Here is a 113897-nt window from a genome sequence, read left to right as displayed (position 1 = left end):
CCCTGCTGGGCGACATGATTGCCGAAAAAGCATCGAAGAACGGTTGGGAAGGGCTGGTGATTTACGGTTGTATCCGTGATGTCGATGTTCTCGCTCAAACTGACCTGGGGGTGCAGGCCTTGGCCAGCCACCCGCTGAAGTCCGTCAGGCGTGGTCTTGGTGATGTGAATGTGCCAGTGACGTTTGCAGGTGTCACATTTCGTCCCGGAGAATTCATTTACGCCGATAACAATGGCGTTATCATTTCTCCAGTTGCTCTGAAAATGCCGGACTAAAAGCTTTAACACTAAGGATCATGGATGTTCGAGGACGAAAACGCTCAATGGGGGCTGGTGCATGCGCTGGTGCTGGACGGTGAAGGCGGTGCGCGCTCGATCGCTCGTACCGAGCTGAACGGTCTGCAGTTGCAGGCGCATGAAAGCATTTGGTTGCATTGGGATCGCAGTCACCCGCAAACCCAGAGCTGGTTGCGGGACTCCAGTGGTTTAAGTGACTTCAGCTGTGATTTGCTGCTTGAAGAAAACACCCGTCCTCGTTTGCTGTCACTGCCCGACAGTGAGCTGCTGCTGTTTTTGCGCGGGGTCAATCTGAACCCCGGGGCAGAGCCCGAAGACATGGTCTCGCTGCGGATCTTTGGCAGTGCCCAGCGGGTTATTTCTTTGCGGATGCGTCCGTTGCGGGCCACTGACGAGCTGCTCGGTGAGTTTGCCGTGGGTGAAGGCCCAAAAAATCCGGCTGAACTGATCCTTTATCTGGCTCAGCACCTGACATTGAAGGTGCAGGATTTGATAAGCGAGCTGTCAGAAATCGTCGATGACGAAGAAGATAAAATAGATGCCGACGAACGGTATACGCCGGAGCATGGATCTATTCTGCAGATTCGTCGGAGGGCTGCCGCTTTGCGTCGTTTTCTGGCACCGCAAAGGGATATTTTCGGACAGCTCACACGGACAAAATTACCGTGGTTCAGCTCTGATGATGCTGATTACTGGAACGAACTGAACAACAGCCTGACCCGCTATCTGGAAGAACTCGAGTTGACCCGCGAGCGCGTGGGGCTGGTCCTTGAGGCTGAAGATCGTCGTTTGAACGTGCGCATGAGCCGCATCATGTATCGCTTCGGCGTGCTTACCGGGATATTCCTGCCCATCACCTTTCTTACCGGTTTGCTCGGGATCAACGTGGGCGGTGTACCGCTCTCCAACGACCCCTATGGTTTTGCCGTGATTTGCATTTTGATGCTGATCATTGGTGTCGGTCAGTGGTGGTTTTATCGTCGTTTGCAGTGGCTTTGAACGGGGCGCATGTGACGCCGATAAAGTTGTTCGCGTCTTTTACAGACATACCGAGAGGTGCTTATGCACGATCCGTTTGAACAGTCATTACGTGAAATGCTCAAGGCGCCGCCGTCCTCGCGGGACGATGACGCCTGCCTGGGCCGAGTACTGAAAACCGCTAACCGCCAGGTAGGCGCGGGCGATCTTTTCAGCTTGCTGGGGCGCTGGGTGCAAGCACTGATGATTGCTTTGAACAGCGGTTCGGCTCATATTGCGCCCGTTTCGCGACGCAAACCTGTTGCTCGCCCTGCTGATAAGGCTGATTGAACATGGAACTTGATCTCTGGACCCAGAGCCTGGTCACGGCAATGACTGCCTTGTGGACTAAAATTGCCAACTTCATCCCTAACCTTTTCGGGGCGTTGGTGGTGGTGCTGCTGGGCTTCGTTGTAGCCAAGCTGCTGGATACCCTGCTGTCGAAGCTGCTCGCCAAGTTGGGTCTTGACCGTTTGATGGGCGGTACCGGTCTCACCAAGATTCTGGGGCGCGCAGGCATTCAGGTCCCGATTTCGACCCTGATTGGCAAAATCGTCTATTGGTTTATTCTGCTGATCTTTCTGGTCTCCGCCGCGCAGTCGCTGGGGCTGGAACGTGTCTCTGCTACGCTTGACATCTTTACGCTGTATTTGCCCAAGGTCTTTGGTGCGCTGCTAGTGTTGTTGGTAGGTGTGCTGGTTGCACAGTTGCTCAACGGTCTTGTACGTGGCGCTGCCGAGAGTGTCGGGTTTGATTACGCAGGCGGTCTGGGGCGTGTGGCACAGGGTCTGGTGATCATCATCAGTATTTCCGTGGCAATCAGCCAGCTGGAGGTCAAGACTGACCTGCTTAACCATGTAATTGTGATTGTACTGATTACCGTTGGCCTGGCTGTGGCCCTGGCCATGGGGCTGGGAAGTCGGGAGATTGCAGGGCAGATCCTCGCCGGGATCTATGTGCGTGAGCTGTATCAGGTTGGGCAGGACGTTCGAGTGGGTGAGGTTGCAGGTCAGATTGAAGAAATAGGCACGGTTAAAACCACGTTGCTGACTGATGAGGGTGAGCTAGTCTCCATCTCTAATCGGATCTTGCTGGAGCAGCACGTGACCAGCCGCTGATGCGGCAAACCCTGCTAATGTATGCCACCGCAAAAAAGCCTGTTTTCAAGGCTGCGGCGGACATTGACCTGACTGTCGGCACGACTCGTTTTGAATAAAGCCCAATCGCTATCCATGCGCTACGACCCCCGCGAGCTCTCTGATGAGGAGTTGGTGGCGCGCGCGCATGATGAGTTGTTTCACGTCACGCGCGCCTATGAAGAACTGATGCGACGCTATCAGCGCACCTTGTTCAACGTTTGTTCAAGATATTTAGGGAACGATAGGGACGCTGATGATGTCTGTCAGGAAGTGATGCTAAAGGTGCTGTATGGTCTGAAGAATTTCGAGGGCAAATCGAAATTCAAAACATGGCTATATAGTATTACTTACAACGAATGTATTACGCAGTATCGAAAGGAACGGCGAAAGCGTCGCTTGATGGACGCATTAAGTATTGACCCCCTCGAGGAAGCGTCCGAAGAAAAGGCGCCGAAACCTGAGGAAAAGGGCGGACTTGATCGCTGGCTGGTGCATGTGAACCCGATAGATCGTGAAATTTTAGTGCTGCGTTTTGTCGCAGAACTGGAATTTCAGGAAATCGCAGACATAATGCATATGGGTTTGAGTGCGACAAAGATGCGTTACAAGCGTGCTCTTGATAAATTACGTGAGAAATTTGCAGGTATTGCTGAAACTTAGTTCAGCGCAAATTGCTCTACGTGTAGGCAAGGTCTGATAGACTTGTCGCCGAGTTGTCCCCCGGATATGTGGGACTGCTTTACAATCACCAGATGGGGATTTAACGGATGAAACTGAAAAACACCTTGGGCATTGCCATTGGTTCCTTTGTAGCCGCAACTTCGTTCGGTGCCCTGGCACAAGGCCAAGGCGCGGTCGAGGGTGAACTGTTCTACAAAAAACAGTACAACGACAGCGTCAAGTCCGTAGAAGACGGTTACAACCCAGGCGCATCGATCGGTTACTTCCTGACCGACGACGTTTCGTTGAACCTGACCTACGACACGACTAACCACACCCGTTCCACCAAGGGTGACCATCAGAAAATCAAAGGCGACAACTTTGGTCTGAACGCTCAGTACCACTTCGGCACCGTAGGTGACGCTCTGCGTCCATACGTTTCCGGCGGTGTTGCTCACAAGAGCATGACCGGCGTTGAGGCCAATGGCCACAGCGGTCGCGACAAGTCGACTTTCCTGACTGCAGGCGCTGGTGTTAAGTGGTACATCACTGACAACCTGTTCGCCCGTGCAGGCGTTGAAGCTGACTACAAACTGGACAACGGCAAGTGGGACTACGCTCCTACCGTTGGCCTGGGTGTGAACTTCGGCGGCAACGGCGGTAAAGTTGCTCCTGCTCCAGTTCCAGCGCCAGCACCAGTTGCTGAGCCAGAGCCAGAAGCTCCGATCGCTGAAGTGGTTCGCGTTGAACTTGACGTGAAATTCGACTTCGACAAGTCGGTTGTTAAATCGCAGTACATGCCTGACATCAACAACGTTGCTGATTTCATGAAGCAGTACCCTGCGACCAACACTACTGTTGCTGGTTACACTGACAGCATCGGTCCAGACGCCTACAACCAAAAACTGTCGCAACGTCGTGCTGACGCTGTTCGTGCAGCTCTGGTTAACCAAGGTGTTGCAGCTAACCGTGTAGACGCTGTTGGTCACGGTGAAGCGAACCCAGTTGCAAGCAACGCAACTGAAGAAGGCCGTGCTCTGAACCGTCGCGTAGAAGCTACCGTTCAAGCAGAAGCTAAGTAATTTTTAGCTAGGCTGTTCAGAAAAACCCGGCTTAGGCCGGGTTTTTCTTTGCCTGCGATTTAGCCCGGCAGGGGCATTGTGATGCGTCTGCCCCTCGCTTGCGCAGGGGATGCGCGGCTATAATCGCGCCCCTATTCAAGTCATCTTCGAGACCATTGAGCCCATGTATAACCTGGCCCGCCAGTTGCTCTTCAAACTATCCCCAGAAACCTCTCACGATCTGTCCCTGGATTTGATCGGTGCGGGTGGCCGTCTGGGGCTCAACAGTTTGTTGTGCAAGACACCGGCAAAACTGCCAGTGACCGTCATGGGACTCGATTTTCCGAACCCGGTGGGGTTGGCGGCAGGTCTCGATAAAAATGGTGCGGCCATTGATGGCTTTGCACAGCTGGGTTTTGGCTTCGTCGAGATTGGTACGGTTACGCCGCGCCCTCAGCCAGGCAACCCGAAACCGAGAATCTTTCGATTGCCTGAAGCACAGGCAATCATCAATCGTATGGGGTTTAACAACCTTGGGGTTGATCACCTGCTGACGCGGGTTCAGGCTGCCAGGTACAGCGGTATTCTGGGCATCAATATTGGCAAGAACTTCGATACACCGGTTGAGCGCGCAGTCGACGACTACCTGATCTGCCTGGACAAGGTGTATACCCACGCCAGCTATGTAACGGTCAACGTCAGTTCGCCGAATACACCTGGATTGCGCAGCCTGCAATTCGGTGATTCGCTCAAGCAATTGCTTGAAGCCCTACAACTGCGTCAGAACGAACTGACGCAACGCCACGGCAAACGAGTACCGCTGGCGATCAAGATTGCCCCGGACATGACTGACGAAGAAACCGTCCTGGTGGCCCAGGCACTGCTTGAGACGGGGATGGATGCAGTGATTGCGACCAACACCACCCTGAGTCGTGTCGGGGTTGAGGGTATGGAGCATGGTGACGAGGCCGGTGGTCTGTCTGGCGCGCCGGTTCGCGACAAGAGCACCCATACGGTCAAGGTACTGGCGGCAGAGCTGGCAGGGCGCATGCCGATCATTGCCGCCGGCGGGATCACTGAAGGCAAGTACGCAGCTGATAAAATCGCTGCTGGTGCTAGCCTGGTCCAGCTCTACTCGGGCTTTATCTACAAGGGGCCAGCCTTGATTCGTGAGTCGGTCGACGCCATTTCTGCTCTGGTTCGCAAATAAAAGTTTGCAAAAGGGTAATTGCGTCGACAGGCAGGCATAAAAAAGGGCTCCCAAAAGGAGCCCTTGGGCCGAAGCCCGCCGCCCGGATAGGACGGCATGGTTAAGTCGTTACATCTTCGAGGTGATGTCGGATTATGCCCGGTGTTAGCCGACGGCGTGGAGTTCGTTGAGTTTGTGGATGCCCGCAGTGCCAGTCATACCGTCCCAGTTGTCGCCGCGTCCTTCGCGCCAGCCGTTAATCCAGGCTTGGCGTACCGACGGTAGAGTAAAAGGGCAAAGCTCACGGGACTTTCCATGAACGCCGTATTGATATCCGCGTATAAAAGCTTTTTCCAACGGATCACGCTTAAGTCTTCTCATAGGGTGTTGCCCTCACTTGTTGACTGTTTTATATAGCGTCGACCTACCAAGGGTCGGGGCAGAGTGTTCTGCCGTTGGTGTGCTCGCTGCCGGCGTGGCGAGCATTTTGTTGGCGCCTGTGCGGCGACAACCTAGGTTCAGTTCTAACCAATGCGCCAAGGCGTGTGAATGATCGTTTTGTCATAAGGACGTAACGATAATGGTGTTAAGGCCATAAGAACGGCTGCTTTTGCATGGCCGGTTTCGCCCAAAGCCTGATAGGGCGAGTGTTTACAAAGATGATGTGTTTCATTCTCTGCTGCGAATACCTATCCATAGCGCTGGGAGACTATTCGACGAAGGGTCTGATCATGACCATTTGTTTCTCGATGAATGACCTGCCTCTGCGTCTAAACTCTTCGTGCCTCAGGGCATGACTGATCGCGGGGGTGGAACGGCACAGTTTCGTGCCACACGAGCGCTCTTCAAGAAAAGCGCTTGATTGAAAACGGAGCAGGCAATGCGTTGTCTGCTCACTGATAGCTAAAAGCTCAGGAATCCCATGTCGGATCGTTACGAATTCTTCCTTACTTGTCCCAAAGGCCTTGAAGGCCTTCTCCTTGAGGAGGCTACCGGCCTTGGTCTTGAGGAAGCCCGCGAGCACACCTCGGCCATTCGTGGCATGGCAACTATGGAAACTGCCTACCGCCTGTGCCTCTGGTCGCGTCTTGCCAACCGAGTGTTGCTGGTGCTCAAGCGCTTCCCGATGAAAGATGCGGAAGACCTGTACCACGGTGTGCTGGATATCGAATGGCAAGACCATATGGTTCCGGACGGTACCCTCGCCGTTGAATTCAGTGGCCATGGCTCAGGCATCGATAACACCCACTTTGGCGCCCTGAAAGTTAAAGACGCCATCGTCGACAAGCTGCGCACGCCGTCCGGCGAGCGTCCTTCCATCGACAAGATCAGTCCCGATATTCGCATTCACTTGCGCCTTGATCGCGGCGAAGCGATTTTGTCCCTGGACTTGTCGGGCAGCAGCTTGCACCAGCGCGGCTACCGTCTGCAGCAAGGTGCTGCACCGCTGAAAGAAAACCTGGCAGCAGCCATTTTGATCCGTGCCGGATGGCCGCGTATGGCCGCCGAAGGCGCAGCCCTGGCTGACCCGATGTGCGGTGTGGGTACCTTCCTGGTCGAAGGCGCGATGATTGCTGCCGATATGGCGCCAAACCTCAACCGTATTCACTGGGGTTTTGACGCCTGGCTGGGCCATGTGCCGGCGATCTGGAAGAAGCTGCATGAAGAAGCCACGGCGCGTGCAGAGGCTGGCATGGCCAAACCGCCGTTGTGGATTCGTGGCTATGAAGCTGATCCGCGTCTGATCCAGCCTGCCCGCAACAACATTGAACGTGCGGGCTTGAGTCACTGGATCAAGATCTACCAGGGTGAAGTCGCGACCTTTGAGCCGCGTCCTGATCAGAACCAGAAAGGTCTGGTTATCTGTAACCCTCCGTACGGCGAGCGTCTGGGGGATGAGGCTAGCTTGCTCTATCTCTACCAGAACCTTGGCGAGCGCCTGCGTCAGGCCTGTCTGAACTGGGAAGCGGCAGTGTTTACCGGCGCCCCGGATCTGGGCAAGCGCATGGGTATTCGCAGTCACAAACAGTATTCGTTCTGGAACGGCGCCTTGCCGTGCAAGTTGTTGCTGATCAAGGTCGTCCCGGATCAGTTCGTCACTGGCGAGCGCCGCACGCCTGAGCAGCGTCAGGCTGAGCGTGAGCAGGTCGAATCTGATCTGCCGTCCAACATCGAAGCTCCGGGCAAGTACGAGAAGTTCAACAAGAACGGCAACCCGATCAAGCCGGCTCCTGTGGTGATCGAGCAGCCGCGCTTGAGCGAAGGCGGGCAGATGTTTGCCAACCGTCTGCAAAAGAACCTCAAAGCGCTGGGCAAGTGGGTCAAGCGCGAAGGTATTGATTGCTACCGTGTATACGACGCCGATATGCCTGAGTACTCGATGGCTATCGACCTGTATCACGACTGGGTTCACGTCCAGGAATACGTGGCGCCAAAATCCATCGATCCGGAAAAAGCCTCGGCCCGTATGTTCGATGCCCTGGCGGCAATTCCGCAGGCGCTGAACATCGATAAAAGCCGCGTCATCGTCAAACGTCGCGAGCGCCAGAGCGGCACCAAGCAGTACGAGCGTCAAAGCGCCCAGGGCAAGTTCACTGAGGTCAATGAGGGTGGCGTGAAGCTGCTGGTGAACCTCACGGACTATCTGGACACCGGGTTGTTCCTTGACCACCGCCCGATGCGGATGCGCATTCAGAAAGAAGCGGCCGGCAAGCGCTTCCTCAATCTGTACTGCTACACCGCAACCGCCAGCGTTCACGCGGCCAAGGGCGGCGCACGCAGCACTACCAGCGTCGACCTGTCGAAAACATACCTGGACTGGGCGCGACGCAACTTGTCCCTTAACGGTTTCTCGGACAAGAACCGTCTGGAGCAGGGTGATGTGATGGCGTGGCTGGATGCCTGCCGTGAAGAGTACGACCTGATCTTTATCGATCCGCCGACCTTCTCCAACTCCAAGCGCATGGAAGGCATCTTCGATGTCCAGCGTGATCATGTGCAGTTGCTGGACCTGGCCATGGCGCGTCTGGCGCCGGGTGGCGTGTTGTACTTCTCGAACAACTTCCGCAAATTCATCCTCGATGAAAATCTGGAAGCGCGTTATGCGGTAGAAGAAATTACCGCCAGCACCATCGATCCGGACTTTGCCCGCAACAGCAAAATCCACCGTGCCTGGAAAATCACGGCTCGGTAAGAGCAGTGACACCGGCATAAATAAAAACGCCCCCGATCTTGTGATCGGGGGCGTTTTTTATTGTGGGCTAAATGCCCGCGGCGCTACAGAATCATAGTAGCTAGGGCCTGCAAAATTTATTGCGCGATAGATACCGAGGTGTTGGCCAGGGCAGGCTGGCGATACAGGTCGAGCAGTACCTGGTCGAGAATCGATGAAGCGCCCCATGGGCGAGGGTCGTTGAGGATGGCCACGACTGCCCATGTATGACCGTTGCTGTCGCGGCTAAAGCCTGAAATCGCGCGCACGGTATTGAGGGTGCCGGTTTTGATATGGGCCTGGCCGTTCATGGCTGTGGTTTTCAGACGTTTACGCATGGTGCCGTCTTTACCGGCAATGGGCATAGAGCTGATGAACTCGGCCGCATACGGACTTTTCCAGGCGGCCTGGAGCATTTGCGCCATTTCCCGCGCGCTGACACGTTCGGCCCGTGACAGTCCGGAGCCGTTCTCCATGACCAGATGGGGCGCGGTAATGCCTTTCTTGGCCAGCCACTGGCGTATGACACGCTGTGCAGCCTTGGCGTCGTCACCATCGGCATCGCTACGGAACTGCGCGCCCAGGCTCAGGAACAGTTGCTGGGCCATGGTGTTGTTACTGTACTTGTTGATGTCGCGAATGATCTCTGCCAGATCCGGTGAGTAGGCCCGGGCCAGCAATTTGGCATTTTTGGGCACGGCGGCCTGACGGTTCTGCCCCTGAATGCTGCCGCCCAGTTCTTTCCAGATGGCGCGTACCGCACCGGCGGTATAAGTCGCATGGTCGAGCAAGGACAGGTAGGTCTGGGAGTTGCAGCCATCGGCCAGCTGGCCGCTGACGGTGACCAGGACCGACCCGTCGGCCTGGGTGACGGGGTTGTAGCGAACATCACCCGTGCATTGCTTGGTGTTGACGGCCTTTACCTGATTGTCGATCCGGATGCTGGCAATCGGTGGTTCGACCGAGATCAGCACCTTGCCGGCATCATTACGTGCAACAAAGCGCAGGGCTTTAAGGTTGACCATCAGTGAGTCGGGTTTGACCAGGAACGGTTTGTTCTTGTCGTTACCGTCGTCATCAAACACCGGCAGCTGTGGTTGCTCGAAGAAACTGCGGTCAAGCACCAGGTCGCCGGTGATTTGCTGCACGCCGTTGGCTCGCAGGTCGCGCATCAGCAGCCAGAGTTTTTCCATGTTCAGCTTGGGATCGCCACCACCCTTGAGGTACAGGTTGCCCTGCAGGATGCCGTTGCTCAGGGTGCCGTCGGTATAGAACTCGGTTTTCCACTGATGGGTCGGGCCGAGCATTTCCAGGGCCGCGTAGGTGGTCACCAGCTTCATGGTGGAGGCGGGGTTCATCGATACGTCGGCATTGAAGACTGTTGGAGTGCCGGGGCCATCCAGGGGGATCATGACCAATGACAGTGCATCGTTTTGCAGCTTGTTGGTCTTGAGGGCTTGCTGGACTTTTGGCGAAAGGGTGGTGTTGACGGGGGCGGCGTTGGCGCCGAAGGCGAGCGGCAAAAACAGGCTGGCCAGAAGCAATGGTCGTAAAGATTTGATCATATGAAGTAAAACCCTGCAGGCGAGGGGAGAAAATAAGAGGGCATGATAAATAAGCCCTCGATAGTCATAAAAGTATCGGCATTATGCCCCAAGGTCAGCGGGCTTGTGCATCGCTGTGATGCAGGTATTGGCTGATTAAATACAGAAAACGATGAACCGTTCACATGGAACCGGGCAACTGCGGCCTTAAGCTGCTAAAGTGCCGCCCGTAATTACTTATGAGGATTGTTCAATGGCTACTAATCGTTCCCAGCGTCTGCGCAAAAAACTGTGCGTTGATGAATTTCAGGAGCTGGGTTTTGAGCTGAACCTGGATTTCAAAGAAGACCTGTCGGAAGAGGCTATCGATGCATTCCTCGCAGCGTTTTTGAAAGAAGCCATGGAAGCTAACGGTCTGGGCTATGTTGGCGGCGACGACTACGGTCTGGTTTGCCTGCAGAAGCGCGGCTCGGTCAGCGAAGAGCAGCGTGCCGCTGTTGAAGCCTGGTTGAAAGCTCGCCCAGAGCTGACCAGCGTTGAAGTTAGCCCGCTGTTGGACGTGTGGTACCCGGAAAAGCCAATCAATCCGGTAGCCTGATGTCAAATGAAGGCAGCCCCAGTGGCTGCCTTCATGTTTTACCCCCGCCTGCATCTGGCCCGCTTCGGGCAGCGCTTTACTCTCTTTCTGCTTTTTGACCGCAACCTTGTGCGTGACTTCGCGCGGGTGGCACTTTTTGAGCTGCCATCAAGCCCCGGGCTTTGCTGCTGCCTGCCATAGAATTTCAGCGATCCCCTGCCGCTTGGCGATCAGGCGGGCTGCGACGAACAGTAAATCTGACAGACGGTTGATATACGCCAGGCCTGCCCCGGTCATGGGCTCAACTGCATTGAGTTGTTGGCAGCGACGTTCGGCACTGCGTGCCAGGCTGCGACAAACATGAGCTTGTGCGATCAGGCTCGAGCCGCCGGGCAGAATGAAGTTTTCCAGCGGGCCCAGTTCTTCGTTCCAGCGGTCAATCGCCGCTTCAAGTCTTTCGATTTCAAGGTTGTCGAGCGCCTGGTAGGCCGGCATGGCCAACTCGCCGCCCAGATCAAACAGCCGATGCTGACACGGCTCAAGTACTTCAATCAGCTCATTGAGCCCCGGGCATTGCGCGCTGTGCTCGGTGAGTCCGGCCAGCAACAGGCCGACCTGGCTGTTAAGGCTGTCGACCTCACCAATGGCTTCTATTCGCGGATGGTCCTTGGGCACACGGCGCCCGTCACCCAGGCCGGTTTCGCCCTTGTCGCCCGTGCGGGTATAAATTTTCGATAAACGAAAGCCCATGTCTAGAGTTCCACCTTGGTTGATTCCTGTGCGGCTATCAGGTTACCAGCCAACGGCAGGCGCAGGGTAAAGCAGGTGCCCTGACCCAGGGTTGAATGCACTTCCATTTGGCCCTTGTGGTTGTTGGTAATGATGAAGTACGACACTGACAGGCCGAGCCCTGTGCCCTGGCCAACTTCCTTGGTGGTAAAGAAGGGTTCGAAAATCCGTTTGCGCACGTGCTCCGGCATGCCGACGCCGTTATCTTCAACCTGTATTTGCGCCCACGGCGGGTTGAGCTTGGTACGCAGGATGATGCGTCCCGGTTCGCGCTTGTCGGTGCGCTGGTGAATCGCCTGGGCGGCGTTTTTCAGCAGGTTCAGCAACACCTGTTCAAGCTCGTTGGGAATAACGGGCACGGGGCCTAGCTGCGGATCGAACTGGCGCGTAACGGCGTGTCCCTTGAAGTCAAAGCCAATGCTCAGGTCAAAGTCATTGCTGGCGATATCTATGGCCTGATCGATGAGCGCAGACAAATCGCAGGGGCTCATTTGTCGATTGCTGCGCCGGCTGAAACTGAGCATGTGGGTGACAATTTTTGCGGCTCTGGCCCCTGCCTGCTGGATGCCATCCAGCAGTTTGGGTACTTCACGGGCTTGCAGGTAGCGATTGATAGCCTCCAGTTCTATACCGGCCTGCTGCGCCTGTTCCACATTCTTTGGTAGGTCGCTGGACAAGCGCCGGCGAATGTTCTGCACGTTATGCAGGATGGCGCCCAGCGGATTATTGATTTCGTGTGCCATGCCGGCGGCCAGGCCGCCCACGGAGAGCATCTTCTCGGATTGCACCATCATGTCTTCCAATGACAGGCGCTGGGTAATGTCGTCAATCCGGATAACCACACCGCGGCCGCCACCGCCCATCAGCGGGTAGAACGTCAGAGCATAGTGCCGTGCATCTTCGCCCTGGCCCCAGGTCACGCGTTCAATTTTAGCGACCCGGTGGTTTTCGATGGTGTCCTTGAGCTGTGGCAGGAAGGGCTGGAGGGGTTCGAAGGCAAGGTCAATCGGCTGATTCAAGGCCTCATCCAGTTGCGTTCCCGAGAGTACGCTGGCCTCCTGATTCCACTGGGTGACATAGAGTTGTTCGTCCAGAGCGATCAGGGCTGAAGGCATGGAGTCGATAATACTGTTCAGGTATTTCTGAAACCCGGTCAGTTTTTTCTCGATTTTGCTGCGTACCTGGACTTCCAGCTCCAGCTTGCGATTGGTGTTGCGGGTTTCTTCTGCGAGTGCCTGCGCTTGATCGTACGCTGCTTGTGCTTCATCCCGCGCACGCTTGAGTTCCTGTTCACGCGCTTCAATGCGCGACAGCATGGTGTTGAATGCCTCGGCGAGGCTGCCGATTTCGTCGTTGTTGCCCGGCGCTGCGCGTAAGGCGTAGTTCTCTTCCCGGGTGACCTGGCGCGACAGCTCTTCAAGTCGGTAAATGGGTTGGGTAATCAGGCGTTTGATCTGCCGGGCAATCACGAACCAGAGCAAGGTGCTGAAGATCAAAATCCCCAGGCTGGCGGTGAGTGTGCCGGTGTAAAACGCCATGGGCAGTTCGCTGCTGGCGACCAGCAGTAAATGCCCTGGAGGGCCCTGGTCCCGGGGGAGTTTCGCGAGTTGATTGCTGCGCAGTTCGGTCAGGCGCCAGGCTTCGATCTGGCGGTAGTGCTCGGGCAGCGGCAGGTGTTCTCCGTGCTGCAATTGCGCCAGAAGATTACCCGCACTGTCATAAATCGCAGCGGCCCGTAGAGGGGCGTAGCTGCCAATTTCCTCAAGCAGGGCTTCGGCGTTGTGTTCGGAGTCCAGTGCGTGAGCGATAAGTGCGGGTTTCGACGCCAGCTGCCCCAGTGTCTGCAAGGCTTGTGGTGCAGTGCTCTCGTGGGAGATCCAGTACGCAGCACTGATAAACGTCAGGTTGGCCACCAGCAACACGGTAGCCAGCAATACGAGGAGGGCGGCCAGCAACTTCTGGCCTACCGGGAGGTTTTCAAGGCGCTGGCGCAAGGGCATGGGTCGTCGCATTCAAGAAGAACAAGGCCGCAGAGTAGCGCGGGCCTCAGTTGCAGGGCAATCCAAGCTGCTTCAAGTGATTGCTGAGCCGCTGTTGCAGCGCCTGCAAGTGCGGGGCCGCGAGTTGGTGATTGGCAGCGGCTGCGCAGGCATAGCCCAGCAGGTAGCTGATTTCAGTGCGCCGGCCTTGGGTGACATCCTGGTGCATGGAAGAAAAGTTGTTGGCAGTGGCCTGGATGACGCGGTTGACTTCGGCAGTCAAATCGATCGCAGCCTCAGGGTGTCCGCAATGTTCAAGCAAGCGACTGAGTTCGGTGCACAGCGTGCCGACTTCGCCACTGTGTGCTTGCAAACCGCCGTTACGACAGTCGTGCAGTACGGTCAGTGGATTGATCGCACAGTTAAGGGCCAGTTTTCGCCATAAACGGCTCAGAATATTCGGGCTCCACTGGTGGGCTATGCCGCTGCGCTGCAGTTCTTCAAGCCATTGCGGTGCTTCGCCGCCGCTGGTATCTCCCAGCCATGTCTGGCCTTGGCCGGCAAACACTACGCGCCAGTCGCTCTGGCGAAATGCGCCTTCAGTGCTTGAGGCAAAGATGCAGCGGTTGTGTGGGACAAGGTCGGCGACGATTTGCTGACTGCCAAGGCCATTCTGCAACAGGATCAGTTCGGCATCGGGGCTGAGCCGTCCGGCAATCTGCCTGACGGCGTGCTCTGCGTCATAGGCCTTGCAGGTCACCAGCAGACGCTGAACTGGCTCGTCGGCCTCGGGTGTTTGGGCGCGGATGGGTATCAGTTGCGAGTGCTCACCTTCAACTAAAGTTACCCCCTGTGCCGCTTGATAGGCTTGCAGGCGCGCGCCGGTGCGCAGGATCAGCGTGACAGGCAGGCCGGCACGCGCCAGTCGCGCGGCCCACAGCATGCCCATGCTCCCGGCGCCGAGAATGTGCCACGGCGTCGGCATATTGGAGGAGGTTTGAGGCAAGGCCGAATTTGGCATGTGTACTCGCAAGTGAATGAAGTCGAAGAACCGCTATAATGCCCGCGCATTTTAACTGTCAGGTCAGGCGTGCTCCATCTGTGTTGAGCGCGCCCTTTATTATTGGAGAAAACTACATGCCGTCGTTCGACGTGGTATCCGAACTGGACAAGCACGAAGTCACCAACGCCGTTGAAAACGCGGTCAAGGAGCTGGATCGTCGTTATGACCTTAAGGGTAAGGGTACTTTTGAGTTCAAGGAGAAGGACCTGACCGTGAACTTGACCGCCGAGGCTGACTTTCAGCTGGAAGCGATGATCGAGATTCTCAAGCTGGCCCTGATCAAGCGCAAGATTGATGCGCAATGCCTTGAGATCAAGGATGCCTACGCTTCTGGCAAATTGATGAAGCAGGAAGCCGTATTGAAGGAAGGCATCGACAAGGAGCTGGCGAAGAAAATCGTTGCTCACGTCAAGGACGCCAAGCTCAAGGTTCAAGCTTCCATTCAGGGCGAGCAAGTGCGTATCACTGGCAAGAAGCGTGACGACTTGCAAGAAGCGATCGCTGCACTGCGGGCCAAAACCTTCGATATGCCGCTGCAGTTCAATAACTTCCGTGACTGAATACGGGGGAACCTATGGCGATTATCTACGTCCGATTTTCCCTGGACCTGCAAAAACGATTGAGCTGTTCTATCGTCTCGCTGAACGAATGAAGTCGCCGGATATGGGTGCAAGGAGATACAAGTGGATTTGAATGCTGAAGTTGATCAGTTGATCAAGGCCTCACAGGCCTGGATCCCGATGATTATGGAATACGGCAGCCGTGTGCTGCTGGCAGTGATCACCCTGGCGGTAGGCTGGTGGTTGATCAACCGGTTGACGGCAAAACTGGCGCACTTGCTGGCGTTGAGGAAGGCTGATCTGGCGTTGCAGGGTTTCATCAGCAGCCTGGTCAATATCATTCTCAAGGTGTTGCTGGTTGTTAGCGTTGCCTCAATGATTGGCATCCAGACCACGTCGTTCGTCGCGGCCATTGGTGCGGCAGGCCTGGCTATTGGCCTGGCGTTGCAGGGCAGCCTGGCGAACTTTGCCGGCGGAGTGCTTATTCTGTTGTTCCGTCCGTTCAAGATCGGTGACTGGATCGAAGCGCAAAGCGTGAGCGGAACCGTCGATAGCATTCAGATCTTTCATACGGTGTTGCGTACCGGTGACAACAAAACCGTGATCGTACCAAACGGTAATCTGTCCAACGGCATCATCACCAACTACAACCGTCAGCCGACACGCAAGGTGGTGTTTGACGTCGGTGTTGATTACGACGCGGATCTGCAGAAGGTGCGTGAGGTGCTGCTGATGCTGGCAGATGATCCGCGGGTACTTAAAGATCCGGCCCCTGTGGTGGTGGTATCCGCCCTGGGTGAGAGTGCTATCACGATGTCGCTGCGGGTTTGGGTGGATACGCCGAACTACTGGGATGTTCTGTTCATGTTCAACGAGCACGCACGTGATCGCCTGCGGGCAGAGGGTGTGGACATTCCGTTTCCTCAGCGAGTCATCCGTATGGTTCAGGAAGTGGCTGCGAACTAATACTGCGCACCACACTTGATCATCAGGTGCAGGAACAATTAAAGGGGCGAATATGCCCCTTTATTTGTTTTAGTACCTTCATACGGGTCGATGGGGGCAGGGGCCAAGAAGTTGTTGGTTGCCGGGTTGTTGGTTGCCGGGTTGTTAGTTAGCTTGCTATATATACTTTGCCCCGGGCAATAAAAAACCACGCCCCTGAGTCAGGGGCGTGGTTTTTACTAAACACAGTACTTGTAACTAAAGCCCGAAGGCATCGATTACAGGATGTTCAGTGGGTACTCAGCGATCAGGCGAACGTCGTTGACGTCATTGCCGTAGTTGCTGGTGGTGCGGTAAATAGCGCTACGCAGACGGAAAGACAGGTCTTTGGCCGGGCCTTCCTGCAGCACGTACTTGGTTTCGAAGTCGAACTCGTGCTCTTTACCTTCACCGTCATTGGTGGAGATGTTGGTGCCTCGAACGTAGCGAGCCATGAAGCTCAGGCCTGGAACGCCGTAGCTGGCCATGTTCAGGTCATAACGACCCTGCCAGGACTGCTCGTCTTTGGCGTTAAAGTCGGAGTACTGCACGGAGTTGGCGAGGAAAATGGTGCCGCCGCCGTCTACGCCGTAGTAGTAACCGCTGTCACCGGTGGAGCGCTGGTGAGCAATGGTGAACTTGTGGGCGCCGAGGCTATAGGCAGCTGCCAAGCTCCAGATTTTGTTGTCTACGTTGCCAGCCAGTTCCTGGCCCTGGCTCGAAGTTCTGTAGCCGTTGAGGTCGAAGTTCAGGGCTTGAGAGTCTGCGATCGGCAGGGTGTAGTTCAGGTTGATGTACTGCTTCTTGAAGTAGTCATCAACATCGGATGCCGCCACACCACCGACAAGGTTGTCGGTGAACTGGTAGGTTGCGCCAGCAATGTTGGCAGAGGTCAGGCCAGGCTGGCCTGGGCCGTTGATGCTGTCACGAGCCATGCCAGTTTGCGAGCTCAGCGCTGTGAAGCGGCCGGCGCTCAGTTCCAGACCCTTGATTTCCTTGCTGGTGAGCAAGGTGCCGGTAGCTACTTCTGGCAGCAAACGGCTGTCATCGGTAGAGAAAACCGGGCTGGCAACAAACTGGTTGCCGTATTTCAGAACGGTATCGGAAAGACGGAATTTTACAGCACCGCCGATTTTCGATTGGGTATCTTCCGGAGAACCGTCGCCCTTGGTAGCGAACAGGCCGTTGCCCTGGCGGCCAGCGCCGCCGTCCAGGCGTACTGTGCCCATGGCGAAAGCGTCAACACCGACACCGACGGTGCCCTGGGTGAAGCCGGACTGGTAGTTGAGCAGTTCGCTCAGGCCCCAGTCTTCGCGGTAGCCGCTTTTGAAGCCGCCACCTGGCTTGGCGATGTTGCCAGCGCCGTTACGGAAATCACGGTTCATGTACAGCATGCGAGTTTTGGAAGTCAGCGTGCTGTCTTCAATGAAACCTTTAGCATCGTCCTGCGATGAGGCCATTGCGAACTGGGTAGTACCGGCTGAAACAGCCAGGGCGATCATGCTCCACTTCATCACGCGCATCGTGATTTGCTCCTTTGGTTTTTAGGAAGAGTACTGCCGTCCCACCTGAATTATTATCTGGGGCGGCTCTTTCTTTTTGTGTCGGCGCAAACTTATATCACGCCGGCCATGTTGGCGATACTTGCTCTCATAAGCATTCAGTTTCTTTACAGCCGTGTCGCAAATTGCTACCCCGCATGTCGCAGGCGCATAGCTGTATGCCGTTTTTCAGCATGTTTAAAGTGCTGTTTACAGCTGTGGCTACATGGAAACTACGTTGCGCCTACACATTTAAATCCCGGATTCTAGCGGCGCAGCTATTGTTATTTATCGCCCGGTGACCGCACTCCGGCAGACACTTGGACGACTGTGTCAGTGGCTTATGCAACAAGCATGCTCAAATTACCCAATAGCTCGAAAAATATTTTTTTGGGCATTTCCAGTCTGAAAATCCAGACGCTGCTTGGGTTAAACGGGAATATTGCAGGGCTGGCTGCCAGTTTTTCCGTTGTAAAGGCCAGGTTCTGGCGCAGGGAAACACCTGAAACGTTACCGGTAAACACCTGTTGGGGTGGTCGGTGACGTTTTGGTGCACTAAAAACATTCATATTGTGCGTTTTTGGTGCACAAGTGTTTGATGACTGTTGATTGAGCCCTTGTTGCTGCGCTGCTGGTGGAAATCAATGCTTGCTGCCGTGATGTATGGAGCAATCAAGGGTATCCTGCAGCTCTTTCGCCTGGCGGTTGATACGTGTCGTCAGGCGCCGGTTGAACTGAAACTGCCCGTTGAACAGGAGAACACCCAGTGTTCGTTTTGGATACACGCCTTCACGAGGATACCTGGCTGATAGGGGACTTCCCCTTGTGCCGTCTGTTGCTCTCCAATGATTCGAATTATCCCTGGTTTATTTTGGTGCCACGGCGCGAGGGTATAAGTGAATTGTTTCAATTGGATGAACATGATCAGCAGTTGATGTGGGCTGAGACAACAGCCCTGGCGCGGACGCTGAAGGATGCATTCGGCGCGGACAAAATGAATGTCGCGACGCTGGGTAATGTTGTCAGCCAGCTGCACATGCACGTCATTGTTCGGTACCAGGCCGATGTTGCATGGCCCGGTCCGGTCTGGGGCAAGCACCCGGCAAAGCCGTATACCCAGGCAGAGGTGGGCGCGATCCAGGAAAAGTTGAAGTCGGTCCTTGGTGTCGAGTTCACTTTTTCAGAGGTGCAATGATGACCCTTGAGGCGCGGGTAATGGACCTTGAGAGCCGTCTGGCTTTTCAGGATGACACCATTCAGGCATTGAATGATGTACTGGTGATGCAGCAGAACGCCGTCGACCGTTTGCAAATGCAGATGGCTGCGCTGCTCAAGCGCCAGGAAGAAATGGGCGGACAGTTCGAATCATTTGAGGAAGAAGCTCCGCCGCCGCATTATTGATTTTTGAGCAGGCAATAAAAAACCGCGATCAGCCAGGGCTGGATCGCGGTTTTTTTTGCTGAAATTAGCGGCGTGGCAACGCTGCAATCACATCTTCAGCTTGTAGGCCTTTATCGCGGTTCATCACCGAGAACTCGACACGTTGTCCTTCCACCAGTACCCGGTGACCTTCGCCGCGAATGGCGCGAAAGTGGACAAAAATGTCATCCCCGGAGTCGCGGGAAATAAAGCCGAACCCCTTGGAGGTGTTGAACCACTTTACAGTGCCTGTATCGCGGTTGGTCATGTCATAGCTTTGCGAAGTCGACGAAGGTGATGATTTGTAGAAGCTGACTACAAGATGCAGCAACACGGCAATTACAGCAGGAACGAGACTGATCAAAATTGCTGGCTGATCGCCGATCGGCAACAACAGGCCGAACAGGGTCAGGGTTTGCAGGACAACAGACAGCACCAATAGAGCGCTGACCAGATTTTGCAGTTGATGACGGGGGCCTTTATTCCAGAACGGAATGACTGGAGCCAGTGTCAGGTTAAGGAGACCAAAAAAAGCCAGATACAGAGCATCGGCGTGTTGCAGGTAAGGTATAGCTTCAGGTTGCAGGCTAGGAATGAAGGACAGCAGCAATGCAGCTGCGCCCGTTAGCAGGTGGACGATTTTCAACATTTCAATAAACTCACATTTAAGACGGATCGCAAGGAAGAGCTGATTGCGTACGGTTCGCTTCTGAAAATGATGGAGGCGCTAGACACGTACGGGCATCAGCCTATGCGCCGTCGCCAGAGGCTTGACGAAGGCGACACGCCGCCTATTTAACAGCAAAGCTTGGGCCTTCTCAAATTAAGCGTATTGATGGGATGTTGATGTGATTGCACAGCACATGATGATCCCCCGCGTTTTTTAGTGGTAGAGCCTTGTTCTAGAGGTGTGCAGCCCATTTCAGGCGGCATCTGATGGCGTCGGGTGATTGTGGCTGGTTACAGCATCCTATGCCGATGTTGGTGCAGGCATGACCGTTGGTCATATTTCCAGGGGGCAGAGCCCTGGAAGGAGTTGTATTTATAATCTGCATGAATTGACAAAAATAATGGGTTGCTCAAGTACTGAAAGTGTCGTGCTGGCTCGTATTTAAACTATAAGTGATAGGGGGCTTGTAGTATGTGATTTAAAAGGCGGTGCTTGAGTGCCGAGCATGATCTGGATGAGTACGGTTTTGTGTTTTTTTGATCATGCATAAAGTGTCAGTTGTCGCTGCGGGCGGGTATTTTTTAACGCTGAAGTACCAGACGTTGAGTGGGGGTATTGTATTTTCCTTAACTGTTCTTGATGGGCGCGAGGGCTTTAGCCCGGTCGTTCCCGGTTAGTTTGCTCAGGGGGTCATGTTCTTTGGTCGGGCCCGGGGCGCGCATGCCGCCTTGAGAGGCTTGCGGTCTGTGTTTCATAAGGGGGTGTTTCAAAAAAACCACCTTTGATTGTGCTGGATGTTGATTGATATTGGCGCAGAAGTGCAGCGCGCAGGGCGGGATGGATGTTTGTATTTTTTGATTTCGAAAAGAACTTGCCCTGGCCCCTTTCCAGTTTGGTCTGGCTGGAGGACTGTCGCCGGTTTGCCGATATATATATCAGCAGGTGGGGTTTTATATTGAGGGTAAGAACCGTTGTTTGATAAATGCCTGGCGTTCTTGCATTGATCGGGAAGTTGATAGTGGGGCATGGAGGGTGCAAGACGTTGACTGCCTCATTGGGTTGGCATGTACCCAGGCTCGGAGAGCTTCTCCCGAAGCTGCCGAAAAATACCGGTTTGCCGGGCGATTCGGGGTGTGGGGCCGGAGCAGGTTGTTCGGTGGCTTGTAATCTTTTGCGAATCATGGTGCCTTTAAGGTCTTATGGCTGTTCATGCGGCTGCAATGGCTCGATTTACCAGATATAATCTCGCGCTTTGCTGCGTAACCCTCCTTATGGGTTGCCGCTAACGGATTGTCGAGACACGCCAATGCCCATGTACGATTACCAGTGCGCTTCCTGTGGTCATCAACTGGAAGCCATTCAAAAGATCAGTGACTCGCCACTGGTTGATTGTCCTGCCTGTCAGGCCCCTGAGCTGAAGAAAATGCTGTCCATGCCAGGCTTCCGCCTTAGCGGCACCGGCTGGTATGAAACAGACTTCAAGACAGGCTCGAAAAAGAATCTGGCAGGCGGCGACAAATCCGACTGAGGCTGAATCAAAGCAGTCTGAACACAAGCGGGCTCTTGCATTGTTACCAGCACTGACGGTGCGCAAGACCTCCACCGAATTTCGAATTACGAGAAGTGAAACCACTACCATGATGCGCAGCCATTATTGCGGCCAACTGAACGAAAGCCTGGAAGGCCAGGAAATTACCCTTTGCGGATGGGTCCATCGTCGCCGTGACCACGGTGGGGTGATTTTCCTCGATATCCGTGATCGTGATGGTCTGGCCCAGGTGGTGTTTGACCCGGATCGCGCCGAGACCTTCGCCGCCGCAGACCGTGTGCGCAGCGAGTACGTGGTCAAGGTCACCGGCAAGGTGCGCTTGCGTCCGGCCGGTGCCGGCAACGCCAACATGGCTTCGGGCATGATCGAAGTACTGGGCTACGAGCTGGAAGTCTTGAACGAAGCGGAAACCCCGCCGTTCCCGCTCAACGAATTCTCCGACGTTGGCGAAGAAACCCGTCTGCGCTATCGCTTTATCGATCTGCGTCGCCCGGAAATGCTCGAGAAGTTGCGTCTGCGCTCGCGCATGACCACCAGCATCCGTCGCTTCCTGGACGAGAACGGCTTCCTGGACGTCGAAACACCGATCCTGACCCGTGCCACACCGGAAGGCGCGCGTGACTATCTGGTGCCAAGCCGTACTCACGCAGGCTCCTTCTTTGCTCTGCCGCAATCGCCGCAGCTGTTCAAGCAGTTGTTGATGGTTGCCGGCTTTGACCGCTACTACCAGATCGCCAAGTGCTTCCGTGACGAAGACCTGCGTGCCGACCGTCAGCCTGAGTTCACCCAGATCGACATCGAAACCAGCTTCATGAACGAAGCCGAGATCATGGGTCTGACCGAAGAAATGATCCGCAACCTGTTCAAGGAAGTGCTGGGTCTGGAATTCGGTGAATTCCCGCACATGACCTGGGAAGAGGCCATGCGCCGCTTCGGCTCCGACAAGCCTGACCTGCGTAACCCGCTGGAACTGGTTGACGTTGCCGATCAGCTTAAAGATGTGGAATTCAAGGTGTTCAGCGGCCCGGCCAACGACCCTAAATGCCGTATTGCTGCCTTGCGCGTTCCTGGCGGCGCGAGCATGCCGCGTAAACAGATCGACGACTACACCAAGTTTGTCGGCATCTACGGTGCCCGTGGCCTGGCGTACATCAAGGTCAACGAGCGCGCCAAAGGTGTTGAAGGTCTGCAATCGCCGATCGTCAAGAACATCCCTGAGGCCAACCTCAATGTGATCCTCGATCGCGTCGGTGCGGTTGATGGTGACATCGTGTTCTTCGGTGCCGACAAGGCCAAGATCGTTAGCGAAGCGCTGGGTGCACTGCGTATCAAGGTCGGTAACGATCTGAACCTGCTGACCTGTGAGTGGGCTCCGATGTGGGTTGTCGATTTCCCGATGTTCGAAGAGAACACCGACGGCAGCTTCAGCGCCTTGCATCACCCGTTCACCGCACCCAAGTGCTCGCCTGAAGAGCTGGAGGCCAACCCGGCCACCGCGCTGTCCCGTGCCTACGACATGGTGCTCAACGGTACCGAATTGGGTGGCGGTTCGATCCGTATTCACCGCAAGGAAATGCAACAGGCGGTCTTCCGTCTGTTGGGTATCGGTGAAGCCGAGCAGGAAGAGAAATTTGGCTTCCTGCTGGACGCCCTGAAATACGGCGCGCCACCCCATGGTGGTCTGGCGTTCGGTCTGGATCGTCTGGTGATGCTGATGACCGGTGCCCAGTCGATTCGTGAAGTCATTGCCTTCCCGAAAACCCAGAGCGCTGCCTGCGTCATGACTCAGGCTCCTGGTGTAGTTGATGCCAAGGCACTGAGCGAGTTGCACATTCGTTTGCGCGAACAGCCTAAGGCTGAGTAAAGCTGACCTGCAAAGGCGCATCTCCGGATGCGCCTTTGCTATTTGGGTCGAGAATTTTTATTGCCGGTTCGTGGCACGTGTCAGGACCGGCAAGGTTTCATAAAGGATTCGGAGTGCGTTATGGCAGGTCATTCTAAGTGGGCGAACATCAAGCACCGCAAAGAGCGTCAGGATGCCAAAAAAGGCAAGATTTTCACCAAGTGGATTCGTGAACTGACCGTCGCTGCCCGTCAGGGCGGGGCTGATCCGGGTTCGAACCCGCGCCTGCGTCTGGCGCTGGACAAGGCCCTTGGTGCAAACATGAGCCGTGACATCATTGACCGTGCCGTCGCTCGCGGTGCCGGTGCCGCCGATACCGACGACATGGTCGAGTTGAGCTACGAGGGCTACGGTCCGGGTGGCGTTGCAGTGATGGTTGAGTGCATGACGGATAACCGTAATCGCACCGCAGCCGCCGTGCGTCATGCGTTCAGCAAGTGTGGCGGCAATCTTGGTACTGACGGCTCGGTGGCTTATCTGTTCGAGCGCAAAGGGCAGATATCCTATGCCGCGGGCATTGATGAAGATGCGTTGATGGAAGCTGCGATGGAGGCGGATGCCGACGACGTGGTGACCAACGAAGACGGCTCCATGGATGTATTCACTTCGTTCTCAAGCTTCTACGCGGTTCGCAACGCACTGGAAGCCGCGGGTTTCACCCCGGCAGACGCTGAGATTGTGATGTTGCCGACCACCAGCGCCGAGCTGGACCTGGACGGTGCGCAGAAGGTGCTCAAGCTGATCGATATGCTTGAAGACCTGGATGACGTACAGAACGTGTATTCCAATGCCGAAATTCCTGATGCGGTGCTGGAACAGCTAGCCTGATAACGTGCTACAAACCTGAGGCCGGAGGTGCAACGTTGCGATGATCGCTACGCTGTGCACCTCCGGCTTCTGCCTTTAAGCTGTTCGGGCATGTTCCCGTGGGCGTCACTTCATAAGCTGTAGGCGTTATGACTCTTATTCTTGGTATTGATCCTGGTTCGCGAATCACCGGTTATGGCGTGGTGCGAGACACCGGGCGTGGTTGCGTGTACGTGGCGTCGGGATGCATTCGTACGGGCAGTGGCGAGTTGCATGAGCGGTTGCAGATCGTCTATCGCGGAGTGCGCGAGGTGATTCAGACTTACGGGCCGGTAACCATGGGCATCGAAAAAGTGTTCATGGCCCGCAATGCCGACTCGGCGCTCAAGCTGGGCCAGGCAAGGGGCGCCGCCATTGTGGCGGGTGCTGAAGAAAGCCTGGAGATTGCCGAGTACTCGGCCACTCAGGTCAAGCAGGCCGTGGCGGGTACCGGGGGAGCCAACAAGGAGCAGGTGATGATGATGGTCATGCATTTGCTCAAGCTCACGACCAAGCCGCAAATCGATGCGTCGGATGCGCTGGCGATTGCCTTGTGCCATGCACATACTCGTTCCAGCCTGTTGCCCCACGGCCTGGGTGCGGCGCGTAGCCGGGGTGGGCGTTTGCGGCTCTGAAACACGTTTATTAATGTAATTAAGCTTGCTGGCAGGGCTCTATCTGCAATGATGCAGCCTGCTCGTTGCAGTTGTGAGCCATTGATCTGGCCAGAGAAAAGGATCTAAAACGTGATTGGACGCTTGCGCGGTACTCTGGCTGAAAAACAGCCGCCGCACCTGATTCTTGATGTAAATGGCCTGGGCTATGAGCTTGAAGTGCCGATGACCACGCTGTATCGGCTGCCATCCATAGGCGAGCCGCTGACCTTGCACACCCACCTGGTGGTTCGCGAAGACGCCCAGTTGCTCTATGGTTTTATCGGCAAGCGTGAGCGTGACTTCTTTCGTGAGCTGATCCGGCTCAACGGTGTCGGCCCCAAACTGGCTTTGGCGTTGATGTCGAGCCTTGAGGTAGACGAGTTGGTGCGCTGCGTGCAGGCGCAGGATACATCTGCCTTGACCAAGGTTCCGGGGGTGGGCAAGAAAACCGCCGAGCGACTATTGGTTGAGCTCAAGGACCGTTTCAAGGCCTGGGAGCAGGTGCCGAGCATGTTTGCACTGGTGCCAAACCAGCCGGACGCGCCGTTGCAGGTGGCCAGTGCAGAAAGCGATGCGGTCAGCGCCTTGATTTCGCTGGGGTATAAACCTCAGGAAGCAAGCAAGGCGGTAGCCGCGATCAAGGATAAAACGTTGAGCAGTGAAGATATGATTCGTCGTGCCCTCAAGGGAATGATTTAAGTGATTGAAGCTGACCGTTTGATAACCGCCTCAGGCGGGCGGGACCGCGAAGAGGTTCAGGATCGGGCGATTCGTCCTTTGAGCCTGGCCGACTATATTGGTCAGCCGACGGTGCGCGAGCAGATGGAGCTGTTTATCCAGGCTGCCCGCGGGCGCTCGGAGTCGCTGGATCACACCCTGATTTTCGGTCCGCCCGGGCTGGGTAAAACTACGCTGGCCAATATCATTGCCCAGGAAATGGGGGTGTCGATCAAAAGCACCTCGGGGCCGGTGCTGGAACGACCGGGTGATCTGGCCGCGTTGCTGACCAACCTTGAGCCGCACGATGTGCTGTTTATCGATGAGATCCATCGCTTGTCGCCCATCGTTGAGGAAGTGCTGTACCCGGCAATGGAGGATTTCCAGCTCGACATCATGATTGGTGAAGGGCCGGCCGCACGCTCGATCAAGCTCGACTTGCCACCGTTCACCCTGGTGGGAGCGACTACCCGCGCGGGGATGCTCACCAATCCGTTGCGTGACCGGTTCGGCATCGTGCAGCGGCTGGAGTTTTACAGCACGGATGACCTGGCAACGATTGTCAGCCGTTCGGCCAAAATCTTCGGTCTGCCCCTCGATCCGGAAGGCGCCTACGAAATTGCCCGGCGCGCACGTGGCACACCGCGCATCGCCAACCGTTTGTTGCGTCGTGTACGGGACTTTGCCGAGGTGCGGGCCAAGGGTCATATCACCAAGCCGGTGGCCGACCTGGCGTTGAATCTGCTGGATGTCGACGAGCATGGTTTCGATCATCAGGACCGGCGCCTGTTGTTGACCATGATCGAGAAGTTCGACGGCGGTCCGGTCGGAGTCGACAGTCTGGCCGCTGCAATCAGTGAAGAACGCCATACGATCGAAGATGTGCTGGAGCCGTATTTGATCCAGCAGGGCTATATCATGCGCACGCCCCGTGGTCGCGTTGTGACCCGGCACGCGTATTTGCACTTCGGACTGAACATTCCGTCGCGCCTGGGCGAAATGCCGGTCGTAGACGAGTTTTTGAATGCTTTAGATGATTAATAAGCGGTCGGCAGTCGATTTTTTCGGCGTTTTTGCTGTCTCAAGGGCTGGCGCTGAAAATCCCGGGTCTTAAAGTCCGGGAAGAATGAAAAAACAGTCGATTGGCGGATTGGCAACCTGAGGAGTAAGCACTAGAGTATGCGCGCGCAAAACAGGCTTGAGCCGTTCGCACATCGCTGTCGCGTTTATTACGAAGACACCGATGCGGGTGGCGTCGTGTATTACGTAAATTATCTAAAGTTTATGGAGCGGGCTCGAACCGAAAGGCTGCGGGAGCTGGGTTTTTCCCAGTCCGAGCTGGTGGGGGAGAACCTGTTATTTGTCGTGCATTCCAGCGAGGCGCGTTACCACGCTCCGGCGCGACTGGACGATGAACTGTTGGTTAGTGCGCAAGTGACAGAGCTCAACCGTGCAAGCCTGCGTTTCAAGCAGCAGGTCTGGCGGGCGACAGATGCAACACTGCTCTGTGAGGGGCAGTTTTTGGTGGCCTGTGTGCGCGCCGATAGTTTTAAACCCCGGGCCATTCCCGAAGCTTTACGTACGGCCTTTGCCGACGTGAGCGGCGCGGGTAAACATTTAGAGCAGGAGATAAAGCGTGGAAGCTAACGTCGTCGACCATTCCTCCATGTGGAGCTTGGTCAGCAATGCCAGCATTGTTGTGCAGTTGGTAATGTTGATTCTGCTGGCCGCATCGGTTACCTCATGGATCATGATTTTTCAGCGCAGCACCATGCTGCGCGCCGGTCGACGTGCCCTGGAAAGCTTTGAAGAGCGTTTCTGGTCCGGTATCGACTTGTCGAAGCTGTATCGTCAGGCGGGTAGCAACCCGGACCCGGACTCCGGAGTCGAGCAGATTTTCCGTGCCGGCTTCAAAGAGTTCTCTCGTCTGCGCCAGCAGTCGGGTGTTGATCCGGAAGCCGTTATGGAAGGTGTTGCACGTGCCATGCGTGTAGCCATCTCCCGTGAAGAAGAGAAGCTTGAGCAAAGCCTGCCGTTCCTGGCAACCGTGGGTTCTGTCAGCCCGTACATCGGTTTGTTCGGTACGGTCTGGGGCATCATGAACTCCTTCCGGGGGCTGGCCACTGCCCAGCAAGCGACTCTGGCGACTGTTGCCCCGGGCATTGCCGAAGCACTGGTTGCCACGGCGATTGGTCTGTTCGCTGCGATCCCGGCAGTTATCGCTTACAACCGTTTTGCTGCACGTAGCGAAACCTTGATTAGCCGCTACTACACCTTCGCCGATGAGTTCCAGGCGATCCTGCACCGCAAAGTGCACACCAGCGAAGAATAAGCAGGTAATTTCCAATGGCTTTAATCGCTCGAGCGCGCAAAAAGCGCAAGCCGGTTGCCGAGATGAACGTAGTGCCATACATCGACGTGATGCTGGTACTGCTGGTCATCTTCATGGTGACCGCACCGATGCTCAACCAGGGTGTGAAGGTTGATTTGCCCAAGGTCTCCAGCGAGGCTTTGCCGCAGGACAACAACACTCAGGTTCTGACCATTTCGATCAAGGCTGACAAGACCTATTTCTGGAACCTTGGCAGTGAAGTCGACACCGAAAAGCAGATGGACAAGGCCATGACCTTGCCGCAGATGACTGACGCAGTGACTAAAATCATCCGCGCGGGCAACGAAGGCGGCAAGCACACCCAAGTCTTTATCCGTGGTGACAAAACTGTGGATTACGGCGCTGTGATGGGCGCCATGGGTGGCCTGCAGAAGGCCGGGGTCGGTAACGTTGGCCTGATAACCGAGGCTCCCTGATGCGCGAACAGCGGGAGCCGTCCGCCTCTGAAAACTATTTTTGGCCTACAGTCTGGGCGGTAGGGCTGCACATCCTGATTTTTGGCATGCTGTTCGCCAGCTTTGCCATGACTCCGGAACTGCCGCCGTCCAAGCCGATTGTTCAGGCAACCTTGTATCAACTGAAGTCCAAAAGTCAGGCGACCACCCAGACCAATCAAAAGATTGCGGGTGAGGCGAAAAAATCCGCCGCACGCCAGACCGAAGTCGAACAGATGGAACAAAAGAAGGTTGAGCAAGAGGCTGTAAAAGCCGCGGAACAAAAGAAAGAAGAGGCTGCCGAAAAAGCTGCTGATGCCAAGAAGGCTGATGAAGCCAAGGCGAGCGAAGCCAAAAAGGCAGACGAGGCGAAGAAGGCAGATGACGCCAAGAAAGCCGACGATGCCAAAAAGGCTACAGAAACCAAAAAAGCCGAAGAGAAGAAACTGGCTGATATAGCCAAGAAGAAATCTGAGGAAGAGGCCAAGAAGGCTGCGCAAGAAGAGGCCAAGAAACAGGCCGCTGAAGACGCGAAGAAAAAAGCGGCCGAAGATGCGAAGAAGAAAGCTGCTGAAGATGCCAAGAAAAAGGCCGTAGCAGACGAGGCGAAGAAGAAAACCGCCGAAGATGCGAAGAAAAAGGCGGCTGCCGATGCTGCCAAGAAAAAGGCCGTAGAAGCAGCGCGTAAATCGACCGAAGACAAAAAGGCGCAAGCACTGGCTGATTTGCTTTCCGATACGCCACAACGCCAGCAAGCCTTGGCTGATGAGCAGGGCGATGAGGTCGCCGGCAGTTTCGATGACTTGATTCGTGCTCGAGCAGCAGAAGGCTGGGCTCGTCCACCTTCGGCCCGCAAGAATATGACAGTGGTACTGCAAATTGGCATGTTGCCAGATGGCACGGTAACGTCGGTGACGGTTGCCAAGTCCAGTGGTGATGGCCCGTTTGATAGCTCGGCTGTGGCAGCGGTCAAGAATATTGGCCGTTTAACGGAAATGCAGGGCATGAAGCCCAGCGATTTTAATCCTTACCGATCATTCAAGATGACATTCACACCTGAGGATCTAGCCTTGTGATTAAATTTTTTCGAGGACTGCTAGTCATCGTCTGCTGCGTGGCAGGGATGGCGGTAGCAGATGAAAAGAACATTCTGGTTACCAGTGGTAGCGACCGGGCAACGCCAATTGCAGTTGTTCCTTTCGGCTGGCAGGGCGGTACCGTCCTGCCCGACGACATGGCTGAAATCATTGGCAATGACCTGCGCAATTCGGGTTATTACGCGCCGATTCCAAAGCAGAACATGATTGGCTTGCCGACCCAGGCCAGCGAAGTCATTTTCCGTGACTGGAAAGCCCTGGGCGCCCAGTACGTCATGGTTGGTAATATTGTCCCGGCGGGCGGTCGCCTGCAGGTTCAATATGCCTTGTTCAACGTGGCGACCGAGCAGCCAGTGTTGACCGGCAGCGTGTCGGGTACCACTGATCAGCTGCGGGACATGGCGCATTACATCTCTGACCAGTCATTTGAAAAACTGACCGGTATTAAAGGTGCATTCTCTACACGTCTGCTTTATGTAACGGCTGAACGTGCCAGTGCGACCAACACCCGCTACACCTTGCAGCGTTCGGACTACGATGGTGCCCGTGCCGTTACCCTGCTGCAGTCGCGCGAGCCTATTCTGTCGCCGCGTTTTGCTCCGGACGGCAAGCGTATCGCTTATGTATCGTTCGAGCAGAAGCGTCCGCGTATCTTCATGCAGAACATTGATACTGGCCGTCGTGAGCAGATCACCAACTTTGAAGGCCTGAACGGTGCGCCTGCCTGGTCGCCGGATGGTTCCAAGCTGGCGTTTGTATTGTCCAAAGACGGTAATGCCGAGATCTACGTGATGGAACTGGCTTCGCGCCAGCTGACTCGCGTGACCAACAATCCGGCAATTGATACCGAACCGTTCTGGGGTAAAGATGGCAATACCATCTATTTCACCTCTGACCGGGGCGGTAAACCGCAAATCTACAAGACCACAGTTGGTAGCGGTAATGCAGAGCGCGTAACTTTTATCGGGAACTACAACGCCAGTCCGAAGCTTTCGGCTGACGAAAAGACCCTGGTAATGATCCATCGTCAGGACGGTTTCACTAATTTCCGTGTTGCAGCGCAAGATTTGCAGCGTGGAACCGTGAAAATCCTCACAGATACCAACCTTGATGAGTCAGCTACTGTTGCACCCAACGGCACCATGGTAATCTACGCCACCCGCCAGCAGGGCCGGGGAGTCTTGATGCTCGTGTCCATTAACGGACGCGTAAGGCTCCCTCTTCCTACCGCTCAAGGCGAAGTCAGAGAACCTTCCTGGTCCCCTTACCTGAACTGACGTGGTGATAGCTTTACGTTGCATATAACACTTGGGGTTCATTAGGAGTTTTACGATGGAAATGCTGAAGTTTGGTAAATTCGCTGCGCTGGCACTGGCCATGGCTGTAGCTGTAGGTTGCTCGTCCAAAGGCGGCGACAATGCCGGTGAAGGCGCTGCTGTTGATCCAAACGCTGGTTACGGCGCAAACACAGGCGCTGTTGATGGCTCCCTGAGTGAAGAAGCTGCTCTGCGCGCGATCACTGTTTTCTACTTCGAATACGACAGTTCGGACCTGAAACCAGAAGCAATGCGCGCTCTGGACGTACACGCTAAAGACCTGAAAGCTAACGGCGCTCGCGTTGTTCTGGAAGGTAACACTGACGCCCGTGGTACTCGTGAGTACAACATGGCACTGGGCGAGCGTCGTGCGAAAGCCGTTCAACGCTACCTGGTACTGCAAGGTGTTTCTCCAGCACAGCTGGAGCTGGTGTCCTACGGTAAAGAGCGTCCAATCGCTACTGGCAACGACGAACAGTCGTGGGCTCAAAACCGTCGCGTCGAACTGCGTAAGTAATTCGTCATGCGAACGTGCCGCCGTGCTGTAACTATTCTGACTCTCAGCCTCATGCCGCTAGCGGCATGGGCTGCGGTTCCTGTGGTCGATGACAACTCTGGCTATAACAATAGCGGGGGGAGTAATCCGGCTACGGGTTACGGTGCGAGCGGCGCCTATGCCGGGGGAGGGGTTTCGACCCCTATCTCGGCACAGGGCGAGCTGTTCAACCAGTTGCAACAAATGCAGGAGCAGATTGCCCGCCAACAAGGTGTGATCGAAGTTCTGCAAAATGATGTTTCGCGGATGAAGCAAGAAAGCCTGGAGCGATACCAGGAACTTGATCGGCGAATAGGAACCGGCGTTGCTCCTGCTGCCGCTCCTGATAATTCTTCTGCCGGTGGTGCTAATACCGCCGGTAATAGCGCAGCACCTGCTTCTCAGGCCGCTGCCAGTTCGGAACCTGGCGATCCGGCGAAAGAAAAGCTCTATTACGATGCTGCTTTCGACCTGATCAAAGCCAAGGACTTCGACAAGGCCAGTCTGGCGTTCACTGCCTTTCTGCGCAAATACCCGAACAGTCAGTATGCGGGCAATGCCCAGTACTGGTTGGGTGAAGTGAATCTGGCCAAAGGTGATTTGCAGGCCGCTGGCCAGGCATTTGCCAAGGTCAGTCAGCTGTATCCCAAGCATGCCAAAGTGCCGGACTCGCTTTACAAGCTCGCTGATGTAGAGCGCCGCCTCGGTCATACCGACAAGGTTAAAGGCATTCTGCAGCAAGTGATCGCCCAGTACCCTGGTACTTCGGCGGCACAGCTGGCGCAGCGAGATCTGCAGCGCATGTAAGCAACACAATGCTTTCATCGAGAAACCCGCGCCTGTCGCGGGTTTTTTCGTTAGAATCCACGCCCTTTTATGAAATACGCTCTTCTGAGTCCTGCGCAGGCAGATTCTTTGGAGTGCCTGACGGAGGCGGACAGCCTGTTTAGCTGTTACGCCCGTGGCGGATATGCAAGACACATTGAGAATTACCGAAGTTTTTTACTCTTTACAGGGTGAAACGCGAACGGCTGGCCTGCCCACCGTTTTTGTACGCCTGACCGGCTGTCCTTTGCGCTGTCAATATTGCGACAGTGCCTACGCGTTCAGTGGCGGCACCGTACGTCCACTCGACAGTATCCTTGAGCAAGTGGCCGGGTTTCGTCCGCGTTATGTTTGTGTGACGGGAGGGGAGCCTCTGGCGCAGCCCAATGCCATCCCTCTGCTCAAGCAACTGTGTGATGCGGGTTATGAGGTCTCGATCGAGACCAGCGGAGCGCTGGACATCTCTGCGGTCGACCCGCGTGTCAGTCGGGTGCTCGACCTGAAGACGCCGGGCTCCAAAGAGTCCCATCGCAACCTCTATGAAAACATTGCGCTGCTGACACCCAATGACCAGGTCAAGTTTGTGATCTGCTCGCGGGAAGACTATGACTGGGCGGTCTCCAAGCTGATCGAGTACGGGCTGGAGCGACGGGCTGGCGAAGTCTTGTTCTCGCCAAGTCACCACGACCTGAAGGCCCGCGATCTGGCGGACTGGATCGTGGCGGATAACCTGCCAGTACGCTTGCAAATGCAGCTGCACAAATATCTTTGGAACGACGAGCCGGGGCGCTGAAATGACCGAACAAACTGTTGTCACCGAAAAAAGAGCCGTAATCCTGCTGTCTGGCGGTCTTGACTCCGCGACTGTGGTGGCCATGGCGCGCGCCGAAGGCTACAGCTGCTACACCATGAGCTTTGATTATGGTCAGCGTCACCGTTCCGAGCTCGACGCCGCTGCGCGTGTAGCCCGTGACCTGGGTGCGATCGAGCACAAAGTCATCGGCCTGAACCTGGACGGCATTGGCGGCTCGGCTCTGACCGACAGTTCCATTGACGTGCCAGAGACCCTTGGCGAAGGCATCCCGGTCACCTACGTGCCTGCACGTAACACCGTGTTCCTGTCGTTGGCGCTGGGCTGGGCAGAAGTGCTGCAAGCGCGGGACATCTTCATCGGCGTCAATGCGGTGGACTATTCGGGCTACCCGGATTGCCGTCCTGAATTTGTTCAGGCATTCGAAGTCATGGCAAACCTTGCGACCAAGGCCGGCGTGGAGGGGAACGGGTTCCGCATCCAGGCTCCGCTGCAAAACCTGAGCAAGGCGCAAATCGTCCAGACCGGTGTAAAGCTCGGTGTTGACTACTCCCTGACGGTTTCCTGCTATCAGGCAGACGCTCAGGGCCGTGCGTGCGGTAAATGCGACAGCTGCCGACTGCGTGCTGAAGGCTTTGCAGCGGCCGGAATTACTGACCCAACCCGCTATTTTTGAATTATTTCGCATTTATTTTTAACTGGGTGTTGAATTCTCGTTAAAAATCAGTATTATACGTCCCACAACGAAGCGGGTCGTTAGCTCAGTTGGTAGAGCAGTTGGCTTTTAACCAATTGGTCGTAGGTTCGAATCCCACACGACCCACCATATGCAACACCAAAACAGCCGGTCTAATCCTCAGGATTAACCGGCTTTTTTGTGCCCGGGATTTGTGGGTGCAGGGTGGCACGCAGAGAAGAGCCACCATGGCGGGCCAAGGCCCGCACAGGTCGACAACGCAAGTTGGCGTCGTTTCCGGGGTGAGTACCAGCCTCAGCTGCTTCGGCCTCCCTGTCGAGCCTCCACGAGCCTGTACGCGGCTAAATTCCTTTGAACACGTCTTTAAACAATCCCTTCAACTGTTCGTTGCCTGCGTCTACGAGATGGTTGTCATCGTAATACAGCGGAACCCCGTCCCTGGACCCCATGCATTTGCCGTCAGGGCATAGATATGGGGTTGGATCCACTACGGTTGCGTTGCAACGCTTTGCTGCAGTTTCGATCGTGGTAATGGCAATCCTGTTGCGCTTTTCATATTCATGCAGCGGGATCGAAATATCCGTGGTGTGCTGGAATATTCGCCTGTGCAGATTCAGGCCTTTATAGACACTGAAGGGCATTTCCGGAATCGGCTTTACGATATAAACCGGATGGTTTTGTGCGATCGAGCAGACGACGTCGATGTATTTCGCGGTGTAGGTTTCGACAAAAGATGAGCCATCCGGGTCTTTGGCCTCAGGGAAGAAAATTCGGTGCTTGTTGTTTCGGCTCTGGTCCCAGTACAGCGCTGCCCGACTGAACAGCACCACGGGGATTCCCTTATAGGAGTTCTTCAGGACTTCCAGTTTTTCCTGGTTGAACGCCTGGCATTGGCGCTGCAGTTCTTTGTCACGCATTTCAAAGTTTTGCAGGGTCGGACAACCACCGCGCGCCCAGGATAAAGCGGCTTGCTTGTTCTCGAGCTGGACCGCTGCTGCCGTTGATTGAGCGTGACTGTCACCAAACAGAATGACCGACACTTCGCCCGTACCGAGTTTGCAATCGGCGGCGGCATAGTCGTTGGGGAAGCATTCCTGCGAGTACAGTGTGCCGGAATACGCAGGTTGGCCCAGGTCCACAAAGGCAAACCTGACGCCAGGGTAGTCTTTTACTACCGAGGACGTGACGGCTGACAAGGCGACTGCGCCAAGCGCATATGAGGCGTACTTGATGATGGTTTTCGTAGCGGAGGTAGCGCTGTTCGCCCGTGACTCCACCAGATAGAACGACAGGGCACCCAGCACGAACGAAAGAATAATTGCGCCGGTCACGTACGGCCAGCTCGTCAGCAGGCCACAGGTATAGAGCAATACCACCAGCGGCCAATGCCAAAGGTAAACCGAGTAAGAGATCTTGCCGGTGTATTGCAGGGCTCTGTTGGTACTGAAAGCCGACTGGGTATTTCCGTAAATCACCAGCGCTGTTCCGAGAACCGGCAGCAACGCTAAATAACCGGGCCACTGATCCTGCTCGGAAAAACACATCACACTGGCCAGGATGGCCACAAGGCCCAGGCCTTCGCAAATCGAACTGCTGCGCTTGCCAAGTTGCAGCGGGTACAAAAATACCAGCCCGCCTGCGATCATCTCCCAGGCTCGGGTGGGCAGCATATAAAAGGCAAATACGGGACTGGTCCTGGTCAGAACGACAGAGGCCGCGAACGAGATCAAAGCCAGCAGTACCAAGGTACTTCTTGTGTTTTTGGCACCCACAAACTTGTAGAGCGCCATCAGCAGTAACGGATAAAGCATATAGAACTGCCACTCAACCGAAAGTGACCAGGTATGCAGTAGCCAGTTTTCGTGCAGCGGAGCGTCGAAGTAACTGCCGCCTTTGGCGAATGTGAAGTTCGAGCTGAAAAGCAGACTGCTTTTGAGCGTCCTTATGGCATCCCGATAATCATCCAGGGGCAGAAATACGAAGCCGAATATCAACAGTGCAATGCACAGGGTCAAAAGGGCCGGGATGATGCGGCGCGCTCTTGATGCGTAAAACCCCAGGAGGGAGAAGCGCTGCGTTTGTAGACCGGTGAAAATGATTCCGGTCATCAGGAAGCCCGAGATGACGAAAAATACGTCGACCCCTGCAAATCCTCCACCAAACCCTTGAACCTTGAAGTGGAAAAGCACCACCGAAATAACGGCGAGTGCCCGTAACGCATTGATGTTATTTCGAAATTCCATCGTCCTGCCCAATATCACGTCCATTGTGGGGTGGCATTGTAGTGGCCATGATGGGATGTATGAACGGAAATCGTTTTTCCATCGCTAAACTATTTCAGCCGGCATCGGCGGTCGATGCTGTGCAAGGTTTCGCGCAGGGAAATCACCTGCTCCGGAGCCAGCCAAAAGCACCTGCCCAGGGGGGTGGGCGATCTTGCCGGCTCGCTGTTGGCCGGATTGCACTTCAAGTGGCGTCAACACCAGCGGGGCTTCAGATAAGGTTTAAAATCTGCCCGGTCTCGACAATGGTCGCGTAGTCCATTGCCAGATTGCTGAGAGAGATTGCATGTATATCCTCTGCACTCCAGTGGCGGCCTGTCAGATCATTTTGATCGAACGTGTAAGCAGCGTCCGCAGGCACTATCACCTCAAAGCCCAGGTTGCCTCCCGAGCGCACCGTCGACTCCACCGAGTTATTGGTAACAACACCGCAGATCACCAGTTGCCGAATTGAACGGGTGGTCAGCCAGCGCTCAAGGCTGGTGGCGGTAAAGGCATCCGGGACGTTCTTTTCCACAACGTGTTCATGGGCCAGAGGCACAAACGCCTCCTGAAACTCGCAGCCGGGTTGTCCCGGGTGAAATACCGAGTCGGCTGATCGCGATATGTGCCGCACGTGAACCACCGGCCTTGCAGACCGTCGCCATGCACTCAGTAACGCCTCGATCCGCAACTCGGCCTGGGGGTTGTTGCGTCTGCCCAGCTTGGGATGATCAATGCCTTTCTGCATGTCGATGATCACCAGTGCTGCGTTGTCTTCGAGCCTTTGCATGTGATGTCCGATTGCCGGGGGGAAGGGGCGCAATGCTAGCGCGAAGTGCCGGGCGGGCGCCTGCTGTCCGGCAATGAACACCAGGCGCCCGCCGTGCAGGGTTTATGGGCGCTGCTTCTCAAAGCGCACATCACCTTGCTCCAGGTTCTCCACCGCTTGCCAGCCGAGCTTGCGGTAGAAGCCACTGGCGCGGCTAGCCCCGGCGGTTTCGAGCCAGATCGTCGGGTGCTGCCGGAACAGGCAGGCTTCGGCTTTTTCCATCAGGCGTCGGCCGAAGCCGTGCCCCTCGAATTCAGCCCGCACGAATGCCGCAAACACGCAGCCTTCTTTGAGATCAACCATGGAAAACCCCACCGGGGTGCCATCGGCCTCCGCGATCCAGAGGCACGGCGCCCGGGACATCGCCTGGCGTATGGCTTCGGGGGTAATGCCCATTTGCGTTAACTGATCACGGGACAAGTGGTTCTCTGTCACGCTGGTGCGGATGTCGAATATCACCTCGATATCCGTCTCATTGGCGATTCTTACCGTTCTTTGCATGATCTGTGTCCTCGGCTTCGGCGTTTTTTTGCTGGCAATTCAGTCAGCGCAGGGGTCCTGAAAGCTCCAGTCCTGTGCCTGGACAACACGGCAGAAAGGTCCGTCCAGGGTCGCATTGTGATGTGCCACTATCTGCCGGGCCTTGAGCAAGGGTGTGTCGGAGCAGGTATGACCGTCGGCAATCAGCACCGCATCAAAGCCCAGATCCCTGGCTGCCCGGCAGGTGCTGTCTACGCAATATTGAGTCTTCATTCCGGTGACGACTATGCCCGTGCATCCATGCACTTGCAGCTGTTGCTCCAGCTCAGTCATGCAAAATGCGTTTGGCCGGCTTTTGTTGAAGATAACTTCATCACCCTGCAGCTCCAGTTCTTTAACGATTTGCGTCAGCGGGCTGCCTGGTTCGATGGGCGACCCCGACGGGCCAGTGTGTCGGGCCAGGAAGATCGGGGCGCGGGATTGCCGCGCATCGCTCATCAGCCTGTTCAATGTGTTTATCAGCGCTGGCACCTGCCAGGGCTGGTCCGGGCCCTGAACCAGACCGACCTGCATATCGAGAATCAGTAGTGCATACATGGTGCATTTCCTTGCGAGTGAGCCAGCGACCGCAAGGCACAAAAAAGGCCCTGCGCATTGCTGGCGGGCCTTTGAAGTTCGTTTGGGTTCAGCTCACGACACTTCTCACGGCCCGCCTTGTGCGGTCGTGGTAGTGGTGGTGGTCGAGGCGATACGGTACGTGCTCATGGACTGGAAGGTAGCCACCCGATTGCGGATTGGCAAGCGCCATTGTGAACGCGGTGTAGCGCAAGGTTGTCCCTCACCCGGGCGCACGCTAGTCTGCGCCACTTCGTATTGACACTGGTACAGGGAGGGGCCGCAGCATGATTTCAGTACGTCCGGTTGAGGCCGGTGAGTGGCGCAGTTACCGGGACCTTCGTCTGCAGTCGTTGCAAGACTCTCCCGATGCTTTCGCCAGCACCTATGAGTCAGAGGCGGGCAGGACCGATGAGGTCTGGGCTTCACGGCTTGCAGGTGCCGTATCCTCGGGGCAGGCGCGAATATTTGTTGCGCTCGATCACCAGCAAATGTGCGGGCTGGTCTGGTGCAAGTTGCCGGAAGCCGGCGTGGCCGAAATTTTTCAGATGTGGGTTGATCCTGCGCGCCGTGGCCTGGGCGCTGGCGGTGCACTGCTGCATGAAGCGCTGGAGTGGGCAAAGAGTGTTGGTGTACGCCGTGTTTGCCTGGGCGTAACGGCCGCAGACACGCCGGCAATGGGCCTGTACACGGCATCTGGCTTTCGTCCGGTCGGCCCTCTGGAACCCCTGCGTGATGGCTGCGGCCTGATGTCCCAGGCAATGGAACTGCAACTCGGCGCTGACTGATCCGCCGGTTGTGGCACCTTCCGGAGAAATTGAAGTCCATAGCTGCTCCCGACACATGAAAATTCAAGGATCGAATGAAAACAACTCTGGTTTTTACCCTCGCAATAACCCTGGCCCTGTCAATTACCGGCTGCGCCAGCCGCCAGTCTGCCGTTCAATCCACGCCAGAGCCGCTGGTGACGATACCCGCGGATGAGCAGCATGCAAGCCTTGCGTTCCGCACTGTCGGCGGCGCAGGTGACCATCCCGTCAGCTACTCCACCGGGCCGAGTGACGCCGGTCGATTCGGCATGCAGTCTGCTGGCGAACAGGTGTATGACACGGCTTATTTCAAGCGCATACCCGGGTACCTGAAAAAAATGGCCGGTGGGACGTCGAGTATCGACACGCTGGTAGAGGCCAATAAACCGCTGAAGGTCAATGCGCTGGTCAAGCAACAGGTTGCGACCCTCAACGGCATTCCCATGCACTCGATGTTCGGTTACGCCATAGCGGCTCAGCCTGAGACTCAAGTCTTTACCCCAAAACCCAAGACCGCTTACCTCATCGAAACAGTCATAGCAGATAACTACGTCATGACGGTTTACGAGATTACGGGCACGGGGGAGCGCAAGCCGGTGAGCGTGGTTAAATCCCGGGAAGAATTCTATTAACCCTCCATCACCCAGGAAAACCCTTTATGCCGTTACCCGTCACGTCCTCCTATGCGCAGCGAATGCTAGAGCTGGAAGCCAGTAACCCGGATGTCGCGCAACTGGCCGGGCAAATTGCCGGGGCAATAAAGTCGGAGTATCTGAGCCAGTCGGCCGAGGTGCTGGTGCAGGATCTGTTTGCCCATCTGGACCCGGTCGCCCGACAGGAGCCCGGTTGCGTGACGCGCCTGGCAATGTGGCTGCAGAAGCTGGCGGATGCCCGGGCATTGTCCCATGCCCAGGTGGCGAAGTTTGTGACCGGCGCTGTCGGCCAGGGCGGTCCATCCGCTGTGGTGCCGCTGTAGGGGTCAGTGCCGGGCGGGGCCGTCTGACTGTGCGCTTGAGTCTCGCACCACCAGGGTCACCAGGGGCGCATCCATGCGCTGACGTTGCCCGGTATTGTTGATTTGCTCGAACAGTAACTCGATGGCCTGGGCCGCGATTTGTTCGAGATGCATGTTCACGGCCGTCAAGGGCGGGTTGCATTCCCGCGCCCGCAAGCCGTTATAGCGCGTCACCACTTTTACATCCTGCGGCACCTTCAAGCCTCTTGCCGTCAACGCCTGTACGGCGCCAGTGGCGAAGGCATCCACCGGGACGCACAAACTGTCCAGTTGCGGGTACTCCTCCAATAATTGCAGGCAGGCCTCAGCGCCGGCTGATTCGCCTCCGGCTTCATCCGCCCGCACGATGGCGACGGGCTGGTCAGTGGAGGCGCAGTAAGCGCGATAGGCATGCTCCATATCGACATAGGAGTGCCTGCTTTGAGCGCCGATTATCAGACCGGTCCGGCGGGCGCCCTGTGCGTGCAAGTGCTCCAGCAACAGGGCACCTGCAACGTCTGCATGCATATCAATGTACGGCACCGGATCGTCGGTCTCGGGCTGGCGTCCAATTGAAATCAGCTTCACTCCTCTCTTGCGCAAGCGGGCAATGTGCGGGTCGTTTGCCACCGGCTCGATGATGATTGCCCCGTCAATATCCAGGGTATCCAGCAAATCCTGCGCTCCCTCCATCGGTGGCACCAGAACCAGAGCCACGCCCTGACGTAATGCAGCCTCCATCGCGGTGGCAGCGATTTCCATCAAAAACCCCAGGCGTGAAGATCCGCCGGCAACGGCAAAGGGCATGGATGACAGCAGGGCTATTGAGTTGGCGCGCCCGGTGCGCAGGCGCTGCGCCCGCAGGTTCGGGCTATAGCCCAAGCGGGCGGCGACTTCCTTTACCAGGGTCCGGGTCTGGGGGTCGACCTGGCCGCGGTCATTGAGCGCATGGGAGACGGTGGTACGCGACACACCAGCGGCACTGGCTACATCAGCAATGGTGGGGCGACGAGAGCTGCTGCTGGGCATAGGTAGGGAAACTCAATAAACGATGGGCCGAGTTATACGCCTCCTGACCCGGATCAGCTACTCAAGCCGGGTTGCCCGGGGTCTGCCGTTGACAGGTTAATTGAACAGGACTACATTCCACCCAAATCGATTTGGGCGGCATGTGTAAATCGATTTTGGCGCGGATTTATCTGCATGTTCATCGTTAAGGCTGCGTCTGGAACAATCACTCAATGAGCCGTTGATGCTGGCTTAACGTAGAGGTGGGATATGTCGGATAACAATAAGAAACCCGTTTCCCCTGTTGATGAGTTTCTGCCATGGCGCCAACTGCTGCTGTTTGGCGGCCAGCATGTGCTGGTGATGGCGGCGTCACCCATAGCGTCGGTTTTTCTGATGGCGACCGCCCTTGGATTTTCCAGCGACTTAACCCTTCAGCTGTTGAGTGCCACCTTTCTGGTCTGCGGCCTGGGGACGCTCTTGCAGTCACTGGGCTTGCGCGGATGTGGCTCGCGCTTGCCTTTCATCATGCTCCCCGGCGGAGCCCCGATCATGCTGTTCATATTGATTGCCCAGCAAAACGGGGTCGCCACTGCTTCGGGCGCAGTGATCCTGACGGGTTTTTTCTACTTTCTGGTACTCCCGGTTTTTCGCCGGCTGCTGCGTTTTTTTCCCTCTGTGGTGGTCGGTACCATGTTGCTGCTGGTGTCGGTCAATCTGGTCAAACTCTCGGGCCAGCTCATTGTGGGGGAGCCGGGCACTGCCGGTTTCGCCGCGCCACAGCAACTCCTGCTGGCCTTCTCAACCATCTTTATCACGGTGCTGTGTTCACGCCTGCTGCGTGGAACCTTCGGTCAGCTGTCTATTTTGCTTGGCTTGATTGGTGGCAGCTTGCTGGCCGTGGCTCTGGGGGCATTCGACAGCTCGCGGTTGAGCCTGTTGCCCCTGCTGAACCTGCCCACGTTGATGCCGTTCGGGGTCCCGCAATTCGATCTGTTCGCCTCCATTCCGCTGATGCTGTTCTGTCTGGTGTCCATGGTCGAAGCAACGGGCCAGACCGTCGCCATCAGTGAAGCCGTCGACAAGCCCCTGGATATAAACCGCGATGTGGTGCGAACCATCCGCGGGGATGCGCTGGCCTCGATTCTGGGCGGGTTTATGGGCACCTCACTGATTATTACCAGCGGAGAAAACATAGGTGTCATTCGTGCCACCGGGGTCCGCTCCCGTTATGTCACTGCCGTTTCAGGGCTGCTGTTACTGCTTTTTGCACTGCTTGCGCCACTGGCGCGTTTGATCGAGGGCGTGCCCCAAGCCGTGGTCGGCGGCACCAGCCTTATCGTGTTTGCCATTGTCGGCACCATGGGCATCGACATGCTGCGCAAAGTGGACCTGCGCGACCACGGCAACATGTACGTGGTGTCTGTGGCCCTGGCCGTGGGGCTGCTGCCGATTCTGGTCCCGGGGGTCTACAGCCACTTCCCGGACGGCCTTGCCAGCCTGCTGGGCAACGGCGTCGCCATGGGGGCCTTGACTGCGGCACTGATGAACTTTGTATTCCATTGCGTTGGTCGCCAGCCAGCCTCAGTTGCCGCCAAGACCAAGCTGATTAACTGATTCAAACAAAAAGGCATCTCCATGGATTCCAGCTCTGCGACTCACTTACTGTCTTCACCGCAACAGCTTGTTGCCTCTGGTCAATTATTGGCTCCCCAATGGCTAATGCTCCCTGAGGGGCCGCGCCGCGAACATGCCGTGCTGATTGAAAATGGCTGCTTCGCCGATGTGGGGCCTTTGGCACTTTTGCAGGGCCGTTATCCCGATCATCAAGTGCTGCGCCTTGATGATCAATTATTGATGCCGGGGTTTATCGATACCCATCACCATCTGAGCCAGAGTTTCGGCAAGGGGCTGGTGTTCGGTGAGCCTTCAGAAATATTCAAACGTATCTGGATACCACTGGAAGGCTCCCTCGATACCGACCTGCTGTACCTGACCAGCAAGCTGGCGGCATTTGAATCCCTGCGGGGTGGCTTCACCACCGTATGTGATGCGGGTACCCGATCCAGAGAGGGGGTCGAGACAATAGCCCGGGCCGTCCATGAAGTGGGCATCCGCTGTGTATTGGCCAAGACCTGCAATGACCTTCAGGGCGGGCAGGTACTGGAGGCAGGTGCGATTCTCGCCAGGGCAGAGCAGCACCTGTCAGAGTGGGACAACGACACACTGGTCACACCTTCACTGGCAATCCCCATTCCGGAAATAGCCACCGACTCGACCCTCAAGGCGGTCTACGGTCTGTGCCACGAGGCGGGACGCATATTCCAGAGCCATGTCAATGAACACCTGGTGGCCGTCGAACGTTCGCTGGAACTCTATGGCGTGCGCCCCCTGGAGCACCTGCACCGGGCCGGAGCGCTGGGCCCCGGGGCTCTGCTTGCACACGCCACATTGCTCACACCGAATGAAATCTGCCTGTTGCGCGATAGTGGCGCCGCCGTGAGCTACAACCCGGTTGCCAGTGCCTGGAAAGGCAATGCGGTGGCACAGGCGCATCTGATGCACTGCCTGGGTATTCCAGTGGGGCTGGGCACAGACGGTACCCGCGGTGACGGGTTCCGCCTTCTGGATTATGCCGAAGCCGCCCAGCGTTTCGCCCACGGCTTGCCAGTAGGGGACTCGGTGTGCGGCAGCGGCAAACTGTGGCTCGACATGGGCACCCGGGACGCAGCCCAGGTGCTGGGGTTAGGCAAGGTCACGGGGCAAATTGCCCACGGTCTGGCGGCCGATTTTCTGCTGGTGGACCTGGCGGTACCGGAACTGCTGCCGTCCTGGAACCTGACCTGGGACCTGGTCCGGCTGGCCAACCGCGATCAGATCCAGGCCGTTGTGGTGCAGGGCAAGGTGCGGTTATGGCAGGGCTGGCCCACCGACTGGGATGCCCGGGCCCTCATGCGTCAAGTGGATGCTCTGGCCCGGGATGTTGTGAGTCGGGCACCCATTCATAAAGTCCATCCGTTACCGTCTGTGCTTTTGCACGGCGAGTAGATGAGTAAAACATGAGCTTACCTTTCGATCCGATTTACATCATCGCTATAGCCGTCGCATGTGGTGCCCTGATCCAGGGCACCACCGGAATGGGCTTCGCCCTTATCGTGGCGCCGGTCATGGGCTTGCTGGCTCCAGAGTCATTGCCCATCAGTTTATTGATCCTGATGTTGCCCCTGAATGCCGCCATCGCCTGGCGCGAACGGGCGGCAATCGATTTCAGAGGCAGTTCGTGGATCACTCTGGGGCGCTTTGCAGGAACCTTTGGCGGGGTCTGGATTCTGTTCTGGCTGCCGCTCTCGCAACTCAACATATTGATCGGCCTGTCTACGATTGCGGCCTGCATCGCCACCTGGGTGGCCCCCTCATTCGTCCCCGGCCGGCGGGCGCTTATTTCGACGGGAGTCATTACCGGCATCACCGAAACGGCCACCGGGGTGGGCGGTCCGCCTCTGGCTCTGGTGTACCAGCATTCTCCGGTTGCCACTTTGAGAGGCTCGGTTGCCCTGTGCTTTCTGGTGGGCGAATTGATCTCGCTGGCGGTACTGGCGGCAGGCGGTCATCTACAGGCCGGACAAGTCGAACCGGTGCTGATCCTGTGCTTGCCCCTGGCGCTCGGCGTGCTTGCCAGTTACCGGGCCCGGCACATGATCAACGAGAAACGCCTGCGCCGGTTCGTGCTGATCTTCGCTTTCGTTTCGGGATCACTGTTGCTGGTGCAGTAAGTCGTACAGCCAGCGGCGTCCCTACGGAAAACGACTGGCCTTCAGGGCTTTCACAAAGGTGTACGAGGCGTGGTTGAGCGAGTCCCTGGGCGGGGTGATGACACTGACCGAGCGCATGATCCGCTCGTCTTCCAGGGGTAGAAAGCGCAGGTCGGTGCTACTGGCCGAGCGCCTGAGCAATTCGGGAAGCAGCGTCACGCCCATGCCCTGGGCAACCAGAGCCAGCAATGAAGTGGTGTTTCTGACGCTGAGGGTCGACTGGTCTCTGATGTGACGAAACTCCGCGGCATTGATGTCTGCTCCCAGGCCGCTGTTGATGAAGTTATGACCTTCCAGATCGCTCCAGCGTACCGGGCGGGCGAGTGAGCACAGCGGGTTATTGGCCGCGCAGACCACGCAAAAGGCGTCCGAGAACAGAAAGTCCTGATTGATGTTCGGAATACTGGCCGGCACGGTGGCGATGCCAATATCCACTTCGCCGGCCAGTACCGCCTGGACGACTTTTTCGGAGTCCATGTCGCGGATATCAAGGTGGAATTGCGGGTATTGCTCATGGAAGTGCTTGAGCAGCGGTGGCAATAGCGTGATAGCGAATGACGGCACCGCTGCCACCCGCACCAGCCCGGTTTCGGCCTTGGCATAGGTCTTGATGGTGGTGATGGTGCGCTCGAAGTGGGTCAGCTCGCGTTGCGCCTCCTGCAAGACAAACCTGCCCAGGGGGCTGAGCAGGTTTTTGCGCTCGCCTTCAAATAGCGCGCCGCCCAACTCCTCTTCCAGTTGCTTGAGCGAGAGCGAGACGGCCGCCGGTGTGCGATGCACCCGTTGGGCGGCCTGGGTCAGGCTCTGACTGGTGGCGACAGCGACGAAAAACTGCAAATTGGTGATTTTGATGCTCATGGCGGTCAGTTCGCAGATTAAGGCTTTGTTTAAATAATACTTAACTATCGTTAAAATTTACTAGATTTACTTAATAGTCTGGCCGCTCATAATCTCCTCCATAACAGTTACAGGCGATGCCGATTCATGGCATGCCAGTCAGGAGGAATTCATGACGTACAGCAATTTGAATTACATCGCCGGTGAGTGGCTCAAGGGCCAGGCTGAAGTCGAAAACCGCAACCCTTCCGATACCCGGGATCTGATTGGCCTCTACGCACAGGCTTCTTCGCAGCAACTGGAAACAGCCATCGAAGCCGCCACCCATGCGCAAAAACTCTGGGCCCGTTGCGGTATCGAACAGCGCTACAAAGTGTTGATGGCCATTGGTCAGGAGTTGATCAATCGCAGCGCCGAAATCGGTCAGATGCTGTCCCGTGAAGAGGGCAAGCCACTGGCTGAAGGTGCTGGCGAAGTGTATCGGGCTGGCCAGTTCTTCACCTATTACGCAGCCGAAACCCTGCGTCAGATGGGGGATAGCGCAGACTCGGTACGTGATGGCATTGAAATCGATGTACGTCGCGAGGCGGTGGGTGTGGTGGCCATTATCTCGCCATGGAATTTCCCGATGGCCACGGCCTGCTGGAAGATTGCTCCGGCACTGGCCTTCGGCAATGCCGTGGTCTGGAAACCGGCCAATCTGACCCCGGCCTGTGCTGTCATCCTCAGCGAAATCATTTCCCGCCAGGACATTCCCAAAGGCCTGTTCAATCTGGTGATGGGCGCCGGGGCGCAAATTGGTCAGGCCCTCATCGAACATCCGGGCATCAGTGCCATCTCCTTTACCGGCTCGGTTGAAGTTGGCAAGGGGATTGCCGCCGCTGCCGTGGCCAATATGACCAGGGTGCAGCTGGAGATGGGCTCCAAGAACGCCCTCGCAGTCATGGATGATGCCGACCTGGACCTTGCCGTGACCTGCGCGGTTAACGGTGCGTTCGGCGGTAGCGGGCAAAAGTGCACTGCGTCCTCGCGGCTGATCGTGCACGAGCGCGTGCACGATGCCTTTGTCGAAAAGCTGGTCGCCGCTACCCGGGCGTTGAAAGTGGGGCACGCCCTGGAAGCGGGAACCCAGATCGGCCCCGTTGCCAGCGCTGCGCAATTGGCCAGCAACCTGGCCAGTGTCGAGCTGGGGCGCCAGGAAGGCGCTGAATTGATCACCGGTGGCAATCCTCTGGAACTGGCCACACCCGGTCACTTCATGGCCCCCGCGTTGTTCGTTGAAACCCGCAACAGCATGTTGATCAATCGCCAGGAACTGTTTGCGCCTATTGCCTGTGTACTCAAGATCGGCAGTTATGATGAAGCCCTGACGCTGGTCAATGACACGCGTTTTGGCCTGACTGCCGGGATCATGACCCGCTCGCTGGCCCGTGCCAGCCATTTCCGGCGCAATGCCCGGGCCGGCTGCGTCATGGTCAACCTGCCAACCGCCGGTACTGACTACCACGTGCCCTTCGGTGGGCGCGGTGATTCCAGTTATGGCCCGCGGGAACAAGGCCGGTCGGCCGTCGAGTTTTATACCCATGTAAAAACCGGCTACATCGCCGCAGGAGAGCCGCTATGAATCCGGCCCGACCATTCGCTGTGCGCGGGCCCCGGGTTGACTGCATGCAATACGGCAACTGGTCAGAGAAAATCTTCCGGCAGATGCGCGACGGCGGGGTTGATGCGGTGCACGTCACCATCGCCTATCACGAAAACTTTCGTGAAATGGTGGCCAATATCGAAGCCTGGAACCTGTTGTTCGAGCGCTTCAGCGATTTGATCCTGCACGGCAAATGGGCCGGCGACATCGCGTTGGCGCGCCAGACCGGGCGCACGGCGATCTTCTTCGGCTTTCAGAACCCGTCGCCGATCGAAGACGACATCGGCCTGGTGGAAGTGGTCCATGCCCTGGGTGCGCGCTTTATGCAGCTGACTTATAACAACCAGTCGCTGCTGGCCACCGGCTGTTATGAACAACATGACACCGGGCTGACCCGCATGGGCAAGCAGGTGGTGCGCGAGATGAACCGTGTGGGGCTGGTGGTGGACATGTCGCACTCGTCCGACCGCTCCACCCTGGAGGCTATTGAGCACTCGCAGCGACCGATTGCGATCACCCATGCCAACCCGGCGTTCTGGCATCCGGCCTTGCGCAACAAGTCCGACCAGGTGCTCAAGGCGCTGGGCCAAAGCGGCGGCATGTTCGGTTTTTCCCTGTACCCCCATCACCTGCACGGCAAGAGCGCCTGCACCTTGCAAAGCTTTTGCGAGATGGTCGCCCGCACGGCCGATCTGGTGGGGGTCGAACACCTCGGGCTGGGTTCCGACCTGTGCCAGGACCAGCCTTACAGCGTGGTTGAGTGGATGCGGGTGGGGCGCTGGACCAAGGAAGTCGACTACGGCGAAGGTTCTGCGGCAAATCCGGGGTTTCCAGACCAGCCCGAATGGTTCCGTGACAACCGCGACTTCGTAAACATTGAAGCAGGCCTCGCTGCCACAGGCTTCGGGCCTGCCGATATAGCGGCCCTGATGGGCGGCAACTGGCTGCGGTTTTTCGAAGCGGGCTTTGTACCCGAAGATGCCCGCAATAGCACCACGGCTCGCACCGTAGATATCGCGATTTAAAGTATTTCAGCCACCCGGATTCGCAACTGCAAGGCCGACAAGGACATCGCGCAATAACAACAAAAGTACTTCCAACAATAACAATACTGGCGATCGACAACTCTCTTCGGAGGGGAGGCTCAATGGAAATTCCAACTGAAGTTTTGGTGGGGAGTGAACCCTGCACGCTTCGTAAAAGTGCTATCGGCAAACTCGACTGGTCAACGTTCTGGATCAGTGGCGGCTTCTTCCTGCTGTTCCTGATCATTGCCCTGATTGATTTGAAAACCCTGTCCGGCCTGATCGGCGGAGCGTTTTCCTGGGGCACCCATTACTTTGGCCTGTACTGGCAAGTGCTGATGCTGCTGACATTTGCCTCCAGCCTGTATATCGGTTTCAGCCGGGTCGGCCGGGTCCGCCTTGGCGGGGTGAACAGCACACCGGGCATGAGCACCTTCAATTGGGTGTCGATGATCATGTGTGCACTGCTGGCCGGTGGCGGCGCTTTCTGGGCGGCTGCCGAACCCTTGTCGCACTTTATGAAACCTGCGCCTTACTTCGGCGTGGCGGCGCAGAGTGCGCCGGCCGCGGTGGCGGCACTCTCGCAGTCATTCCTGCACTGGGGGTTCATGGCCTGGGCCGTTCTCGGCAGCCTGTTGACCGTGGTGTACATGTACCTGCACTACGAGAAAAAACTGCCGCTGATGCCGCGAACCCTGCTTTATCCATTGCTGGGAGAGCGAGCGCTTAAAGGGCCCATCGCCGTGATTGCGGATGCCTCGGCGATTATTGCCGTGGTTGCCGGCACCATCGGGCCAGTGGGTTTTCTGGGGTTGCAAATCGCTTTTGTCCTGCACTCGGTGTGGGGCGTGCCCGATACCATTACTACCCAGGCCATGGTGATTCTGGCGGTCACGACCATCTACACCCTGTCGTGCGTGGTGGGCCTGGGCGGTCTGCGTCTGGTCAGCAAGGTCCATGTGTGGCTGATGCTGGGGCTGGCCGCGTTTCTGTTTATCTTTGGCCCGACTCTGTTTCTCAGTGAGACCTTCGTGCAAGGCCTGGCCTTGCATGTGACCAGTTTTTTCCAGACTGCCCTGTACCGTGACGACAGCCAGTGGCTCAACAGCTGGACGCTGTTCTACTGGGGCTGGTTTATCGGTTATGCACCGATGATGGGGATCTACGTCGCCAGGGTCTCCCGCGGCCGCAGCATCCGCGAAGTGGTGGGCTTGCTGTCGGTGGCGGCGCCCCTGATCACCATGGTCTGGTTCACCCTGGTGGGTGGTACCGGCATTGGCCTGGAACTGAGTTCGCCGGGCAGTGTGGTCAGCCACGGGGTGCAACCTGAAGCACTGTTGCTGGGGGTTGCCCAAGCGATGCCGATGCCTACTTTGATTTCAGCACTGTTTCTGTTCCTGAGTTTTTTCTCGGTGGTGACCAGTGCCGGGTCGATGTCCTACACCGTGGCCATGGCCATCAGTACCGATCATGGCGAGTCGCCAACCTGGCTGAGGGTGTTCTGGGCGGTCGGCATGGGAGTGGTCGGCGCCATTCTGATCACCCTGGGTGAAGGCGGAATCACAGCTTTGCAGTCGTTTATCGTGATCACGGCAGTACCTGTGTCGATCCTGATTTTGCCCTCTGTGTGGGATGCCGTGCGCATTGCCCGGCAGATGGCGCGTGACCAGGGAGTGATCTGATATGCAACTGCGACCACCTTCCCGTGTCATGAAGGCCGCGCGCCTGGGTGCCTTTCATCAGTCCCGGCTGTCGTTCATGCGCCAACTGCTGCGCCGCTTGAAGCGCGAGCAGTGGCAGTTCCAGCGCACGGTCTGGAGCATCGACGGGCAGGGCGTCGGCCGGGCCGTGTATGTGGCCCGGGGGCCGGAGCGCGCATATAGCCTGGTGGCCTTTGCCCATGATCTGGACCCTGCGCTGCGCTCTGACCGGGTGATTGCCACGGCCTGGGATGCCACTTTCGCTTTGTTCGACGGGGTTCCTGATGAAGTCGAGCTGCAGCGCCTGCAAGCCAATGTGCCGAAACAGGAAGCGGGCCGCGTGTCGTCCCGTGAGCTGTGCATGGCGCGAGCCAACCGCTCGGTGCGCCTGTTTGACCATGTGCTGCAGGAACTGGCCGCAGGCCGCCAGCCGGACTGCGCTTTTGTCGAGCAGGTGGGTTACCTGATGCGCACCACGGCGGTCTATGGCAGCGGCAAGTTTGGCGCGGCCGATCGTGAGTCGGTGGCCGCGCGCCCCGAGCTGTCGGCACCTTTTCAGGCGGAAATGCTCACGGTGTTCCTGATTCGGGCCTTTAGCGTCGATCTGGTGGAGCATCTGGCACAGGTTCAGGCCCCGGGCACGGCGGTAGTGCTGGAGCCCGGAATTCGCCGCCGTTTCGGCCTGGGCAACTCCACGGGCCTGGGCATGGCACCTTTTCTGTTGAATCACCCGATGCTTTTAAACAACTGGGTGCAAGCCCGGGAAACAGCGCTGCAGCGAGTGCGTGCAGTGCGCCGGCCAACGCCTGCGGAGCAGGGAATGTTTGTGGATTTTGTGCGCCGCGCACAAGCCGACGCCCGCAGCTGGCACTCGGACCACCCGTTGCAAGGGCAGCGCATCCTCGAGTTGCAACAGGACTTCAAGGCCCTGCAACTGTGTATGGGCGAAGGCATTCTGCAGCGCGAGTATCCATGGGATGCGCTTTATCGCTGGGCCGAAAACCGGCTGTCGCTGGAGGCACAAGAGCAGTTGGTGTCTTTGTTGCTCGAGCCCTACGGGCATTTGATCGACGATCTGGGGCAAACCATGCAGGCCGATGAACAGCTGGGTTTCGCGGTGGACGGCAGCATGGGGGTGGGTGCCCTTAAACAGATTCTTGCCACTGATTACGCCTGGGTCGCGGCCATCGATTTTTCCACCGAACAGAGTCACTCGCTGTTCTGGTATGTGTCCGAGGAAAAGCTCGAGCCGCGGATCGGGCAGCGCTTCAGCGAGCCGGGCGAAGCACTGGAGCAGCCTTTGGCAGTGGCGCGGGATATTTCCCGGCTGCAGCAGGCCCTCAATGGTTGCGACGACGGGCAGACGGTGGCCACCTTCCTGCTGGAGCATCCCGAGCACCGGCATGTGGTCAGGCGTGTGCAGTTGGCGCCGGGCTGCCCGTACGCCGATATACAGGACAACCTGATTGACCGGGCTCTGCTGCCGATCGACTTGCTGCGCTGCAAACTTTCGTTCTTCGGCGCCACCCGGTTCGACCCGCGTTCCGATCGTTGGGTGCGCATCAACATGTATCAGAACGCCCCCTTTCCCCATGAGTTGAGTCAGGTGTTGGCCGATGACTGGTCTTATCCCGGTCTTGGCAGTCAGGAGCAGCGCCATGCATGCATCGTTGAATGAGATCGAAAGTCTGTGCAAAAAGGCCGCCCGTGGTGCGGGCATGTCCTGGGGGCTGGCGGAGGAGGCCGGCAAGGCGGCGAAATGGTTGTCGGCCCATGGTCTCGATGGCCCGCAGGTGATTGCCGGGCAGTTGCGGCGTGACGACGGGGTTGTTTATAGCGAGCTGGCGCCAGTGATCGGCGCTGGCGCCTGGCACGGGGCCAGCGCTGCGCTGTGCCCCTTGATCACAGGCGCGGCCCTCAGTGACCACGCTTATCTGCTGGGTAGCCACGGACAGATTCTGTTGAACGATGTGGCCAGCCCGCAGTTACTGATCCCCTTTGTCAGCGCCATGGCCAGACGCCTCAAGGCGCCCGTCGAGCTCTCGTGGCCGGGTTGCAGCCTGGGCTTCGACAGTCTGGGCGGGGTTTTTCTGAATGACGCAGGGGGGCTCGGCCAGCAGCGCGCAGTCAGTGTGTGCTGCAAGCAAGGCACGGATGCTCTGGATCCGGCCAGTGCGCTTGCCGGCAGCGTTCGCCCGGTCGCCGAATCTGACCTTGCCTATCTGCAATCACTGGCCGCCCGTACCTACGTGCCCGCTACCGAAGCATCGCGGCTACTGGGCGCCGGTGCCGGACTGAGCGACAACAACTAAATACCCATCTTTTAACCCAAACGGATCTGCATCATGACCTCTGCTATTCAACGTCTCGGCACCACCCCGCGTTTCAGCCAAATCGTCATCCATCAGCACACCGCGTATCTGGCAGGTCAGGTCTCGCAATTGATTGAGGGTGATATCAGCGACCAGGCGCAGGACGTATTCGGTAAAATCGATGCCTTGCTGGCCACCGCAGGTTCAGACAAGAACCATCTACTGTCGGCGCAGATCTGGTTGGCTGACATGGCGGACTATGAGGCCATGAATCAGGCCTGGGATGCCTGGCTGACAGGCGTGGGGGCGCCGGTGCGGGTGTGTGTGCAATCGCCCATGGCGAAAAAGCATTATCGCATTGAAGTTCAGGTCATTGCCGCGCTGACCGCCTGAGGCCCGCGCGGTGTCTGAGGTGCTGTCTTACAACGTCCACTTCAGCGAGACCATCAGGTTGCGCGGGTCGCCGTAGGTCCCGCTGCCGCTGGCGGTGGGGATGCCCTGCCAGTATTTTTCGTCGAACAGGTTGTTCAGGTTGACCCGGGCGTCCCAGTGCTCGTCCAGGCGATAGCCTGCCATCAAGCCGACAACTGCATAGGCATCCTGTACCGCATGGCCATTACCGACCCGGCCGTAGGTTTCGCTTTGGGCCAGTACGTCGGCGCCGATGCGCAGTTTTTCCAGGTCGCCGCGCAAGTGATAGGTGGTGGCGGCCTTGAACAGGTGCTTGGGCTGGTTGGGTGCGAACAGGTTGCCTTTGTCAAAGGACTTGTCCTTGACGTACTGGCTCAGCACCAGGGTGTAGGCAGCCGAGGCTTGCCAGTACGGGGTGAGGGCACCGCTGATTTCAGCGTCCAGCCCGCGGCTGCGGACTTCACCGGCGGCTTCATAGCAGGTGCGGTTGGTGGCCAGGCAACTGGCGGGCTGGGTGTCCAGCGCATAGGCACGGTTTTCCTGGGTCATGTCGAACAGCGCCAGGGAGGCATTCAGCTCGCCGTCGAAGTACTCACCCTTGATCCCCACTTCATAACTTTCACCGGTCATCGGTTTGAGCACCGCGCCGCTGACGTCCTGCTGGGTTTGCGGTTTGAAAATTTCGGTGTAGCTGGCGTAAACCGAGTAGGTATCGTTGAGGTCGTAGATGACGCCTGCATAGGGCGTGACTTGCTGGGTGACTTTGTAATCGCCGGTGCCCGAGCGATTGTCGTAGTCGTACCAGCTCAGCCGGCTGCCGACTATTACGTGCAAAGGGTCGATGGGGTTGAAGCGGGCGGCGGCGTAAACGCCTTCTTCGGTGGCCGTATTCTGGCTCTGGTACGGGGTGCGATCGGCAATGTCCGGCTTGGGAATGACCCCCGGATCGAAGTTGTAGATATCGATCGGAGTCGCCTTGGACCAGAAGCCGCCTTTTTGGTCGAACTTTTCCTGACGCCGGCTCGCGCCCAGGGTCAGTTCATGTTCACGGCCAAACAACCTGAACGGGCCCGAGAGCGAGCCATCCAGATTGGTCTGCACGTCGGTGGTGTCATATTGCCCTGACGACTGGTTGAATCCGCCGCCCTTGGCAGCGCTCAGGTAGCTGGAGAAGGTGTTGGACTCGGCCCAGATTTTGGCGAATGCCAGTTTTGAGGTCCAGCCGTTGTCGAAGCGGGTGGTGAGGTCGGTGAACAGCGAGACGTTGTCCCGATCCCAGTAGGCCCAGTCGTTGCTCAGGAAGGTCGAGCGTGGCAAGTGCAGGTTTTCACCATTGGGTCCGGCCGGCAGGCTGCCCCAGTCCGAGGTTGCATCGTCACGCTGTTTCGAGGCCCCGAGGGTCCAGGTGGTAGCGTCGCTCAGGTCGGCTTCCATAACCCCGTAGAAGGTCTGGCGCTGATTGTCGCGTACGTCGATATAGCTCTTGTTGTCTTCATAAGCGGCCACTACCCGCCCGCGAACGGTCCCCGTGTCATTGAGCCTGTTCGAGGCGTCGACCTCGGTGCGGTAGCGATCCCAGCTGCCGGCGCTGGTGGTGATGCTCACTTGCGGCGTTGCAGTGGGGCGCTTGCGCACCAGGTTCAGGGTTGCCGAGGGGCTGCCGGCACCGGTCATCAGGCCGGTGGCGCCGCGTACCACTTCCACGCGGTCATACATCGCCAGATCAGCCCCGGCGATGGTGTCCAGGGTGAAAGTACTGAGGCTGGTGGGCAGGCCGTCGTACATCAGGTTATCGATGGTAAAGCCGCGGGCCAGAAACTGTTGGCGGTCACCGCCGAACTTGCGCAGGGTGATGCCCGGTGCGTACTTGACCACATCGTTGAGGTCTTTGATGCCCTGATCATCCATGCGCTGGCGGGTCATGACGCTCACCGACTGCGGTGTTTCGCGGATCGACAACGGCAGGCCGACGGCAGTGCTCATGGCCCCGGTGGTGTACGAGCCGCTGCCTTCGGTGGTGGCGGTACCTGAAATACCGGCTTCGGCATTCACATTGACGCTGTCGAGGGTCAACGGGCCTGCGGCTGGTGCTTGCCGGTCGGCGGATTCGTCAGCCGCCAGGGCCGCCGCCGAAAAAGCCAACAGCAAAGAACCGGTCATCACGGGCATAAAGGGACGAAGCATCTCAGAGATCCTGTAGAGGGGAGGGAGACGTGTCGCCTTTGCGGACACCTTGCAGCGGGGCGCCAGACGTATGGCAAAGACTACGCAGGGCGGAATGGTAGAGATTTATTCGCATATGTAAATAGTAATTATTACCATATGCAGTGAATTTGTATTCGCTCCTGTCTTTATGGCCTGTTCTGGTCCCTGGCTCAAAAGGGGGCACTTCGGTCAAAGCACCGCGGGCCTGTTGAGGGACCAACGGGGCGGCAGCGGCTGAACGGTTGCCTGATCAGCATGGTCTACCCTGCAGCACCTATGGGTTGTCTCACTCAGCAGGAGGTTAACGATGAGCAAGAAAATTCTGGTGGTACTGACCAGTGTCGAAAAATACCCCGACCTCGATCGCGCCACAGGGTTGTGGCTGGGCGAGGCAGTGCATTTTGTGCACAAGGTCGAGGCCGCGGGGTATGCCGTTGACTATGTCAGTCCGCAGGGCGGTTACACGCCGATCGATCCCCACAGTCTGGCCAAGGACATGGCGTCGCAGATTGACTGGGAGTGGTATCACGACAAGGGCTTCATGAATCGCCTCGGGGCAACGCTCAAGCCGGACCAGGTCAACCCGGATGATTACGTCGCCATTTATTACACCGGCGGCCACGGGGTGATCTGGGACTATCCGGACAACCCGCAGTTGCAGGCGTTGAGTCGCCATATCTATGAGCGGGGCGGGGTGGTTTCGTCGGTTTGTCACGGTGCAGTGGGGCTGCTCAATATCCGACTGTCTGACGGCGAGTTGCTGATCAAGGGCAAAAAGCTCACCGGTTTTTCCAATGAAGAAGAGAAACTGGCAGGCCTGGCTGACGTTGTGCCGTATCTGACCGAGAGTGAGTTGATGAAGCGTGGCGCTCAGTATCTGAAGGCCGGCACACCCTGGGCACCCTTTGCCATTGCCGACGGGCGGCTGATTACCGGGCAAAATCCTGCGTCCGGCGGTCCGGTGGCAGATCTGGTGCTGGCCGCCATCAAGTAACCCCGGCCGCTGCCAAACCTTGCGGTTGAGATAGCAGCCGTTTCAGACCGATGCCGGGCCGTCCGTCCGGCATCGCTTATCCGCCGCTCATGGCAACAATAAACTTTTGAATCCCAAGGATATTCTGTAGCCTTGTCGCGCTTCATTGCTTGTCCGTGCCTGATGACACACACATTCTCCCAGCGGGACTCGAAGGGTCCAGAGCTGGTGGTACACTCGACTTTCGCGCACTAGCGCTTGCAGGTCTTGCGAACATGACGCAAATTTCTGAACGACTTCTGGTTCAAGCCCACCTCGATGCCAGGCAGCCCAAGCCTTTGACCGAGGCTCAAGCACAGGGCCTGCGGGCACAGATCGCGGCTGAGCTTAAAGCCCGCGACGCGGTGTTGGTGGCGCATTTTTATTGTGATCCGGTCATTCAGGCCCTGGCCGAAGAAACCGGTGGTTGTGTGTCCGACTCCCTTGAGATGGCCCGTTTCGGTGCTGCCCATCCTGCCAAAACCATTCTGGTGGCCGGCGTGCGCTTTATGGGCGAGACAGCCAAAATCCTTACCCCGGAAAAACGCGTGCTGATGCCCACGCTGGAGGCGACCTGTTCGCTGGATCTGGGGTGCCCGGTTGAAGAGTTTTCAGCCTTTTGCGACAAGCATCCCGAGCGCACCGTGGTGGTTTATGCCAACACGTCGGCGGCAGTCAAGGCCCGGGCTGACTGGGTGGTGACCTCCAGCTGCGCACTGGAAATCGTCGAAAGCCTGATGGACAACGGCGAGACGATCATTTGGGGTCCGGACAAGCATCTCGGGCGTTACATCCAGCGCCAGACCGGAGCCGACATGTTGCTCTGGGACGGCGCTTGCATCGTCCACGAAGAGTTCAAGTCCAAGCAGCTGGAAGACATGAAGGCGCTGTACCCCGATGCGGCCATTCTGGTGCATCCGGAGTCACCGGAGTCGGTGATTGATCTGGCTGACGCGGTAGGTTCTACCAGTCAACTGATCGCGGCGGCGCAAAACCTGCCGAACAAAACCTTTATCGTGGCCACCGATCGCGGCATTTTTTACAAAATGCAGCAGCTGTGCCCGGACAAGGTGTTTATTGAAGCCCCTACCGCAGGTAACGGTGCCGCGTGCCGCAGTTGCGCCCACTGCCCGTGGATGGCGATGAACACCCTGGAGCGCACCCTTGAGTGCCTGCAGCAGGGGAGCAATGAGATCTTCGTCGATCCGGCGCTGGTGCCTCAGGCCATTCGTCCGCTTAAACGCATGCTGGATTTCACCCAGGCCGCGCGTTTGAAACTGGCGGGCAATGCCTGATAACGAATAAACAAATAAACAAACCGTAGGAGCGAGCTTGCTCGCGAGCTTTTCCCTATGTACCAACGAGGTGCTCGCGAGAATAGAGCTCGCGAGCAAGCTCGCTCCTACAGGGGTGGGGCGGGTTAGTTCATCATGTCCTTGAGCGCACGTTCCTGATCCATCAGCTCGCGCTTGCGGGCATCCAGGCGCGATGACAGCTGGAAGTTGTTGGTGAGCTTTTGTGCGAAATCCAGCTGTTGTATGGCCTGGCGGAAATCACCGACCAGAGCGAAATACTCGGCGCGGGCCTGATGCAGGCCAATGATGTTGCCCGATAACCCCCGGGTTTCGGCGACCGAGTACCACACATCCGGGTCATCCGGACGGCTCTTGAGCAATGCTTCCAGCGCCTTGTCGGCATCGGCCGGGCGGTTTTGCTTGAGCAACAGATCGACCCTGGCCTGATTGAGCGGGTAGTTGCCCGGATACAGGGTGCGCATTCGATCGACCCGTTGCTGGGCTTCCGCCAGGCGGTTGCTGTCGGTGTCCAGTTCAATCTGCGCCAGGTTGTATGTGATGTCGTTCGGTGCCTTGTCCAGCAGCGGCTTGAGGTTTTCTCGCGCTTCGTTGAACTGGCTGCCCTTGATCTGGGCTATTGCCAGGCCATAACGCGCCACATCGTTTTTCGGATTTTCATCCAGTTGCTGGCGAAAGCGCTTGGCGGCAATACCCGGTGTTTCTTCGTAGTTGAGCTGCACGCGGGCGCGAATCAGCTGATAGCGCAAACTGTCTTCGGTGCCACCGGCCCTTGCCTGTTCGGCGCGGTTACGGGTGTCGGCGATACGCGACTCGGTCACCGGGTGAGTCAGCAGGAATTCCGGCGGTTTGGCGTCAAAGCGGTACTGGCGCATCAGGCGTTCAAACATGGTCGGCATCGAGCGCGGGTCGTAGCCGGCTTTTTCCAGATTGAGGATGCCGATGCGGTCGGCCTCTTGTTCATTTTGTCGCGAGAAGCGGCGCTGTTCCTGTAACGCGGCAGCCTGGCTCCCGGCAATGGCGGCGATCCCGGCATCGCCTGCACCAGAGGCCGCGACGATGATCCCTGCGAGCAAGGCTGCCATCATCGGCAGCTGCATGCGCTGCTGGGCTTCTACGCCCCGGGCGAAGTGGCGTTGCGACAAGTGAGCCAGTTCGTGAGCCATCACCGAGGCATATTCACCTTCGGTTTGCGCGTTGAGGAACAGGCCGCCATTGACGCCGATGATCCCCCCGGGCGCGGCAAAGGCGTTGAGCTGCGGGCTGTCGATCAGAATGAATTCCAGACGCCGGTCTTGTACCTGGCTGGTTTCGACCAGTTTGTAGACGCTGGTTTCGACGTAGTCCTTGAGCTGCGGATCGTTGAGTTGCGCCACCTGGCCGCGCAGCATGCTCAGCCAGGCGCGACCCAGTTGGTATTCTTGTTGGGGGGAGACGATGGACGAACTGGCGTCACCCAGAGACGGTAAATCGTCGGCAAAACTCGGTGATGCGAGCAGGCAAGCGAGCGTCAATAGGGTCGGGCGCAGAAAAGTCATGCACAAAGCTCTGGTCGGTAAAGCGCTTACTGTAGCCGCACACGTGTCTGGCGACCAGTAGCGGGTCCGCTTGGGGTATTCTAACCGGCCGCAAAATGCCGACTCTGAAGGAGCACGTAATGACTGATGCGTTGGCGCATGATGCGCTGGTGGATGCCAGTGGCCTGAACTGCCCGTTGCCTCTGCTCAAGGCCAAGCTGGAGCTCAATCGCCTGGTCAGTGGTCAGACCCTCAAAGTGATCGCCACGGACGCCGGTTCGCAGCGAGATTTTCGGACCTTTGCACGTTTGGCAGGCCATGAACTGCTGCGTGAAGAGAATGATGCCGGCACCTATTGCTACTGGTTACGCAAGGCCTGAGATGCGGGCCTTCTTCTAAGGAATATCGATGTTCAAAGTGTTGCGTGATTGGGTTCAGCGCTATTTCTCTGATGAAGAGGCGGTGGTGCTGGCGGTGTTGCTGGTGCTGGCCTTTACCGCCGTGCTGACCTTGGGCGGCATGCTGGCGCCGGTACTGGCAGGCATGGTGCTGGCGTACCTGATGCAGGGGCTGGTGGTGGCTCTGGAGCGGCTGCGGGTGCCGGCTGCCGCAGCGGTCGGCCTGGTATTTGCGCTGTTCATGGGGCTACTGCTGGTGTTTATCGTAGTGGTGCTGCCGTTGCTCTGGCATCAGTTGATCACGCTGTTCAACGAGCTGCCGGGCATGCTGGCCAAGTGGCAGTCACTGCTGTTGCTGTTGCCGGAGCGCTATCCCCATCTGGTGTCGGATGAGCAAGTGCTGCAGGCCATTGAAGTCGCCCGCGGTGAAATCGGCAAATTCGGGCAGCTGGCACTGACCTTTTCCCTGTCCAGTTTGCCGTTGTTGGTCAACATCATGATCTATCTGGTGCTGGTGCCGATTCTGGTGTTCTTCTTCCTTAAAGACCGGGCGCTGATCGGCCGTTGGGTGCGTGGTTATTTACCTCGTGAGCGGGCGTTGATTACCCGTGTCGCACAAGAAATGAACCGCCAGATTGCCAATTACATTCGCGGCAAAGTCATCGAGATCATTATTTGCGGCGGTGTGACCTACATCGCATTTGTCACCATGGGCCTGAACTACGCGGCGCTGCTGGCGCTGTTGGTGGGCGTTTCGGTGGTGGTGCCGTATGTGGGGGCAGTGGTGGTGACGGTTCCGGTGCTGCTGATTGCGCTGTTTCAGTGGGGCTGGAGTGACCAGTTCATCTATCTGATGGCGGTCTACGGCATCATTCAGACCCTGGATGGCAATGTGCTGGTGCCCTTGCTGTTCTCCGAGGCAGTGAGCTTGCACCCGGTGGCAATCATTTGCGCGGTGCTGTTGTTTGGCGGGTTGTGGGGGTTCTGGGGGGTGTTCTTCGCGATACCGCTGGCGACCCTGTTCAAGGCCGTACTGGATGCCTGGCCGCGGGAGCAGCAAATCGTCGCGCCACTGCTTTAGAGCTTTTATCCCGCACATAAAAAAGCCCCGGCTCACAAGAGCCGGGGCTTTTTCGTTACTGCATCAGCTTACGCTTGAATAACCGGGATATTGGCAGTGGCTGCCGCTTCACGGAATTCGGCGATCTGATCAAAGCTCAGGTAGCGGTACACGTCCGCCGCCATGGTGTTGATCTCTGCCGCGTAGACCATGTATTCCTCTACGGTAGGCAGGCGACCCAGGATCGAGGCTACCGACGCCAACTCGGCCGAAGCCAGGTAAACGTTCGCGCCGTCGCCCAGACGGTTCGGGAAGTTACGGGTCGAAGTCGATACCACGGTGGAGTTCGGTTCAACCCGTGCCTGGTTACCCATGCACAGCGAGCAACCTGGCATTTCCATGCGCGCGCCGGCTTTGCCGAAGATGCCGTAGTAGCCTTCTTCGGTCAGCTGGTGAGCGTCCATCTTGGTCGGCGGCGACAGCCACAGACGGGTTGGCAGCTGACCTTTGACCTTGTCCAGCAACTTGCCCGCAGCGCGGAAGTGGCCGATGTTGGTCATGCACGAACCGATGAACACTTCGTCGATTTTCTCGCCGGCAACGCTGGACAACAGGCGTGCATCATCCGGGTCGTTTGGCGCGCAGAGCACAGGCTCCTTGATATCAGCCAGATCGATTTCGATGACTTCAGCGTATTCGGCGTCAGCATCGGCTTCCATCAGCTCAGGGTTGGCAACCCAGGCTTCCATCGCTTGAGCACGACGCTCAAGGGTACGGGCGTCGCCGTAACCTTCACCGATCATCCAGCGCAGCAGGGTGATGTTGGAGTTCAGGTATTCGGTGATGGATTCTTTGGACAGCTTGATGGTGCAGCCAGCAGCCGAACGTTCTGCCGAGGCGTCGGACAGTTCGAACGCTTGCTCGATGCTCAGGTTGTCCAGGCCTTCGATTTCCAGGATGCGACCGGAGAATTCGTTGACCTTGCCTTTTTTCTCTACCGTCAGCAGACCCTTCTGGATAGCGACGTAAGGAATGGCATGAACCAGGTCACGCAGGGTGATGCCTGGCTGCATTTCGCCTTTGAAGCGAACCAGAATCGATTCCGGCATATCCAGTGGCATTACGCCAGTGGCTGCGGCAAAGGCCACCAGACCGGAACCGGCCGGGAACGAAATGCCCATCGGGAAACGGGTGTGGGAGTCGCCGCCAGTGCCGACGGTATCCGGCAGCAGCATACGGTTCAGCCAGCTGTGGATGATGCCGTCGCCCGGACGCAGGGAAACACCGCCGCGGGTCATCATGAAGTCTGGCAGGGTGTGGTGCGTGGTCACGTCGATCGGCTTTGGATAGGCCGCGGTGTGGCAGAACGACTGCATGACCAGATCGGCCGAGAAGCCCAGGCACGCCAGGTCTTTCAGTTCGTCACGGGTCATTGGACCGGTGGTGTCCTGAGAACCTACGGTGGTCATCTTCGGTTCGCAGTAAGTGCCCGGGCGAACGCCGGTCACGCCGCAAGCCTTGCCGACCATTTTTTGCGCCAGGGTGAAACCCTTGGTGCTTTCAACAGGCGCTTCCGGCTTTTTGAACAGGTCGGATGGACCCAGACCCAGTTCGGCGCGGGCCTTCTCGGTCAGGCCACGGCCGATGATCAACGGGATACGGCCGCCAGCGCGAACTTCGTCCAGCAGAACCGGGGTCTTCATTTCGAAGGTGGTGATGACTTCGTCGGTACCGTGTTTGCAAACCTTGCCGGCGTGCGGGTACAGGTCGATCACGTCGCCCATGTTGATGTTGCTGACATCGAATTCGATTGGCAGTGCGCCAGCATCTTCCATGGTGTTGTAGAAGATCGGAGCGATTTTGCTGCCGAAGCAGAAACCACCGGCACGCTTGTTCGGCACGTAAGGAACGTCGTCGCCGAAGAACCAGAGTACGGAGTTGGTTGCCGATTTACGCGAAGAACCGGTACCGACTACGTCGCCGACGTAAGCGATAGGGAAGCCGGCGTTACGCATTTCTTCAATTTGCTTCATCGGACCGATGGAGCCCTGCACGTCCGGCACGATGCCGTCGCGAGCCATTTTCAGCATGGCCAGGGCGTGCAGCGGGATATCAGGGCGTGACCAGGCGTCCGGTGCCGGCGACAGGTCGTCGGTGTTGGTTTCGCCGGTGACCTTGAATACGCGCAGGCTGATTTTGTCAGCCAGGGTAGGGCGGTTCTTGAACCACTCGCCGTCAGCCCAGGACTGCACCACGGCTTTGGCGTGGACATTGCCGTTTTTGGCTTTTTCAGCGACGTCGTGGAAGGCGTCAAACATCAGCAGGGTGTGCTTGAGTTGCTCGGCGGCAACCGGTGCCAGCTCTGCATCGTCCAGCATCTCGACCAGAGTCACGATGTTGTAGCCGCCTTGCATGGTGCCGAGCAGTTCAACAGCGCGTTTTTTGTCGATCAGCGGGGAAGTCGCTTCACCTTTGGCGATGGCGGACAGGAAGCCGGCCTTCACGTAGGCGGCTTCGTCAACACCAGGTGGAATACGGTTGGTGATCAGGTCGACGAGGAATGCTTCTTCGCCTGCAGGCGGGTTTTTCAGCAGCTCGACCAGGCCTGCGGTTTGTTCGGCGTTAAGCGGCTGGGGAACGATACCCAGGGCTGCACGCTCTTCGATATGTTTGCGGTAGGCTTCAAGCACAGTTATTACCCTCATCATTGGTCCCAAATGGGTGTCCGGGACGCTCATCCAGGAATGCCGAGCACCCATGCGCTGCGGGGCTTTTTGAGCCGCTTAGCCAGAGTTCAAGGATTCCCAACAGAAGCTGTTTTCAAAGTTTTACGCCTTCCGAACGGGGAGGGTGATGAATGTTGATGCGGGCATTTGCAGTGCAAACACCCCACACCAACACCGTTCTTCGGGATCAACTGTGCTCGTGACGCTTTGAAAACAGCTTCTAACGGACATTGGCGCCTTAAAAGGCAGGCCGATTCTACGGTAAAAAATTGTTAAAGGTAAGTTAGCCCCTGAAGGTTGAGGGGTGATCTGCGTTAGACAAAGGGCTAACATGTGCACCTGTTTCGCTCTGCAGTGCTCTATTTCGCCATGTCCAATCAAACCATCAAGACTCCCTGCATCGGCCTCTGCTCTACGGTTTACGGCGACCTTGTGTGCCGCGGTTGCAAGCGTTTCCATCACGAAGTGATCAACTGGAACGGCTATGACGAACAGGCCAAACGTGCGGTCTGGCTACGTCTTGAGCAACTGTTGGTGCAGGTGATGACGGGCAAGGTGGAGGTTTTCGACCCGGCTGCGTTGCGCGCTCAGCTGGTGGCCCGCAAGATCCGTTTTGTGCCGCATCAGTCGGAATATTGCTGGGCCTACCAGTTGATTGCCCGGGGGGCGCGGGTGATCAATCAGCTGGAGATGTACGGCATGGTGCTGTTGCCGGAGTTTCGCGACTGGGGTCTGCCCGAGTTGCGCGACGCCATTGATCGGGAATTCTTCCTGCTTTCCGAAGCGCACTACGAGCGCTATATCGCGCCCGGCTTTCTCAAGGATGCGATCTTGTAGGTGCTGGCCTGCCAGCGATGCAGCCATCGCCGGCAGGCTCCTGCAGTGGTGAGGTTGTAGCCATGAGGATCAGGCCTTGGCCGCTTTTTGCTCCAGGTGCTGGATGATGTCATCGGGCTTGAGCACCAGAATGTCGCACTCAAGCTTGTCGATCACCACTTCTGCGGTATTGCCGATCAGCGCCCCGGACAGTCCGGTACGGGCTACGGTGCCGATGACTGTTACCACGGCATCCAGCTTTTTGGCGACCTGTTGAATGATGATGTCCGCCGGCCCTTCATTGATGTGCAGGCGACTGTCGTCGATTTCGTACTGGTTCTGGAACTCTTTGCAGGCCGCTCTGTAGCTGGCTTCGTACTGGGTGTCCACGGGGTAGACCGCATCCACTGCTGCCAGCATGGGTGCTGGATGGGCGCTGACCACGTGCAGCTGGCCGTGGGCGAGGCTGGCGACACGAAAACCCTGGTCGATAATGGTTTTGTGCAAAACCATGTGTTCGTCATCGCTGCAGCCCACATCCACTGCCGCCAGCACCACGCCGCCGCTCCAGCTTCTGGCGTGTTTGACCATCAATACCGGGCACGGGCAATCGCGCAGCAATTTCCAGTCTTCCGGCGTGAGCAGCAGTTTTTTCAGCATGGAATCGGGAGCGTGCTGCTTGATCACCAGCGCACAACCCCTGGCTTGCTGCTCCTTGATGATGGTGGTGTGCTGGTTTTCGTACCAGGTCTGGTTGCTCGTTACGCTGTAAGCCTCGCTCGCCAGGCTGCTTTGCAACACGCTGAGCAAGGCTGAATGGTCATTTTCCTTATCGCAAATCAACAGGTGCAAGTGCGCCTTGGTGCTGTTGGCGATTTCCTTGGCACGCTTGAGGGAGAGGCTTTCCATCAATTGGGGTTCGATGACGACCAAAAGGCTGCGTATGGTTTGCATGACCGGTAGCTCCAAATGTTTTCAGGCGATTTGAAGTCACTATAGTTGCTCGTCAGTTGTAGCCGTGTTGATACATATCAAGTCGTGCGGCTGGTGCTGCGACGCGGGGCCCGTATAATCAGCGGCCCTCGCCTCAATCCAGTCTTTGTGAGCCACATGTCAGCGATTTTTCAAAACACTGCCGGTCTGCTGTGCACCCCCCCATGTTCGGGAGCGCGCCCGTGATTCTTCCAGAAATTCATGAGTTTTTGGGCTGTCGTACCCCTGACGGCTGGATTGCGGCTGCCCTGGCGGATCAGGAAACCTTGCTGATCGACCACAAGAATTGCGAGTTCAAGGCAGCCAGCACCGCGTTGAGCCTGATCGCCAAGTACCATTCCCACGTCGATCTGATCAACATGATGTCGCGTCTGGCCCGTGAAGAACTGGTTCACCACGAGCAAGTCATGCGCCTGATGAAAAAGCGCAAGATCGAACTGCGTCAGCTGTCGGCCGGGCGCTATGCCTCAGGGCTGCGCAAGGTAGTGCGCAATCACGAACCGGTGAAGCTGGTGGATACCCTGGTGGTGGGGGCCTTTATCGAAGCGCGCAGCTGTGAGCGATTCGAAGCCCTGGTGCCGCATCTGGATGAAGAACTCGGCAAGTTCTACTTCGGTCTGCTCAAAAGCGAAGCGCGACACTTCCAGGGCTACTTGAAGCTCGCCTATCAATACGGCGATGCCAAGGATATTGCCCAGGTCATCGAACGGGTGCGGGCGGCCGAGCAGGAACTGATCGAGTCGCCGGATGTTGAGTTCCGTTTCCATAGCGGCGTGCCAGCCCAGGCATAAGCCTCCTCCCTGCGTCAGCGGCTACGCACATTCAGACAGGCAAATAGATAGCCGGCTAATAGTCGGCTTGACATTAGCTGCCTAGGCAGTAACATTTAGAAACATTACTGCCTGGGCAGCTTCCTGATGAAGCATTTCCATCCCGATACTTTTCAAAATTGCACCCTGGGTTTGCTCCTGGGGCGTACTGCCATGCTCAAAGACCGCATCATTGACCGCCACATGGAGCCTTTCGGCATCACCGCGGCGCAGTTCAAAGTGCTGATCATCATGGCCCAGTTCGACGTCGATACACCGGCTGAACTCTGCCGCCACCTGTCACTGGACAGCGGCTCGATGACTCGCATGCTTGATCGGCTGGAGCAAAAAAACCTGCTTATACGCCAGCGATCCGAGGCTGACCGGCGTCAGGTGCGACTGGTACTCACCGATGACGGGCAAGCACTGGCGGCCTTGCTACCGCAGGTTGGCGCCGATGCCATGAACCAGTTGGCGGCTGCTATCAGCCCGCAAGAGTTACAGAGCCTGGAACAGATCCTCAAAAAAATACTGCTGGCGGCCGGTGATCCGATCACTGTCATGCGCTTGGGTGAAAAATGAGCAACAAAACGCTACGTACAGGCCTGAGCCTGGTATTTGTCTGCATGGCGTTGGCCGGTTGCGCCAGCTATAGCGGCCTGGGCACCGAGGGTGCCAGTCTTGAAGCCAAAAGCCTCAAGGCAGCGCAGACGCTCAAGGGTGTCAGCGTCACGCCTGCCGCCTGGCCGCAAAAGGACTGGTGGAAACGCCTGGGCGACGGGCAGCTCGACGGCCTGATTCAGGAAGCATTGCGCGACAGCCCTGATATGCAGATTGCCAGTGCCCGGGCTCACCAGGCGAGCGCAGCGGCCGGTGCAGCCAATGCCGCACGCATGCCGACCCTGGATGCCGAGGCGGACGTTACGCGTTCGCGCCTGGCGCGTTCCCAGGATCCGAGCGGTCGCGGCGGTGTTTATGACACGGTGCGCGACGTCAATCTGACGTTCAATTACACCTTCGATCTGTGGGGCGGTCAGCGTGATGCCTGGGAGGCCGCTCTGGGCGAAGCCCGTGCCGCCGAGGTCGACGGCCAGGCCGCGAGCCTGACTCTGGCTGCTGATGTGGCGCGGGCTTACAGCAGCCTGGGGCATGCCTACAGCGTGCGTGATCTGGCCAATGACGATCTGGCGCGTACTCGCCAAATGCTCGACTTGAGCAAGCGGCGCCTGCAAGCCGGGATTGACAGTCACTATCAGTACCAGCAAACCGAAAGCCTTGAAGCCAGCTCCCAGGAGCAGGTAATCAATGCCGAAAAACAACTCAAAAGCGCCCGTATTGCGTTGGCGGTGTTGTTGGGCAAGGGGCCTGACCGGGGCATCGAGATTGCCCGGCCGAAGATTCTGGCACCCGGTGCCGTGGCGTTGCCAAGCACTTTGCCCGCCGAGCTGCTGGGTCGTCGTCCCGATCTGGTCGCTGCCCGCTGGCGGGTAGAGGCTGCCAGCAAGAACATTGCCGCCGCCAAAACGCGTTTTTATCCCAACCTCAATTTGACTGCGGCGGCGGGTACCCAGTCGTTGCTGGGGGATGCGCTGTTCGGCTCGGCCAGCCGCTTCTTCAATATTGCACCTGCGGTTTCGCTGCCGATCTTTGATGGCGGGCGCCTGCGTGCCGGTCTGGATGCTGAAGACGCCAACTACGATCTGGCCGTGGCGCAGTACAACAAGACCCTGGTGGCGGCACTCGGTGATGTCAGCGATACCCTGGAGCAGCTAAAAGCCATGGGGCTGCAAATCGGCGCGCAGCAGCGTGCGGCGGATATTGCTCAAGAGTCCTACAACACCGGGTTGCAGCGCTATGAATCGGGCGTGGGCAATTACCTTGATGTCCTCAGCATTGAGCAACAACTGCTTCAGGCCCAGCGCCAGCTGGCGGACCTGAATGCTGAGCAGATCGATCTTTCGATTCAACTGATGCAAGCCCTGGGCGGTGGCTTTGAGCCCGGCAACACGGCTGCGGCCGTTCCCACTCAAGCCTCGCTGGCAGAATAAATTTAGGTACTCGTCATGGCCACTGTGCAAACACCGAATGAAACGCAACAAAACCAGGACGCTGGCAATCAGCGCAAACGCAAGCTCTGGCTCGGCGGGCTGGCGATTCTGGTGATCCTGGTCGCGTTGGGCGTCTGGGCCTGGCATGAGCTCTATGGTCGCTGGAGTGAGAGCACGGACGACGCCTATGTAAACGGCAATGTGGTGGAGATCACCCCGCTGGTCACCGGAACGGTGGTGAGTATTGGCGCCGATGATGGCGATCTGGTTCATGAGGGGCAGGTGCTGCTCAACTTCGACCCAAGCGATGCACTGGTTGGCCTGCAGAGTGCCGAGGCCAACCTGGCCCGCACCGTGCGTCAGGTCCGCGGCCTGTTCAGTGATGTGAACGGCATGAAGGCCCAGGTCTCGGCGCAAAAAGTCGAGGTGCAAAAAGCCCAGGACAATTACAACCGTCGTAAAAGCCTGGCCGCAGGCGGGGCGATTTCCCAGGAAGAACTGTCCCACGCCCGGGATGATCTGGCCTCTGCCCAAAGTGCCTTGCGCAATGCCGAGCAGAAGCTCGATACCACCAGTGCACTGGTGGATAACACCACGATTGCCGATCATCCCGATGTTAAGGCTGCAGCAGCGCAGTTGCGTCAGGCTTACCTGGCGAATGCCCGCTCCACGTTGATTGCTCCTGTGACCGGTTATGTGGCCAAACGTACGGTTCAGCTGGGGCAGCGGGTTCAGCCGGGTACTGCCTTGATGGCCGTCATTCCGCTGAATCAGTTGTGGATCGATGCCAACTTCAAGGAAACCCAGTTGCACAAGATGCGCATCGGGCAGCCGGTGGACATCGAGTCGGACATCTATGGCAGTGACGTCAAGTACAGCGGCAGCATCGACAGTATCGGTGCCGGTACCGGCAGCGCATTCGCCCTCTTGCCGGCGCAAAACGCCACCGGCAACTGGATCAAGATCGTGCAGCGGGTGCCGGTGCGTATTCATATCAATGCCCAGGAGCTGGAAAAGCATCCACTGCGTGTCGGCTTGTCGACCACGGTCGATGTGAACCTGCGTGACCAGAGTGGCCCGGTGCTGGCCCAGCAGCCGCCGCAAAAAGCGTCGTTCACCACCAATGTGTACGAGCAGCAGCTGGCGGACGCCGAAGCCATGATTACGCGCTTGATTGACAGCAACAGCGCCTTGACGGGCAACACTGCGGCTCAACGCTGATTCGCCAATCCATAAGCTCTGCCGCACGGGCAGGGCTGCAGCCCGAGTTTTAAAGGATTTGCGATGAGTACAAACGCGTCTTTTTCCCCGCCCAGCTTGGTGCTTGCCACCATTGGCCTGTCGCTGGCGACCTTTATGCAGGTGCTCGATACCACCATCGCCAACGTGGCGTTGCCCACTATCTCCGGCAACCTGGGGGTGAGTTCGGAGCAGGGTACGTGGGTAATTACTTCATTTGCCGTAAGTAACGCTATTGCCTTGCCGTTGACTGGCTGGCTGAGCCGGCGCTTTGGTGAGGTGAAGCTGTTTCTGTGGGCCACGGTTCTGTTCGTGCTGGCTTCGTTCCTGTGCGGTATTTCAACCTCGATGCCTGAACTGGTGGGCTTTCGGGTGTTGCAAGGCCTGGTCGCCGGCCCCTTGTATCCCATGACCCAGACCCTGCTGATTGCGGTGTATCCGCCTGCGAAACGGGGGATGGCATTGGCATTGCTGGCGATGGTCACGGTGGTTGCGCCCATTGCGGGCCCCATATTGGGTGGCTGGATCACGGACAGTTACAGTTGGCCGTGGATCTTCTTCATTAATATCCCGATCGGCTTCTTTGCCGTGATGGTGGTTCGCCAGCAACTCAAGGCGCGTCCGGTGGTGATTACCCGTCAGCCGATGGACTATGTGGGTCTTATAACCCTGATCATTGGCGTCGGTGCGCTGCAGATAGTGCTCGACAAGGGCAATGATCTGGACTGGTTCGAATCCAATTTCATCCTTATGGGCACTGCATTGTCAGTGGTGGCGCTGGCGGCTTTTATCATTTGGGAAATGACCGACAAGCACCCCATCGTGAATTTGCGTTTATTTGCCTATCGCAACTTTCGTATCGGTACCATCGTGCTGGTATTGGGCTATGCAGGCTTCTTCGGCATCAACCTGATTTTGCCGCAATGGCTGCAGACGCAGATGGGCTATACCGCGACCTGGGCCGGTCTGGCCGTGGCACCGATCGGTATCTTGCCGGTACTGATGTCGCCGTTTGTGGGCAAGTACGCGCATAAATTCGATTTGCGCCTGTTGGCGGGGCTGGCCTTTTTGGCCATTGGCCTGAGCTGCTTTATGCGGGCCGATTTCACCAGCCAGGTGGACTTCCAGCATGTGGCACTGGTGCAGCTGTTTATGGGGATAGGTGTGGCGCTGTTCTTTATGCCGACCTTGAGCATTTTGATGTCGGATTTACCGCCACATCAGATCGCCGATGGCGCCGGGCTGGCGACGTTCCTGCGAACGCTGGGGGGGAGTTTTGCGGCATCCCTGACCACCTGGATCTGGATTCGTCGTGCTGATCAGCACCATGCCTACATGAGTGAAAGCATGAGTACCTATGACCCCATCACCCGGCACGCGCTGGAGAATCTCGGCGGGGCGAGCACCAAGGCTTACGCCCAGCTGGATCAAGTCCTGACCAGTCAGGCCTATATGCTCTCGACTGTGGACTACTTCACGTTGATGGGCTGGATGTTCATGGGGCTGATCTTGCTGGTGTGGCTGGCCAAACCGCCGTTTGCCGCGAAGGCGGGGCCGGAGGCGAGCGGACATTAATGCGGTAAAAGCCGCAAGGCTGTGGGAGCCGGCTTGCCGGCGATAATATCGCCGGGGTCTGGCTGATGCCGGGTGATGCCATCGCTGGCAAGCCGGCTCCCACCATCCTACTGTTGGCTGTGTTGCAGTAAAGGCGGGGTGGCGAAATCAAACGGCGCCAGTTGCATGCCTTGCTCATCCACCTGCAGTGCCCAGCCCTGTTTGTCCCAGTCGCCGAGCACAATGCGTTTGGCGGCATGTTCGCCGATCTGCAGCTTGTGAATGGCCGGGCGGTGAGTGTGGCCATGAATCAGCGTGCGTACGCCATGCCGGGCCATGATCAGCGGTACTTCTTCGGGGGTCACATCAACGATGTCGTTGGCTTTCATGCGGGTCTGGGCGCGGCTTTCGCTGCGTAACTTGCGCGCCAGTTTTTGCCGGGTGCCCAGTGGCAGGTGGCGTAAAATCCACATGATTACGGGGTTGCGCAGGTAGCGCCGCAGGCGCATGTAGGATTCGTCGCGGGTGCACAGGCTGTCGCCGTGCATCAGCAAGACCGGTTCGCCGTAGAAATCTACAACGCTGGGGTCTTTGATCAGGGTGCAGCCAGCCGCTTTACAAAAGGCCTGGCCAAGCAAAAAGTCGCGATTGCCGTGCATCAGAAAAATCTGCGTGCCGCTATCGCTCAGTGTTCGCAGCGCTTCACAGATAGAGCGCTGGTAGGGCGTCATTGCATCGTCGCCTATCCAGGCTTCGAAAAAATCACCCAGGATGTACAGCGCCTGAGCCGAGCGCGCACGCCCGGTCAGGAAATCCAGAAACGCCCGGGTTATGTCCGGGCGCTCCTCTTCCAGATGCAAATCTGAAATCAGCAGTATCACTCAATGATCTCTGCTTTCTCGACAATCACGTCTTCAGCCGGCACGTCTTGATGGCCCGCTTTGGAAGTGGTTTTGACACCTTTGATCTTGTCGACCACGTCCTGACCTTCAACCACTTTACCGAACACTGCATAGCCCCAGCCTTGAGCGGTCGGTGCGGTGTGGTTGAGGAAGCTGTTGTCAGCCACGTTGATGAAGAACTGGGCGGAAGCCGAATGCGGCTCCATGGTGCGAGCCATGGCCACGGTGTACTTCTCGTTCGGCAGACCGTTATCAGCTTCGTTCTTGATGCTTGGACGCTTGTCTTTCTTTTCTTTCATGCCAGGTTCGAAACCGCCGCCCTGAACCATGAAGTTACCGATTACACGGTGAAACACAGTGTTTTCGTAGTGACCGGCTTTTACGTACTCGATGAAGTTGGCGACGGTGATCGGCGCCTTTTCAGCGTTCAGCTCAATCACGATGTCGCCGTGGTTGGTAGTCAGTTTTACTTTGGACATGATTGCTATCGCTCTATCAGATGAATTCGGTGAGCTTTTTGGTCCGGCCAATTGGCTCGGAGACTAAAAGCTGGCTGGGTAGATACAGCCGCGCGGCGCAGTTTAGCGTGCCCGCACGGCATTTCGATGCTGTTTTTGCGATATGGGGGCTAAAAGGCGCTATTTCAAATGCGTTGATTGAGCGCCTGCTCTGTCAGGGACTTGACAGCATCGGCTATGATAGGCGCTTTGATTTAGTCGGCCGACCCAGGCCGCGCACCTGTTACGTTCAAGGATCCTATGAGCAAGCCCACTGTCGACCCTACTTTGAATCCTAAGGCTGGCCCTGCTGTACCGGCTAATTTCCTGCGTCCCATCGTGCAGGCGGACCTTGACTCGGGTAAATGCAAACAGATCGTGACCCGCTTCCCGCCTGAGCCCAACGGCTACCTGCACATCGGTCACGCCAAGTCCATTTGCGTGAACTTTGGGCTGGCTCAGGAATTTGGCGGCGTCACCCATTTGCGTTTTGACGACACCAACCCGGCCAAAGAAGACCAGGAATACATTGATGCGATCGAAAGTGACGTCAAGTGGCTGGGCTTTGAGTGGTCGGGTGAAGTGCGCTTTGCCTCGCAATATTTCGATCAGTTGCATGAGTGGGCGGTTTACCTGATCAAGGAAGGTAAGGCCTATGTCTGCGACCTGACACCTGAACAGGCCAAGGAATACCGTGGCAGCTTGACCGAGCCTGGCAAAAACAGCCCGTTTCGTGAGCGTAGCGTCGAAGAAAACATCGACCTGTTCGCCCGCATGAAGGCTGGCGAGTTCGAAGACGGCAAGCGTGTGTTGCGGGCCAGGATCGACATGGCTTCACCGAACATGAACCTGCGCGATCCGATCCTGTATCGCATTCGTCATGCCCATCACCATCAGACCGGTGACAAGTGGTGCATTTATCCGAACTATGACTTCACCCATGGTCAGTCGGATGCGATCGAAGGCATTACCCATTCGATCTGCACCCTGGAGTTCGAAGGTCATCGCCCTCTGTACGAATGGTTCCTCGACAACCTGCCGGTGCCGAGCAAGCCGCGTCAGTACGAGTTCTCGCGCCTGAACCTGAACTACACCATCACCAGCAAGCGCAAGCTCAAGCAACTGGTTGATGAAAAGCACGTACATGGCTGGGATGACCCGCGCATGTCGACCCTCTCGGGTTTCCGTCGTCGTGGTTACACGCCCAAATCAATCCGCAACTTCTGCGACATGGTTGGCACCAACCGCTCCGATGGCGTGGTTGACTTCGGCATGCTGGAATTCAGCATTCGTGACGATCTGGACCACAGCGCTCCGCGCGCGATGTGTGTGCTGCGTCCATTGAAGGTCATCATCACCAACTATCCGCAAGGCCAGGTCGAAAACCTGGAGCTGCCTCGCCACCCTAAAGAAGACATGGGTGTACGAGTGCTGCCATTCGCCCGTGAGATTTACATCGATCGTGACGACTTTATGGAAGAGCCGCCAAAAGGTTACAAGCGCCTTGAGCCTGCCGGTGAAGTACGCCTGCGCGGCAGCTATGTGATTCGTGCTGACGAAGCGATTAAAGACGCCGATGGCAACATCGTTGAACTGCATTGCTCGTACGATCCCGAAACGCTGGGCAAGAACCCTGAAGGCCGCAAGGTCAAGGGTGTTGTGCATTGGGTGCCGGCTGCTGCCAGTGTCGAATGCGAAGTGCGTCTGTACGATCGTCTGTTCCGCTCGCCGAACCCTGAAAAGGCTGAGGATGGTGCGGGCTTCCTGGAAAACATCAACCCGGATTCGCTGCAGGTTCTTACGGGTTGTCGTGCTGAGCCGTCGCTGGGCAACGCACAGCCGGAAGACCGTTTCCAGTTCGAGCGCGAAGGTTACTTCTGCGCAGATATCAAGGACTCGAAACCTGGCCAGCCGGTATTCAACCGTACTGTGACCTTGCGTGATTCCTGGGGTCAGTGATCAAGTTTTGAGGGAGCCATCGTGCTAACGATTTACAACACGCTCACCAAGAGCAAAGAAGTTTTCAAGCCGCTGGACGGCAACAATGTGCGCATGTACGTGTGCGGCATGACCGTGTACGACTATTGCCATCTGGGTCACGGCCGCAGCATGGTGGCTTTTGACCTGATAACACGCTGGTTGCGTTTTAGCGGTTACGATTTGACCTATGTGCGCAACATCACCGACATCGAAGACAAGATCATCAACCGTGCCCGTGAAAACGGCGAAGCGTTTGAGGTGCTCACCGCGCGCATGATCGCTGCAATGCATGAAGACGAAGCGCGACTCAATATCCGCAAGCCGGACATGGAGCCGCGTGCCACGGATTATATCCCCGGCATGCACGCGATGATCCAGACCCTGATCGACAAGGGCTATGCCTACGCCCCGGGCAACGGCGACGTGTATTACCGTGTCGCCAAGTTCATGGGCTACGGCAAGCTGTCGCGCAAGAAGATCGAAGATCTGCGTATCGGTGCACGTATTGAAGTCGACGAAGCCAAGGACGATCCGCTGGACTTCGTGTTGTGGAAGGGCGTCAAGCCGGGCGAGCCGAGCTGGGAGTCGCCGTGGGGTGCAGGTCGTCCGGGCTGGCACATCGAGTGCTCGGTGATGTCGACCTGCTGCCTGGGCGAGACCTTTGATATTCATGGTGGCGGCAGCGACCTTGAGTTTCCGCACCATGAGAACGAAATCGCCCAAAGTGAGGCGGCGACGGGTAAAACCTACGCCAATGCCTGGATGCATTGCGGGATGATTCGCATCAATGGCGAGAAGATGTCCAAATCCTTGAACAACTTCTTCACCATTCGCGACGTTCTGGAGAAATATCACCCGGAAGTGGTGCGTTACTTGTTGGTGTCCAGCCACTACCGCAGCTCGATCAATTACTCCGAAGATAACCTCAAGGACGCGAAAGCGGCTCTTGAGCGCTTTTATCACGCCCTCAAGGGGCTGCCAAAAGTGGCACCGGCCGGTGGTGAAGCGTTCGTTGAGCGTTTTACCCAGGTGATGAACGATGACTTCGGTACTCCGGAAGCCTGCGCGGTGCTGTTCGAGATGGTTCGCGAGATCAACCGCTTGCGCGATACCGATTTGCAGGCCGCGGCTGGCCTGGCTGCGCGCTTGAAAGAATTGGCTGATGTGCTGGGTGTATTGCAGCTTGAGGCGGATGATTTCTTGCAGGCTGGCGCAGAAGGGCGGGTGGATGCGGCCCAGGTTGATGCCTTGATCGCGGCTCGTCTGGCGGCTCGTGCCGGTAAGGACTGGGCTGAATCGGACCGGATTCGTGATCAGCTCACCGCCATGGGTGTTGTGCTTGAAGACGGTAAAGGCGGTACGACCTGGCGCCTGGCTGACTAGGTTTATCGCTGTTTGAACGAAAGCCCGCCAAGTGCGGGCTTTTGTTTGTCCGGGTTTTGGCTGCACCAATAACAACGGCACCCGAAGGTGCCGTTGCTGGTATCGATGCCGGGGCTTATGCGTGCAGCGTTTCGGCGGCGTACAAAGTATTTTCCAGCAAGCAGGCGCGAGTCATCGGGCCAACGCCGCCAGGAACCGGTGTAATCCAGCCGGCGCGGGGCAGGGCGGTTTCGTAAATCACATCGCCTACCAGCTTGCCATCAGCCTGGCGGTTGATGCCGACGTCGATCACGATCGCGCCTTCCTTGATCCATTCGCCTTTGACCAGGCCCGGCTTGCCGGCAGCCACGACCACCAGATCTGCACGGCCTACGTGGCCGGCCAGGTCCTTGGTGAAACGATGGGTAACCGTTACGGTGCAGCCGGCCAGCAACAGTTCCATGGCCATCGGGCGACCAACAATGTTGGAGGCGCCAACGATTACTGCGTCCATTCCGTAAAGGTCCTGGCCGGTGCTTTCCAGCAGGGTCATGATGCCTTTAGGAGTGCAGGGGCGCAGTAGCGGGATGCGCTGGGCCAGACGGCCGACGTTGTAGGGGTGGAAACCGTCTACGTCCTTGTCCGGACGAATGCGCTCCAGCAACTTGGAGGCGTCCAGATGCTCGGGCAGTGGCAGCTGAAGCAGAATGCCGTCGATATCTGTGTCTTCATTAAGACGGTCAATCAGGTCGGTCAGTGCTTGCTGGCTAGTGTCCGAAGGCAGGTCATAGGCTTGTGAAAGAAAGCCTACCTCTTCGCAGTCTTTACGCTTGTGCGAAACATAAACCTGGGAGGCAGGATCGCTGCCGACCAGAATCACTGCCAGGCCGGGAGTGCGCAGGCCTTGCTCGTGACGCTCGGCGACACGTTTTGCAATCTGCTTGCGCAGGCTGGCGGCGATCGCTTTGCCGTCGATTAGTTGTGCAGTCATTACGCGTGATTAACCATCGTAAAGGGTGGAAAAAGGACGTGCATTCTCGCATGCCGTGACGTAAGGGCAAAGGCGCTTGGTCTGCTTATTCCCCTAACTCCTTTATATTTCTAAACTTTTTTCAAAAAAGAGTTGACGGCTTTCGGGGTCGCCTATAATATTCGTCGCACTTGTCGGGCACAGCCTAGCACTGGTTAAGAAGGTAGAGCGAAGTTGATGTCTGGCTTGGTGATACTGAAAGCACTTAGTTTGTAGTCGTCACAGAATACAGATTAACAAGGCGCCCGTAGCTCAGCTGGATAGAGCATCCGCCTTCTAAGCGGATGGTCGCAGGTTCGAGTCCTGCCGGGTGCGCCATTAGGCAGCTTTGGCACAAGTAGGGTTACAAAGGCAATATGGTGGGCGTAGCTCAGTTGGTAGAGCACGGGATTGTGACTCCCGTTGTCGAGGGTTCGATCCCCTTCGTCCACCCCATATTTAGAAAGGCGCCAGATTAATAGTCTGGCGTCTTTGCTTCAAAAGTTTGAATGCGGATGTGGTGGAATTGGTAGACACACTGGATTTAGGTTCCAGCGCCGCAAGGTGTGAGAGTTCGAGTCTCTCCGTCCGCACCAAATAAGGTTTGGCGATGCCTGAATCGGGTTCGCCAGGCTGATGAATAAAGCCGCCTAGAGCGGCTTTATTCTTTTACGAAGCTGCGCTTTGATGCGCATTCGTAGCGATGCAAATAGAGCTGTAAATGCAATATGGTGGGCGTAGCTCAGTTGGTAGAGCACGGGATTGTGACTCCCGTTGTCGAGGGTTCGATCCCCTTCGTCCACCCCATATTTAGAAAACGCCAGATTAATAATCTGGCGTTTTTTTTCGTTCCGGCTTTTTTGAAGGGGGCAGGCGGGCGGCATTGTGTTGCTGAATGATGCCTGTCTTGCGTCCTTGTGTCGGTGCGGGTGTTGTCATGCTCTTGCTTGATGCCTTCTTCTATATATAAGGAAGGAGGCTCTGAGTTGGGGCTATGTAAGCATTTTTGTGTATTCGGGTGTTTAAGCAGATCACTGCTTGCGCTTAATAATGTGCCTGCTGTTTCTGTGCGCGATTGCGGTAGGGTGACTTCTTGAGTTTGACCCACTAGAATGCATGCCCTTGATTATGGGGTCGGAAACGGCCGGCTAATGTCTGTGCAACGAGGAATATCCATGCAAGTTTCTGTTGAAAATACTTCCGCTCTTGAGCGTCGCATGACCATTGGCGTGCCATCTGAGCGTATTGAGGCTGAAGTCAACAAGCGTCTGCAGCAGACCGCCCAAAAGGCCAAAATCCCGGGCTTCCGTCCAGGCAAGGTGCCAATGAGCGTGATTCGTCAGCGTTACGAAGCTGATGCGCGTCAAGAAGCACTGGGCAACGTGATCCAGGCTTCGTTCTATGAAGCAGTGGTTGAGCAAAAGCTGAACCCGGCTGGCGCACCTTCGGTAGAGCCTAAAGTCTTCGAAAAAGGCAAGGATCTGGAATACGTTGCGACCTTCGAAGTATTCCCTGAATTCGAAGTTACCGGTCTGGACACCATCGCTATCGAGCGCCTGAGCGCCGAAGTGGCTGATGCCGACCTGGACAAAATGCTGGACGTGCTGCGCAAGCAGAACACCCGTTTTGAGCTGACTGAGCGTGCTGCTCAGAACGAAGATCAGTTGAACATTGATTTCGTTGGCAAGGTAGATGGTGAAGAGTTCGCTGGCGGTTCCGCCAAGGGTACTCAGCTGGTTCTGGGTTCGGGCCGTATGATTCCTGGCTTCGAAGAAGGCCTGGTAGGCGCTAAAGCTGGCGAAGAACGCGTTCTGAACCTGACTTTCCCTGCTGACTATCAGAACCTGGACCTGGCTGGCAAAGCCGCCGAGTTCACCGTTACTGTCAACACTGTTTCCGAGCCTAAGCTGCCAGAGCTGAACGAAGAGTTCTTCGCCCAGTTCGGTATCAAGGAAACAGGTCTGGAAGGTTTCCGCGCCGAAGTTCGCAAGAACATGGAGCGTGAGCTGCGTCAGGCGATCAAATCCAAGGTCAAGAATCAGGTAATGGACGGTCTGTTGGCTGCCAACCCGATCGAAGTTCCAAAATCGCTGCTGTCCAACGAAGTTGATCGTCTGCGCGTTCAGGCTGTTCAGCAATTCGGTGGCAACATCAAGCCTGACCAACTGCCGGCCGAGCTGTTCGAAGAACAAGCCAATCGCCGTGTGGTTCTGGGTCTGATCGTGGCTGAAGTGGTCAAGCAATTCGACCTCAAGCCTGACGAAGATCGTGTTCGCGAAATGATTCAGGAAATGGCTTCCGCTTACCAGGAGCCTGAGCAGGTTGTTGCTTGGTACTACAAAAATGACGCGCAATTGAACGAGGTTCGTTCGGTTGTGCTGGAAGAGCAAGTTGTGGATACTGTTCTGCAGAAGGCTAAGGTGACCGATAAAGCGGTCTCTTACGAAGAAGCAGTTAAGCCGGTGGAAGCTCCACAAGCCGACTGAATTCTGACTCGTTAGAAAACACAACCATAAGCCAGCCTCGAGCTGGCTTATGCGTATTCCAGACAAGACTATTTGGGAGTGACTGCCGGACATGTCCCGCAATTCTTATATTCAGCAGAACTCTGACATTCAGGCCGCTGGCGGCCTGGTCCCGATGGTTGTTGAGCAGTCTGCCCGTGGCGAGCGCTCCTACGACATCTATTCGCGCCTCCTCAAGGAGCGGATCATCTTCCTGGTAGGCCCTGTCGAAGACTACATGGCGAACCTGGTTGCTGCGCAGCTGCTTTTCCTTGAAGCCGAAAACCCGGACAAGGACATTCATCTCTACATCAACTCCCCGGGCGGCTCGGTAACAGCAGGGATGTCGATCTACGACACCATGCAGTTCATCAAGCCAGACGTGTCGACCATCTGTATCGGTCAGGCGTGCAGCATGGGTGCTTTCCTGTTGGCCGGCGGTGCTCCGGGCAAGCGTCATTGCCTGCCTAACTCGCGGATGATGATTCACCAGCCGTTGGGCGGTTTCCAGGGGCAGGCGTCGGATATCGACATCCATGCCAAGGAAATCCTCAACATTCGTCATCGTTTGAACTCGCTGTTGGCCCACCATACCGGTCAGTCGCTCGAAACCATCGAGCGTGACACCGAACGTGACAACTTCATGAGCGCTGAGCGTGCAACCGAATACGGTTTGATCGACTCTGTGTTCAGCAAGCGTCAAATGCCCGCTTAAGTAGTACAAATGAAGGCGGTTGGATTAACTGACCTCCTGCGGGCTTGAAAAAGCCCGCAGTTGCCTTCATCTTGTGTTGCAAGCCTATCGGATTTGGATCGATCGAATGACTGACACCCGCAACGGCGAGGACAACGGCAAATTGCTCTATTGCTCCTTCTGTGGCAAAAGCCAGCATGAAGTGCGCAAATTGATTGCCGGCCCCTCGGTCTTTATCTGCGACGAATGCGTCGACCTGTGCAATGACATCATCCGCGAGGAGGTGCAGGAAGCCCAGGCCGAGAGCAGTGCGCATAAATTACCTTCGCCAAAAGAAATCAGCGGCATCCTTGATCAATACGTCATTGGTCAGGAACGTGCCAAAAAGGTTTTGGCCGTAGCGGTATACAACCACTACAAGCGCCTTAACCAGCGTGACAAGAAAAATGACGACGTCGAACTCGGCAAGAGCAACATTCTGCTGATCGGACCTACTGGCTCGGGTAAAACCTTGCTGGCCGAAACCCTGGCTCGTCTGCTGAATGTACCTTTCACTATTGCTGATGCAACCACGCTGACTGAGGCGGGTTACGTAGGCGAAGATGTGGAAAACATCATTCAGAAGCTGCTGCAGAAGTGCGACTACGACGTTGAAAAAGCCCAGATGGGTATCGTCTATATCGATGAAATCGACAAGATTTCGCGCAAATCTGACAACCCGTCCATCACCCGTGATGTTTCCGGTGAAGGCGTGCAGCAGGCTTTGCTCAAACTGATCGAAGGCACTGTGGCTTCCGTACCGCCTCAGGGTGGTCGCAAGCATCCGCAGCAGGAATTCTTGCAGGTTGATACCCGTAACATCCTGTTTATCTGTGGCGGTGCGTTCTCGGGCCTGGAGAAGGTTGTTCAGGCACGCTCTACTCGCGGCGGCATCGGCTTCAGTGCCGAAGTACGCAGCAAGGAAGAGGGCAAGAAGGTTGGCGAGTCCCTGCGTGAAGTAGAACCTGATGATTTGGTCAAGTTCGGTCTGATCCCGGAGTTTGTTGGCCGTCTACCTGTTCTGGCGACACTGGATGAGCTGGATGAAGCTGCATTGATGCAGATTCTGACCGAGCCGAAGAATGCGCTGACCAAGCAGTATGGAAAGTTGTTCGAGATGGAGGGTGTTGATCTCGAATTCCGTGCTGATGCCTTGAAAGCCGTGGCCAAGCGTGCGCTTGAGCGCAAGACTGGTGCGCGTGGTTTGCGTTCGATTCTGGAGAGCGTTCTGCTCGACACCATGTTTGAAATCCCCTCGCAGTCCGAGGTGAGTAAAGTGGTGATCGACGAAAGCGTTATAGAAGGTAAGTCCAAGCCGTTGTTGATTTATGAAAACAACGAAGCGACTGCCAAGGTTGCACCTGACGCGTAAGTGTATTGCTGCGTATTACACATTGCGTGTTAAAGAAGGGGCCTTCGGGCCCCTTTTTTTTTCCTGTCGTCCAACGCTTGTTTTTTTTCGGAACTGCCCCCATCTTGGCTTCAAGCTTACTTCCATCTGATTACGGCCTTATGGCCGCCGTAGAGGCGAAATCATGAAGACAACCATTGAATTGCCTCTCCTGCCATTGCGCGATGTTGTGGTCTATCCGCACATGGTGATCCCACTGTTCGTGGGACGCGAGAAATCAATCGAGGCCCTCGAGGCTGCGATGACGGGCGACAAGCAGATCTTGCTGTTGGCCCAAAAAAATCCTGCTGACGATGATCCGGGCGAAGACGCGCTCTATCGTGTAGGTACCATTGCGACCGTTCTGCAGTTGCTCAAGCTGCCGGATGGCACCGTCAAGGTTTTGGTCGAAGGCGAGCAGCGAGGCGCTGTCGAGCGCTTTGGCCAGGCTGAAGGCTATCTGAGTGCCGAAGTCTCCCTGATTGATGAGGTGGCTGCCCCGGAGCGTGAATCCGAAGTCTTTGTCCGCAGTCTGATCTCGCAGTTCGAGCAATATGTACAGCTGGGCAAAAAGGTCCCGGCTGAGGTTCTGTCCTCGCTTAACAGCATCGACGAACCAAGCCGTCTGGTCGATACCATGGCTGCCCATATGGCACTCAAGATCGAGCAGAAGCAGGAGATTCTTGAAATTATCGACCTGCAAACCCGGGTTGAGCACGTATTGGCATTGCTTGATGCCGAGATCGACCTGCTGCAAGTTGAAAAGCGTATCCGTGGCCGTGTCAAAAAGCAGATGGAGCGCAGCCAGCGCGAGTACTACCTGAATGAGCAGATGAAGGCCATTCAGAAGGAGCTCGGCGATGGTGATGATGGGCATAACGAAATCGAAGAGCTGAAAAAGCGCATCGAGTCCGCTGGTTTGCCCAAGGATGCAATGGCCAAGGCTCAGGCTGAGCTGAACAAGCTCAAGCAAATGTCCCCCATGTCCGCTGAAGCCACTGTCGTGCGCTCCTACATTGACTGGCTGGTTCAGGTGCCATGGAAAGCACAGAGCAAGGTCCGCCTGGATCTGAAGCGCGCTGAAGACATTCTGGATGCAGACCACTACGGTCTGGATGAAGTCAAAGAGCGGATTCTCGAATACCTCGCCGTGCAAAAACGGGTGAAGAAAATCCGTGGTCCGGTTTTGTGCCTGGTAGGACCTCCTGGTGTAGGTAAAACCTCCCTTGCAGAGTCCATAGCCCATGCAACAAACCGCAAATTCGTACGTATGGCTTTGGGTGGCGTGCGTGACGAAGCGGAAATTCGCGGTCATCGTCGTACCTACATTGGCTCGATGCCAGGTCGATTGATTCAGAAGATGACAAAAGTGGGGGTGCGCAACCCTCTGTTCCTGCTCGATGAAATCGACAAGATGGGCAGCGACATGCGCGGTGACCCGGCCTCTGCATTGCTTGAGGTGCTCGATCCCGAGCAAAACCACAATTTCAATGACCATTACCTCGAGGTCGACTACGACCTGTCTGACGTAATGTTCCTGTGTACCTCCAACTCGATGAATATTCCTCCAGCGTTGCTGGACCGGATGGAAGTCATTCGTCTGCCGGGTTACACCGAAGACGAAAAAATCAACATTGCCGTCAAATACCTCGCCCCCAAGCAAATTGAAGCCAATGGCTTGAAAAAAGGCGAGATAGCGTTCGACAACGAAGCCATCCGCGACATCATTCGCTATTACACCCGCGAAGCCGGTGTGCGGGGCCTTGAGCGCCAAATTGCGAAAATTTGCCGCAAGGCGGTCAAAGAACACGCGATGGAAAAACGTTTTGCAGTGACTGTGACGCCCGAGCTTCTCGAGCACTTTTTGGGTGTTCGAAAATACAGCTACGGACTGGCCGAGGTGCAGGACCAGATTGGTCAGGTGACCGGTCTGGCCTGGACTCAGGTCGGTGGCGAATTGCTGACAATTGAAGCTGCGGTAGTGCCGGGCAAGGGCCAGTTGATCAAGACCGGTTCTCTCGGTGACGTGATGGTGGAGTCGATTACTGCTGCGTTGACAGTGGTTCGCAGTCGCGCCAAGAGCCTGGGTATCCCGTTGGATTTCCACGAGAAACGTGACGTTCACATTCACATGCCGGAAGGGGCTACGCCCAAAGATGGTCCTAGTGCTGGTGTAGGAATGTGTACAGCTCTGGTTTCTGCGCTGACTTTGATTCCAGTACGTGCGGATGTTGCGATGACCGGCGAAATTACCCTGCGTGGCCAGGTGCTGGCGATTGGGGGCTTGAAGGAAAAGTTACTGGCTGCTCACCGAGGTGGGATCAAGACTGTAATTATTCCTGAAGAGAATGTCCGCGATCTGAAGGAAATTCCTGACAACATCAAACAGGATCTTCAGATTAAACCGGTTAAATGGATTGACGAGGTCCTGCAAATTGCGCTGCAATACGCGCCGGAGCCCTTGCCGGATGTGGCTCCCGAGATCGTTGCCAAGGATGACAAGCGAGAGTCTGACTCTAAGGAAAGAATTAGCACGCATTAATACGGATTTGCCTGACGGGCTTTCTTGACGCTTTTTAGAGCCCTTGTTATAAAGCGGCTCTATAAGTGTCCGTAAGTGCTTCAGCAATCGTTTGCTTTTACCAAAAAACTTTAGAAACATACTCAGATAGATATAAGGGGACTTAGAGTGAACAAGTCGGAACTGATTGATGCTATCGCTGCATCTGCTGATATCCCGAAAGCTGCAGCTGGCCGTGCGCTGGACGCAGTAATCGAATCCGTCACTGGCGCTCTTAAGGCTGGCGACTCTGTGGTACTGGTTGGTTTTGGTACTTTCTCTGTGACTGATCGTCCTGCTCGCACTGGTCGTAACCCACAGACTGGTCAAGCACTGGAAATTGCTGCTGCTAAAAAACCAGGCTTCAAAGCCGGTAAAGCACTGAAAGAAGCGGTTAACTAAGTTTTTGTAACACTTTTTACCCAACCGGGTCAGGCGCACGCCAGGCTTGGCAGCGGAGCGGTAGTGCAGTCGATGGTTATATCGACGTGGTACGCCGGGGGTCGCGGGTTCGAGCCCGGTCCGCTCCGCCAGTTACGAGAAGGCGCATCCTCGGATGCGCCTTTCTTCTATCCGGACTCTACCCACGCTCCACGGTTGCTCATTATGCAAGACCGTTTCTGGGGGAAGCATGCTGCAAAATATCAGGGACAATTCACAAGGCTGGATTGCCAAGACCATCATCGGTGTCATCGTCGCGTTAATGGCGTTGACCGGTTTCGATGCTATTTTTCAAGCCACCTCGACCAGCCAGGATGCGGCCAAGGTCAACGGTGACGAAATCACTCAAGTTGAGCTCAGCCAGGCTGTCGACATGCAACGTCGTCAGCTGATGCAACAGCTGGGCAAAGATTTCGACGCTTCTTTGCTGGACGAGAAAATGCTGCGTGAAGCAGCCCTTAAAGGGTTGATCGATCGTAAGTTGCTGCTGCAGGGTGCTAATCAGGCGAAGTTCTCCTTCTCTGAAGCGGCCCTGGATCAGGTCATTCTGCAGACACCTGAGTTTCAGGATAACGGCCAGTTCAGCGCTGAACGTTTCGATCAGGTGATTCGTCAGCTGGGTTACGGTCGCCTGCAGTTCCGCGACATGCTGGGCCAGGAAATGCTGATTGGTCAGCTGCGCGCCGGTTTGGCGGGCAGTGGTTTCGTGACCGATGAGCAAGTGAACGCTTTTGCCCGTCTCGAAAAACAGACCCGTGATTTCTCTTCTCTGAACATCAAGGCCGACCCGGCTGCGGTGAAAGTCAGCGACGACGAAATCAAGGCTTACTACGACGAGCACGCCAAAGAATTCATGACGCCCGATCAGGTCGTGATCGACTACATCGAGTTGAAGAAGTCTTCGTTCTTTGATCAGGTGGCTGTGAAGGATGAAGAGCTGCAAGCCCTTTATCAGAAAGAAACCGCCAACCTTGCTGAGCAGCGCCGTGCTGCACACATCCTGATTGAAGTGAACGACAAGGTCAGCGACGAGCAGGCCAAAGCCAAGATTGCTGATATTGAGCAGCGTCTGGCCAAGGGTGAAAGCTTCGAGGCTTTGGCCAAAGAGTTCTCTCAGGATCCAGGCTCGGCTGCCAATGGCGGTGATCTGGGTTTCGCAGGTCCGGGTGTTTACGATCCTGTGTTTGAAACAGCGCTTTACGCTCTGCAAAAAGATCAGGTTTCTGAGCCGGTTCGCACCAGCTTTGGCTACCACCTGATCAAGTTGATGGGCGTCGAGGCACCTGAAGTGCCGAGCTTTGCCAGCCTGAAAGACAAGCTGACCCGTGACCTGAAAACCCAACAGGTTGAGCGTCGCTTTGTTGATGCAACCAAGCAGCTGGAAGACTCCGCATTTGAGGCGTCCGATCTGGTTCAACCTGCTCAGGAACTGAAGCTGACCGTGCATACCTCTGCACCGTTCGGTCGTCAGGGCGGGGAGGGGATTGCTGCCAACCGTGACGTGATCCAGGCAGCATTCAGCACTGAAGTGATGGATGAGGGGGCAAACAGTACTGCCATCGAACTCGATCCCGAGACGGTAGTGGTGTTGCGCGTCAAGGAACACCTCAAGCCTGAGCAGTTGCCTCTGGAAGCCGTTGCCGCAAGCATTCGTGGGCAATTGGTTAAAGAGCACGCCAGTGCAGCGGCTAAAACCAAAGCTGAAGAAATCATCAAAGGTCTACGCGATGGCAAGTTGCCGTTGGATAAGCCGGTTGATGGCCTGTCGTGGAAGGCTCACGAGGCAGTTGCCCGCGGTCAGGAAGGTATTGACCCTGCCGTGCTGCAAGCTGTGTTCCGCCTGGCCAAGCCAGTATCCAAGGACAAACCGACCTTTGGTAGCGTCACCCTGGCCGATGGCACCGTTGTTGTGCTGCGTCTGGATGGCGTGAACGATGCTGCGAAGCCGACTGAAGAAGAGAAGGCGTCGTACCGTCGCTTCCTCGCTTCGCGTGTGGGCCAGCAAGACTTCGAAGCCTACCGCAAGCAGTTGCAAAATGAGGCGAAGGTCGAGCGCTACTAAGCGCTGGATCATCCGCACGACGAAAAAGGCCGCTCATTGAGCGGCCTTTTTTATGGGGCGGATTCAAGCAAGCCTGCGCTCACGAGTGAACTTTACGGCTGTCAGCCGGCGCCTCGGATCGCTCAGTGAGGGAGTAGTCGCGCAAAACATGGGCGATGCGCAAACGATAGTCCTCGAAGACTTGAGTACGTCCTGCGGCCTGGGCCATGCGGTGTTGTTCCAGTTGGCGCCAGCGCTGGATGGAGTCTTCGTCGCGCCAGAATGACAGCGACAGCAGCTTCCCGGGTTCACTGAGGCTCTGGAAGCGCTCGATGGAAATGAAGCCCTCAAGGTCAGCGAGCAATGGCCTGAGTTCGGCTGCAAGGTCCAGGTAACGCTGGTATTGGTCGGTGCGTGGCCACGCCTCGAAAATAACGGCAATCATTGCGCAATCTCCGGCTGCTGGCGGAATCGTGGAATTCGGCCATTGAGTGATGGGACATAGCTCCAGTGGCAGGTCCGGATAAAGGATGTGCCATGGCGTTGTAGTAGTACTGCGATGGTTTGTGCGGCGATCGCCAGTGCTATTTGTTGACCCGGACATTGATGCCGGCCATGGCCGAAGCTGAAATTTTGACGCAGGGGCCGGTTGAGCAGAAAACAGTCCGGGTCATGATTGATGGCCGGATCTCTGTTTGCAGATGCCAGCAACACCAGAACCGTATCTGCGGCTTGCAGAGTGCAATTGCCGATGACGCAGCGTTTCGCGACAAAGCGCCGGGTGTTCTGTACCGATGGGTCGTGACGTGCTGCCTCGGCAACCAGCTCGGGGACAAGCGCCGGGGTTCGGCTGACCGCTTCAAGCAGCTCAGGCTGTTGCTGCAGGGCCACCAGTGCATTGCCGATCAGGCCGGCAGTGGCTTCGCAGGTCTGAGATAGCAGACCGATCAAATTGGCGATAAGCGCGGGACGATCGGCCTGGGTGCCAGATCGGTAAGCTGGACAAATAGCGTTGAGAAAAGCGCTGTGTCCAGCTTCGTCGTTCAACAGAACCTCAAACATCTGACTCAGCCGGGTTGCTGCAATGTCAGCGCTGCGCAGTTGTAACTCGCTGGCCAAAGGAGAAAGGCAGGCCACGAAATCACCGGTCAAAGCGCTCAGGGTATCAAGCTGGTGGTCATCGAAGCCCAGCAAGCGGCATAGCACTGAAACCGGCAATTTGAACATGAGTGAGTTCAGGCTATCGGCAGAGCTGTCTGTGATCGGGAAGAGGTGTGCAACCAGTGTTGCGATGTCTGCTGCCGACACTGACGTCAGTGCCGGTTCTATCCCGTGCCGGGGGCACTGATGGCGCGGCCCTTCATTCATGCGCATCAAGTTGCCGAACACCTGGCCTGAAGGCCTTTGTGCTATGGCCGGTGGAACGGGCTCATGTGGGGGGCGTACCAGCAAATCAGGATGCTGCACAATGGCCTGTATGACCCTTGCACCGCTTGCGACCCAACATCCCAGTCGGGAGTCAAAGTACAGGTCGGCCCTGTGTCTCAGTTGCGCATAAAAGGTATAGGGATCGGGGTGGGTTGCAGCCTCGAAGGGTGTCATTCAGAGCGTCCTTTTCATGAAGAACCATGACTTTCTCCCATCCCTTTGGCCGATAATTCGCTCAGGAGCGAAGTATGGATGTTGCTTCCCGCACCCGCGGGGGGCAAGTGTGGCTGCCCACGGGCAATGAGTTCATAAAAGCCCGCAACGCAAAACGCCCGATGCAATCAATGCACCGGGCGTTTCGGGTACAGGCTGCAAGCAAAGATTTACTCTTCGAGGCTGCCCATTGCGGTGGTGTTGAAGCCGCCGTCTACGTACATGATTTCACCGCTGATGCCTGATGCCAGATCCGAGCACAGGAACGCGCCGGCATTGCCGACTTCGTCGATGGTGACGTTACGACGCAGAGGGGTCTGCGCTTCGTTGGCCGCCAGCATTTTACGGAAGTTCTTGATCCCCGATGCTGCCAGGGTGCGGATCGGGCCAGCCGATACGCAGTTAACGCGCGTACCTTCCGGGCCCAGGCTGCCTGCCAGGTAACGTACACCCGCTTCCAGGCTGGCCTTGGCCATGCCCATCACGTTGTAGTTAGGCATGGTGCGCTCGGCGCCCAGGTAGGACAGGGTCAGCAGGCTGCCATTGCGGCCTTTCATCATCGGACGGCCGGCTTTGGCCAGGGCCACGAAGCTGTAGGCGCTGATGTCGTGAGCGATACGGAAGCCTTCACGGGTAGTTGCGTCCGTGAAGTCGCCGTCCAGTTGATCGCCAGGTGCGAAGCCAACGGAGTGCACGATGCAGTCCAGGCCGTCCCATTTCTTGCTCAGGTCTTCGAAGACCTTGGCGATTTCTTCATCGCTGGCTACGTCGCAAGGGAAGCACAGTTCAGGGTTGGAACCCCAGCCTGCAGCGAACTCTTCAACGCGGCCTTTAAGCTTTTCGTTCTGATAAGTGAAAGCAAGTTCAGCGCCTTCACGGTGCATGGCGGCAGCAATGCCAGAAGCGATGGACAATTTGCTAGCGACACCGACGATCAGGACGCGCTTACCGGCGAGAAAACCCATGTGTTGTTCCTCTATCAGGTTAATCGACAGCCACTGGCGCCAAAAAGGCGGCTTCCAGCAGCTGCTGTGTATATGGATGTTGCGGTGAGGCAAAGATATTTTGCGCATCACCCTGTTCGACCACTTGGCCATGCTTGACCACCATCAGTTGGTGGCTAAGCGCTTTGACGACAGCCAGGTCATGGCTGATAAACAAATACGTCAGGTTGTACTTGGCTTGCAGCGAGCGCAACAGCTCAACCACCTGGCGTTGTACGGTCCGGTCCAACGCGGAGGTTGGCTCGTCCAGCAGAATCAACGCCGGTTTTAAAACCAGTGCCCGGGCAATGGCGATTCGTTGCCGCTGCCCGCCTGAAAACTCGTGAGGGTAGCGGTGCCGGGTTTCCGGATCCAGACCTACTTCGCGCAAGGCTTCAATAATTGCCACTTCCTGTTCTTCAGCGGTGCCCATGCGATGAATACGCAAACCTTCACCGACAATCTCGCTGACGCTCATGCGTGGGCTGAGACTGCCAAACGGATCCTGGAACACCACCTGCATTTCCCGCCTCAGCGGTCTGACCTCCTGGCGGGAAAGACAGTCTAGCCGTTTGTTTTCGAAACGGATCAAACCCTTGCTGGCAATCAAACGCAAAATCGCCAGGCCCAGGGTCGACTTGCCCGATCCGCTTTCTCCCACAATGCCCAGGGTCTGTCCCTGTGGCAGGCTGAAGTTTATGCCGTCGACCGCTTTGACGTAATCCACCGTCTTGCGCAGGAGTCCCTTTTTGATCGGGAACCAGACTTTCAGGTCCTCGATTTCCAGCAATGGCGGCCCCGCAACCGTATCGGCCGGGCCTCCGCTGGGCTCTGCGCTAAGCAGTTCCCGGGTGTACGGATGCTGTGGCGAACGGAACAACTGTTCGCACGATGCCTGTTCGACGATTAAACCGCGCTGCATGACACATACCCGATGCGCAATTCGTCGAACCAGGTTCAAATCGTGACTGATCAGTAACAGCGCCATCCCCAGGCGGGCCTGCAATTGCTTCAGCAATTCCAGAATTTTCAACTGCACTGTAACGTCCAGTGCCGTGGTGGGTTCGTCTGCGATCAGGAGTTCGGGTTCGTTCGCCAGGGCCATGGCGATCATCACGCGCTGGCGCTGGCCGCCTGAGAGCTCGTGTGGCAGCGCTTTGAGGCGTTTGTGGGGCTCGGGTATGCCAACCAGCTCCAGCAGCTCCAGGGTGCGCAGGGTGGCTGCCTTGCCGGTTAATCCCTTGTGAATGCCTAGCACTTCATTGATTTGTTTTTCAATGCAATGCAACGGGTTCAGAGAGGTCATGGGCTCCTGGAAAATCATGGCAATGCGATTGCCACGAATATGCCTGAGCTTTTTCTCCCCCAGCGTCAGCAGATCCTCGCCGGCATAGACGATGCTGCCCGTGGGATGGCGGGCCAGGGGGTATGGCAACAGGCGCAGAATCGAATGCGCGGTCACCGATTTGCCCGAGCCGCTTTCGCCAACCAGCGCCAGGGTTTCGCCGCGCCTGATATCGAAACTGATGCCTTGCACTACACGATGGGGTTGTTCAGCGCTGACAAACTCGACGGAGAGATCACGCACTTCGATCAGATTTTCCTGCGTCATCTCATTTCCTCGGGTCGAAAGCATCGCGAGCGGACTCGCCGATAAACACCAGCAGGCTGAGCATGATGGCCAGCACGGCGAAAGCACTGATGCCCAGCCATGGCGCTTGCAGGTTGGACTTGCCTTGCGCCACCAGTTCGCCCAGCGACGGCGCGCCGGGGGGCAGGCCGAAGCCCAGAAAGTCCAGCGCGGTGAGGGTGCCGATGGCGCCGGTCAAAATAAACGGCATGAAAGTCATGGTCGAAACCATCGCATTGGGCAGGATATGTCGGTACATGATCGCAATGTCCTGCATGCCCAGGGCCCGTGCGGCGCGCACATATTCCAGATTGCGTCCGCGCAGGAATTCGGCGCGTACCACATCTACCAGGCTCATCCATGAGAACAGCAGCATGATCCCCAGCAGCCACCAGAAGTTCGGCTGGACGAAACTGGCGAGAATGATCAGCAGATACAGCACCGGCAAACCTGACCAGATCTCAAGAAAGCGCTGACCGGCGAGGTCGATCCAGCCACCATAAAAACCCTGCAGGGCTCCCGCGATCACGCCAATGATCGAACTCAAAATGGTCAGTGTCAGGGCGAACAGCACCGAGATCCGGAAACCATAAATCACCCGCGCCAATACATCGCGGCCCTGGTCATCGGTGCCCAGCCAGTTCTCGGCGGAAGGCGGGGCCGGTGCCGGGACTTTCAGGTCGTAGTTAATACTCTGATAGCTGTACGGGATGGGCGGCCACAAGACCCAGGCGTCTTTCTTGGCCAGCAGTTCACGGATATAGGGGCTCTTGTAGTTGGCTTCGAGGGGGAACTCGCCGCCAAAGTCCGTCTCCGGGTAACGCTTGAGTGCCGGGAAATACCATTCGCCGTCGTAATTGATTACCAGCGGTTTATCGTTGGCGATCAGCTCAGCACCCAGGCTGAGTCCGAATAGAAGCACAAAGATCCACAGCGACCACCAACCACGCTTGTTGGCCTTGAAACGTTCAAAACGTCGCCGATTGAGAGGGGACAGTTTCATCTCAATGCTCCCTGCTTTCGAAGTCGATGCGCGGATCAACCAGGGTGTAAGAGAGGTCTCCGATCAGTTTCACCAGCAGTCCGACCAGGGTGAAGATGAACAGGGTGCCGAAGACCACCGGGTAATCGCGATTGATCGCCGCTTCGAAACTCATGAGTCCCAGTCCGTCCAGCGAGAAAATCACTTCGACCAGCAATGAACCGGTAAAGAAAATCCCGATAAAGGCCGACGGGAAGCCGGCAATTACCAGCAACATGGCATTGCGAAACACGTGGCCGTAGAGCACCCGGTGGTTGGTCAGGCCTTTTGCCTTGGCGGTGACTACGTACTGTTTGTTGATTTCATCCAGAAAGCTGTTTTTGGTCAGCAGGGTCATGGTGGCGAAGTTGCCGATCACCAGGGCTGTGACGGGCAAGGCCAGGTGCCAGAAATAATCGAGAATCTTGCCCCCCAGACTCAGCTCGTCGAAGTTGTTGGAGGTCAGGCCCCGTAACGGAAACCAGTCCAGATAGCTGCCGCCGGCAAACACCACGATCAGCAGGATGGCAAACAGAAAGGCCGGAATGGCGTAGCCCACAATGATGGCCGAACTGGTCCAGACGTCGAACTGGCTGCCGTGTCGCGTGGCCTTGGCAATGCCCAGCGGGATAGACACCAGGTACATGATCAGCGTGCTCCATAGACCCAGCGAGATGGAGACAGGCATCTTTTCCTTGATCAGGTCGATGACCTTGGCATCCCGGAAAAAGCTCTCGCCGAAGTCCAGTCGGGCGTAGTTCTTGATCATGATCCACAAGCGCTCGGGGGCGGGCTTGTCGAAGCCGTACATCTTTTCGATTTCCTGGATCAGGGCCGGGTCCAGCCCCTGGGCCCCGCGATAGTTGGAGCCCGCCACCGAGACTTCGGAGCCACCGCCCGCAATGCGGCTGGTTGCGCCATCGAAGCCTTCAAGTTTGGCGATCATCTGTTCAACCGGCCCCCCGGGTGCGGCCTGGATGATGATGAAGTTAATCAGCAAAATACCGAGCAATGTCGGAATGATCAGCAGCAGTCGCCTGAATATATACGCCAGCATTTAAGGCTCCAGGTTTGCACTTTTGGTTTCGGTTGGAGTCGCGGGTTTGGTGTCAGGCTTTGCCCACCACGTAGTGGTTCCAATGTCGTACAAGGGGGTGACGGCGGGATGGCCGATATGATTTGAATAGGCCACGCGCCAGGTTTTGATGTGCCAGTTGGGAATCACGTAGAAGCCCCACTGCAAGACGCGGTCCAGAGCGCGGGCGTGATTGATCAGGCTTTGACGCGATTCAGCGTTGATCAGCCCCTCGGTCAGCTGGTCAATGGCCGGATCTTTGAGACCTATGAAATTGCGGCTGCCGGGTTTATCGGCGCTCTGCGATTCCCAGTACTCGCGCTGCTCGCTGCCAGGGGAGCTGGACTGCGGGAACCCGCCGACGATCATGTCGAAATCCCTGGAGCGCAGGCGGTTGAGGTACTGGGAGGTGTCAACCCGACGAATTTGCAAATCGATGCCCAGGTCGCTGAGGTTACGTTTGTAAGGCAGCAGAATTCGTTCGAACTCGGTTTGCGCCAGCAAAAATTCGATTTTTACCGGCTTGCCCTGGGCGTCGACCATCTTGTCGTCGACAATCCGCCATCCGGCGTCCTGCAACAATTGATAGGCACGGCGCTGCTGGTCGCGAATCATGCCGCTGCCATCGGTGACCCCAGGGTTGAACACGTCGGTAAACACCTGGTCGGGGATCTGGCCGCGCAAGGGCTCCAGAATGGCCAGTTCTTCGGCCGTGGGCAGTGCTTTTGCGGCCATGTCCGAGTTTTCAAAAAAACTGTTGGTCCGTGCGTAAGCGCCACTGAACAACTGTTTGTTGGCCCATTCAAAGTCGAACAGCAGGCTCAGCGCCTCGCGTACCCGAACGTCCTGAAACATGGGCTTGCGCAGGTTGAAGATAAAACCCTGCATGCCTGTGGGGTTGTGGTTGCGTATTTCTTCTTTTTTCAAGCGTCCCTGAGTGAACGCCGGGGCGTTGTAGGCGCTGGCCCAGTTCTTGGCGCTGATCTCGAACCAGTAATCGAACTGCCCGGCCTTGAGTGCTTCAAAGGCAACGCTGTTGTCACGGAAGTAATCGACGGTAATCGTGTCGAAGTTGTACAGCCCTTTGTTGATCGGCAGATCCTTGCCCCAGTAGTTTTTGTTCCTTTCGTAACGAATTGAGCGCCCCGGCTTGATCTCGCTGATGGTGTAGGGGCCGCTGCCTACCGGGATTTCAAGATTACCCTTGCCGAAGTCCCGGTTTTCCCACCAGTGTTTGGGAAGGACGGGAAGTTGACCAAGGATCAGTGGCAACTCGCGGTTCTTGTTGTGCTTGAACGTGAACTTCACCTGCAGCGGGTTTTCCGCGATGGCCTGGTCAACATCGCTGTAGTAGCCCTTGTACAGCGGCGAGCCATTTTTCATCAGGGTATCGAAGCTGAACACCACGTCTTCGGCGCGAATCGGATGACCGTCGTTGAATTTGGCTTCGGGGCGCAGGTAAAAGCGCACCCAGCTGTTGTCCGGCGCTTTCTCGATCTTTTCGGCGATCACGCCATAGGCGGTGAAAGGTTCGTCCAGGCTTTGCCGGGCCAGCGTGTCAAAGGTCAGGTCAATGTCATCGGCCGGCACGCCTTTGTTGATAAAGGGGTTAAGGCTGTCAAAAGTACCCAGCGCCGATTTTCGGAAGATGCCGCCCTTGGGGGCATCCGGATTGACGTAATCCACATGCTTGAAGTTGGCCGGATATTTCGGTGGCTCATCGTAGAGCGTCAAAGCATGTTGCGGGGCCGCCAGTGCCGCGCAGGCAAGACTCGCCAGCAGCATGGCGCAGAGAGGTTTGAGCAACGTACGCAAAGGCATCATCGGGTTTTCTCCGTAGGCTTGAGCCACCACGCGCTAAGGCCCAGGGCGTAGGGCGGCGTAGTCACGAAGGCGAACCGGTTGCGGTACGCCAGGCGGTGATAATTCAAATACCAGTTAGGAATGCTGTAGTGCTGCCAGAGCAGGACGCGATCCAGCGCCCGGCCTGCGGCCAGTTGTTCTTCGCGGGTCTGGGCTGCCAGCAGGCGTTCGAGCAATTGATCGACCACCGGGTTCGCCACGCCTGCATAGTTCTTGCTGCCTTTGACATTGGCCTGGCTGGAATGGAAGTACTGCCACTGCTCAAGTCCGGGGCTCAGGGTCTGATCCAGGGTCATCAGGATCATGTCGAAGTCGAATTGATCCAGGCGCTGTTTGTATTGAGCGCGGTCCACGGTGCGCAGCCGGGCATCGACCCCGATACTGGCCAGGTTCTCCACGTAGGGTTGCAGGATGCGCTCAAGGTTGGGGTTTACCAGCAGTATTTCGAAGCGCAGCGGTTTGCCATCTATATCGAGCAGGCGCTGTCCGGAAAGTTTCCAGCCACCCTCGGCCAGTAAACCCAGTGCCTGGCGCATGGTGTCCCGGGGAATGCCCCGGCCTCCGGTCTGCGGCAGGCCAAAGGCCTGGCTGAACAGTTCTGGCGGCAGCTGACTGCGCCAGGGTGAGAGCATCAGCCACTCATGTCCTTGTGGAATGCCGCTGGCCGAGAACTCGCTGTTGGGGTAGTAACTGGCGGCGCGCTTGTAGGCACCGTTGAACAGCGTGCGGTTGGTCCATTCAAAGTCGAACATGAGGCCCAGGGCCTCACGGACTTTTGCCTGGGCAAAGGCAGGACGCCGGCTGTTCATGAACAAGCCCTGGGTTTGCGTCGGGATCTGGTGGGGGATTTCGGCTTTGATCACCTCGCCGCGACGGACGGCCGGGAAGTTATAGCCATTGGCCCAGTTCTTGGCCTGGTGTTCGATATAAATGTCGAACTCGCCCGCCTTGAATGCTTCGAAGGCCACATCGCTGTCGCGGTAGAACTCCACTTCAACCCGGTCGAAATTGTATTTTCCGCGATTGACCGGCAGGTTGGCCCCCCACCAGTTTTTGACGTGCTCAAACACCAGTTGCCGGCCGGGTGTGACCTTGGTGATGCGATAGGGGCCACTGCCCAGCGGCGGTTCGAAGGTGGTGGCTTTAAAGTTGCGGTTTACCCAGTAGTGCTGTGGCAGGACGGGTAATTCACCAAGTCGCAGAATCAGCAAGGGGTTGCCCGCGCGCTTGAACACGAAGCGAATGCGCTTGGGCCCCAGGATGTCTACGCGCTGGACTTCCTGAAGGTTGGTCCGGTACTGCGGATGGCCTTCTTTGAGCAGCAGGTTGTAGGAAAACGCTACGTCGTAGGCGGTGATGGGCGTTCCATCGTGAAAGCGGGCTTCCGGGCGTAGGTTAAACACCACCCAGCTGCGGCCTTCGTTGTACTCCACCGATTGCGCGATCAGCCCGTAGCTGGAAGTGGGCTCATCGCCGGAGGGGGCGTATTGGCCAGTCCCGGCCATCAGGGTTTCGTTGAGCTCGTTGACCCCGTACTGCAGGAAATTTGCGGTCGATACCGGGCTGGTGCCCTTGAAGGTGTAGGGGTTGAGCGTGTCGAAGGTTCCAAACGCCATGACCTTCAGCGTCCCGCCTTTAGGCGCGTCAGGGTTGACCCAGTCGAAATGGGTAAACGTGGCCGGGTACCTGAGGGTGCCGAACTGCGCATAACCGTGGCTTTCACTCAGGGTTGCGCTTGCGGGGAAGCTCAAGGCCAGGCCGATTAATAACGGGAGGAGGGGTCGCATCAAGGCAAGAGATCCGATCCAGGCGTTGGGCTTAGGGTTTCCGTACAGTAACAGCTTGTATCTGTGGGAAAAAGGCCACTCTGGAAAGCACTGCGGGCAAGCTGCTTCTTACATATCTGTAGGAAACAGCTTGCCCGCAATATTGCCAGTCAGGAGCTTAGCGAGGTTTGGAAACCGTCAGCATTTGCCCTGGTTTCAGGGCTTTGGCGCTGCTCGGGTTCCAGCGCTTGAGGTGCTGCATTTCAACGTTGAAACGCTTGGCAACGATGTACAGCGAGTCGCCTTTTTTAACCTTGTATTGCGTCGGTTTTTTGCCTGCCGGTTTGCGTGTGTCTTGCATGACCAGAATCTGGCCGACCTTGAGGTTGTTGCCGCTCAATTTGTTCCAGTGCTGCAGGTCTTTGGCATTGACCTTGTTGGCCTTGGCAATCAGCGTCAGGTTGTCGCCACTCTTGACCCGGTACTTACGGTTAAGCCGGGTTGGTGAAACGCTTGCAACGTTGTCAAATACCGGCTTTTTAGGGCGCAGGCTGATCAACTCTTCAGGGTTGAGGTTGGACAGGCTGGCGGTCAGCAGTTGCGCTTTGGAAGTGGGTACCAACAAGTGCTGCGGGCCGTCGATGGTGGCGCGCTGTTTATAGGCCGGGTTCAGCTGGAACATCTCGTCTTCGTCGATCTCGGCCAGCGCTGCCACGCGTGACAAGTCCATGGACTGTTTGATTTCGACCATTTCGAAGTAGGGTTCGTTGGCGATGGGGTTCAGGTTGATGCCATAGGCCTCAGGGGCCATGACCACCTGAGACAGTGCCAGTAATTTGGGCACATAGTCTTTGGTTTCCTGCGGCAGGGGCAGGTTCCAGTAGTCAGTAGGCAACCCCAGTTTCTGGTTGCGCTCGATGGCCCGGCTTACGGTGCCTTCACCGGAGTTGTAAGCGGCCAGTGCCAGCAGCCAGTCACCGTTGAACATGTCGTGAAGGCGGTTAAGGTAGTCCAGCGCTGCGATGGTGGAGGCCGTAATGTCGCGGCGACCGTCGTAGGCACGGGTTTGACGCAAATTGAAGTAACGGCCTGTCGAAGGAATGAACTGCCAGAGCCCGACTGCATTGGCGTGGGAATACGCCATCGGGTTGTAGGCGCTTTCGATGGCTGGCAGCAGCGCCAGTTCCAGCGGCATGTTGCGCTCTTCGAGGCGTTCAACGATGTAGTGGATATAGAGGCTGCCGCGCTCTCCGGCGTTTTCGAGAAAGGACGGGTTGCTGGCAAACCACAAACGCTGCTGTTCAATGCGCGGGTTAACGTTCTGACCGTCTTGCAACTTGAAGCCCTGGCGCATCCGTTCCCATACATCTTGCGGGGCAACGGGGCTAGGTTTTTCACTGAGCCAGAGAGGCTCCTGAGGAATACGTTTGGTGATTTTCAGGCTGGCGCGTTCGGTTGGCTGAGCCGAATGGTCCATGGATTGGCAGCCCGCGAGAATGGCAGAGACAGCCACCGCGATAGCTTTGACCAAGCGCGTCAATGCGTCTGAATTGATGGAGTTACCTATAGATGACGACATTGGCTAGAAGATAGTTCAGGCAAAAATGTCGGGGGATTCTAGAAAGCAGGGGAGACGCGGTCAACTGTTCAGAATTTTTGTGCCAACCGCGACCCTGTTTAGAACTTATCTTTCCAGCTGCGCAAGCTGGCAAAGACCGCACTGGGCGAGTCATTGTCACGGGAATTCCACTCGTCAGCTTTTTCTTTAACGGATGTTTCATTGACCCGCAGAAACGGATTGGTGAGCAATTCGAGGGCAATACTTGATGGCAGACTGATGTGACCTGTTGCCCGCCATTCGGTGACTTGAGCGATTCGCGCGGCAATATCCGGGTTGCCAGGCTCTACCGCCTGGGCGAAGCGCAGATTGCTCAAAGTATATTCGTGGGTGCAGTACACCGCCGTGTTGGCGGGCAGTGCGGCCAGCCGGCTCAGGGACTGGTGCATCTGTTCGGGGGTGCCCTCGAACAGCCGGCCGCAACCGGCGGCGAACAGGGTATCGCCACACAGCAATATCGGCGCCGCCTGGTCAGCGTGATAATAGGCAATGTGTCCCAGGGTATGGCCGGGCACGAGCAGAACCTTGAACGTCAGGCCCAGGATTTCGATTTGATCGCTGTCGTTGAGTGCCACTTGTCGGGACGGGATGGTCTCGAGTGCAGGTCCCCAGACCTTCGCGTTAGTGTGCTCGTGAAGCTGGGCAACACCCCCCACATGGTCGAAGTGGTGATGGGTCACCAGAATGTCGCTTAGCACCCAGTCCGGGTGTCGGGCCAGCCAGGCCAGAACAGGCGCGGCGTCACCCGGATCGACCACGGCGCAACATTTGCGGGTCATGTCCTGTAACAACCAGATGTAGTTGTCGCTGAAGGCGGGCAGGGCGTCGATCTGTAACATGGTGCAATTCCCAAGTGCGAAACAATGGCGCATCTTAGGGGTTGTTGCCGGTTCATGGCGAGCCACGATGTACAGCAGCCCCGGGTTTGGTAATAGGCATATGGCGAGTTGGAGGAGCAATGACCGATAAAGCATTGGCTCAGGCAGATCCTGAGTGGCTGGAGCTGATCAGTTCAGCCCGAGAGTGGTTGTCCAGCCCCCTTGGACAAGTGCTGCTCAACGATGAGCAGCGGGTTCTCGAGGAGGAGCTCGGGCGCTATTTCGGCGGTTATCTGGTGCATTACGGCCCTGGCGCCGACACCCCGCCCAAGGCGCCGCAAGTGCAACGCAATGTACGCCTGGGGGCGCCCCTGCCCGGTGTCGAAATCATTTGTGAAGAACAGGCCTGGCCTTTATGTGAGCACGCCGCCGATGTCGTGGTGTTGCAGCATGGCCTGGATTTCTGTCTGTCGCCCCACGGCCTGTTGCGTGAAGCGGCCAGTAGCGTGCGTCCCGGCGGCCATTTGTTGATTGTCGGTATCAACCCCTGGAGCGGCTGGGGATTGCGCCATGTATTCGCCAAGGATGCCCTCGGCAAGGCTCGTTGCATCTCACCTTCGCGAGTGGCCGACTGGCTGAACCTGCTGGGCTTTGCGCTGGAGAAACGCCGCTTTGGGTGCTATCGTCCGCCGCTCGCATCGAAAGCGTGGCAAAGCCGATTTTCAGGCTGGGAGCGCAAGGCCGGTAGCTGGCAATTGGCCGGTGGCGGCTTCTATGTATTGGTCGCGCGTAAAATGGTGGTGGGCTTGCGTCCCGTCAATCCGATGCGCAGAGAGCCGATGGGCAAGCTGATCCCCTTGCAGATGGCCAAGGTCAATCGGCGTCACACTGAACCTTAATTAATGTCAGGTCGGGTTTGCCCGGCCTCAGGTGCTGCTGATCCTCGATTGGCAGGCCAAGGCAGCCTTTTCTGGATAGTTTGTAATGAGCGATAGCGTTGAGATGTTCACCGATGGTGCCTGCAAGGGCAATCCTGGCCCGGGCGGCTGGGGTGCTTTACTGGTCTGCCAGGGTGTCGAAAAAGAACTCTGGGGTGGCGAACCCGCTACCACCAACAACCGCATGGAGCTGATGGCGGCCATTCGTGGCCTTGAAGAGCTCAAGCGCCCCTGTGAAGTGTTGCTGGTGACCGACTCGCAGTACGTGATGAAAGGCATTACCGAGTGGATGGTCAACTGGAAAAAACGCGGCTGGAAAACTGCGGCCAAAGAACCGGTTAAAAATGCCGACCTGTGGAAGTTGCTCGATGAGCAAGTCAATCGTCACACCGTGAAGTGGCAGTGGGTACGCGGGCATATCGGCCATTATGGCAACGAGCGCGCCGACCAGCTGGCCAATCGCGGGGTGGACGAAATGAGGGGCATCAAGCATGCGTAGTGTTGTTCTCGATACTGAAACCACCGGTATGCCGGTTACCGATGGCCACCGGGTGATCGAGATCGGTTGCGTCGAGTTGATGGGCCGCCGTCTGACCGGCCGGCATTTTCACGTGTATCTGCAACCCGATCGTGAAAGTGACGAGGGCGCAATTGGCGTTCACGGCATTACTAACGAATTTCTGGTGGGCAAGCCCCGTTTCGCAGAAGTCGCCGACGAGTTTTTTGACTTCATCAAAGGCGCGCAACTGATCATTCATAACGCCGCGTTCGACGTGGGCTTTCTGAATAACGAATTTGCCCTGATCGGGCAGACCGACCGCGCCGACATCACCCGCCATTGCACTATTCTCGACACCCTGGCCATGGCGCGAGCGCGTCATCCGGGTCAGCGCAACAGCCTGGATGCCTTGTGCAAACGCTATGGCGTCGACAACTCGGGGCGTGAACTGCACGGCGCACTGCTCGACTCCGAGATTCTGGCGGACGTTTACCTGACCATGACCGGTGGCCAGACCAGCCTGTCGCTGGCCGGTAACGCATCTGACGGTAATGGTTCCGGCGAAGGTTCAGGCAACCAGGCCAGCGAAATCATCCGCTTGTCAGCCGATCGCCAGCCTGGCCGGATTATCCGTGCAAGTGAAAGCGACCTGGCCGAGCACGCGGCTCGTCTGGAGGCTATTGCCAAGTCTGCGGGTGGGCCATCGCTGTGGGCCCAGCTTCTCGAAGCCAAAGAACAGACACTGCAATAACCCCGTTTGACGCCGGGGCTATTGCGCACGAAGAAGGATTTTTCATGTACCTGGTTATGAATCCAAAGGACCCGGAAGTCTCTGTGCGTTTGGCCGATGAAGGCTTTGCTCCCTACGTGTGGGGCAATGATTTCAGTTTTGACGTCTGTGCCTATGCCCGTGTCGACCAACATAAAAAGGTCGAGCACTGGCCATTGGATACGATCACGCCTTACCGCAAATGCTACGGGATTGACCCTGACGAATTCGCCAGCTACCGCGGGGCGCCAGACAGTGCGATCTTCATGGCGTATCTGGACAACCAGCCGGTCGGCCATGTTGTGGTCAGCACCAACTGGAACGGTTTTGCCCATGTCGATGAACTGGCTGTCGCCGCCTGTGCCCGGCGCCATGGTGTGGCCAAGTCATTACTGGGCGTGGTCAGGTTCTGGAGCCTGAAGAAAAAACTGCCAGGCATCATGCTTGAAACCCAGAACAACAACATTGGCGCCTGTCGGCTGTATGAGCGCTGCGGGTATCAGGTGGGGGGTATCGATCATCTGCGTTATCGAGGCATTGACCCGCTGACCCGCGAGGTCGCGATTTTTTGGTATCTGTTGTTCGAAAACAACTGCTGACGTTGCAGGAACTGATTTGCCGGCGACGGGATCGCCAGCAAGATGCACGATTCGATTACAGCGCCATCAACCCCTGATCAGCCAGCAAGGCTTCGGCCTTCTGCCGCACGATATCGAACAATGCCTGCAACGCCGGGGCTGGCTCCGAGCCCTTGGGAGTCAGTGCATACAGGGTCACCGGGATCGCAGGCGAGAGCGGGCACACGTCCAGCCCGCCGGCTTTGGCACCCGCAGCGGTAAACGGGTCGACCAGGGCCAACCCTTCGCCAGCCTCCACCATGCTGCGCAACATCTGATAATTCTGAACCTGAATCTGCACCACGGGTGCCGGGCGCAAGGCTTGCAGCTTGCTGTCCAGCACGCGGCTCAGCGGGTCCTGGTGTTGCAGGCCAATCATTGCCTGGCCTGCCAGATCTTGCAGACCTATGTATTTTTGCTTGGGGGATAACCAGCCGTGGGGGGCCAGCAACTGCACCTTGCCCTGGGTCAGCTTGAGGCAATCAATGCCCGGTTGTTCAGCCGGGTGCAGGCTGAAGCCCACATCGCATTCGTCCATCAACAAGCGGCGCGCGATTTCGCCGCAGGGCGCGCTGCTCAAGGTGCTGGGCGTATCGGCAATGCGCCGTCGCAGCAGTGCAATGCTGTAGGGCAGCAGGGTCTGGGCCAGTGTTTCGCTACAGGTCACGCGCAATACGGGCTCCTGATGCTGGCGCAAGGCGTCGGCAAGCCGGCGTAGTGGCTCGAAGTCCAGGTACAGTTGATTGGCGAGGGGTTGCAGCAGAAGGGTTTCGCGGCTGGCCTGCAGCCGTCCGCGTACGCTGGCAAACAACATGAAGCCGAGCTGTTGCTCGGCCTCATGCAGCGTGGCACTGAGGGTGGCCACTGGCATTTGCAGCAGCTCGCCAGCATGGTCGAGGCTACCGGTCTGCAAGATGGCCTGAATCACTTCGATATGGCGTAAGCGCATGCGTGAAGTCCATGTTCAGCGGATGAGGTTTCAGCGTTGTGAAGCCTGACCCAAGTCTCATCCTGTGACTTCAGCGGTATGCCGAGTGCAGCAGGTTATGCAGGGATTACAGGGACTACAGGTGCGACATACTCGGTTTCGCGAATCAGAATGACGCCCGACTGCACCAGTTCGAAGTTGTCGTCATCAGTCTTTTTGACGCGATCGCCAATAGCCAGTTTGTACGTTGTTACGGGCTGGTCGCCTGTTGCTTCTAAATTTTCAAACTCATGCACGGAATAGACACGACCTTCCGCGTCCCTTGCATGAAATTGCCCAACGAGAACTGCAGCCATTTGTAGAGAACCTCTGGAGATAAACACCCAATTTGCGGTTCTGTAGACCGTTGATCAGTAGGGGAAGTTTAACGATTTGGAAAAAATAGTCCGTCTACTTTACAGGCTTGCAAGCCGATAAGGTGAACCGGGGTGCAAGAAAGGCTTCCGATCATCTATAACTAGTCTTCCTATCGCCAGACTCTCGAGGTTTTTTATGAGCAAGGTCTACAACGTTGCAGTGTTGGTCGGCAGTTTGAGGAAGGATTCCCTTAACCGAAAGGTGGCCCTGGCGCTCGCAGAACTGGCACCGGCCCAGCTGAAACTGAAGATTGTAGAGATTGGCGAACTGGCGCTGTACAGCGAAGACATTGATGTGACGCCGCCACCTGCGTCTTACACGACCTTTCGCGATCTGATCCGTCCGGCCGATGCCGTACTGTTTGTCACTCCTGAGTACAACCGCTCGGTCCCCGGGGTATTAAAAAACGCCATTGACGTCGGGTCCCGGCCTTATGGTCAAAGCGTATTCAACGCCAAGCCGGGAGCCGTGATCAGCGTCTCGCCGGGGGCGATCGGTGGCTTCGGGGCCAACCATCATTTGCGCCAGTCGCTGGTATTTCTCAATGTGCCGTGCATGCAACAGCCAGAAGCCTATCTGAGCGGAGCAGGTGATGCGTTTGATGCGGCGGGCAAATTGTCCGAGAAAACCCGGCCATTTTTGCAGAAGTTCATCGACGAATTTGCCAAGTGGGTCGAACAGCAGCACAAGGTCTGAAGCTTTAGACGCGCCGACCTGCAAATAAAAAACGCGGCAGACCTGGTCACAGGCTGCCGCGTTTTTGTTTCTGCAGACTCAGCTGCTTTGTGGCATCTCGCCATTGGCCAGGCGCTTGTTGATATCGGCAATCACGTCCGGCAGATCACTGATGGTGTCGATCATGTAGTGCGGGCGTGAGCCTTCGAACAAGGCGTGGATGCGTTTGCGTTCGCTGGCCAGGGTTTGCGCGTCGAGCGCCTTGTACTGCTCGTAGGTCAGGCCCAGGGCGTTACCGGAGCACACCAGTGCCACCGTCCACATCCCGGCCCGACGACCTTCGAGGATACCCGGAACGGTGTCATCGATCTTCACGCAGGCACCCACATCGTCGATACCCAGGGCAATCACGTTGGCCAGTGCCTGGGCCGGCCACGGGCGACCGTTGGGAACTTCGTCGGTGGCAACGACGTGGTCGGCGATGTAGCCGTTGGTTGCGGCCAGCTCGACCACCTTGGCCATCACTTGTGCCGGATAGCCCGAGCACGAACCGATTTTGATCCCTTGCTGGCGCAGCTCGGCAATGGTTTCCAGAGCGCCGGGAATCAGTGCCGAGTGGTCAGCGATCTTTTCGATTTGCAGTGGCATGAAACGCTCATAAATCGCGGTCACATCTTCGTCGGTGGGTGTGCGGCCAAATACTTTTTTGTAACGCTCGGCGACCTGAGGCTGATCGCACAGGGTGCGGATGTGATCCCACTTGCCCATGCCCATCGGCCCGCGGGCTTCTTCGATGGAGACCTGGACGTCGAACTCGCCGAAGGCTTCGACAAAGATCTGCGTCGGAGCGAACGAGCCGAAGTCGACCACGGTGCCAGCCCAGTCGAGAATGGCGGCCTGAAGTTTGCTCGGATTGGTGTAGTTCATGTCAGTAAGTCCTGTATGAGCAGCCGTGGCCGCACGCAATAATTAGGTTGGTTTTGAGCGTTGCGAACTTCAGATTTCCTGCACTTCCATTTCCTGCAGCACCTGGGCCACAGCGTTCACCGCGGCTTGCATTTCGGCCTGATTGACATGGCCGATGCAGCCCACACGGAAGGTTTCGACCTGGGTCAATTTACCCGGGTACAGGATGAAACCCTTGGCCTTGACGCGCTCGTAGAACTCCTTGAACTGATACCGCGGGTCTTTCGGCGCGTGGAACGTGACGATGATCGGAGCCTGGATTGACTCTGGCAGGAAGCTGCGAATGCCCAGTGCGGCCATGCCGTCGAGCAGCACCTGGCAGTTGTCGGCGTAGCGCCGGTGACGCGCCGGCAAGCCACCTTCTTCGTTGTATTGCAGCAGGGCTTCATGCAAGGCGGCGACCACGTGGGTCGGCGGGGTGAACCGCCATTGTCCGGTCCTGGCCATGTAGGCATGCTGGTCTTGCAGGTCCATTGCCAGTGAGTGGGAGTTACCCGTTGCGCCAGCCAGTGATTCTTTGCGGGCGAATACGAAGCCCATCCCCGGTACGCCTTCCAGGCATTTGCCCGAGGCCGCGATCAGCGCATCAAAGGGTACTTTTTGTGCATCGACGGGCAGGGCACCGAAAGAACTCATGGCATCGATAATCAGACGTTTGCCATGTCGGGCAATAACTGCAGCAATTTCCGGCAGCGGGTTAAGAATCCCGGTGCTGGTTTCGCAATGAATCAATGCCACATGGGTGATGCCCGGATCGGCCTGCAGCAGGCGTTCAACGTCAGCGGCAGTAGTGGGCTGGTCTTCGGCTGTTTCAAAGGTGCTGAAACGCCGGCCCAGAACTTCACAGATTTTTGCCAGGCGTTTGCCGTAGGCGCCGTTGATCAGGACCAGAACGTTGCCATTGCGTGGCACCAGTGTGCCGATTGCGGCTTCGACGGCGAAGGTGCCGCTGCCCTGCAAGGGCACGCAGTGATGACTCCCGGCGCCATTGATAATGGCCAGCAGTTGCTCACAGAGGCTGGCGGTCAGCTGGTTGAAGCTGTCATCCCATGAACCCCAGTCGACCATCATCGCCTGGCGGGTACGCGCCGAAGTGGTCAGTGGGCCAGGGGTCAGCAGGATCGGCGCGACAGTACTCATTCTGGTTTCCTCACAAGCTTTGGGATGGCTACTGGATACACGGCATAAGTTGCAGTTTGAGTTGATATCAATCAAATTGTTTATTGTTATGCCAGTCATCAGTGAGACTTATGCGATGAATTTGTTCCAGCTCCGTGCGTTTGATGCTGTGGCCCGTGAGGGCAGTTTTACCCGCGCCGCGGCCCGATTGTTTATCAGCCAGCCGGCGGTGACCGGGCATATCAAGACCCTTGAGGAGCACTATCAAATTACCTTGCTGCGGCGTACTGCCCGGCGTGTGGAACTGACGGAGGAGGGGATAAAGCTGGCGGCCATCACCCGTGCCATGTTCGGTTTGGTGGATGAAGCGCAGGTTATGCTTGAGGCTAATCGCCAGTTGCTCACAGGGCGGCTTGAAGTGGCGGCGGACGGTCCGCACATGGTCATGCCGATGCTGGCAAGCCTGCGGGCGCGTTACCCCGGGATCACCGTCAACTTGCGTCTGGGAAATGCTCAGGAAACCCTGGCTGCCCTGCTTTCAGAACACGCCGATGTGGCGGTGCTGACGGAGGTTGAACCGCGTAAAGGGCTGACTTTGCGGGCACTCGGGGAGTCCCGGATTTGTGCCCTGGTGCCGGCCAGTCATCCATGGCTGGCGCTGGCGGATGGCATCGACATTTCCCTGCTGGACCAGGTGATCATGGTGTTGCGTGAGCCCACCTCAATCACCCGGCGCACCTTTGATGAGGCATGCGAGGGCGTCGGCGTGACACCGCGGGTACTGCTGGAGCTGGATAGTCGCGAGGCGGTGACCGAAGCCGTGGCGGCACAGTTGGGTATCGGGATCGTGTCGTCGCTGGAGGTCAGCCATGACCCTCGCGTACGAGCGGTGCCGATCAACGGGGCCGGATTGCTCAACCGGCACATGCTCGGCTGCATGGAGCGGCGCGCCGGATTGCGGCTGATCAAGGCGTTTATGGAACTGGCCCCGGCATTTGAAACGGTCTGACACCTCGTGGGAGATCCCTTGTAGGAGCGAGCTCTTTGCGGTGGTTGAAAAGCTCGCGAGACAAGCTCGCTCCTACAAATGCAATTGCAACCTCCTGCATGGGGTGCCTGCCGGCCTGGACGGAGAAAGCTGCGATCTGCCTTGTCTCCCGCATCTCTGCACGGCACAAATCCCGTAGGAGCGAGCTTGCTCGCGAGCTCTTTGCGGTGGTTGAAAAGCTCGCGAGACAAGCTCGCTCCTACAGATGCAATTGCAGCCTTATGCATGGGGTGCCTGCCGGCCTGGGCGGAGAAAGCTGCGATCTGCCTTGTCTCCCGCATCTCTGCACGCACAAATCCCATAGGAGCGAGCTCTTTGCGGTGGTTGAAAAGCTCGCGAGACAAGCTCGCTCCTACAGGTGCAATTTCAGTCTCATGCATGGGGTGCCTTCCGGCCTGGGTGGAGAAAGCTGCGATCTGCCTTGTCTCCCGCATCTCTGCACGGCACAAATCCCGTAGGAGCGAGCTTGTCTCGCGAGCTCTTTGCGGTTTGGTTGAAAAGCTCGCGAGCAAGCTCGCTCCTACAGGTGCAATTGCAACCTCCTGCATGGGGTGCCCGCCCGCCTGGGCGGAGAAAGCTGCGATCTGCCTTGTCTCCCGCATTTTTGCACGGCACAAACCCCGTAGGAGCGAGCTTGCTCGCGAGCTCTTTGCGGTGGTTGAAAGGCTCGCGAGACAAGCTCGCTCCTACAGATGCAATTGCAACCTCCTGCATGGGGTGCCTGCCGGCCTGGACGGAGAAAGCTGCGATCTGCCTTGTCTCCGGCATTTCTGCACGGCACAAATCCCGTAGGAGCGAGCTTGTCTCGCGAGCTCTTTGCGGTGGTTGAAAAGCTCGCGAGACTAGCTCGCTCCTACAGGTGCAATTGCAACCTCATGCATGGGGTGCCTGCCGGCTTGGGCGGAGAAAGCTGCGATCTGCCTTGTCTCCCGCATTTTTGCACGGCACAAACCCCGTAGGAGCGAGCTTGTCTCGCGAGCTCTTTGCGGCTTGGTTGAAAAGCTCGCGAGACAAGCTCGCTCCTACAGAGGGGGTGGTTCTTTCCCGGGGGCGATTGGCAAGGGCTTACAAACTCTCGCGCACAATATCCAGAAATGTCGCCACCACCCGCCGGGAACTCTGCTCCTGCAGGCAGACCAGGGTCTCGGTCAGGCGTCGTTTACAGTCAGTGATGGGCAAGGCGATCACCCGTGAGTCCGAGCCGAACTCTGCCGCTGAAACCACCCCTACGCCAATCCCGACCACCACTGCCTCCCGCGCGGCTTCGCGACCTTCCACCTGAATCGCGGCCCGCATCCGCAGACCCGCCTGACTCATTTCTTCTTCCAGGGTCTGGCGGGTTACAGAGCCGATTTCACGCAATACCAGCGGGGTGTCCTCCAGGTCGGAGAGGCATATCGAACTGCGACCGGCCCACGGATGGGTGCGGGCAACAAATGCCACCATGGGATCACTGCGCAATCGCAGACTAAGCAGCCTGTCATCACTGACCTCGCGCCCCAACAACGCTAGATCGGCCTGATAGTTGAACAGCCGGGCCAGAGATTCGTCGGTGTTACCGGTTTCGATTTTGACGCTGATGCCGGGGTAGCGTTCGCAGAACCTGGCGATTTGCGGCAGTACGTGTACAGGCGCATCTACGGCCAGCACCAGGCTGCCGGTTTGCAGGGCCTGGGAGTCCTGTAACAACTCTTGGGCCTCGGCCTGCACCACAAACAGGCGCTGGGTGATGCTCAGCAAGCGCTCCCCCAGATCGGTCAGGCGCACCGAACGTTTGTTGCGATGGAACAACAAAACACCGAAGCGCTCTTCGAGTTTTCGTACCTGATCGGAGATTGCCGGCTGACTCAAAAACAACCGCTCGGCGGCGCGGGTGAAACTGCCGTGGACGGCAACCGCATGAAAGGCTTTCAACTGCGCATGGGAAACCGGCATCGGACAACCTCTTACAAGCTGAGCTTATTAGTGAAATACGATAAATCGATTTTACCTATTAGTCAGTAATTGCTTTGATCGATTCCGGCCCGGCGTTATGTCCTCGATAGCGCCGGGTTGTGACATGCCCCTGAGCGATCCTGAAATCCAATAAAAACAGGACCGTCATGGCTTGTCTGATTGATGCCGCCCTGGTCTGAACAGCGGCATTGAAGTGCTCAACACAATAAAAAAACAGGCGATCTTTTCTGATTCTGCCGGCACATCCACATCAGAGGTCAGACCCGACATGAACAAGTCCATTGGCACCATCAAGCGTTGGCGGATGCAGGTTTTTGCCATCACCTGGCTGGCCTACGCGGCCTTTTACTTCACGCGCAAAGCATTTTCCGTAGCAAAGCTGGGAATTGGTGAAGATCCGACCTTCCATCTGGACAAGATGGCGATGGCCAACCTCGATGCGGTCTATCTTGCGGCTTACGCCATCGGGCAATTTACCTGGGGCATCCTCGCCGATCGCTATGGGCCGCGGGTGGTGGTCATGGGCGGGCTGATCATCTCGGCCCTGGCTGCCCTGATGATGGGCACTTTTGCCACCTTGCCCATCTTCGCCACATGCATGCTGATTCAGGGCCTGGCGCAATCCACGGGCTGGTCGGCGTTGTGCAAAAACATTGGCAGCTTCTTTCCGGCAGAACAACGTGGTCGGGTGCTGGGGTTGTGGAGTTCGAGTTATGCCTTTGGCGGGCTGGTGGCTTCGCCGTTTGCCGGTTGGTGGGCATACACCCTGATGGGCACCTGGCACGCGGCATTTATTTCCAGTGCGGCGGTAGTGGCGGTGGTCGCGGTACTGTTTTTCATCTTTCAGCGCAACAAGCCTGAAGATGTCGGTTTGCCAGCCGTCGAACCCGAGCCGCAGATGACGGCCGAGGAAGAAGCTGCGGAAAAACGCCTCAGTATCTGGGCGCCACTACGCGAAATCATGCGCAATCGAACGGTGCTGACCCTGGGGCTTGCGTACTTCATGCTCAAGCCGGCGCGTTACGCGATTCTGTTGTGGGGGCCGGTAATTGTCTTCGAACAGATGCCACAAGTGGGCAAGGTTGGCGCCGCGATTATTCCTACGGCGTTTGAGCTGGCCGGTTTGCTGGGGCCGATCATGATTGGGCTGGCGTCGGACAAGATCTTCGGTGCCCGGCGCATGCCCGCCTGCATTCTGAGTCTGCTGGCGCTAACCGTTTCCCTGGCTTTCTTTATGGGGGCCTTGCAGTCCGGCAGTGTGCTGCTGGTGGTCGCCCTGCTGTTTGTGATGGGGCTGACCCTGTACGGCCCGGATTCGATGATCTGTGGCGCCGCGGCGATTGATTTTGGTACGGCCAAAGCCGGTGCTACGGCGGCGGGGTTTGTAAACGGCTGCGGCTCGGTCGGGGCGGTGCTGGGTGGTCTGCTGCCGGGCTATTTCGACACGGTTACAGTGTTTATCGTCTTTGCCGTCTGCGCACTCTTTAGCGCGCTGGTACTGATCCCGCACTGGAACAGTCGTCCTGACGGGTACAAACGCGAATGTGCCTTCGTGCCCAATCATCCGTTGTTGATCAAACCTTTTCGTACCTGAGTGGGAGAACTATCCATGCGACCTTTTTGGCTGGAGCAGGCGCTTGCCCTGGAACATGTCGAGCCTTGTGAAGCATTGACGGGTGAGGCCCGTGCCCAGGTCTGCATTGTGGGCGGCGGTTATACCGGACTGTGGACGGCCATCATGCTCAAGGAGCAGAACCCGCAGCTGGATGTGCTGCTGATAGAGGCCGATATCTGCGGGGCAGGGGCCAGCGGGCGCAATGGCGGCTGCGCATTGTCGTGGTCGGCCAAGTATTTCACCCTGGAGCGTCTGTTCGGGGTAGAGGAGGCGGTGCGCCTGGTGAAGGCCTCCGAGCAAAGCATTTATGCCATTGGCGCGTTCTGCGAAAAGTACGGGGTAGATGCCGATTACCGGCTGGACGGCACGCTGTACACCGCGACCAATCAGGCCCAGGTCGGCTCGACGGACGGGGTGATTGCAGCGCTGGAGCGTCAGGCCATCAACTCGTTCAGCAAGCTGGCGGTGGACGAAGTGCAGCGCCGTGCGGGTTCGGCTCAACATGCGGAGGGCTGGTTCTCTCCGGCCGCCGCCAGTGTACAGCCGGGCAAACTGGTGCGCGGTTTGCGCCGGGTGGCATTGCAGCTGGGGGTACGGATCCATGAAAACACCCCTATGGTCGGTCTGGAAGAAGGTGCCACGGCCCTGATCCGGACCCCGACCGGCAGCATTCGCGCCGAGCGCGTGGTGCTGGCGATGAACGCCTGGATGGCCAGGGCATTCCCGCAGTTTTCCCGCAGTGTGGCGATTGTCTCCAGCGACATGCTGATCACCGAGCCGCGCCCGGACTTACTGCAAGAGATCGGCCTGACCAGCGGCGTGACAGTGCTCGATTCGCGAATTTTTGTGCACTACTACCACAACACTCCGGACGGCCGGATCATGCTCGGCAAGGGCGGCAATACCTTTGCCTATGGCGGGCGCATGCTGCCGGTGTTTGATCAGCCTTCGCCCTACGCCGGGTCGTTGCAGAAAAGTTTGCAGCAGTTTTTTCCAGCATTTGCCGGGGTGGGTGTCGAGGCCACCTGGAACGGTCCCTCGGACCGCTCAGTGACCGGCTTGCCGTTCTTCGGCCAGATGAGCGGCCATGGCAATGTGTTTTATGGTTTCGGCTACTCAGGGAGCGGAGTGGGGCCCTGTCACATGGGCGGGCAGATTCTGGCCTCGCTGGTGCAGGGGCAGGCCAACGACTGGACACGTTCGCCGCTGGTCAATGGTCCGCTGGGGTATTTTCCGCCTGAACCTATCCGCTACCTGGGCTCGTTGATGGTGCGCAATGCCATTCGACGCAAGGAACGGGCGGAGGACCACGGGCGCCGGCCAAGGCATCTGGACGTGCGTCTGGCCAAATTTGCCGCCGCTGCGGGCAAGGCTGACAAAGGTTGAGGACCGATCGATTGGATTTTTTGGTCGATTGAGGACTTCTTGCCGTATAAACTTGCGCCCATTCGACGGCCAACCCGCCGCGACACACCAGATTGAGAGAGTGAGTAATGGGCGCACAGTGGAAGGTTAAACACAAAGCGGACGCCGCCAACAGCCGCGGCAAGATTTTTGGCAAGCTGGCCAAGGAGCTGACGGTCGCTGCTCGTAATGGCGCAGACCCGGACATGAATTCGCATCTGCGTTTGGTATATGAACAGGCCAAAAAGGCGTCGATGCCGGCGGACACCATCAAGCGCGCGATCAACAAAGGCGCCGGTATCGGTACTGAGGCGGTGCAATATCACCGCGTCACGTACGAAGGTTTTGCTCCGCATCAGGTACCACTGATCATCGAGTGCCTGACTGACAACATCAACCGTACCGTGGCTGAAATCCGCGTGGCATTCCGCAAGGGTCAATTGGGCGCTTCGGGTTCGGTAGCGTGGGACTTCAACCATGTCGGCATGATCGAAGCCAAGCCGGACGCCCCGGATGCAGATCCTGAGATGGCCGCGATTGAAGCTGGCGCCCAGGACTTTGAGGAAGGTGAAGAAGAAGGCACTACGCTGTTCATCACCGAGCCGACGGATCTCGATGCCGTGCAAAAAGCCCTGCCGGAGCAAGGCTTCACCATATTGTCGGCCAAGCTGGGCTATCAGCCGAAAAACCCGGTCAGCGCTTTGACCGATGAGCAAATGGCTGAAGTTCAAGAGTTTCTGGCCAAGCTGGAAGAGCAGGACGACGTACAAGAGATGTTTGTGGCGTTGGCATAACCCCGGTCGCTGCCACAGGCTGCCTGTGGCAGCAGCCCTGCGCTCCTTGTCGCAGCCTGCGCCAGCGACTACTGCATCAGGCTTTTAGCCCAATGCCCGGGTGATTTCGGCAAAACCCGGGCGTGCCAGTACATCGGCTTGTATGCAGCGCTGCTGCAGGTGGTGCAGCCGTTCTTGCTGTTGATCGCTCAACCCCGAGTCGATCCGCTCCAGCAATTCCCCCAGTAAAATCCCGAATGCACGCACTTCAATGCGCTGCAAGGCGCGGGTGTGCGGGCTGTCGTCAATGGCGTGAAAGCACGCTGCGCCAAAGTCGCCGAGCAGGCAATCGCCCTGGGCATTGAACATGATGTTGTGCCCGTACAGATCACCATGACAGATGCCCTGCGCGTGCAGATGACCGGCTGCCGAGGCCACGCCGCGGGCAATGCGTAGCGCGCAGTCGGCGCTGAAGCGGGTGTGTGTTTGATAGACGTCACGGCTGCAGGTATCGAAGCTTGGCAGGGCGGCGAGATTGGCGAAGGACGGATCGATCAATTCCATGACCAGCCCCGCGGTGTTGTCAGGGTGACCCGCGACACGGCCCAGGACTTTGATCAGGTTCGGATGCTGGCCGGCGGCAATGCAGGCGTTCATTTCATTGAGCGGTGAGCCGTCGCTGGTGATGCTGCCTTTGTAGAGTTTGACGGCAACGGATCTGCTTGCCTGGCCGGGTGCGCTCCAAAGGGCTCTGGAGATGATGCCCGACGCGCCTTCGCCCAGCTTTTGTTCAAGCTCGAGCTGTGACCAGTGAATGTCCGGCGTGTTGTCGGCTGTAAGCTGCGCGCTGGCGTCTTCGTGCAGCGGATTACCGGCATAGGCCAGCCAGCTCAGGCCCGGCAGTGTCAGCAGCCAGTCGGGCACTTCGTGCAATTGGTTGGCCGCCAGGCGGATCAGCTCCAGGCGCTTGCAGTTAACCAGGCTGGTGGGCAGTTGTTGCAGGCGGTTACCTGCCAGCATCAATTTTTGCAGTAACGGTCGCTGACCCAGTTCTTCGGGTATGTGCTCGATGCTGTTGTCGGTCAGTATCAACCAGCGCAGCAGGGGCGGCAGCGAAGTGCCGGGCACTGAGGTGATGCGGTTGGCTTTGAAGCCAACCATGCTCAACTGCGCGCACTGCCCCAGGCATTCGGGCAGTTCGGTGAACCTGTTGTCCGAGCAAAACAGAATCCGCAAATGAGTCAGGCGATGTAAATCCTCGGGCAGGCTGCTCAGGGCGTTACCGCTCAGATTGAGAATTTCCAGTGAGTCCGCCAGCTGAAAAATCTCGGCCGGGAACTCGGTCAGTCCACAGGACAGATCAAGGCGTTTGCAGCCCGCCAGTTGGCCGGCGCGCAATTTAGCGAGGGTATCCATAAAGGAGCTTTGAGTACTCGTGAGAATCTATTGATATGGCGGCCAGGGGGAAGATATCTGGCCGCCGCTTACTCCGGGTTTAGCGCAACTCGCGAACCATGTCCGACAAGGTGCTGAGCACACTCTTGCCCAGTTGCATGGAGCGTTTACCGTCCCAGCCGGTTTGTGGCTGCGGTGCATCGTTGTTGTCCTTGAACGGCATCTCAAGGGTCAGCGACAGGCAGTCAAAGCGCTGGCCGACGCTGTTGCAGGCCAGGGTCATATTGGCAAGGCCGGGTTCGTCCCGGGTGTAGCCGTGGGTCGTCTGGAAGTCAGGGGTCAGGTTACTCAGATGAGTGCGGAAACGCTCTTCCAGGGTCGCCAGGCGCTCGGTGTACCCCGGGTTGCCCTCGCAGCCTGCAGTGAACACATAAGGGATTTCTTCGTCCCCGTGAATATCCAGAAACAGGTCCACCCCGTATCGGGTCATTTGCTCCAGAGCGAAGAACACCTCAGGGCTTACGTTCGGGTCGGTGTTTTGCCAGGCCCGGTTCAGGTCCTGGCCGTTGGCGTTGGTCCGCAAATGGCCGTGGAACGCGCCGTCCGGATTCATATTGGGGATCAGGTACAGGTCGGCGAAGTCCAGTAGCTTGCGCAGCTGCGGGTCGCTGCCCTGTTCCAGGCGCTCAAGGACTCCCTGCATGAACCACTCGGCCATATGCTCACCGGGGTGCTGCTGGGCAATGATCCATATCTTGCGTTTGTGGCTGGCGCCATTGCCCTTGCGCAAGAGCTGGATGTCGCGACCTTCAACACTTTTACCGACTGCCAGCAGTTCGCAGCCCGACCATTGGAGTGCATTCTTGATCAACAGATCATGACGCTCGCGGCTGTAGGGTTCGAAGTAAGCAAACCAGATGACTGGGTGCTCGGCCTGCACGCTGAAATTCAAGGCTTTGCCGTCGAACTCGGTGGGAACGCGGAACCAGGTTTCGTGATCATAGGACGCCACGGCCTGGTAGCCATCCCATGCTTT

106 protein-coding genes and 5 tRNA genes (2 of these 111 cut by a window edge) are annotated in these 113897 nt (G+C 57.2%); 72 read left to right on the top strand and 39 right to left on the bottom strand.

Features of this window, described 5'->3' with window-relative positions:
- From rraA to WG29040_RS17355, 7 genes are all read left to right on the top strand, one after another.
- Positions 1-275 carry the 3' portion of a ribonuclease E activity regulator RraA gene (gene rraA / locus WG29040_RS17385; protein ID WP_003441164.1) on the top strand. It extends 217 nt beyond the left edge of the window, so only the last 275 of its 492 coding nucleotides appear in the window; its start codon lies beyond the left edge, outside the window; its stop codon occupies positions 273-275.
- A gap of 24 nt (positions 276-299) precedes the next feature.
- Positions 300-1295, top strand: coding sequence for a CorA family divalent cation transporter (locus tag WG29040_RS17380; RefSeq protein ID WP_003441165.1), 996 nt, complete (start codon positions 300-302; stop codon positions 1293-1295).
- A gap of 63 nt (positions 1296-1358) precedes the next feature.
- Entirely contained in the window at positions 1359-1604 is a 246-nt protein-coding gene (locus tag WG29040_RS17375) for a CrfX protein (protein WP_127196583.1), read from the top strand.
- A gap of 2 nt (positions 1605-1606) precedes the next feature.
- Positions 1607-2431 carry a mechanosensitive ion channel domain-containing protein gene (locus tag WG29040_RS17370; protein WP_003441169.1) on the top strand — a complete coding sequence of 275 codons (825 nt, stop codon included), beginning with the start codon at positions 1607-1609 and terminating at the stop codon, positions 2429-2431.
- Between the two features lie 90 nt (positions 2432-2521).
- The gene (sigX, locus tag WG29040_RS17365; RefSeq protein WP_029612359.1) at positions 2522-3112 is read left to right on the top strand and encodes an RNA polymerase sigma factor SigX; all 591 of its coding nucleotides are present in this window, start codon (positions 2522-2524) and stop codon (positions 3110-3112) included.
- A gap of 107 nt (positions 3113-3219) precedes the next feature.
- Positions 3220-4194 carry an OmpA family protein gene (locus WG29040_RS17360; RefSeq protein ID WP_003441173.1) on the top strand — a complete coding sequence of 325 codons (975 nt, stop codon included), beginning with the start codon at positions 3220-3222 and terminating at the stop codon, positions 4192-4194.
- A 163-nt stretch (positions 4195-4357) separates the two neighbouring features.
- Positions 4358-5383: a quinone-dependent dihydroorotate dehydrogenase gene (locus WG29040_RS17355; RefSeq protein ID WP_127196610.1), complete on the top strand. Its 1026-nt coding sequence runs from the start codon at positions 4358-4360 to the stop codon at positions 5381-5383.
- 144 nt (positions 5384-5527) lie between these two features.
- On the opposite strand, the gene rmf is transcribed toward WG29040_RS17355, so the two are convergent.
- Positions 5528-5743, bottom strand: coding sequence for a ribosome modulation factor (rmf, locus tag WG29040_RS17350; RefSeq protein WP_003441178.1), 216 nt, complete (start codon positions 5741-5743; stop codon positions 5528-5530).
- 541 nt (positions 5744-6284) lie between these two features.
- On the opposite strand from rmf, the gene rlmKL reads away from it, so the two are divergent.
- Positions 6285-8555 (top strand): bifunctional 23S rRNA (guanine(2069)-N(7))-methyltransferase RlmK/23S rRNA (guanine(2445)-N(2))-methyltransferase RlmL, encoded by a 2271-nt coding sequence (gene rlmKL, locus WG29040_RS17340; RefSeq protein ID WP_003441183.1) that lies wholly within the window; start codon positions 6285-6287, stop codon positions 8553-8555.
- A 116-nt stretch (positions 8556-8671) separates the two neighbouring features.
- Here the strand turns inward: rlmKL and dacB are convergent, their stop codons facing one another.
- Positions 8672-10138, bottom strand: coding sequence for a D-alanyl-D-alanine carboxypeptidase/D-alanyl-D-alanine-endopeptidase (gene dacB, locus WG29040_RS17335; protein WP_127196582.1), 1467 nt, complete (start codon positions 10136-10138; stop codon positions 8672-8674).
- A gap of 232 nt (positions 10139-10370) precedes the next feature.
- Here dacB and WG29040_RS17330 point away from each other — a divergent pair, with 232 nt between their 5' ends.
- Positions 10371-10715, top strand: a complete 345-nt coding sequence (locus WG29040_RS17330; protein WP_003441192.1) for a YggL family protein — start codon at positions 10371-10373, stop codon at positions 10713-10715.
- A 147-nt stretch (positions 10716-10862) separates the two neighbouring features.
- Here the strand turns inward: WG29040_RS17330 and WG29040_RS17325 are convergent, their stop codons facing one another.
- From WG29040_RS17325 to WG29040_RS17315, 3 genes are read right to left on the bottom strand one after another with little or no spacing between them, the layout of a single operon-like run.
- Positions 10863-11444 carry a cob(I)yrinic acid a,c-diamide adenosyltransferase gene (locus WG29040_RS17325; protein WP_003441193.1) on the bottom strand — a complete coding sequence of 194 codons (582 nt, stop codon included), beginning with the start codon at positions 11442-11444 and terminating at the stop codon, positions 10863-10865.
- 2 nt (positions 11445-11446) lie between these two features.
- A complete protein-coding gene (locus WG29040_RS17320; RefSeq protein WP_003441194.1) occupies positions 11447-13483 on the bottom strand; it encodes a HAMP domain-containing sensor histidine kinase in 2037 nt (678 codons plus the stop codon).
- A 46-nt stretch (positions 13484-13529) separates the two neighbouring features.
- Entirely contained in the window at positions 13530-14447 is a 918-nt protein-coding gene (locus WG29040_RS17315; RefSeq protein WP_127196609.1) for a putative 2-dehydropantoate 2-reductase, read from the bottom strand.
- A 152-nt stretch (positions 14448-14599) separates the two neighbouring features.
- Here WG29040_RS17315 and WG29040_RS17310 point away from each other — a divergent pair, with 152 nt between their 5' ends.
- Both WG29040_RS17310 and WG29040_RS17305 read left to right on the top strand, forming a co-directional pair.
- A complete protein-coding gene (locus WG29040_RS17310; RefSeq protein WP_003441196.1) occupies positions 14600-15085 on the top strand; it encodes a YajQ family cyclic di-GMP-binding protein in 486 nt (161 codons plus the stop codon).
- Between the two features lie 123 nt (positions 15086-15208).
- Positions 15209-16051 (top strand): mechanosensitive ion channel family protein, encoded by an 843-nt coding sequence (locus WG29040_RS17305; protein ID WP_003441197.1) that lies wholly within the window; start codon positions 15209-15211, stop codon positions 16049-16051.
- Positions 16052-16308: 257 nt separating this feature from the next.
- Here the strand turns inward: WG29040_RS17305 and WG29040_RS17300 are convergent, their stop codons facing one another.
- Together WG29040_RS17300 and WG29040_RS17295 are read right to left on the bottom strand one after the other, a co-directional pair.
- The gene (locus WG29040_RS17300; protein ID WP_003441206.1) at positions 16309-17592 is read right to left on the bottom strand and encodes an OprD family porin; all 1284 of its coding nucleotides are present in this window, start codon (positions 17590-17592) and stop codon (positions 16309-16311) included.
- Between the two features lie 359 nt (positions 17593-17951).
- A complete protein-coding gene (locus tag WG29040_RS17295; RefSeq protein ID WP_127196581.1) occupies positions 17952-18179 on the bottom strand; it encodes a hypothetical protein in 228 nt (75 codons plus the stop codon).
- 197 nt (positions 18180-18376) lie between these two features.
- Here WG29040_RS17295 and WG29040_RS17290 point away from each other — a divergent pair, with 197 nt between their 5' ends.
- Positions 18377-18805 carry an HIT domain-containing protein gene (locus tag WG29040_RS17290; protein ID WP_127196580.1) on the top strand — a complete coding sequence of 143 codons (429 nt, stop codon included), beginning with the start codon at positions 18377-18379 and terminating at the stop codon, positions 18803-18805.
- A complete protein-coding gene (locus WG29040_RS17285; protein WP_003441212.1) occupies positions 18805-19011 on the top strand; it encodes a SlyX family protein in 207 nt (68 codons plus the stop codon). The genes WG29040_RS17290 and WG29040_RS17285 overlap by 1 nt, the downstream gene beginning before the upstream one ends.
- A 64-nt stretch (positions 19012-19075) precedes the next feature.
- On the opposite strand, the gene WG29040_RS24655 is transcribed toward WG29040_RS17285, so the two are convergent.
- On the bottom strand, positions 19076-19678 hold the full coding sequence (locus WG29040_RS24655) for a cold-shock protein (RefSeq protein WP_127196579.1): 603 nt from the start codon (positions 19676-19678) through the stop codon (positions 19076-19078).
- Between the two features lie 1327 nt (positions 19679-21005).
- On the opposite strand from WG29040_RS24655, the gene WG29040_RS17275 reads away from it, so the two are divergent.
- The 16 genes from WG29040_RS17275 (at position 21006) to WG29040_RS17200 (ending at position 33606) form a co-directional block, all read left to right on the top strand.
- Entirely contained in the window at positions 21006-21227 is a 222-nt protein-coding gene (locus WG29040_RS17275; protein ID WP_003441220.1) for an FmdB family zinc ribbon protein, read from the top strand.
- Between the two features lie 109 nt (positions 21228-21336).
- Positions 21337-23112, top strand: coding sequence for an aspartate--tRNA ligase (gene aspS, locus WG29040_RS17270; RefSeq protein ID WP_029612355.1), 1776 nt, complete (start codon positions 21337-21339; stop codon positions 23110-23112).
- A 120-nt stretch (positions 23113-23232) separates the two neighbouring features.
- Positions 23233-23979, top strand: a complete 747-nt coding sequence (locus tag WG29040_RS17265) for a YebC/PmpR family DNA-binding transcriptional regulator (RefSeq protein ID WP_127196578.1) — start codon at positions 23233-23235, stop codon at positions 23977-23979.
- Between the two features lie 128 nt (positions 23980-24107).
- Positions 24108-24632 (top strand): crossover junction endodeoxyribonuclease RuvC, encoded by a 525-nt coding sequence (gene ruvC / locus WG29040_RS17260; protein ID WP_003441230.1) that lies wholly within the window; start codon positions 24108-24110, stop codon positions 24630-24632.
- A gap of 111 nt (positions 24633-24743) precedes the next feature.
- Positions 24744-25352: a Holliday junction branch migration protein RuvA gene (gene ruvA, locus WG29040_RS17255; protein WP_003441233.1), complete on the top strand. Its 609-nt coding sequence runs from the start codon at positions 24744-24746 to the stop codon at positions 25350-25352.
- Positions 25353-26411: a Holliday junction branch migration DNA helicase RuvB gene (gene ruvB / locus WG29040_RS17250; protein ID WP_003441236.1), complete on the top strand. Its 1059-nt coding sequence runs from the start codon at positions 25353-25355 to the stop codon at positions 26409-26411.
- A gap of 138 nt (positions 26412-26549) precedes the next feature.
- A complete protein-coding gene (gene ybgC / locus WG29040_RS17245; RefSeq protein ID WP_003441239.1) occupies positions 26550-27017 on the top strand; it encodes a tol-pal system-associated acyl-CoA thioesterase in 468 nt (155 codons plus the stop codon).
- Positions 27007-27702, top strand: a complete 696-nt coding sequence (gene tolQ, locus WG29040_RS17240; RefSeq protein WP_127196577.1) for a protein TolQ — start codon at positions 27007-27009, stop codon at positions 27700-27702. Before ybgC ends, tolQ begins: the two co-directional genes overlap by 11 nt.
- A 23-nt stretch (positions 27703-27725) precedes the next feature.
- Positions 27726-28178 carry a protein TolR gene (tolR, locus tag WG29040_RS17235; RefSeq protein WP_162207799.1) on the top strand — a complete coding sequence of 151 codons (453 nt, stop codon included), beginning with the start codon at positions 27726-27728 and terminating at the stop codon, positions 28176-28178.
- Positions 28178-29272, top strand: a complete 1095-nt coding sequence (tolA, locus tag WG29040_RS17230; RefSeq protein WP_003441249.1) for a cell envelope integrity protein TolA — start codon at positions 28178-28180, stop codon at positions 29270-29272. The genes tolR and tolA overlap by 1 nt, the downstream gene beginning before the upstream one ends.
- A gap of 47 nt (positions 29273-29319) precedes the next feature.
- The gene (gene tolB, locus WG29040_RS17225) at positions 29320-30570 is read left to right on the top strand and encodes a Tol-Pal system beta propeller repeat protein TolB (RefSeq protein ID WP_050949469.1); all 1251 of its coding nucleotides are present in this window, start codon (positions 29320-29322) and stop codon (positions 30568-30570) included.
- A 55-nt stretch (positions 30571-30625) separates the two neighbouring features.
- Entirely contained in the window at positions 30626-31126 is a 501-nt protein-coding gene (gene pal / locus WG29040_RS17220) for a peptidoglycan-associated lipoprotein Pal (protein WP_003441254.1), read from the top strand.
- Positions 31127-31132: 6 nt separating this feature from the next.
- On the top strand, positions 31133-31951 hold the full coding sequence (gene ybgF / locus WG29040_RS17215) for a tol-pal system protein YbgF (RefSeq protein WP_127196576.1): 819 nt from the start codon (positions 31133-31135) through the stop codon (positions 31949-31951).
- 163 nt (positions 31952-32114) lie between these two features.
- A complete protein-coding gene (queE, locus tag WG29040_RS17210) occupies positions 32115-32762 on the top strand; it encodes a 7-carboxy-7-deazaguanine synthase QueE (protein WP_003441261.1) in 648 nt (215 codons plus the stop codon).
- Position 32763: 1 nt separating this feature from the next.
- Positions 32764-33456: a 7-cyano-7-deazaguanine synthase QueC gene (gene queC / locus WG29040_RS17205; RefSeq protein WP_010655856.1), complete on the top strand. Its 693-nt coding sequence runs from the start codon at positions 32764-32766 to the stop codon at positions 33454-33456.
- A gap of 74 nt (positions 33457-33530) precedes the next feature.
- Positions 33531-33606: transfer RNA gene (locus tag WG29040_RS17200), tRNA-Lys, on the top strand.
- A gap of 212 nt (positions 33607-33818) precedes the next feature.
- On the opposite strand, the gene WG29040_RS17195 is transcribed toward WG29040_RS17200, so the two are convergent.
- The 4 genes from WG29040_RS17195 to WG29040_RS17180 form a co-directional block, all read right to left on the bottom strand.
- On the bottom strand, positions 33819-35720 hold the full coding sequence (locus WG29040_RS17195; protein WP_127196608.1) for an acyltransferase family protein: 1902 nt from the start codon (positions 35718-35720) through the stop codon (positions 33819-33821).
- Positions 35721-35970: 250 nt separating this feature from the next.
- The gene (locus WG29040_RS17190) at positions 35971-36531 is read right to left on the bottom strand and encodes a cysteine hydrolase family protein (RefSeq protein WP_003441268.1); all 561 of its coding nucleotides are present in this window, start codon (positions 36529-36531) and stop codon (positions 35971-35973) included.
- A gap of 102 nt (positions 36532-36633) precedes the next feature.
- A complete protein-coding gene (locus WG29040_RS17185; RefSeq protein WP_127196575.1) occupies positions 36634-37071 on the bottom strand; it encodes a GNAT family N-acetyltransferase in 438 nt (145 codons plus the stop codon).
- A gap of 39 nt (positions 37072-37110) precedes the next feature.
- Complete coding sequence (locus tag WG29040_RS17180) at positions 37111-37647, bottom strand: cysteine hydrolase family protein (RefSeq protein ID WP_003441273.1); 537 nt, start codon at positions 37645-37647, stop codon at positions 37111-37113.
- A gap of 305 nt (positions 37648-37952) precedes the next feature.
- On the opposite strand from WG29040_RS17180, the gene WG29040_RS17175 reads away from it, so the two are divergent.
- From WG29040_RS17175 to WG29040_RS17165, 3 genes are all read left to right on the top strand, one after another.
- On the top strand, positions 37953-38453 hold the full coding sequence (locus WG29040_RS17175; protein WP_003441276.1) for a GNAT family N-acetyltransferase: 501 nt from the start codon (positions 37953-37955) through the stop codon (positions 38451-38453).
- A gap of 74 nt (positions 38454-38527) precedes the next feature.
- A complete protein-coding gene (locus WG29040_RS17170) occupies positions 38528-39106 on the top strand; it encodes a hypothetical protein (protein WP_003441279.1) in 579 nt (192 codons plus the stop codon).
- Positions 39107-39132: 26 nt separating this feature from the next.
- The gene (locus WG29040_RS17165; protein ID WP_003441282.1) at positions 39133-39450 is read left to right on the top strand and encodes a hypothetical protein; all 318 of its coding nucleotides are present in this window, start codon (positions 39133-39135) and stop codon (positions 39448-39450) included.
- A 3-nt stretch (positions 39451-39453) separates the two neighbouring features.
- Here the strand turns inward: WG29040_RS17165 and WG29040_RS17160 are convergent, their stop codons facing one another.
- Entirely contained in the window at positions 39454-40497 is a 1044-nt protein-coding gene (locus WG29040_RS17160) for a substrate-binding domain-containing protein (RefSeq protein WP_003441285.1), read from the bottom strand.
- 249 nt (positions 40498-40746) lie between these two features.
- Here WG29040_RS17160 and WG29040_RS17155 point away from each other — a divergent pair, with 249 nt between their 5' ends.
- The 3 genes from WG29040_RS17155 (at position 40747) to WG29040_RS17145 (ending at position 44249) form a co-directional block, all read left to right on the top strand.
- Positions 40747-42093: a uracil-xanthine permease family protein gene (locus WG29040_RS17155; protein WP_127196574.1), complete on the top strand. Its 1347-nt coding sequence runs from the start codon at positions 40747-40749 to the stop codon at positions 42091-42093.
- Positions 42094-42231: 138 nt separating this feature from the next.
- Entirely contained in the window at positions 42232-43524 is a 1293-nt protein-coding gene (locus WG29040_RS17150) for an amidohydrolase family protein (RefSeq protein ID WP_256681560.1), read from the top strand.
- Between the two features lie 11 nt (positions 43525-43535).
- The gene (locus tag WG29040_RS17145; RefSeq protein ID WP_003441293.1) at positions 43536-44249 is read left to right on the top strand and encodes a sulfite exporter TauE/SafE family protein; all 714 of its coding nucleotides are present in this window, start codon (positions 43536-43538) and stop codon (positions 44247-44249) included.
- 21 nt (positions 44250-44270) lie between these two features.
- Here the strand turns inward: WG29040_RS17145 and WG29040_RS17140 are convergent, their stop codons facing one another.
- On the bottom strand, positions 44271-45146 hold the full coding sequence (locus WG29040_RS17140) for a LysR family transcriptional regulator (RefSeq protein WP_003441296.1): 876 nt from the start codon (positions 45144-45146) through the stop codon (positions 44271-44273).
- A gap of 151 nt (positions 45147-45297) precedes the next feature.
- On the opposite strand from WG29040_RS17140, the gene WG29040_RS17135 reads away from it, so the two are divergent.
- The 6 genes from WG29040_RS17135 (at position 45298) to WG29040_RS17110 (ending at position 52200) form a co-directional block, all read left to right on the top strand.
- A complete protein-coding gene (locus WG29040_RS17135; RefSeq protein WP_003441299.1) occupies positions 45298-46749 on the top strand; it encodes an aldehyde dehydrogenase family protein in 1452 nt (483 codons plus the stop codon).
- Positions 46746-47795: a membrane dipeptidase gene (locus tag WG29040_RS17130; RefSeq protein WP_003441301.1), complete on the top strand. Its 1050-nt coding sequence runs from the start codon at positions 46746-46748 to the stop codon at positions 47793-47795. Before WG29040_RS17135 ends, WG29040_RS17130 begins: the two co-directional genes overlap by 4 nt.
- 122 nt (positions 47796-47917) lie before the next feature.
- Positions 47918-49477, top strand: a complete 1560-nt coding sequence (locus WG29040_RS17125; RefSeq protein WP_003441305.1) for a BCCT family transporter — start codon at positions 47918-47920, stop codon at positions 49475-49477.
- A 1-nt stretch (position 49478) separates the two neighbouring features.
- Positions 49479-51173 carry a hypothetical protein gene (locus WG29040_RS17120; protein ID WP_010655846.1) on the top strand — a complete coding sequence of 565 codons (1695 nt, stop codon included), beginning with the start codon at positions 49479-49481 and terminating at the stop codon, positions 51171-51173.
- On the top strand, positions 51154-51807 hold the full coding sequence (locus WG29040_RS17115) for a DUF3726 domain-containing protein (RefSeq protein WP_003441312.1): 654 nt from the start codon (positions 51154-51156) through the stop codon (positions 51805-51807). Before WG29040_RS17120 ends, WG29040_RS17115 begins: the two co-directional genes overlap by 20 nt.
- Positions 51808-51840: 33 nt before the next feature.
- Positions 51841-52200: a RidA family protein gene (locus WG29040_RS17110; RefSeq protein ID WP_003441314.1), complete on the top strand. Its 360-nt coding sequence runs from the start codon at positions 51841-51843 to the stop codon at positions 52198-52200.
- Positions 52201-52227: 27 nt separating this feature from the next.
- Here the strand turns inward: WG29040_RS17110 and WG29040_RS17105 are convergent, their stop codons facing one another.
- Positions 52228-54402: a TonB-dependent siderophore receptor gene (locus WG29040_RS17105; RefSeq protein WP_127196573.1), complete on the bottom strand. Its 2175-nt coding sequence runs from the start codon at positions 54400-54402 to the stop codon at positions 52228-52230.
- 328 nt (positions 54403-54730) lie between these two features.
- Between WG29040_RS17105 and WG29040_RS17100 the strand changes: the two genes are divergently transcribed.
- Together WG29040_RS17100 and nadA are read left to right on the top strand one after the other, a co-directional pair.
- The gene (locus tag WG29040_RS17100; RefSeq protein WP_003441320.1) at positions 54731-55417 is read left to right on the top strand and encodes a type 1 glutamine amidotransferase domain-containing protein; all 687 of its coding nucleotides are present in this window, start codon (positions 54731-54733) and stop codon (positions 55415-55417) included.
- Between the two features lie 254 nt (positions 55418-55671).
- Positions 55672-56730: a quinolinate synthase NadA gene (gene nadA / locus WG29040_RS17095; protein WP_003441323.1), complete on the top strand. Its 1059-nt coding sequence runs from the start codon at positions 55672-55674 to the stop codon at positions 56728-56730.
- Positions 56731-56855: 125 nt separating this feature from the next.
- Here the strand turns inward: nadA and WG29040_RS17090 are convergent, their stop codons facing one another.
- Positions 56856-58286: a M48 family metalloprotease gene (locus tag WG29040_RS17090; protein WP_010655844.1), complete on the bottom strand. Its 1431-nt coding sequence runs from the start codon at positions 58284-58286 to the stop codon at positions 56856-56858.
- 119 nt (positions 58287-58405) lie between these two features.
- Here WG29040_RS17090 and WG29040_RS17085 point away from each other — a divergent pair, with 119 nt between their 5' ends.
- On the top strand, positions 58406-58645 hold the full coding sequence (locus WG29040_RS17085; RefSeq protein ID WP_003441329.1) for a sulfurtransferase TusA family protein: 240 nt from the start codon (positions 58406-58408) through the stop codon (positions 58643-58645).
- 28 nt (positions 58646-58673) lie between these two features.
- A complete protein-coding gene (locus tag WG29040_RS17080; RefSeq protein WP_003441333.1) occupies positions 58674-59744 on the top strand; it encodes an AI-2E family transporter in 1071 nt (356 codons plus the stop codon).
- Positions 59745-59812: 68 nt separating this feature from the next.
- Here the strand turns inward: WG29040_RS17080 and acnB are convergent, their stop codons facing one another.
- Positions 59813-62413, bottom strand: a complete 2601-nt coding sequence (gene acnB, locus WG29040_RS17075) for a bifunctional aconitate hydratase 2/2-methylisocitrate dehydratase (protein WP_003441336.1) — start codon at positions 62411-62413, stop codon at positions 59813-59815.
- 405 nt (positions 62414-62818) lie between these two features.
- Between acnB and WG29040_RS17070 the strand changes: the two genes are divergently transcribed.
- On the top strand, positions 62819-63286 hold the full coding sequence (locus WG29040_RS17070) for a DUF1289 domain-containing protein (RefSeq protein ID WP_003441338.1): 468 nt from the start codon (positions 62819-62821) through the stop codon (positions 63284-63286).
- A gap of 69 nt (positions 63287-63355) precedes the next feature.
- On the opposite strand, the gene WG29040_RS17065 is transcribed toward WG29040_RS17070, so the two are convergent.
- Entirely contained in the window at positions 63356-64219 is an 864-nt protein-coding gene (locus WG29040_RS17065; protein WP_003441340.1) for a universal stress protein, read from the bottom strand.
- Positions 64220-64440: 221 nt separating this feature from the next.
- Here WG29040_RS17065 and WG29040_RS17060 point away from each other — a divergent pair, with 221 nt between their 5' ends.
- From WG29040_RS17060 to WG29040_RS17040, 5 genes are all read left to right on the top strand, one after another.
- Positions 64441-65049 (top strand): tRNA-(ms[2]io[6]A)-hydroxylase, encoded by a 609-nt coding sequence (locus WG29040_RS17060; protein WP_003441343.1) that lies wholly within the window; start codon positions 64441-64443, stop codon positions 65047-65049.
- 126 nt (positions 65050-65175) lie between these two features.
- Positions 65176-65649 carry a MarR family winged helix-turn-helix transcriptional regulator gene (locus tag WG29040_RS17055; RefSeq protein WP_003441345.1) on the top strand — a complete coding sequence of 158 codons (474 nt, stop codon included), beginning with the start codon at positions 65176-65178 and terminating at the stop codon, positions 65647-65649.
- Positions 65646-67115: an efflux transporter outer membrane subunit gene (locus tag WG29040_RS17050; protein WP_010655841.1), complete on the top strand. Its 1470-nt coding sequence runs from the start codon at positions 65646-65648 to the stop codon at positions 67113-67115. The genes WG29040_RS17055 and WG29040_RS17050 overlap by 4 nt, the downstream gene beginning before the upstream one ends.
- Before the next feature lie 15 nt (positions 67116-67130).
- Positions 67131-68336, top strand: a complete 1206-nt coding sequence (locus WG29040_RS17045; RefSeq protein ID WP_003441348.1) for an efflux RND transporter periplasmic adaptor subunit — start codon at positions 67131-67133, stop codon at positions 68334-68336.
- Between the two features lie 63 nt (positions 68337-68399).
- The gene (locus tag WG29040_RS17040; protein WP_060781813.1) at positions 68400-69929 is read left to right on the top strand and encodes a DHA2 family efflux MFS transporter permease subunit; all 1530 of its coding nucleotides are present in this window, start codon (positions 68400-68402) and stop codon (positions 69927-69929) included.
- A gap of 107 nt (positions 69930-70036) precedes the next feature.
- Here the strand turns inward: WG29040_RS17040 and lpxH are convergent, their stop codons facing one another.
- Together lpxH and WG29040_RS17030 are read right to left on the bottom strand one after the other, a co-directional pair.
- Complete coding sequence (gene lpxH, locus WG29040_RS17035; RefSeq protein WP_003441352.1) at positions 70037-70789, bottom strand: UDP-2,3-diacylglucosamine diphosphatase; 753 nt, start codon at positions 70787-70789, stop codon at positions 70037-70039.
- The gene (locus WG29040_RS17030) at positions 70786-71289 is read right to left on the bottom strand and encodes a peptidylprolyl isomerase (RefSeq protein ID WP_003441354.1); all 504 of its coding nucleotides are present in this window, start codon (positions 71287-71289) and stop codon (positions 70786-70788) included. The genes lpxH and WG29040_RS17030 overlap by 4 nt, the downstream gene beginning before the upstream one ends.
- A 279-nt stretch (positions 71290-71568) precedes the next feature.
- On the opposite strand from WG29040_RS17030, the gene WG29040_RS17025 reads away from it, so the two are divergent.
- Entirely contained in the window at positions 71569-73266 is a 1698-nt protein-coding gene (locus tag WG29040_RS17025) for a glutamine--tRNA ligase/YqeY domain fusion protein (protein ID WP_127196572.1), read from the top strand.
- A gap of 21 nt (positions 73267-73287) precedes the next feature.
- Positions 73288-74670: a cysteine--tRNA ligase gene (gene cysS / locus WG29040_RS17020; RefSeq protein ID WP_127196571.1), complete on the top strand. Its 1383-nt coding sequence runs from the start codon at positions 73288-73290 to the stop codon at positions 74668-74670.
- A gap of 115 nt (positions 74671-74785) precedes the next feature.
- Here the strand turns inward: cysS and folD are convergent, their stop codons facing one another.
- On the bottom strand, positions 74786-75640 hold the full coding sequence (gene folD / locus WG29040_RS17015; RefSeq protein WP_003441360.1) for a bifunctional methylenetetrahydrofolate dehydrogenase/methenyltetrahydrofolate cyclohydrolase FolD: 855 nt from the start codon (positions 75638-75640) through the stop codon (positions 74786-74788).
- A gap of 280 nt (positions 75641-75920) precedes the next feature.
- Here folD and WG29040_RS17010 point away from each other — a divergent pair.
- The 10 genes from WG29040_RS17010 to WG29040_RS16965 all read left to right on the top strand — a co-directional run bounded on the left by WG29040_RS17010 (position 75921) and on the right by WG29040_RS16965 (position 85348).
- A tRNA-Arg gene (locus WG29040_RS17010) sits at positions 75921-75997 on the top strand.
- Between the two features lie 41 nt (positions 75998-76038).
- A tRNA-His gene (locus WG29040_RS17005) sits at positions 76039-76114 on the top strand.
- 55 nt (positions 76115-76169) lie between these two features.
- Positions 76170-76254: transfer RNA gene (locus tag WG29040_RS17000), tRNA-Leu, on the top strand.
- Between the two features lie 135 nt (positions 76255-76389).
- Positions 76390-76465: transfer RNA gene (locus tag WG29040_RS16995), tRNA-His, on the top strand.
- A gap of 368 nt (positions 76466-76833) precedes the next feature.
- Positions 76834-78144 (top strand): trigger factor, encoded by a 1311-nt coding sequence (gene tig / locus WG29040_RS16990; RefSeq protein ID WP_003441361.1) that lies wholly within the window; start codon positions 76834-76836, stop codon positions 78142-78144.
- Positions 78145-78235: 91 nt separating this feature from the next.
- A complete protein-coding gene (clpP, locus tag WG29040_RS16985) occupies positions 78236-78877 on the top strand; it encodes an ATP-dependent Clp endopeptidase proteolytic subunit ClpP (protein WP_003441363.1) in 642 nt (213 codons plus the stop codon).
- Positions 78878-78983: 106 nt separating this feature from the next.
- The gene (gene clpX / locus WG29040_RS16980; protein WP_003441365.1) at positions 78984-80267 is read left to right on the top strand and encodes an ATP-dependent Clp protease ATP-binding subunit ClpX; all 1284 of its coding nucleotides are present in this window, start codon (positions 78984-78986) and stop codon (positions 80265-80267) included.
- A 163-nt stretch (positions 80268-80430) separates the two neighbouring features.
- Positions 80431-82827 (top strand): endopeptidase La, encoded by a 2397-nt coding sequence (lon, locus tag WG29040_RS16975; RefSeq protein ID WP_003441367.1) that lies wholly within the window; start codon positions 80431-80433, stop codon positions 82825-82827.
- A gap of 147 nt (positions 82828-82974) precedes the next feature.
- Positions 82975-83247, top strand: a complete 273-nt coding sequence (locus WG29040_RS16970) for an HU family DNA-binding protein (RefSeq protein WP_003441370.1) — start codon at positions 82975-82977, stop codon at positions 83245-83247.
- A gap of 229 nt (positions 83248-83476) precedes the next feature.
- Positions 83477-85348, top strand: coding sequence for a SurA N-terminal domain-containing protein (locus WG29040_RS16965; protein ID WP_127196570.1), 1872 nt, complete (start codon positions 83477-83479; stop codon positions 85346-85348).
- A gap of 79 nt (positions 85349-85427) precedes the next feature.
- On the opposite strand, the gene WG29040_RS16960 is transcribed toward WG29040_RS16965, so the two are convergent.
- The 10 genes from WG29040_RS16960 to gloB all read right to left on the bottom strand — a co-directional run bounded on the left by WG29040_RS16960 (position 85428) and on the right by gloB (position 97763).
- Positions 85428-85772: an antibiotic biosynthesis monooxygenase gene (locus WG29040_RS16960; protein WP_003441374.1), complete on the bottom strand. Its 345-nt coding sequence runs from the start codon at positions 85770-85772 to the stop codon at positions 85428-85430.
- Positions 85769-86929 carry a cytochrome P450 gene (locus WG29040_RS16955; RefSeq protein ID WP_165878372.1) on the bottom strand — a complete coding sequence of 387 codons (1161 nt, stop codon included), beginning with the start codon at positions 86927-86929 and terminating at the stop codon, positions 85769-85771. Before WG29040_RS16955 ends, WG29040_RS16960 begins: the two co-directional genes overlap by 4 nt.
- A 209-nt stretch (positions 86930-87138) precedes the next feature.
- A complete protein-coding gene (gene fabI, locus WG29040_RS16950; protein WP_003441378.1) occupies positions 87139-87933 on the bottom strand; it encodes an enoyl-ACP reductase FabI in 795 nt (264 codons plus the stop codon).
- 19 nt (positions 87934-87952) lie between these two features.
- Positions 87953-89563, bottom strand: a complete 1611-nt coding sequence (locus WG29040_RS16945) for an ABC transporter ATP-binding protein (RefSeq protein WP_010655835.1) — start codon at positions 89561-89563, stop codon at positions 87953-87955.
- Position 89564: 1 nt separating this feature from the next.
- Entirely contained in the window at positions 89565-90584 is a 1020-nt protein-coding gene (locus WG29040_RS16940; RefSeq protein WP_003441380.1) for an ABC transporter permease, read from the bottom strand.
- Position 90585: 1 nt separating this feature from the next.
- Entirely contained in the window at positions 90586-91659 is a 1074-nt protein-coding gene (locus tag WG29040_RS16935) for a microcin C ABC transporter permease YejB (protein ID WP_003441381.1), read from the bottom strand.
- On the bottom strand, positions 91660-93501 hold the full coding sequence (locus WG29040_RS16930) for an extracellular solute-binding protein (protein WP_003441382.1): 1842 nt from the start codon (positions 93499-93501) through the stop codon (positions 91660-91662).
- Positions 93498-95327 carry an extracellular solute-binding protein gene (locus tag WG29040_RS16925; RefSeq protein ID WP_127196569.1) on the bottom strand — a complete coding sequence of 610 codons (1830 nt, stop codon included), beginning with the start codon at positions 95325-95327 and terminating at the stop codon, positions 93498-93500. Before WG29040_RS16925 ends, WG29040_RS16930 begins: the two co-directional genes overlap by 4 nt.
- Positions 95328-95484: 157 nt before the next feature.
- On the bottom strand, positions 95485-96885 hold the full coding sequence (locus WG29040_RS16920; protein WP_029612344.1) for a transglycosylase SLT domain-containing protein: 1401 nt from the start codon (positions 96883-96885) through the stop codon (positions 95485-95487).
- Positions 96886-96983: 98 nt separating this feature from the next.
- Entirely contained in the window at positions 96984-97763 is a 780-nt protein-coding gene (gene gloB, locus WG29040_RS16915; RefSeq protein WP_003441385.1) for a hydroxyacylglutathione hydrolase, read from the bottom strand.
- Positions 97764-97882: 119 nt separating this feature from the next.
- Between gloB and WG29040_RS16910 the strand changes: the two genes are divergently transcribed.
- The 4 genes from WG29040_RS16910 (at position 97883) to WG29040_RS16895 (ending at position 100547) form a co-directional block, all read left to right on the top strand.
- Positions 97883-98641, top strand: coding sequence for a class I SAM-dependent methyltransferase (locus tag WG29040_RS16910; protein WP_003441386.1), 759 nt, complete (start codon positions 97883-97885; stop codon positions 98639-98641).
- 85 nt (positions 98642-98726) lie between these two features.
- A complete protein-coding gene (gene rnhA, locus WG29040_RS16905) occupies positions 98727-99179 on the top strand; it encodes a ribonuclease HI (RefSeq protein WP_003441387.1) in 453 nt (150 codons plus the stop codon).
- Positions 99172-99930 (top strand): DNA polymerase III subunit epsilon, encoded by a 759-nt coding sequence (gene dnaQ, locus WG29040_RS16900; RefSeq protein WP_003441388.1) that lies wholly within the window; start codon positions 99172-99174, stop codon positions 99928-99930. Before rnhA ends, dnaQ begins: the two co-directional genes overlap by 8 nt.
- A gap of 44 nt (positions 99931-99974) precedes the next feature.
- Positions 99975-100547 carry a GNAT family N-acetyltransferase gene (locus WG29040_RS16895; RefSeq protein ID WP_127196568.1) on the top strand — a complete coding sequence of 191 codons (573 nt, stop codon included), beginning with the start codon at positions 99975-99977 and terminating at the stop codon, positions 100545-100547.
- Between the two features lie 55 nt (positions 100548-100602).
- Here the strand turns inward: WG29040_RS16895 and WG29040_RS16890 are convergent, their stop codons facing one another.
- The gene (locus WG29040_RS16890; RefSeq protein ID WP_003441390.1) at positions 100603-101514 is read right to left on the bottom strand and encodes a LysR substrate-binding domain-containing protein; all 912 of its coding nucleotides are present in this window, start codon (positions 101512-101514) and stop codon (positions 100603-100605) included.
- Positions 101515-101609: 95 nt separating this feature from the next.
- Entirely contained in the window at positions 101610-101849 is a 240-nt protein-coding gene (locus WG29040_RS16885; protein ID WP_003441392.1) for a hypothetical protein, read from the bottom strand.
- A gap of 196 nt (positions 101850-102045) precedes the next feature.
- On the opposite strand from WG29040_RS16885, the gene WG29040_RS16880 reads away from it, so the two are divergent.
- Positions 102046-102606, top strand: coding sequence for an NADPH-dependent FMN reductase (locus WG29040_RS16880; RefSeq protein WP_003441395.1), 561 nt, complete (start codon positions 102046-102048; stop codon positions 102604-102606).
- Positions 102607-102684: 78 nt separating this feature from the next.
- Here the strand turns inward: WG29040_RS16880 and phnX are convergent, their stop codons facing one another.
- On the bottom strand, positions 102685-103512 hold the full coding sequence (gene phnX / locus WG29040_RS16875) for a phosphonoacetaldehyde hydrolase (protein WP_127196567.1): 828 nt from the start codon (positions 103510-103512) through the stop codon (positions 102685-102687).
- A 69-nt stretch (positions 103513-103581) separates the two neighbouring features.
- Entirely contained in the window at positions 103582-104691 is a 1110-nt protein-coding gene (locus WG29040_RS16870) for a 2-aminoethylphosphonate--pyruvate transaminase (protein ID WP_060781811.1), read from the bottom strand.
- Between the two features lie 115 nt (positions 104692-104806).
- On the opposite strand from WG29040_RS16870, the gene WG29040_RS16865 reads away from it, so the two are divergent.
- On the top strand, positions 104807-105679 hold the full coding sequence (locus tag WG29040_RS16865; RefSeq protein WP_010655826.1) for a LysR substrate-binding domain-containing protein: 873 nt from the start codon (positions 104807-104809) through the stop codon (positions 105677-105679).
- Positions 105680-106783: 1104 nt separating this feature from the next.
- Here WG29040_RS16865 and WG29040_RS16860 read toward each other — a convergent pair.
- Both WG29040_RS16860 and WG29040_RS24585 read right to left on the bottom strand, forming a co-directional pair.
- Complete coding sequence (locus WG29040_RS16860) at positions 106784-107653, bottom strand: LysR substrate-binding domain-containing protein (protein ID WP_010655825.1); 870 nt, start codon at positions 107651-107653, stop codon at positions 106784-106786.
- A 165-nt stretch (positions 107654-107818) separates the two neighbouring features.
- Positions 107819-107944 carry a hypothetical protein gene (locus WG29040_RS24585; protein WP_255401988.1) on the bottom strand — a complete coding sequence of 42 codons (126 nt, stop codon included), beginning with the start codon at positions 107942-107944 and terminating at the stop codon, positions 107819-107821.
- Between WG29040_RS24585 and WG29040_RS16855 the strand changes: the two genes are divergently transcribed.
- The 3 genes from WG29040_RS16855 to WG29040_RS16845 all read left to right on the top strand — a co-directional run bounded on the left by WG29040_RS16855 (position 107943) and on the right by WG29040_RS16845 (position 111487).
- Entirely contained in the window at positions 107943-109268 is a 1326-nt protein-coding gene (locus WG29040_RS16855) for an MFS transporter (RefSeq protein WP_003441405.1), read from the top strand. The two genes, WG29040_RS24585 and WG29040_RS16855, sit on opposite strands and share 2 nt — an antisense overlap.
- A 15-nt stretch (positions 109269-109283) precedes the next feature.
- The gene (locus WG29040_RS16850) at positions 109284-110675 is read left to right on the top strand and encodes an FAD-dependent oxidoreductase (RefSeq protein ID WP_003441406.1); all 1392 of its coding nucleotides are present in this window, start codon (positions 109284-109286) and stop codon (positions 110673-110675) included.
- Between the two features lie 107 nt (positions 110676-110782).
- Positions 110783-111487 carry a YebC/PmpR family DNA-binding transcriptional regulator gene (locus WG29040_RS16845; protein ID WP_127196566.1) on the top strand — a complete coding sequence of 235 codons (705 nt, stop codon included), beginning with the start codon at positions 110783-110785 and terminating at the stop codon, positions 111485-111487.
- 84 nt (positions 111488-111571) lie between these two features.
- Here the strand turns inward: WG29040_RS16845 and WG29040_RS16840 are convergent, their stop codons facing one another.
- A complete protein-coding gene (locus WG29040_RS16840; RefSeq protein ID WP_127196565.1) occupies positions 111572-112882 on the bottom strand; it encodes a leucine-rich repeat-containing protein kinase family protein in 1311 nt (436 codons plus the stop codon).
- 79 nt (positions 112883-112961) lie between these two features.
- Positions 112962-113897: the 3' portion of a M14-type cytosolic carboxypeptidase gene (locus WG29040_RS16835; protein ID WP_003441409.1), read on the bottom strand. It continues 216 nt past the right edge of the window; the window shows 936 of its 1152 coding nt (coding positions 217-1152); its start codon lies beyond the right edge, outside the window — the gene reads right to left on this strand; it ends in the stop codon at positions 112962-112964.

This window comes from Pseudomonas sp. PAMC 29040 (genome assembly GCF_003994535.1).
GTDB lineage: Bacteria > Pseudomonadota > Gammaproteobacteria > Pseudomonadales > Pseudomonadaceae > Aquipseudomonas > Aquipseudomonas paraversuta.
The sequence above is the reverse complement of the archived record's forward strand: the minus strand, read 5'-3'. Positions and strand labels throughout refer to the sequence as shown.

Coding starts and splice junctions, on each gene's coding strand:
- WG29040_RS17380 (WP_003441165.1), top strand. CDS start 300: ATGTTCGAGGACGAAAACGCTCAATGGGGGCTGGTGCATGCGCTGGTG.
- WG29040_RS17375 (WP_127196583.1), top strand. CDS start 1,359: ATGCACGATCCGTTTGAACAGTCATTACGTGAAATGCTCAAGGCGCCG.
- WG29040_RS17370 (WP_003441169.1), top strand. CDS start 1,607: ATGGAACTTGATCTCTGGACCCAGAGCCTGGTCACGGCAATGACTGCC.
- WG29040_RS17360 (WP_003441173.1), top strand. CDS start 3,220: ATGAAACTGAAAAACACCTTGGGCATTGCCATTGGTTCCTTTGTAGCC.
- WG29040_RS17355 (WP_127196610.1), top strand. CDS start 4,358: ATGTATAACCTGGCCCGCCAGTTGCTCTTCAAACTATCCCCAGAAACC.
- rmf (WP_003441178.1), bottom strand. CDS start 5,743: ATGAGAAGACTTAAGCGTGATCCGTTGGAAAAAGCTTTTATACGCGGA.
- rlmKL (WP_003441183.1), top strand. CDS start 6,285: ATGTCGGATCGTTACGAATTCTTCCTTACTTGTCCCAAAGGCCTTGAA.
- dacB (WP_127196582.1), bottom strand. CDS start 10,138: ATGATCAAATCTTTACGACCATTGCTTCTGGCCAGCCTGTTTTTGCCG.
- WG29040_RS17330 (WP_003441192.1), top strand. CDS start 10,371: ATGGCTACTAATCGTTCCCAGCGTCTGCGCAAAAAACTGTGCGTTGAT.
- WG29040_RS17325 (WP_003441193.1), bottom strand. CDS start 11,444: ATGGGCTTTCGTTTATCGAAAATTTATACCCGCACGGGCGACAAGGGC.
- WG29040_RS17320 (WP_003441194.1), bottom strand. CDS start 13,483: ATGCCCTTGCGCCAGCGCCTTGAAAACCTCCCGGTAGGCCAGAAGTTG.
- WG29040_RS17315 (WP_127196609.1), bottom strand. CDS start 14,447: ATGCCGACGCCGTGGCACATTCTCGGCGCCGGGAGCATGGGCATGCTG.
- WG29040_RS17310 (WP_003441196.1), top strand. CDS start 14,600: ATGCCGTCGTTCGACGTGGTATCCGAACTGGACAAGCACGAAGTCACC.
- WG29040_RS17300 (WP_003441206.1), bottom strand. CDS start 17,592: ATGCGCGTGATGAAGTGGAGCATGATCGCCCTGGCTGTTTCAGCCGGT.
- WG29040_RS17295 (WP_127196581.1), bottom strand. CDS start 18,179: ATGAATGTTTTTAGTGCACCAAAACGTCACCGACCACCCCAACAGGTG.
- WG29040_RS17285 (WP_003441212.1), top strand. CDS start 18,805: ATGACCCTTGAGGCGCGGGTAATGGACCTTGAGAGCCGTCTGGCTTTT.
- WG29040_RS24655 (WP_127196579.1), bottom strand. CDS start 19,678: ATGTTGAAAATCGTCCACCTGCTAACGGGCGCAGCTGCATTGCTGCTG.
- WG29040_RS17275 (WP_003441220.1), top strand. CDS start 21,006: ATGCCCATGTACGATTACCAGTGCGCTTCCTGTGGTCATCAACTGGAA.
- aspS (WP_029612355.1), top strand. CDS start 21,337: ATGATGCGCAGCCATTATTGCGGCCAACTGAACGAAAGCCTGGAAGGC.
- WG29040_RS17265 (WP_127196578.1), top strand. CDS start 23,233: ATGGCAGGTCATTCTAAGTGGGCGAACATCAAGCACCGCAAAGAGCGT.
- ruvC (WP_003441230.1), top strand. CDS start 24,108: ATGACTCTTATTCTTGGTATTGATCCTGGTTCGCGAATCACCGGTTAT.
- ybgC (WP_003441239.1), top strand. CDS start 26,550: ATGCGCGCGCAAAACAGGCTTGAGCCGTTCGCACATCGCTGTCGCGTT.
- tolA (WP_003441249.1), top strand. CDS start 28,178: ATGCGCGAACAGCGGGAGCCGTCCGCCTCTGAAAACTATTTTTGGCCT.
- tolB (WP_050949469.1), top strand. CDS start 29,320: ATGGCGGTAGCAGATGAAAAGAACATTCTGGTTACCAGTGGTAGCGAC.
- pal (WP_003441254.1), top strand. CDS start 30,626: ATGGAAATGCTGAAGTTTGGTAAATTCGCTGCGCTGGCACTGGCCATG.
- ybgF (WP_127196576.1), top strand. CDS start 31,133: ATGCGAACGTGCCGCCGTGCTGTAACTATTCTGACTCTCAGCCTCATG.
- queE (WP_003441261.1), top strand. CDS start 32,115: ATGCAAGACACATTGAGAATTACCGAAGTTTTTTACTCTTTACAGGGT.
- queC (WP_010655856.1), top strand. CDS start 32,764: ATGACCGAACAAACTGTTGTCACCGAAAAAAGAGCCGTAATCCTGCTG.
- WG29040_RS17195 (WP_127196608.1), bottom strand. CDS start 35,720: ATGGAATTTCGAAATAACATCAATGCGTTACGGGCACTCGCCGTTATT.
- WG29040_RS17190 (WP_003441268.1), bottom strand. CDS start 36,531: ATGCAAAGGCTCGAAGACAACGCAGCACTGGTGATCATCGACATGCAG.
- WG29040_RS17185 (WP_127196575.1), bottom strand. CDS start 37,071: ATGCAAAGAACGGTAAGAATCGCCAATGAGACGGATATCGAGGTGATA.
- WG29040_RS17180 (WP_003441273.1), bottom strand. CDS start 37,647: ATGTATGCACTACTGATTCTCGATATGCAGGTCGGTCTGGTTCAGGGC.
- WG29040_RS17175 (WP_003441276.1), top strand. CDS start 37,953: ATGATTTCAGTACGTCCGGTTGAGGCCGGTGAGTGGCGCAGTTACCGG.
- WG29040_RS17170 (WP_003441279.1), top strand. CDS start 38,528: ATGAAAACAACTCTGGTTTTTACCCTCGCAATAACCCTGGCCCTGTCA.
- WG29040_RS17165 (WP_003441282.1), top strand. CDS start 39,133: ATGCCGTTACCCGTCACGTCCTCCTATGCGCAGCGAATGCTAGAGCTG.
- WG29040_RS17160 (WP_003441285.1), bottom strand. CDS start 40,497: ATGCCCAGCAGCAGCTCTCGTCGCCCCACCATTGCTGATGTAGCCAGT.
- WG29040_RS17155 (WP_127196574.1), top strand. CDS start 40,747: ATGTCGGATAACAATAAGAAACCCGTTTCCCCTGTTGATGAGTTTCTG.
- WG29040_RS17145 (WP_003441293.1), top strand. CDS start 43,536: ATGAGCTTACCTTTCGATCCGATTTACATCATCGCTATAGCCGTCGCA.
- WG29040_RS17140 (WP_003441296.1), bottom strand. CDS start 45,146: ATGAGCATCAAAATCACCAATTTGCAGTTTTTCGTCGCTGTCGCCACC.
- WG29040_RS17135 (WP_003441299.1), top strand. CDS start 45,298: ATGACGTACAGCAATTTGAATTACATCGCCGGTGAGTGGCTCAAGGGC.
- WG29040_RS17130 (WP_003441301.1), top strand. CDS start 46,746: ATGAATCCGGCCCGACCATTCGCTGTGCGCGGGCCCCGGGTTGACTGC.
- WG29040_RS17125 (WP_003441305.1), top strand. CDS start 47,918: ATGGAAATTCCAACTGAAGTTTTGGTGGGGAGTGAACCCTGCACGCTT.
- WG29040_RS17120 (WP_010655846.1), top strand. CDS start 49,479: ATGCAACTGCGACCACCTTCCCGTGTCATGAAGGCCGCGCGCCTGGGT.
- WG29040_RS17115 (WP_003441312.1), top strand. CDS start 51,154: ATGCATGCATCGTTGAATGAGATCGAAAGTCTGTGCAAAAAGGCCGCC.
- WG29040_RS17110 (WP_003441314.1), top strand. CDS start 51,841: ATGACCTCTGCTATTCAACGTCTCGGCACCACCCCGCGTTTCAGCCAA.
- WG29040_RS17105 (WP_127196573.1), bottom strand. CDS start 54,402: ATGCTTCGTCCCTTTATGCCCGTGATGACCGGTTCTTTGCTGTTGGCT.
- WG29040_RS17100 (WP_003441320.1), top strand. CDS start 54,731: ATGAGCAAGAAAATTCTGGTGGTACTGACCAGTGTCGAAAAATACCCC.
- nadA (WP_003441323.1), top strand. CDS start 55,672: ATGACGCAAATTTCTGAACGACTTCTGGTTCAAGCCCACCTCGATGCC.
- WG29040_RS17090 (WP_010655844.1), bottom strand. CDS start 58,286: ATGACTTTTCTGCGCCCGACCCTATTGACGCTCGCTTGCCTGCTCGCA.
- WG29040_RS17085 (WP_003441329.1), top strand. CDS start 58,406: ATGACTGATGCGTTGGCGCATGATGCGCTGGTGGATGCCAGTGGCCTG.
- WG29040_RS17080 (WP_003441333.1), top strand. CDS start 58,674: ATGTTCAAAGTGTTGCGTGATTGGGTTCAGCGCTATTTCTCTGATGAA.
- WG29040_RS17070 (WP_003441338.1), top strand. CDS start 62,819: ATGTCCAATCAAACCATCAAGACTCCCTGCATCGGCCTCTGCTCTACG.
- WG29040_RS17065 (WP_003441340.1), bottom strand. CDS start 64,219: ATGCAAACCATACGCAGCCTTTTGGTCGTCATCGAACCCCAATTGATG.
- WG29040_RS17055 (WP_003441345.1), top strand. CDS start 65,176: ATGAAGCATTTCCATCCCGATACTTTTCAAAATTGCACCCTGGGTTTG.
- WG29040_RS17050 (WP_010655841.1), top strand. CDS start 65,646: ATGAGCAACAAAACGCTACGTACAGGCCTGAGCCTGGTATTTGTCTGC.
- WG29040_RS17045 (WP_003441348.1), top strand. CDS start 67,131: ATGGCCACTGTGCAAACACCGAATGAAACGCAACAAAACCAGGACGCT.
- WG29040_RS17040 (WP_060781813.1), top strand. CDS start 68,400: ATGAGTACAAACGCGTCTTTTTCCCCGCCCAGCTTGGTGCTTGCCACC.
- WG29040_RS17030 (WP_003441354.1), bottom strand. CDS start 71,289: ATGTCCAAAGTAAAACTGACTACCAACCACGGCGACATCGTGATTGAG.
- WG29040_RS17025 (WP_127196572.1), top strand. CDS start 71,569: ATGAGCAAGCCCACTGTCGACCCTACTTTGAATCCTAAGGCTGGCCCT.
- folD (WP_003441360.1), bottom strand. CDS start 75,640: ATGACTGCACAACTAATCGACGGCAAAGCGATCGCCGCCAGCCTGCGC.
- tig (WP_003441361.1), top strand. CDS start 76,834: ATGCAAGTTTCTGTTGAAAATACTTCCGCTCTTGAGCGTCGCATGACC.
- clpP (WP_003441363.1), top strand. CDS start 78,236: ATGTCCCGCAATTCTTATATTCAGCAGAACTCTGACATTCAGGCCGCT.
- clpX (WP_003441365.1), top strand. CDS start 78,984: ATGACTGACACCCGCAACGGCGAGGACAACGGCAAATTGCTCTATTGC.
- lon (WP_003441367.1), top strand. CDS start 80,431: ATGAAGACAACCATTGAATTGCCTCTCCTGCCATTGCGCGATGTTGTG.
- WG29040_RS16965 (WP_127196570.1), top strand. CDS start 83,477: ATGCTGCAAAATATCAGGGACAATTCACAAGGCTGGATTGCCAAGACC.
- WG29040_RS16960 (WP_003441374.1), bottom strand. CDS start 85,772: ATGATTGCCGTTATTTTCGAGGCGTGGCCACGCACCGACCAATACCAG.
- WG29040_RS16955 (WP_165878372.1), bottom strand. CDS start 86,929: ATGACACCCTTCGAGGCTGCAACCCACCCCGATCCCTATACCTTTTAT.
- fabI (WP_003441378.1), bottom strand. CDS start 87,933: ATGGGTTTTCTCGCCGGTAAGCGCGTCCTGATCGTCGGTGTCGCTAGC.
- WG29040_RS16945 (WP_010655835.1), bottom strand. CDS start 89,563: ATGACGCAGGAAAATCTGATCGAAGTGCGTGATCTCTCCGTCGAGTTT.
- WG29040_RS16940 (WP_003441380.1), bottom strand. CDS start 90,584: ATGAAACTGTCCCCTCTCAATCGGCGACGTTTTGAACGTTTCAAGGCC.
- WG29040_RS16935 (WP_003441381.1), bottom strand. CDS start 91,659: ATGCTGGCGTATATATTCAGGCGACTGCTGCTGATCATTCCGACATTG.
- WG29040_RS16930 (WP_003441382.1), bottom strand. CDS start 93,501: ATGATGCCTTTGCGTACGTTGCTCAAACCTCTCTGCGCCATGCTGCTG.
- WG29040_RS16925 (WP_127196569.1), bottom strand. CDS start 95,327: ATGCGACCCCTCCTCCCGTTATTAATCGGCCTGGCCTTGAGCTTCCCC.
- WG29040_RS16920 (WP_029612344.1), bottom strand. CDS start 96,885: ATGTCGTCATCTATAGGTAACTCCATCAATTCAGACGCATTGACGCGC.
- gloB (WP_003441385.1), bottom strand. CDS start 97,763: ATGTTACAGATCGACGCCCTGCCCGCCTTCAGCGACAACTACATCTGG.
- WG29040_RS16910 (WP_003441386.1), top strand. CDS start 97,883: ATGACCGATAAAGCATTGGCTCAGGCAGATCCTGAGTGGCTGGAGCTG.
- rnhA (WP_003441387.1), top strand. CDS start 98,727: ATGAGCGATAGCGTTGAGATGTTCACCGATGGTGCCTGCAAGGGCAAT.
- dnaQ (WP_003441388.1), top strand. CDS start 99,172: ATGCGTAGTGTTGTTCTCGATACTGAAACCACCGGTATGCCGGTTACC.
- WG29040_RS16895 (WP_127196568.1), top strand. CDS start 99,975: ATGTACCTGGTTATGAATCCAAAGGACCCGGAAGTCTCTGTGCGTTTG.
- WG29040_RS16890 (WP_003441390.1), bottom strand. CDS start 101,514: ATGCGCTTACGCCATATCGAAGTGATTCAGGCCATCTTGCAGACCGGT.
- WG29040_RS16885 (WP_003441392.1), bottom strand. CDS start 101,849: ATGGCTGCAGTTCTCGTTGGGCAATTTCATGCAAGGGACGCGGAAGGT.
- WG29040_RS16880 (WP_003441395.1), top strand. CDS start 102,046: ATGAGCAAGGTCTACAACGTTGCAGTGTTGGTCGGCAGTTTGAGGAAG.
- phnX (WP_127196567.1), bottom strand. CDS start 103,512: ATGAACTACACCAATCCGAGCAAACTTCAGGCCGCCATTCTCGACTGG.
- WG29040_RS16870 (WP_060781811.1), bottom strand. CDS start 104,691: ATGAGTACTGTCGCGCCGATCCTGCTGACCCCTGGCCCACTGACCACT.
- WG29040_RS16865 (WP_010655826.1), top strand. CDS start 104,807: ATGAATTTGTTCCAGCTCCGTGCGTTTGATGCTGTGGCCCGTGAGGGC.
- WG29040_RS16860 (WP_010655825.1), bottom strand. CDS start 107,653: ATGCCGGTTTCCCATGCGCAGTTGAAAGCCTTTCATGCGGTTGCCGTC.
- WG29040_RS16855 (WP_003441405.1), top strand. CDS start 107,943: ATGAACAAGTCCATTGGCACCATCAAGCGTTGGCGGATGCAGGTTTTT.
- WG29040_RS24585 (WP_255401988.1), bottom strand. CDS start 107,944: ATGTCGGGTCTGACCTCTGATGTGGATGTGCCGGCAGAATCAGAAAAG.
- WG29040_RS16850 (WP_003441406.1), top strand. CDS start 109,284: ATGCGACCTTTTTGGCTGGAGCAGGCGCTTGCCCTGGAACATGTCGAG.
- WG29040_RS16845 (WP_127196566.1), top strand. CDS start 110,783: ATGGGCGCACAGTGGAAGGTTAAACACAAAGCGGACGCCGCCAACAGC.
- WG29040_RS16840 (WP_127196565.1), bottom strand. CDS start 112,882: ATGGATACCCTCGCTAAATTGCGCGCCGGCCAACTGGCGGGCTGCAAA.